The organism is Neorhizobium sp. P12A (assembly GCF_008365395.1).
Classification (GTDB): domain Bacteria; phylum Pseudomonadota; class Alphaproteobacteria; order Rhizobiales; family Rhizobiaceae; genus Rhizobium.
The window spans coordinates 115,344-226,745 of record NZ_QOVX01000002.1; the positions used below are offsets into that span (position 1 = coordinate 115,344).

General features: G+C 60.0%; 114 protein-coding genes, 2 tRNA genes and 2 pseudogenes (1 of these 118 cut by a window edge). 58 read left to right on the forward strand and 60 right to left on the reverse strand.

Annotation, left to right across the window (positions count from 1 at the left end):
• The 6 genes in view from phnL to phnG are tightly spaced (at most 24 nt apart) and all read right to left on the reverse strand, a layout consistent with a single transcriptional unit that may run on beyond the window.
• On the reverse strand, nt 1-246 hold the 5' portion of the coding sequence (phnL, locus tag DTW90_RS06520; RefSeq protein WP_132519976.1) for a phosphonate C-P lyase system protein PhnL. Its footprint begins 462 nt before the window's first position; 246 of the gene's 708 nt are visible here — the first part of the coding sequence; it begins with the start codon at nt 244-246; its stop codon lies beyond the left edge, outside the window.
• 24 nt (nt 247-270) lie between these two features.
• On the reverse strand, nt 271-1,047 hold the full coding sequence (gene phnK, locus DTW90_RS06525; RefSeq protein ID WP_132519979.1) for a phosphonate C-P lyase system protein PhnK: 777 nt from the start codon (nt 1,045-1,047) through the stop codon (nt 271-273).
• Nucleotides 1,044-1,922 carry an alpha-D-ribose 1-methylphosphonate 5-phosphate C-P-lyase PhnJ gene (locus tag DTW90_RS06530; RefSeq protein ID WP_132519982.1) on the reverse strand — a complete coding sequence of 293 codons (879 nt, stop codon included), beginning with the start codon at nt 1,920-1,922 and terminating at the stop codon, nt 1,044-1,046. The genes phnK and DTW90_RS06530 overlap by 4 nt, the downstream gene beginning before the upstream one ends.
• The gene (locus DTW90_RS06535) at nt 1,919-3,028 is read right to left on the reverse strand and encodes a carbon-phosphorus lyase complex subunit PhnI (protein ID WP_132519985.1); all 1,110 of its coding nucleotides are present in this window, start codon (nt 3,026-3,028) and stop codon (nt 1,919-1,921) included. The genes DTW90_RS06530 and DTW90_RS06535 overlap by 4 nt, the downstream gene beginning before the upstream one ends.
• Before the next feature lie 4 nt (nt 3,029-3,032).
• Nucleotides 3,033-3,641 (reverse strand): phosphonate C-P lyase system protein PhnH, encoded by a 609-nt coding sequence (phnH, locus tag DTW90_RS06540; protein ID WP_149337208.1) that lies wholly within the window; start codon nt 3,639-3,641, stop codon nt 3,033-3,035.
• Nucleotides 3,641-4,117 carry a phosphonate C-P lyase system protein PhnG gene (phnG, locus tag DTW90_RS06545; protein ID WP_149337210.1) on the reverse strand — a complete coding sequence of 159 codons (477 nt, stop codon included), beginning with the start codon at nt 4,115-4,117 and terminating at the stop codon, nt 3,641-3,643. The genes phnH and phnG overlap by 1 nt, the downstream gene beginning before the upstream one ends.
• Before the next feature lie 95 nt (nt 4,118-4,212).
• Here phnG and phnF point away from each other — a divergent pair, with 95 nt between their 5' ends.
• A complete protein-coding gene (phnF, locus tag DTW90_RS06550; protein WP_149337212.1) occupies nt 4,213-4,950 on the forward strand; it encodes a phosphonate metabolism transcriptional regulator PhnF in 738 nt (245 codons plus the stop codon).
• Here phnF and DTW90_RS06555 read toward each other — a convergent pair.
• The 9 genes from DTW90_RS06555 to DTW90_RS06595 all read right to left on the reverse strand — a co-directional run bounded on the left by DTW90_RS06555 (nt 4,947) and on the right by DTW90_RS06595 (nt 12,321).
• Nucleotides 4,947-5,240: a type II toxin-antitoxin system RelE/ParE family toxin gene (locus DTW90_RS06555; RefSeq protein WP_246664904.1), complete on the reverse strand. Its 294-nt coding sequence runs from the start codon at nt 5,238-5,240 to the stop codon at nt 4,947-4,949. The genes phnF and DTW90_RS06555 overlap by 4 nt on opposite strands.
• Entirely contained in the window at nt 5,237-5,527 is a 291-nt protein-coding gene (locus DTW90_RS06560; RefSeq protein WP_149337214.1) for a hypothetical protein, read from the reverse strand. The genes DTW90_RS06555 and DTW90_RS06560 overlap by 4 nt, the downstream gene beginning before the upstream one ends.
• A gap of 84 nt (nt 5,528-5,611) precedes the next feature.
• The gene (locus tag DTW90_RS06565; RefSeq protein WP_132519997.1) at nt 5,612-6,247 is read right to left on the reverse strand and encodes a 2,3-bisphosphoglycerate-dependent phosphoglycerate mutase; all 636 of its coding nucleotides are present in this window, start codon (nt 6,245-6,247) and stop codon (nt 5,612-5,614) included.
• A 22-nt stretch (nt 6,248-6,269) separates the two neighbouring features.
• Nucleotides 6,270-7,094 carry a 4-hydroxy-tetrahydrodipicolinate reductase gene (gene dapB / locus DTW90_RS06570; RefSeq protein ID WP_132520000.1) on the reverse strand — a complete coding sequence of 275 codons (825 nt, stop codon included), beginning with the start codon at nt 7,092-7,094 and terminating at the stop codon, nt 6,270-6,272.
• Between the two features lie 23 nt (nt 7,095-7,117).
• Nucleotides 7,118-8,905, reverse strand: a complete 1,788-nt coding sequence (locus DTW90_RS06575; RefSeq protein ID WP_149337216.1) for an ABC transporter ATP-binding protein — start codon at nt 8,903-8,905, stop codon at nt 7,118-7,120.
• Between the two features lie 93 nt (nt 8,906-8,998).
• A complete protein-coding gene (locus tag DTW90_RS06580) occupies nt 8,999-10,024 on the reverse strand; it encodes a glucokinase (protein ID WP_149337218.1) in 1,026 nt (341 codons plus the stop codon).
• A 37-nt stretch (nt 10,025-10,061) separates the two neighbouring features.
• Nucleotides 10,062-10,436, reverse strand: coding sequence for a methylglyoxal synthase (locus tag DTW90_RS06585; protein WP_132520009.1), 375 nt, complete (start codon nt 10,434-10,436; stop codon nt 10,062-10,064).
• 124 nt (nt 10,437-10,560) lie between these two features.
• Nucleotides 10,561-11,616, reverse strand: a complete 1,056-nt coding sequence (gene mepA / locus DTW90_RS06590; RefSeq protein WP_149337220.1) for a penicillin-insensitive murein endopeptidase — start codon at nt 11,614-11,616, stop codon at nt 10,561-10,563.
• A gap of 135 nt (nt 11,617-11,751) precedes the next feature.
• Nucleotides 11,752-12,321: a hydrolase gene (locus DTW90_RS06595; RefSeq protein WP_132520015.1), complete on the reverse strand. Its 570-nt coding sequence runs from the start codon at nt 12,319-12,321 to the stop codon at nt 11,752-11,754.
• A gap of 38 nt (nt 12,322-12,359) precedes the next feature.
• Here DTW90_RS06595 and DTW90_RS06600 point away from each other — a divergent pair, with 38 nt between their 5' ends.
• From DTW90_RS06600 to pncB, 8 genes are all read left to right on the forward strand, one after another.
• Nucleotides 12,360-12,995, forward strand: a complete 636-nt coding sequence (locus tag DTW90_RS06600; RefSeq protein ID WP_149337221.1) for a TetR/AcrR family transcriptional regulator — start codon at nt 12,360-12,362, stop codon at nt 12,993-12,995.
• Between the two features lie 105 nt (nt 12,996-13,100).
• A complete protein-coding gene (locus DTW90_RS06605; RefSeq protein WP_149337223.1) occupies nt 13,101-14,936 on the forward strand; it encodes an extracellular solute-binding protein in 1,836 nt (611 codons plus the stop codon).
• 164 nt (nt 14,937-15,100) lie between these two features.
• The gene (locus tag DTW90_RS06610; RefSeq protein WP_149337225.1) at nt 15,101-16,195 is read left to right on the forward strand and encodes a microcin C ABC transporter permease YejB; all 1,095 of its coding nucleotides are present in this window, start codon (nt 15,101-15,103) and stop codon (nt 16,193-16,195) included.
• A gap of 1 nt (nt 16,196) precedes the next feature.
• Nucleotides 16,197-17,345 carry an ABC transporter permease gene (locus DTW90_RS06615; protein ID WP_149337227.1) on the forward strand — a complete coding sequence of 383 codons (1,149 nt, stop codon included), beginning with the start codon at nt 16,197-16,199 and terminating at the stop codon, nt 17,343-17,345.
• Entirely contained in the window at nt 17,342-18,979 is a 1,638-nt protein-coding gene (locus DTW90_RS06620; protein WP_149337229.1) for an ABC transporter ATP-binding protein, read from the forward strand. The genes DTW90_RS06615 and DTW90_RS06620 overlap by 4 nt, the downstream gene beginning before the upstream one ends.
• A gap of 10 nt (nt 18,980-18,989) precedes the next feature.
• Nucleotides 18,990-19,949 (forward strand): glyoxylate/hydroxypyruvate reductase A, encoded by a 960-nt coding sequence (locus tag DTW90_RS06625; protein WP_149337231.1) that lies wholly within the window; start codon nt 18,990-18,992, stop codon nt 19,947-19,949.
• A 128-nt stretch (nt 19,950-20,077) separates the two neighbouring features.
• On the forward strand, nt 20,078-20,362 hold the full coding sequence (locus DTW90_RS06630; protein WP_149338364.1) for a hypothetical protein: 285 nt from the start codon (nt 20,078-20,080) through the stop codon (nt 20,360-20,362).
• Nucleotides 20,363-20,554: 192 nt separating this feature from the next.
• Entirely contained in the window at nt 20,555-21,859 is a 1,305-nt protein-coding gene (pncB, locus tag DTW90_RS06635) for a nicotinate phosphoribosyltransferase (protein ID WP_149337233.1), read from the forward strand.
• A 9-nt stretch (nt 21,860-21,868) separates the two neighbouring features.
• Here pncB and DTW90_RS06640 read toward each other — a convergent pair whose 3' ends face one another.
• Nucleotides 21,869-22,636: an SDR family oxidoreductase gene (locus tag DTW90_RS06640; protein ID WP_149337235.1), complete on the reverse strand. Its 768-nt coding sequence runs from the start codon at nt 22,634-22,636 to the stop codon at nt 21,869-21,871.
• Nucleotides 22,637-22,853: 217 nt separating this feature from the next.
• Between DTW90_RS06640 and DTW90_RS06645 the strand changes: the two genes are divergently transcribed.
• A complete protein-coding gene (locus DTW90_RS06645) occupies nt 22,854-23,882 on the forward strand; it encodes an aldo/keto reductase (RefSeq protein WP_149337237.1) in 1,029 nt (342 codons plus the stop codon).
• A gap of 36 nt (nt 23,883-23,918) precedes the next feature.
• Here DTW90_RS06645 and DTW90_RS06650 read toward each other — a convergent pair whose 3' ends face one another.
• The 4 genes from DTW90_RS06650 to DTW90_RS06660 form a co-directional block, all read right to left on the reverse strand.
• Nucleotides 23,919-24,653, reverse strand: coding sequence for an SDR family NAD(P)-dependent oxidoreductase (locus DTW90_RS06650; RefSeq protein WP_132520045.1), 735 nt, complete (start codon nt 24,651-24,653; stop codon nt 23,919-23,921).
• Entirely contained in the window at nt 24,650-25,771 is a 1,122-nt protein-coding gene (locus DTW90_RS06655) for an alkene reductase (protein ID WP_132520048.1), read from the reverse strand. The genes DTW90_RS06650 and DTW90_RS06655 overlap by 4 nt, the downstream gene beginning before the upstream one ends.
• Nucleotides 25,772-25,955: 184 nt before the next feature.
• Nucleotides 25,956-26,123, reverse strand: coding sequence for a hypothetical protein (locus DTW90_RS37005; protein WP_165927775.1), 168 nt, complete (start codon nt 26,121-26,123; stop codon nt 25,956-25,958).
• A 160-nt stretch (nt 26,124-26,283) separates the two neighbouring features.
• Nucleotides 26,284-26,739, reverse strand: a complete 456-nt coding sequence (locus DTW90_RS06660) for a transglutaminase-like cysteine peptidase (RefSeq protein ID WP_165927776.1) — start codon at nt 26,737-26,739, stop codon at nt 26,284-26,286.
• A 355-nt stretch (nt 26,740-27,094) separates the two neighbouring features.
• Here DTW90_RS06660 and DTW90_RS06665 point away from each other — a divergent pair, with 355 nt between their 5' ends.
• Both DTW90_RS06665 and DTW90_RS06670 read left to right on the forward strand, forming a co-directional pair.
• Nucleotides 27,095-27,472: a response regulator gene (locus DTW90_RS06665; protein ID WP_132520054.1), complete on the forward strand. Its 378-nt coding sequence runs from the start codon at nt 27,095-27,097 to the stop codon at nt 27,470-27,472.
• A 155-nt stretch (nt 27,473-27,627) separates the two neighbouring features.
• Entirely contained in the window at nt 27,628-30,732 is a 3,105-nt protein-coding gene (locus tag DTW90_RS06670; protein WP_132520057.1) for a response regulator, read from the forward strand.
• Between the two features lie 41 nt (nt 30,733-30,773).
• Here the strand turns inward: DTW90_RS06670 and DTW90_RS06675 are convergent, their stop codons facing one another.
• The 3 genes from DTW90_RS06675 to DTW90_RS06685 all read right to left on the reverse strand — a co-directional run bounded on the left by DTW90_RS06675 (nt 30,774) and on the right by DTW90_RS06685 (nt 31,810).
• Complete coding sequence (locus DTW90_RS06675) at nt 30,774-31,103, reverse strand: XdhC family protein (protein ID WP_132520060.1); 330 nt, start codon at nt 31,101-31,103, stop codon at nt 30,774-30,776.
• 93 nt (nt 31,104-31,196) lie between these two features.
• Nucleotides 31,197-31,559 carry a hypothetical protein gene (locus DTW90_RS06680; protein ID WP_149337239.1) on the reverse strand — a complete coding sequence of 121 codons (363 nt, stop codon included), beginning with the start codon at nt 31,557-31,559 and terminating at the stop codon, nt 31,197-31,199.
• A 161-nt stretch (nt 31,560-31,720) separates the two neighbouring features.
• Nucleotides 31,721-31,810 (reverse strand) — tRNA-Ser (locus tag DTW90_RS06685).
• A 237-nt stretch (nt 31,811-32,047) separates the two neighbouring features.
• Here DTW90_RS06685 and DTW90_RS06690 point away from each other — a divergent pair.
• The 9 genes from DTW90_RS06690 to deoA all read left to right on the forward strand — a co-directional run bounded on the left by DTW90_RS06690 (nt 32,048) and on the right by deoA (nt 40,660).
• Nucleotides 32,048-32,365: a hypothetical protein gene (locus DTW90_RS06690; protein ID WP_132520066.1), complete on the forward strand. Its 318-nt coding sequence runs from the start codon at nt 32,048-32,050 to the stop codon at nt 32,363-32,365.
• Nucleotides 32,366-32,697: 332 nt separating this feature from the next.
• Complete coding sequence (locus DTW90_RS06695; protein WP_132520069.1) at nt 32,698-33,693, forward strand: BMP family ABC transporter substrate-binding protein; 996 nt, start codon at nt 32,698-32,700, stop codon at nt 33,691-33,693.
• Between the two features lie 81 nt (nt 33,694-33,774).
• Complete coding sequence (locus DTW90_RS06700) at nt 33,775-35,286, forward strand: ABC transporter ATP-binding protein (protein WP_149337241.1); 1,512 nt, start codon at nt 33,775-33,777, stop codon at nt 35,284-35,286.
• Between the two features lie 7 nt (nt 35,287-35,293).
• Nucleotides 35,294-36,397, forward strand: a complete 1,104-nt coding sequence (locus DTW90_RS06705; RefSeq protein WP_132520075.1) for an ABC transporter permease — start codon at nt 35,294-35,296, stop codon at nt 36,395-36,397.
• 10 nt (nt 36,398-36,407) lie between these two features.
• The gene (locus tag DTW90_RS06710) at nt 36,408-37,379 is read left to right on the forward strand and encodes an ABC transporter permease (protein ID WP_149337243.1); all 972 of its coding nucleotides are present in this window, start codon (nt 36,408-36,410) and stop codon (nt 37,377-37,379) included.
• Nucleotides 37,380-37,382: 3 nt separating this feature from the next.
• Nucleotides 37,383-37,775: a cytidine deaminase gene (locus DTW90_RS06715; RefSeq protein WP_132520081.1), complete on the forward strand. Its 393-nt coding sequence runs from the start codon at nt 37,383-37,385 to the stop codon at nt 37,773-37,775.
• On the forward strand, nt 37,772-38,593 hold the full coding sequence (locus DTW90_RS06720) for a purine-nucleoside phosphorylase (protein ID WP_149337245.1): 822 nt from the start codon (nt 37,772-37,774) through the stop codon (nt 38,591-38,593). The genes DTW90_RS06715 and DTW90_RS06720 overlap by 4 nt, the downstream gene beginning before the upstream one ends.
• Nucleotides 38,575-39,351, forward strand: a complete 777-nt coding sequence (deoC, locus tag DTW90_RS06725) for a deoxyribose-phosphate aldolase (RefSeq protein ID WP_149337247.1) — start codon at nt 38,575-38,577, stop codon at nt 39,349-39,351. The genes DTW90_RS06720 and deoC overlap by 19 nt, the downstream gene beginning before the upstream one ends.
• A 1-nt stretch (nt 39,352) precedes the next feature.
• Nucleotides 39,353-40,660, forward strand: coding sequence for a thymidine phosphorylase (deoA, locus tag DTW90_RS06730; protein WP_149337249.1), 1,308 nt, complete (start codon nt 39,353-39,355; stop codon nt 40,658-40,660).
• Nucleotides 40,661-40,663: 3 nt separating this feature from the next.
• Here the strand turns inward: deoA and DTW90_RS06735 are convergent, their stop codons facing one another.
• From DTW90_RS06735 to DTW90_RS06765, 7 genes are all read right to left on the reverse strand, one after another.
• Nucleotides 40,664-41,221 (reverse strand): TIGR02281 family clan AA aspartic protease, encoded by a 558-nt coding sequence (locus DTW90_RS06735; RefSeq protein WP_188079893.1) that lies wholly within the window; start codon nt 41,219-41,221, stop codon nt 40,664-40,666.
• Nucleotides 41,222-41,351: 130 nt separating this feature from the next.
• Entirely contained in the window at nt 41,352-41,981 is a 630-nt protein-coding gene (gene upp / locus DTW90_RS06740; protein ID WP_149337253.1) for a uracil phosphoribosyltransferase, read from the reverse strand.
• A gap of 117 nt (nt 41,982-42,098) precedes the next feature.
• Nucleotides 42,099-43,067: an adenosine deaminase gene (locus DTW90_RS06745; RefSeq protein ID WP_149337255.1), complete on the reverse strand. Its 969-nt coding sequence runs from the start codon at nt 43,065-43,067 to the stop codon at nt 42,099-42,101.
• A complete protein-coding gene (locus DTW90_RS06750) occupies nt 43,064-44,284 on the reverse strand; it encodes a phosphopentomutase (RefSeq protein WP_149337257.1) in 1,221 nt (406 codons plus the stop codon). Before DTW90_RS06750 ends, DTW90_RS06745 begins: the two co-directional genes overlap by 4 nt.
• A 134-nt stretch (nt 44,285-44,418) precedes the next feature.
• Entirely contained in the window at nt 44,419-44,979 is a 561-nt protein-coding gene (locus DTW90_RS06755; protein WP_132520105.1) for a TadE/TadG family type IV pilus assembly protein, read from the reverse strand.
• A gap of 67 nt (nt 44,980-45,046) precedes the next feature.
• Nucleotides 45,047-45,658, reverse strand: coding sequence for a TadE/TadG family type IV pilus assembly protein (locus tag DTW90_RS06760; RefSeq protein WP_149337259.1), 612 nt, complete (start codon nt 45,656-45,658; stop codon nt 45,047-45,049).
• Nucleotides 45,659-45,757: 99 nt separating this feature from the next.
• A complete protein-coding gene (locus tag DTW90_RS06765; protein ID WP_149337261.1) occupies nt 45,758-46,183 on the reverse strand; it encodes a pilus assembly protein N-terminal domain-containing protein in 426 nt (141 codons plus the stop codon).
• A 408-nt stretch (nt 46,184-46,591) separates the two neighbouring features.
• Here DTW90_RS06765 and DTW90_RS06770 point away from each other — a divergent pair, with 408 nt between their 5' ends.
• The 10 genes from DTW90_RS06770 to DTW90_RS06815 all read left to right on the forward strand — a co-directional run bounded on the left by DTW90_RS06770 (nt 46,592) and on the right by DTW90_RS06815 (nt 56,286).
• Nucleotides 46,592-46,783, forward strand: a complete 192-nt coding sequence (locus tag DTW90_RS06770; protein WP_149337263.1) for a Flp family type IVb pilin — start codon at nt 46,592-46,594, stop codon at nt 46,781-46,783.
• A 135-nt stretch (nt 46,784-46,918) separates the two neighbouring features.
• Nucleotides 46,919-47,431 carry a prepilin peptidase gene (locus DTW90_RS06775; RefSeq protein WP_149338365.1) on the forward strand — a complete coding sequence of 171 codons (513 nt, stop codon included), beginning with the start codon at nt 46,919-46,921 and terminating at the stop codon, nt 47,429-47,431.
• A 117-nt stretch (nt 47,432-47,548) separates the two neighbouring features.
• Entirely contained in the window at nt 47,549-48,364 is an 816-nt protein-coding gene (gene cpaB, locus DTW90_RS06780) for a Flp pilus assembly protein CpaB (protein ID WP_132520117.1), read from the forward strand.
• Between the two features lie 14 nt (nt 48,365-48,378).
• Nucleotides 48,379-49,875, forward strand: a complete 1,497-nt coding sequence (locus tag DTW90_RS06785) for a type II and III secretion system protein family protein (RefSeq protein ID WP_132520120.1) — start codon at nt 48,379-48,381, stop codon at nt 49,873-49,875.
• A gap of 53 nt (nt 49,876-49,928) precedes the next feature.
• Nucleotides 49,929-50,651 carry a CpaD family pilus assembly protein gene (locus DTW90_RS06790; RefSeq protein WP_132520123.1) on the forward strand — a complete coding sequence of 241 codons (723 nt, stop codon included), beginning with the start codon at nt 49,929-49,931 and terminating at the stop codon, nt 50,649-50,651.
• Between the two features lie 40 nt (nt 50,652-50,691).
• Nucleotides 50,692-51,963, forward strand: coding sequence for a CpaE family protein (locus tag DTW90_RS06795; RefSeq protein ID WP_149337265.1), 1,272 nt, complete (start codon nt 50,692-50,694; stop codon nt 51,961-51,963).
• A 119-nt stretch (nt 51,964-52,082) separates the two neighbouring features.
• Nucleotides 52,083-53,582, forward strand: a complete 1,500-nt coding sequence (locus DTW90_RS06800; RefSeq protein ID WP_132520129.1) for a CpaF family protein — start codon at nt 52,083-52,085, stop codon at nt 53,580-53,582.
• 3 nt (nt 53,583-53,585) lie between these two features.
• Nucleotides 53,586-54,593: a type II secretion system F family protein gene (locus tag DTW90_RS06805; protein ID WP_132520132.1), complete on the forward strand. Its 1,008-nt coding sequence runs from the start codon at nt 53,586-53,588 to the stop codon at nt 54,591-54,593.
• 17 nt (nt 54,594-54,610) lie between these two features.
• Nucleotides 54,611-55,591: a type II secretion system F family protein gene (locus DTW90_RS06810; protein WP_149337267.1), complete on the forward strand. Its 981-nt coding sequence runs from the start codon at nt 54,611-54,613 to the stop codon at nt 55,589-55,591.
• 62 nt (nt 55,592-55,653) lie between these two features.
• Nucleotides 55,654-56,286 carry a LysE family translocator gene (locus DTW90_RS06815; RefSeq protein WP_149337269.1) on the forward strand — a complete coding sequence of 211 codons (633 nt, stop codon included), beginning with the start codon at nt 55,654-55,656 and terminating at the stop codon, nt 56,284-56,286.
• Between the two features lie 10 nt (nt 56,287-56,296).
• Here the strand turns inward: DTW90_RS06815 and DTW90_RS06820 are convergent, their stop codons facing one another.
• Nucleotides 56,297-57,127: a tetratricopeptide repeat protein gene (locus tag DTW90_RS06820; protein ID WP_149337271.1), complete on the reverse strand. Its 831-nt coding sequence runs from the start codon at nt 57,125-57,127 to the stop codon at nt 56,297-56,299.
• Nucleotides 57,128-57,273: 146 nt separating this feature from the next.
• Here DTW90_RS06820 and DTW90_RS06825 point away from each other — a divergent pair, with 146 nt between their 5' ends.
• From DTW90_RS06825 to DTW90_RS06840, 4 genes are all read left to right on the forward strand, one after another.
• Nucleotides 57,274-58,665 carry a M17 family metallopeptidase gene (locus DTW90_RS06825; RefSeq protein ID WP_132520144.1) on the forward strand — a complete coding sequence of 464 codons (1,392 nt, stop codon included), beginning with the start codon at nt 57,274-57,276 and terminating at the stop codon, nt 58,663-58,665.
• Between the two features lie 152 nt (nt 58,666-58,817).
• Complete coding sequence (locus DTW90_RS06830; protein ID WP_132520147.1) at nt 58,818-59,168, forward strand: MarR family winged helix-turn-helix transcriptional regulator; 351 nt, start codon at nt 58,818-58,820, stop codon at nt 59,166-59,168.
• Between the two features lie 11 nt (nt 59,169-59,179).
• Complete coding sequence (locus DTW90_RS06835) at nt 59,180-60,028, forward strand: NlpC/P60 family protein (RefSeq protein ID WP_149337273.1); 849 nt, start codon at nt 59,180-59,182, stop codon at nt 60,026-60,028.
• 77 nt (nt 60,029-60,105) lie between these two features.
• Nucleotides 60,106-60,339, forward strand: coding sequence for a hypothetical protein (locus tag DTW90_RS06840; RefSeq protein ID WP_149337274.1), 234 nt, complete (start codon nt 60,106-60,108; stop codon nt 60,337-60,339).
• Between the two features lie 7 nt (nt 60,340-60,346).
• Here DTW90_RS06840 and DTW90_RS06845 read toward each other — a convergent pair whose 3' ends face one another.
• The 12 genes from DTW90_RS06845 to DTW90_RS06905 all read right to left on the reverse strand — a co-directional run bounded on the left by DTW90_RS06845 (nt 60,347) and on the right by DTW90_RS06905 (nt 76,096).
• Nucleotides 60,347-61,753, reverse strand: a complete 1,407-nt coding sequence (locus tag DTW90_RS06845) for an amidase (protein WP_149337276.1) — start codon at nt 61,751-61,753, stop codon at nt 60,347-60,349.
• Nucleotides 61,754-61,787: 34 nt separating this feature from the next.
• The gene (locus DTW90_RS06850; protein ID WP_149337278.1) at nt 61,788-62,654 is read right to left on the reverse strand and encodes an ABC transporter permease; all 867 of its coding nucleotides are present in this window, start codon (nt 62,652-62,654) and stop codon (nt 61,788-61,790) included.
• Nucleotides 62,651-63,604, reverse strand: coding sequence for an ABC transporter permease (locus tag DTW90_RS06855; RefSeq protein ID WP_149337280.1), 954 nt, complete (start codon nt 63,602-63,604; stop codon nt 62,651-62,653). Before DTW90_RS06855 ends, DTW90_RS06850 begins: the two co-directional genes overlap by 4 nt.
• 85 nt (nt 63,605-63,689) lie before the next feature.
• A complete protein-coding gene (locus DTW90_RS06860; protein WP_188079894.1) occupies nt 63,690-65,219 on the reverse strand; it encodes an ABC transporter substrate-binding protein in 1,530 nt (509 codons plus the stop codon).
• A 152-nt stretch (nt 65,220-65,371) separates the two neighbouring features.
• Complete coding sequence (locus DTW90_RS06865) at nt 65,372-66,292, reverse strand: LysR family transcriptional regulator (protein ID WP_132520168.1); 921 nt, start codon at nt 66,290-66,292, stop codon at nt 65,372-65,374.
• A gap of 144 nt (nt 66,293-66,436) precedes the next feature.
• A complete protein-coding gene (locus DTW90_RS06875) occupies nt 66,437-67,441 on the reverse strand; it encodes a P1 family peptidase (protein ID WP_149337284.1) in 1,005 nt (334 codons plus the stop codon).
• 157 nt (nt 67,442-67,598) lie between these two features.
• Nucleotides 67,599-67,793 (reverse strand): hypothetical protein, encoded by a 195-nt coding sequence (locus tag DTW90_RS06880; RefSeq protein ID WP_132520177.1) that lies wholly within the window; start codon nt 67,791-67,793, stop codon nt 67,599-67,601.
• 517 nt (nt 67,794-68,310) lie between these two features.
• The gene (locus DTW90_RS06885; protein ID WP_132520180.1) at nt 68,311-71,238 is read right to left on the reverse strand and encodes an aminotransferase; all 2,928 of its coding nucleotides are present in this window, start codon (nt 71,236-71,238) and stop codon (nt 68,311-68,313) included.
• A 197-nt stretch (nt 71,239-71,435) separates the two neighbouring features.
• Entirely contained in the window at nt 71,436-72,320 is an 885-nt protein-coding gene (gene purU / locus DTW90_RS06890) for a formyltetrahydrofolate deformylase (protein ID WP_149337286.1), read from the reverse strand.
• Between the two features lie 252 nt (nt 72,321-72,572).
• The gene (locus DTW90_RS06895; protein WP_149337288.1) at nt 72,573-73,628 is read right to left on the reverse strand and encodes an acyltransferase; all 1,056 of its coding nucleotides are present in this window, start codon (nt 73,626-73,628) and stop codon (nt 72,573-72,575) included.
• A 60-nt stretch (nt 73,629-73,688) separates the two neighbouring features.
• Nucleotides 73,689-74,933, reverse strand: a complete 1,245-nt coding sequence (locus DTW90_RS06900; protein WP_132520190.1) for a hypothetical protein — start codon at nt 74,931-74,933, stop codon at nt 73,689-73,691.
• 83 nt (nt 74,934-75,016) lie between these two features.
• Nucleotides 75,017-76,096, reverse strand: coding sequence for a glycoside hydrolase family 5 protein (locus DTW90_RS06905; RefSeq protein WP_149337290.1), 1,080 nt, complete (start codon nt 76,094-76,096; stop codon nt 75,017-75,019).
• A 214-nt stretch (nt 76,097-76,310) separates the two neighbouring features.
• Between DTW90_RS06905 and DTW90_RS06910 the strand changes: the two genes are divergently transcribed.
• Nucleotides 76,311-77,945: a GumC family protein gene (locus DTW90_RS06910; RefSeq protein ID WP_149337292.1), complete on the forward strand. Its 1,635-nt coding sequence runs from the start codon at nt 76,311-76,313 to the stop codon at nt 77,943-77,945.
• 206 nt (nt 77,946-78,151) lie between these two features.
• Nucleotides 78,152-80,098: a nucleoside-diphosphate sugar epimerase/dehydratase gene (locus DTW90_RS06915; RefSeq protein WP_149337294.1), complete on the forward strand. Its 1,947-nt coding sequence runs from the start codon at nt 78,152-78,154 to the stop codon at nt 80,096-80,098.
• On the opposite strand, the gene DTW90_RS06920 is transcribed toward DTW90_RS06915, so the two are convergent.
• A complete protein-coding gene (locus tag DTW90_RS06920; RefSeq protein WP_281407566.1) occupies nt 80,032-80,916 on the reverse strand; it encodes a glycosyltransferase family 25 protein in 885 nt (294 codons plus the stop codon). The genes DTW90_RS06915 and DTW90_RS06920 overlap by 67 nt on opposite strands.
• Before the next feature lie 418 nt (nt 80,917-81,334).
• Here DTW90_RS06920 and DTW90_RS06925 point away from each other — a divergent pair, with 418 nt between their 5' ends.
• A complete protein-coding gene (locus tag DTW90_RS06925; RefSeq protein WP_149337295.1) occupies nt 81,335-81,667 on the forward strand; it encodes a hypothetical protein in 333 nt (110 codons plus the stop codon).
• A gap of 184 nt (nt 81,668-81,851) precedes the next feature.
• Nucleotides 81,852-82,166 (forward strand): hypothetical protein, encoded by a 315-nt coding sequence (locus DTW90_RS06930; protein ID WP_149337297.1) that lies wholly within the window; start codon nt 81,852-81,854, stop codon nt 82,164-82,166.
• A gap of 210 nt (nt 82,167-82,376) precedes the next feature.
• Here DTW90_RS06930 and DTW90_RS06935 read toward each other — a convergent pair.
• Nucleotides 82,377-82,463, reverse strand: a tRNA-Leu gene (locus DTW90_RS06935).
• Between the two features lie 252 nt (nt 82,464-82,715).
• On the opposite strand from DTW90_RS06935, the gene DTW90_RS06940 reads away from it, so the two are divergent.
• Nucleotides 82,716-83,159, forward strand: a complete 444-nt coding sequence (locus tag DTW90_RS06940) for a BA14K family protein (RefSeq protein WP_149337299.1) — start codon at nt 82,716-82,718, stop codon at nt 83,157-83,159.
• 10 nt (nt 83,160-83,169) lie between these two features.
• Here DTW90_RS06940 and DTW90_RS06945 read toward each other — a convergent pair whose 3' ends face one another.
• A complete protein-coding gene (locus DTW90_RS06945) occupies nt 83,170-83,463 on the reverse strand; it encodes a SelT/SelW/SelH family protein (RefSeq protein ID WP_149337301.1) in 294 nt (97 codons plus the stop codon).
• A gap of 303 nt (nt 83,464-83,766) precedes the next feature.
• Between DTW90_RS06945 and DTW90_RS06955 the strand changes: the two genes are divergently transcribed.
• Entirely contained in the window at nt 83,767-84,546 is a 780-nt protein-coding gene (locus tag DTW90_RS06955; protein WP_132520214.1) for a pentapeptide repeat-containing protein, read from the forward strand.
• A 76-nt stretch (nt 84,547-84,622) separates the two neighbouring features.
• Entirely contained in the window at nt 84,623-85,081 is a 459-nt protein-coding gene (locus tag DTW90_RS06960) for a GFA family protein (protein ID WP_132520217.1), read from the forward strand.
• Here DTW90_RS06960 and DTW90_RS06965 read toward each other — a convergent pair.
• From DTW90_RS06965 to tenA, 4 genes and pseudogenes are all read right to left on the reverse strand, one after another.
• Nucleotides 85,078-85,377: pseudogene (locus tag DTW90_RS06965) on the reverse strand (CcdB family protein). The gene DTW90_RS06960 and the pseudogene DTW90_RS06965 sit on opposite strands and share 4 nt — an antisense overlap.
• Nucleotides 85,377-85,607 carry a type II toxin-antitoxin system CcdA family antitoxin gene (locus DTW90_RS06970; protein WP_132520220.1) on the reverse strand — a complete coding sequence of 77 codons (231 nt, stop codon included), beginning with the start codon at nt 85,605-85,607 and terminating at the stop codon, nt 85,377-85,379. Before DTW90_RS06970 ends, DTW90_RS06965 begins: the two are co-directional and overlap by 1 nt.
• A gap of 55 nt (nt 85,608-85,662) precedes the next feature.
• The gene (gene lepA, locus DTW90_RS06975) at nt 85,663-87,495 is read right to left on the reverse strand and encodes a translation elongation factor 4 (protein ID WP_149337305.1); all 1,833 of its coding nucleotides are present in this window, start codon (nt 87,493-87,495) and stop codon (nt 85,663-85,665) included.
• 100 nt (nt 87,496-87,595) lie between these two features.
• A complete protein-coding gene (gene tenA / locus DTW90_RS06980) occupies nt 87,596-88,297 on the reverse strand; it encodes a thiaminase II (protein WP_246664906.1) in 702 nt (233 codons plus the stop codon).
• 195 nt (nt 88,298-88,492) lie between these two features.
• On the opposite strand from tenA, the gene DTW90_RS06985 reads away from it, so the two are divergent.
• On the forward strand, nt 88,493-89,062 hold the full coding sequence (locus DTW90_RS06985; RefSeq protein ID WP_149337306.1) for a helix-turn-helix domain-containing protein: 570 nt from the start codon (nt 88,493-88,495) through the stop codon (nt 89,060-89,062).
• 24 nt (nt 89,063-89,086) lie between these two features.
• Entirely contained in the window at nt 89,087-89,605 is a 519-nt protein-coding gene (locus tag DTW90_RS06990; protein ID WP_149337308.1) for a GNAT family N-acetyltransferase, read from the forward strand.
• Here the strand turns inward: DTW90_RS06990 and DTW90_RS06995 are convergent.
• Nucleotides 89,587-90,204 carry an HAD-IA family hydrolase gene (locus tag DTW90_RS06995; protein WP_149338371.1) on the reverse strand — a complete coding sequence of 206 codons (618 nt, stop codon included), beginning with the start codon at nt 90,202-90,204 and terminating at the stop codon, nt 89,587-89,589. The genes DTW90_RS06990 and DTW90_RS06995 overlap by 19 nt on opposite strands.
• Nucleotides 90,205-90,366: 162 nt before the next feature.
• Here DTW90_RS06995 and DTW90_RS07000 point away from each other — a divergent pair, with 162 nt between their 5' ends.
• The 3 genes and pseudogenes from DTW90_RS07000 to DTW90_RS07010 all read left to right on the forward strand — a co-directional run bounded on the left by DTW90_RS07000 (nt 90,367) and on the right by DTW90_RS07010 (nt 92,979).
• Entirely contained in the window at nt 90,367-91,392 is a 1,026-nt protein-coding gene (locus DTW90_RS07000) for a histone deacetylase family protein (RefSeq protein ID WP_149337310.1), read from the forward strand.
• Nucleotides 91,393-91,405: 13 nt separating this feature from the next.
• The gene (gene recX / locus DTW90_RS07005; protein ID WP_149337312.1) at nt 91,406-91,978 is read left to right on the forward strand and encodes a recombination regulator RecX; all 573 of its coding nucleotides are present in this window, start codon (nt 91,406-91,408) and stop codon (nt 91,976-91,978) included.
• Nucleotides 91,979-92,105: 127 nt separating this feature from the next.
• Nucleotides 92,106-92,979: pseudogene (locus DTW90_RS07010) on the forward strand (EamA family transporter).
• Between the two features lie 2 nt (nt 92,980-92,981).
• On the opposite strand, the gene DTW90_RS07015 reads toward DTW90_RS07010, so the two are convergent.
• A complete protein-coding gene (locus DTW90_RS07015; protein ID WP_149337314.1) occupies nt 92,982-93,452 on the reverse strand; it encodes a truncated hemoglobin in 471 nt (156 codons plus the stop codon).
• Between the two features lie 172 nt (nt 93,453-93,624).
• Between DTW90_RS07015 and mbfA the strand changes: the two genes are divergently transcribed.
• Nucleotides 93,625-94,605, forward strand: a complete 981-nt coding sequence (gene mbfA, locus DTW90_RS07020) for an iron exporter MbfA (protein ID WP_132520245.1) — start codon at nt 93,625-93,627, stop codon at nt 94,603-94,605.
• A gap of 116 nt (nt 94,606-94,721) precedes the next feature.
• Nucleotides 94,722-94,898, forward strand: a complete 177-nt coding sequence (locus DTW90_RS37010; protein ID WP_188079896.1) for a hypothetical protein — start codon at nt 94,722-94,724, stop codon at nt 94,896-94,898.
• A gap of 100 nt (nt 94,899-94,998) precedes the next feature.
• On the opposite strand, the gene DTW90_RS07025 is transcribed toward DTW90_RS37010, so the two are convergent.
• On the reverse strand, nt 94,999-95,598 hold the full coding sequence (locus DTW90_RS07025; RefSeq protein ID WP_149337316.1) for a transglutaminase-like cysteine peptidase: 600 nt from the start codon (nt 95,596-95,598) through the stop codon (nt 94,999-95,001).
• Between the two features lie 193 nt (nt 95,599-95,791).
• Nucleotides 95,792-96,595, reverse strand: coding sequence for an alpha/beta hydrolase (locus tag DTW90_RS07030; protein ID WP_149337317.1), 804 nt, complete (start codon nt 96,593-96,595; stop codon nt 95,792-95,794).
• Between the two features lie 175 nt (nt 96,596-96,770).
• Here DTW90_RS07030 and infC point away from each other — a divergent pair, with 175 nt between their 5' ends.
• The 5 genes from infC to pheT all read left to right on the forward strand — a co-directional run bounded on the left by infC (nt 96,771) and on the right by pheT (nt 102,039).
• Nucleotides 96,771-97,310: a translation initiation factor IF-3 gene (gene infC, locus DTW90_RS07035; protein ID WP_132520253.1), complete on the forward strand. Its 540-nt coding sequence runs from the start codon at nt 96,771-96,773 to the stop codon at nt 97,308-97,310.
• Nucleotides 97,311-97,639: 329 nt separating this feature from the next.
• Entirely contained in the window at nt 97,640-97,843 is a 204-nt protein-coding gene (gene rpmI, locus DTW90_RS07040) for a 50S ribosomal protein L35 (protein ID WP_003570998.1), read from the forward strand.
• 37 nt (nt 97,844-97,880) lie between these two features.
• Nucleotides 97,881-98,285 carry a 50S ribosomal protein L20 gene (gene rplT / locus DTW90_RS07045; protein WP_132520256.1) on the forward strand — a complete coding sequence of 135 codons (405 nt, stop codon included), beginning with the start codon at nt 97,881-97,883 and terminating at the stop codon, nt 98,283-98,285.
• 232 nt (nt 98,286-98,517) lie between these two features.
• Nucleotides 98,518-99,600 (forward strand): phenylalanine--tRNA ligase subunit alpha, encoded by a 1,083-nt coding sequence (gene pheS, locus DTW90_RS07050; protein ID WP_149337319.1) that lies wholly within the window; start codon nt 98,518-98,520, stop codon nt 99,598-99,600.
• 15 nt (nt 99,601-99,615) lie between these two features.
• Nucleotides 99,616-102,039: a phenylalanine--tRNA ligase subunit beta gene (gene pheT / locus DTW90_RS07055; RefSeq protein ID WP_149337321.1), complete on the forward strand. Its 2,424-nt coding sequence runs from the start codon at nt 99,616-99,618 to the stop codon at nt 102,037-102,039.
• Between the two features lie 36 nt (nt 102,040-102,075).
• Here the strand turns inward: pheT and DTW90_RS07060 are convergent, their stop codons facing one another.
• Entirely contained in the window at nt 102,076-102,435 is a 360-nt protein-coding gene (locus tag DTW90_RS07060; protein WP_149337323.1) for a nuclear transport factor 2 family protein, read from the reverse strand.
• Between the two features lie 175 nt (nt 102,436-102,610).
• Entirely contained in the window at nt 102,611-103,606 is a 996-nt protein-coding gene (locus DTW90_RS07065; RefSeq protein WP_149337325.1) for an aldo/keto reductase, read from the reverse strand.
• 128 nt (nt 103,607-103,734) lie between these two features.
• On the opposite strand from DTW90_RS07065, the gene DTW90_RS07070 reads away from it, so the two are divergent.
• Both DTW90_RS07070 and DTW90_RS07075 read left to right on the forward strand, forming a co-directional pair.
• Nucleotides 103,735-104,625 (forward strand): LysR family transcriptional regulator, encoded by an 891-nt coding sequence (locus tag DTW90_RS07070; RefSeq protein WP_149337327.1) that lies wholly within the window; start codon nt 103,735-103,737, stop codon nt 104,623-104,625.
• 67 nt (nt 104,626-104,692) lie between these two features.
• Nucleotides 104,693-105,310, forward strand: coding sequence for a hypothetical protein (locus DTW90_RS07075; protein WP_149337329.1), 618 nt, complete (start codon nt 104,693-104,695; stop codon nt 105,308-105,310).
• Here the strand turns inward: DTW90_RS07075 and DTW90_RS07080 are convergent.
• Nucleotides 105,300-105,743, reverse strand: coding sequence for a GNAT family N-acetyltransferase (locus tag DTW90_RS07080; RefSeq protein ID WP_149337330.1), 444 nt, complete (start codon nt 105,741-105,743; stop codon nt 105,300-105,302). The two genes, DTW90_RS07075 and DTW90_RS07080, sit on opposite strands and share 11 nt — an antisense overlap.
• A 25-nt stretch (nt 105,744-105,768) precedes the next feature.
• A complete protein-coding gene (locus DTW90_RS07085) occupies nt 105,769-106,716 on the reverse strand; it encodes an aldo/keto reductase (protein ID WP_149337332.1) in 948 nt (315 codons plus the stop codon).
• A 189-nt stretch (nt 106,717-106,905) separates the two neighbouring features.
• Between DTW90_RS07085 and DTW90_RS07090 the strand changes: the two genes are divergently transcribed.
• Nucleotides 106,906-107,892, forward strand: a complete 987-nt coding sequence (locus DTW90_RS07090) for a Gfo/Idh/MocA family oxidoreductase (protein ID WP_149337334.1) — start codon at nt 106,906-106,908, stop codon at nt 107,890-107,892.
• Nucleotides 107,893-107,917: 25 nt separating this feature from the next.
• Here DTW90_RS07090 and DTW90_RS07095 read toward each other — a convergent pair whose 3' ends face one another.
• Nucleotides 107,918-108,292, reverse strand: a complete 375-nt coding sequence (locus tag DTW90_RS07095; protein ID WP_132520286.1) for a GtrA family protein — start codon at nt 108,290-108,292, stop codon at nt 107,918-107,920.
• A complete protein-coding gene (locus tag DTW90_RS07100) occupies nt 108,289-109,305 on the reverse strand; it encodes a glycosyltransferase (RefSeq protein ID WP_149337336.1) in 1,017 nt (338 codons plus the stop codon). Before DTW90_RS07100 ends, DTW90_RS07095 begins: the two co-directional genes overlap by 4 nt.
• A 216-nt stretch (nt 109,306-109,521) precedes the next feature.
• On the opposite strand from DTW90_RS07100, the gene DTW90_RS07105 reads away from it, so the two are divergent.
• Nucleotides 109,522-111,342, forward strand: a complete 1,821-nt coding sequence (locus tag DTW90_RS07105) for a hypothetical protein (RefSeq protein ID WP_246664931.1) — start codon at nt 109,522-109,524, stop codon at nt 111,340-111,342.
• Nucleotides 111,343-111,402 lie beyond the last annotated feature (60 nt).

The window sequence follows — 111,402 nt, forward strand, 5'->3', positions numbered from 1 at the left end:
GGCGGTCGCAAGATCGACGATCCTGTCCTTGTGATTGATGAGGATCTGGCCGGCATCCACGGCATAATTGCCGTAGATCATCTTCAGCAGCGAGCTCTTGCCGATGCCGGACGGACCGCCAAGCACGACACACTCGCCAGCGGCGACGGAAAAGGAGACATCGGCGACGACGGGCAGACGTATGCCATCGCGCAGATGCATGGTGAAGCTCTTATGGACTTCGGAAACGACGAGGGGCGTTGCCATGGCTGTTCTTTCCGTTCTTCCGTCTCAGACCTGGAGGATCGAGGAGACGAGCAATTGGGTGTAGGGCTCGCGCGGATCGTCGAGCACGCGGTCGGTGAGGCCCTGTTCGATCACTTCCCCGTCCTTCATCACCATCATGCGATGGGAGAGCAGGCGGGCAACCGCGAGGTCGTGGGTGACGATGATGGCTGCAAGGCCGAGATCCTGGACGAGGCCGCGCACGAGATCGAGCAGGCGCGCCTGCACCGATACGTCGAGACCGCCGGTCGGCTCATCCATGAAGACGAGACGCGGGCCGGTGACGAGGTTGCGGGCGATCTGCAGGCGCTGGCGCATGCCGCCGGAGAAGGCGCGCGGCTGGTCGTCGATACGGTCTGCGTCAATCTCGACGCGTTCCAGCCAGTCGACTGCTGTGGAACGGATGTTGCCGTAGTGCCGGTTGCCGATCGCCATCAGACGCTCGCCGACATTGGCACCGGCAGACACGGTCATACGCAGCCCGTCAGCCGGGTTCTGGTGCACAAATCCCCAGTCCGTCCGCATCAGGAAGCGGCGCTCGGCCTCATTCATGCGGTAGAGGTCGCGGTAGCTGCCGTCGCGCATGTGATATTCGACGATACCCGTCGTCGGCATCAGCCGCGTCGAAATGCAGTTCAGCAATGTCGTCTTGCCCGAGCCGGATTCGCCGACGATCGCAAGCACTTCGCCCGGCCACAGCTCGAAGGACACGTTCTGGCAGCCGATGCGGTTGCCGTAGAACTTCGAGACGTCGCTCACCTTCAGGAGTGGTGTATCACTCATTCCGCAGCCTCCTTCTGGGCCAGCATCGCGCCGACATGGCCGTGCGCCCGGCGGTCTTCGCAGTGATCGGTGTCGGAGCAGACGAACATGCGGCCGCCCTTGTCGTCGAGGATGACCTCGTCGAGATAGACCTGTTCGGCGCCGCAAAGCGCGCAGGGCTTGTCGAAGCGCTGGACTTCGAAGGGATGGTCCTCGAAGTCGAGGCTGACGACCTGGGTATGGGGCGGCACCGCGTATATGCGCTTTTCGCGTCCGGCGCCGAAGAGCTGGAGCGCATCCGACATGTGCATTTTCGGATTGTCGAATTTCGGTGTCGGCGAGGGGTCCATCACATAGCGACCGTTGACCTTGACCGGGTAGTCGTAGGTCGTGGCGATGCGGCCGTTGCGAGCGATGTCCTCGTAGAGCTTCACATGCATGAGGCCGTATTCCTCGAGCGCATGCATCTTGCGGGTCTCGGTCTCGCGCGGTTCGAGAAAGCGCAGCGGTTCCGGCGTCGGCACCTGGTAGACCAGCACCTGGTTTGCCTTCAGTTTCTCTTCCGGAATGCGGTGGCGCGTCTGGATGATCGTGGCGTCGCCGGTATGGGTGGTAACAGCGACATTGGCGACCTTCTGGAAAAAGGCGCGGATCGAGACCGCGTTCGTCGTGTCGTCAGCACCCTGGTCGATGACCTTCAGCACGTCTTCCGGGCCGATGATCGAGGCCGTAACCTGCACGCCGCCGGTGCCCCAGCCATAAGGCATCGGCATTTCGCGCGAGGCGAAGGGAACCTGGTAGCCGGGAATGGCGATCGCCTTCAGGATCGCGCGGCGGATCATCCGCTTCGTCTGCTCGTCGAGATAGGCGAAGTTGTAGGTAGCAAGCTCGGTCATTCCGCAGCCTCCTGAATGGGATCCTTGCCGGCGTCGCGTGCCGCTTCGAAGTCGCGGCGCATGCGGCGCACCAGATCGAGCTCGGCCTGGAAGTCGACATAATGCGGCAGCTTCAGATGCTCGACGAAGCCGGTGGACTGGACGTTGTCGCAGTGAGACATGACGAATTCCTCGTCTTGGGCCGGCGCTGTGACATCCTCGCCGAACTCTTCCGTGCGCAGGGCGCGGTCGACCAGCGACATCGCCATGGCCTTGCGTTCGCTCTGGCCGAAGACGAGGCCGTAGCCACGGGTAAACTGCGGCGGTGCCTTGGCCGAACCCTTGAACTGGTTGACCATCTGGCATTCGGTGACCTGGATCACGCCGAGCGAGACGGCAAAGCCGAGCTCGGGCATATCCATTTCGACCTCGACGTCGCCGATCCGGATTTCGCCGGTGAAGGGATGGTTGCGACCGTAGCCGCGCTGCGTCGAATAGCCGAGCGCTAGAAGGAAGCCCTCGTCGCCACGCGCAAGCGCCTGCAGGCGCAGGTCGCGGCTCATCGGAAATTCCATCGGCTCGCGCGTCAGGTCGCCGGTCTCATGGTCGAGCGGCAATTCGCCATCGCTCTCGATCAGGCCTTCCTGTGCGAGAATTTCCGATACGCGCATCGTCCGGCCGTCTTCGGCGGGCCGGTTCACCGGCTCGTCCACCGGCGCGTCGGTGAGAAGAGTCGGGTCGAGCAGACGATGCGTGTAGTCGAAGGTCGGGCCGAGAAGCTGGCCGCCCGGCAGATCCTTGTAGGTCGCCGAGATGCGGCGCTCGATCTTCATGTCGGCCGTGTCGAGCGGGTTCGAATAGCCGAAACGCGGCAATGTCGTGCGATAGGCGCGCAGCAGGAAGATCGCCTCGATCATGTCTCCGCGCGACTGGCGCACGGCGAGCGCTGCCAGCGTGCGGTCGTAAAGCGAAGCTTCCGCCATGACGCGGTCGACAGCGAGCGACAGCTGGGCGACGATCTGGTCTATGCCGATGGCGGGAAGAGACCGGTCGCCGCGGCGGCGGTCAGCGAGCAGGCGGTGGGCATTGGCGATGGCGGCCTCGCCACCTTTGACGGCAACATACATGGGGTCACATCTCCGTTGCTGTTATCTTCGTGGTGCGCGGCAGGCAGAGGAAATGCCTGCCGGCGGTCAGAACGAGATCGGCGCCGCGCGGAAACTGCGCGCGGTTCTCATTCCATACCCTGAGGAAATTTTCCGGCAGTCCCTTCGGAGCGATCATGCTGATGTCGCGGATGCCTGGGCCGGAAAGGGCAAGCTCAGCGCCACCCTCGAGGCTCTCGATCTCCTGAATGAGTGTCGTCGAACGATCCGGATATTCCTGGGTGCCGACCGAGAACTGGCCGAGGGAGGAAAGCGTCACTACGGTTTCGGCGAGCGCAAAGCGGGCTTCCAGCTTGTCGTCGGTCATCGCCGCGCCGGTGTGAAAGCCGAGCCATGCCGGAACGGCCGATTTGCCAAGAGTGGCGGAGAGCCAGACGGGAGTGTCGTGATCGCAGAGCGTCAGGGCGATCGCGCCGGCTGCAAGCCCGAGCGGCGCCGGTGGCACAACCTCGGGAGCAACGGTCTGGATCGTGCCCGGACGGGCCATTGCGTCCATCAGCATCTTGAAGACGCTCTGGGCATTATAGACCGGCTCGGCAAAGCCGCCGGTCAGTGCTTCGTTGCTGAGGCTCATTAGTCTTCTCCGCGAACCATGGTGAAGAAGTCGACGCGAGTCGCCGCAGTCTCCTCCGCCTTCTTGCGATTGCCGGCTGCGATACGCTCTGCCACCGGTGTCAGGATCATGCTTTCGACGAGGTCCTTCGTTGCCGGCTCCTGCCAGAGCGCATCGAAGACTGCCGCGAGACGCGCCTTCTCCCGATCCGTGCCCAGCGCCTGGGAATGGCCGACCGTCCCGGAGCCGAGACGGACGGTCGCGCGCGTCACGGTGACTTCGCCGAGATTGAAGGGAAAACCGCCGCCGCCGATGCGGCCGCGCACCATGACGAGACCCGTTTCGGGGCCGCGCACGGGATGCACGTCCGGTTTGCTTGCGAGCCCGCTCCAGGCCGCATCGAGCTCTTCGTGCTCCGCGCGGGCCAGCAGGTCGATTGTACGCTTGCGTTCGCGAAGCTCCAGGGCTGCCGCTTGATGCCTTTGTGCTGAATTCATCCTGTCACCTCAAAATGTCTATTGATATAGACAACTATACAAGATAGTCTTACAGATAGTGGCGCGGCATGACAAGCGTATGACATGGGAATCTTATGGCAGGCCAAAAACAGGTACAGAGGCAGACGGGCGTAGCGCTCTGGCGGCAGATTGCCGACCGTATTCGCGCATCGATCAATCACGGCGACTTCGATTCGACCGGCATGGTGCCGCCGGAAACGGTGCTGGCGCTGCAATTCGGGGTCAATCGCCATACCGTCAGGAGTGCGCTTGCCGCCCTGGCGCAGGAAGGCGTGGTCCGGGCTGTCCAGGGGCGAGGTACCCTGATCGAGCGCAAGGAGAGGCTTAACTTCCCGATCTCCAAGCGGACCCGCTTTTCGCAAGGCATCGGCGATCAGGCAAGGGAGACCCGCGCCACACTCCTCGACCTTGCCGAAGAAAAGGCGGATGCCGAGATCGCGCGCTGGCTGCACCTGCGTCCGGGAGATGATGTCATCCGTCTCGAAACGCGCGGCGAAGCTGACCAGCGTCCGGTCTCTCGGGCAACGAGCTGGTTTCCGGCCGATCGCTTTGCCGGCATCGGTGACGTCTATCGCGTGACCGGTTCGATCACCAAGGCTTTTCGGGAATTGGGCCTATCGGATTATATCCGCGCGAAGACCGAAATCACGGCAACCCATGCCGACATCAGCGATCTCACGGATCTCGAACTGTCGCCAGGCGCAATCATCCTGATCACCCGCGCGATGAACACCGATCTCGACGACAAGCCGGTCCAATATTCCATCACCCGCTTTGCGGCGGACAGGGTGCAGTTCACGATAGAGAATTAGTTTTCAGGGTGGGGCGGCCATTGCATCGCGGCATGGAGAATTCGGATAATTCTGACCGCATCGCCGGTTAGATCATAGACAACTATGAAATTTCGGCTGACGACAAATTCACGGGTTCCAGACACGCGCCCGAGACGGCCGATATTGGGATGAACTAAGAGGCGGTCCACCGCTTTTTGAAAGAGTGTGTCCAGCTTCAGCGCAGCGATGGGACTGTCTGCTTCAATGTATTCGAAAATATTTAGGCGATCCGCCCTAGCCTCAAATGTCCACTGGAGCTTCAGCTTCAACCGATCTTACCGCCCATGCGACGCAGCGCCTGAGCTCGGCGGTCGGAGAACTCGGCCTCTACATCTTCTCCGGAAATAAGATTTCCGGCATTTGCCGAATCCAGACCGATTTGAACCTGTTGCCGGAACCAAACGTCATGTTCGGCTTCGCTTTGCTCGCGTTCGACATAGTCGCGCATAAATCCGCGCAACAATTGCGCCACCGATTGATCATGCGCTTTGGCGGCATTGCTGAAAGCGTTTTTCAGTTCCTCATCGATGCGGAACGTGAAAGTCGTATCTGTCATATCGAACCCATGTGTTACATCTGATGTACAGCATAACACATGGGTATCTGCTGGCCAACGGTCCAGATTAAACCGTCGACGCACTCAATGCGCGCCGGACATATCGCCCAGAACTTCCTTGGAAGCAACGGTCGAGTCGGCCTTGAGCTTGTAGACCATGGGCACGCCGGTCGCGAGGTTGAGCGAGAGCACCTGCTCCTTGCTCAGGCGGTCGAGCACCATGACCAGCGAGCGCAGCGAGTTGCCGTGAGCGGCGACCAGCACCTTTTGGCCGGCAAGCACGCGCGGCAGGATTTCCGTCAGGTAGTAGGGCCAGACGCGGGCGCCGGTGTCGCGCAGGCTTTCGCCGCCCGGAGGGGGCACATCATAGGAGCGGCGCCAGATATGGACCTGTTCTTCGCCCCACTTGGCGCGGGCATCGTCCTTGTTGAGGCCGGACAGGTCGCCATAGTCACGCTCGTTGAGGGCCTGATCCCTGATGGTTTCGAGCCCGGTCTGGCCGACCTTGTCGAGGATGAGCTTCAGCGTGTGCTGAGCGCGCGTCAGCGCCGAGGTAAAGGCGATGTCGAACTGGATGCCGTAGTCGGCGAGCGCCTGGCCGCCGGTCACTGCCTCCTGGATGCCGACTTCGGTCAGATCAGGGTCCTTCCAGCCGGTGAAAAGGTTCTTCAGGTTCCAGTCGCTCTGCCCGTGGCGAACGAGGACGAGTGTGCCGCTCATGAAATATGCCTCCGAATTAAGGTCAACGTGAAGAAAGCCCGAGAACGTCGAGCATGGAGTAATGGCCTGGTTTCTTGTCGCGCGCCCACAGCGCTGCCTGCACGGCGCCGCGCGCGAAAAGGGAACGGTCGCCCGCATTGTGTGACAGGGTTACGCGCTCGCCTTCGCCGGCGAAGATCACCGAATGATCGCCGATGACGGAGCCGCCGCGCAGCGTCGCAAAACCGATCGTACCAGCAACGCGCGGTCCCGTATGGCCGTCGCGCACCCGCACCGAATGGTCAGCAAGATCGATGCCGCGGCCCTGTGCTGCGGCTTGCCCCAAAAGTAGCGCCGTGCCCGAGGGCGCATCGACTTTGTGCTTGTGATGCATTTCGAGGATCTCGATATCCCAGTCGGCCGGCGGCAGCGCCCGCGCCGCCTGTTCGACCAGCACGCTCAAGAGATTGATACCGAGACCCATATTGCCCGATTTGACGACACGGGCATGACGCGCGGCAGCCTTGATCTTCGCTTCGTCTTCGGTCGAGCAGCCCGTCGTTCCGATGATATGGACGATGCGCGCCTGTGCAGCAAGCCCGGCAAAGGCGACCGTCGCTGCCGGCTTGGTGAAGTCGATCACGCCCTCGGCATGCAGGAAGGCGGAAAGCGGATCGTCGGTGATCGGGACCCCGATCGGTCTGAGGCCAGCGATCTCGCCGGCATCCTTGCCGAGGAACGGAGAACCTTCGCGCTGGATCGCGGCATGCAGGGTAACGCCCGCGGTCTCATGGATCATCCGGATCAGCGCCTGGCCCATGCGGCCTGCAGCACCCACCACCACCAGCTTCATCGCATTGTCGCTCATAATATCCGTCTGCTGTCAGGGTTCTAGAAATGACCGGATGCGGCTGGTCTCTGTAGATTGTTGAGACGAGCGTAGAGTCCGTCCGGCGCCTGCGCAAGCGTCTCGTGGTTGCCCTCTTCGACGATCCTGCCCTGCTGCATGACGACGATTTTTTCCGCCCGCACGACCGTCGAAAGCCGATGCGCGATGACGACGACAGTGCGCCCGCTCATTGCCTCGTCCAGCGCTTTCTGCACGGCCGCTTCCGATTCCGTATCGAGCGCCGAGGTCGCCTCGTCAAGCAGCAGGATCGGCGCATTGCGCACCAGGGCGCGCGCGATCGAAAGCCGCTGGCGCTGGCCGCCGGAGAGCGTCACGCCGTTTTCGCCGACCGGCGTGTCGTAGCCCTGCGGCTGCGCGAGAATGAAATCATGCGCGTAGGCCAAACGGGCGGCCTCCTCGACCTCGGCATCCGTCGCTTCCGGCCGGCCGTATCGGATGTTGTCGCGGATCGAGCCTTCGAAGAGGTAGGGCTGCTGCGAGACATAGGCTAGGTGCTGGCGCAGGGAACTCTTGGTGATGCGGCTGATGTCCTGCCCGTCGATCAGGATCTGGCCTTCATGCGGATCGTAGAAGCGTGGGATCAGGCTGATGACGGTCGATTTGCCGGCACCCGAGGGACCGACCAGCGCCGTCGTCCGTCCGCCTTCGGCAACGAAGTTGACCTTGTTGAGGACAACTTCGCCATTGGCATAGGCAAAGCTGACATCGCGGAACTCGATCTTCGCGTCGGTCACCACGAGGTTCTTGGCATCGGGAAGGTCGCGTTGCCGCGGCTCCATGTCGAGGATGTCGTAGATCATTCGCGCATTGACGACCGCGCGCTCCATCTGAACCTGCAGGCGGGCTAGGCGGCGGGCCGGGTCATAGGCAAGCAGCAATGCGGTCACGAATGAGAAAAAGGCGCCGGGCAGGACGTTCTGATAGATCGAGCGATAGGCCGCATAGGCAAGCACGCTCGCAACGGCGAATCCGGCAAAACTGTCGGTCAGAGGCGACGTGCGCTCGGAGAGGCGAGCGATGCGATTTGCCCGGCTCTCGGCCTTGGCGATGATCTTGTTGACCTTGTTTTCAAGCTCCGCCTCCATCGTGAAGGCCTTGACGATCGCAATACCCTGAATGGTTTCCTGCATCGCGCCGAGAACATGGCTATTGAGATGGACGGCTTCCTTCGTCACCGCGCGCAGCCGCTTCGATACGTAGCGAAGGGCGTAAAGCAGCGGTGGCGCCATGATGAATACCGCAAGGCTCAGGAGCGGATCCTGGAATAGCATCACCCCGAGCAAGGAGATGAAGGTGAGCAGATCGCGCGCGGTCGACGTGATGGTCAGGTTCATCACGTCTCTGATGCCGCTGACGTTCTGGCTGACCTGGGCTGCGATATGAGCCGAACGCGCCTCGTTGAAATAGCCGACCGACAGGGTCATGAGATGGGAGTAGAGACGGCGCTGATAGCGGGCGACGATATTGTTGCCGACCTTGGAAAGCGCAACAGCCTGCCCGTAGCTCGCAAAGCCACGCATGACGAAGGCGATGAAGATCGACAGACAGATGATCCAGACGACATCGGCCCTGCGGTTGGCGAAGGCCTCGTCGATGATCGAGCGCATGATCCAGGCCGTAAACGCCGTGGAAAGCGCGACGATGATCAGGCAGACGATGGCAAAAGCATAGCCCCAGATGTGCTCACGGCCGTTTTCGGCAATGATGCGCTTCAGGATACCTGTCACGGTTTCGCTGCTGACGCTTTTCTTGGTCTCGGGCGATTTCAACAATCGGCTTCCTGTATAGAAACATGCGAGCCGCGAAGGCTCATGGTCTTCGCGGCTCTATAAAGAGTTAGCGGGGCTTTGGCTAGACTGCGCTCAGCTGCGCCATCGGCGACCGTCGGTTGCAACGCCGAAGCTCGACGGCGCTCGGGCATAGGACGACAGGCCTTCCAGGGCCGCCAGCGGATGCGTGACGACATAGGTCGGGATCGTGCGCAGCATTGCCGAATGCGGCGCCTTGTCCTCGAAAGCCGCACGGAATTCTGGCTTCTTCAGCGCCGGAATGATTTTCTGCGAAATGCCGCCGGAGAGATAGACGCCGCCGCGCGCCATGAAGAGCATCGCGACATCGCCCGCCAGCCGGCCGAGATAGGTGACGAAGAGGGAGACCGTCTCTTCCGCTGCCCTGTCGGTGCCTGCCAGGGCATGAGTGGTGATGTCGGCCGGCTCCTTCAGCGTGGGCTCGATGCCGTCGACCTTGCAGATTGCGTGGTAGAGGTTCTGCAGGCCACGGCCACAGAGCACCTGCTCGGCGGAAATACGGCCTTCGATCTCTTCGAGATGCGGCCAGATCTGCAGATCGCGGGCGCTGCGCGGGCCAAGATCGATGTGGCCGCCTTCACCCGGAACCGGGATCCAGGCATGCTGAGCGTGTACGAGGCCAGCAACACCGAGGCCGGTGCCCGGACCGAGAACTGCGCGGGAGGCCATCATGTCGGCTTGCGTGGGACCGATCGCTTCGCGGGCATCGCCGGTGAGGGAAGCGATCGCCAGTGCCTGCGCCTCGAAGTCGTTGATAACAAGAACGTCCTCGAAACCGAGATCGCCGATCATCGTCTTCGGTCGCACGACCCAATGGGAATTGGTGAGCGGGATTTCATCGCCCCTGATCGGGCCTGCAATGGCAAGCACTGCCGAGCGCGGACGCGCGGCAGACTTGTCCAGCACGCCCTTCTGAATGGCTTCGTCGATCGTCTCGAAGCTGGCGGCATGCAGGTTCGGGAAGTGGATTGGCTCCGCGCCGGCATCAGCGAGGATCGAAAAACGAGCATTCGTTCCGCCGATATCGCCCATCAGAATGGGAAAGGGCAGGGGTGCATCACTATGGTTGAGCTGTGGCATGGCCGGATCCGTGTTGCCGCCGGCAGGCGGATTGGTCTTAAAGGGTCTTGATCAGTCGTTCGGCGGTCGCCGCATTCAGGGCCATTGGAATATCATAGACGATGGCAAGCCGCATGAGGGCCTTCACATCGACATCATGCGGCATTGGCGTGAGCGGGTCGACAAAGAAAATAAGCGCGTTGATCTGGCCCGTGGCGATCATCGCGCCGATCTGCTGGTCACCGCCGAGCGGACCGCTTTTGAGCCGCGTCACGGAGAGATCAGGAACGGCGTCGATGACGCGGCCGCCCGTGGTGCCGGTTGCCACGATCCGCCATTTGGCGAGGATGTCCCGGTTGCGGCGGGCGAAATCCGCCATGTCTTCCTTTTTCTGGTCATGCGCAATCAGCGCAACGCACTTCTCGCCAGCCATGAAAACCTCCAACCGCATCCGGTATTTAATCGATTTGACAGCCTTCTATACCAACAGTTTAGTGTTTGAAAGACATGGGACCCGGAAAGGGGGAACCGGAAAGGGTTTCCCCTGATACGACGTCCTATTGCTGCGTTGCCCGCAAGGGCAGATCACCCGGCGGCGTATCACCCGCGGATGCGCCGGAAACAGGCTCGACCGCCGCAGGCGAATCCGTCGCTGGCTTGGCGCCGAAGGTTGCGGCCTTTACGGAAGCGACGGATGGCGTATCGAGAACCGTCTGGCAGGCTTTCGGAAGATCCGAGACCATCACTTCGCGCGGCTTCGGTGGCGGCTTCGCGCCGGGCGGTTTCGGCTTCGGCTTAGCCCACGGTTCCTTGGTAAACCACCAGGCCAGCGACTTGTCGCAACCGTCGCCGGCGGCAACCGGGGCCTGCGGCTTGCAGCCGATCGAGCCGGCAGGGCAGCGAAGGCGGATATGGAAATGCGAATCGTGACCATATTCCGGACGCAGCTTGCCGAGATTGGAGCGGTCGCCCGTCCAGCTCTGGCACATCTTCTTCTTGATGGCAGGATTGACGAAGATGCGCTCGACCTGCGGATAGCTTGCCGCCTGCATCAATAGACGCGCGTGGGACTCGGTCCAGACGCTGTCGTCGACGGTCAGAAACTTGTTCTTGTCGAGCATGGTCGTGAAAGGCATGGTCTCGCGCTCGGTCGCCGTCAGCGTGCGCGGCGGCATCGGCGTCAGCCAGACATCGGCATCGAGCCCGATCTGGTGTGAGGCATGGCCGTTGAACATCGGGCCGCCGCGCGGCTGCGATATGTCGCCGACGAGAAGGCCGGGCCAGCCGTCATTTTTTGCGGCATCCTGTGAGAAGCGCTCCAGGAACGCGATCATGTCCGGCCGTCCCCAGCGGCGATTGCGCGAAGGCCGCATGGCCTGCCAGGTCGGCCCGTCGGTCGGCAGCGCAACCCCGCCGGCAAGGCAGCCCTTGGCATAAAAGCCGATCGATTGCGCCGGACCCTTGGTCGGCAGGCCGACGGCGCCGAAGATCGCTTTCGCGCTGCCGGGCGTCGGGGTCTTCTGCTGAGCCGCGACATCGCCGGCAGTAAGGCCCGCGCCGATGCTTGCGGCGAGGGCTAATGCGCTGAGGGTCCGAGCCAAACGGAAGATCATGCCGTTCCTTGCAAGCTTGCCGGCTATTGCCGAGGTGATTTGCAACCGAATCTAGCTTGAAAAGCGATTTTGGTGAATCTGTGTTTCCTTATGAATCGACAGTTACGCCGAAACCGGCTCCGGGCGCTCTGTGTTTCAGTTGGAAAGGATCTCCGCGGTCTTGCGGACGCGCGACAGCCGCGGCAGGATTCTGGTGCAGGAAAAATCATGCATCTCGGCCGTGAAGGTCGTGGTCGCGTCTTCGGCAACGATGACGGCGTAATTGTGCGCATAGGCGTCACGCACCGTTCCCTCGACACCGAAATTCGTTGCGACGCCGGTCAAAATGACCGTTTTGATGCCACGGCGGCGCAGCTGAAGATCGAGATCGGTGCCGTAGAATGCGCTCCAATTGCGCTTGAGCACCGAAACGTCGGGCGTCAGTTTAGCGATTTCCGGCGGCGGCAGCAAAGCGGCGGCAGGCAGGCCGCCGACAGGAAAGCTCGTGCTTTCGTCGACTGGCTGGTTGACAGCGTCGGCATAGTCCGAAGAAAATCCGACGGTGACGAATACGGTGGTGCCGCCATCGGCCTTCAGCTTTTTGGCGATTGCTGCCGTATTGTCGACGATCTGCTGTGCGGAATGGGGGGCAAGCGCGCGGCCAAGGACGAAACCCTGGAGATCTATCGAAACAAGGGCGGTCGTTTTGGGATCGTAAAGAGACATGGGAAGGCTCCGGAAAGAAACATGAGGGTATCCTCACAATGCAAGATATGAAGGAGGCCTCGCAAAAGTCAAGCGAGGAGCCGAAAGCGCGTGTTCCGAAGCGTCAGCGCGGCCATGACCGCGTCGCAGTGCTGCTGGAGGCAGCGGCGAAAGTCTTCTGCGAGCGGGGTTACGATGCCGCAACGATGACGGAGATTGCCGCCGAGGCCCGCTCCTCCATCGGCTCGCTCTACCAGTTTTTCCCGACCAAGCCGCTACTTGCCGAAGACCTGCATATCGACCGCCTCGAACGATTGAAGGCGGTGCTGCGCGATATTGGTGAGAAGGCCGACGGCCTGTCTGCGGCCGATATCGGCGAGGAGATTTTTGACCGGCTGGCCGCCTTCATCGAGGAATTTCCGGAATTTCCGGTCCTTGCGGGTCGTCGCGATGTTCCCAGGGATCGAAAGGCACGCTCGCGCGCCGAACTCAAGGAGCACCTCGCCTCCCTGCTGCGGCGCGCGCGGCCGCCTGTCACCGACGATGTCGGGCTGCTCTCGGCGATCATCCTGGAATTGCTGCGGATTGCGGTCACGACGGCCAGTGATCCCGATGCCGTAGAGGATCAGCGTCTTGTCAGGGAACTGCGCCTGATGCTGCGCAAACGGCTGGAGGAGGCGTCTGCGAAGGGGTGATTCCTGCTAATCTTTGCATCTGCGAAGAGATGAGCAAAACCGTCCTGTTTTTTGCCCTCATTTGTCTTATGCTTGATTCAAACGACAAAATGGCAGGGGTTTTGCATGGCATTGGTGCGATCAGCGGGTTTGGCTCTTTCTTTCATCTGCCTGTTGACGTCGACGGCAACATCGCGGGCGGACGATCCGCAGTTCAAGATCGGGACCACCATTATCGGTGACCTGAAGTACCAGCCTGGTTTCAAGCATTTCGACTATGCAAATCCCGATGCTCCGAAAGGTGGCGATCTCAAGCTGTCGGACGACGGCACCTTCGATACCTTCAATCCGTTGCTGCAGAAGGGCGCGACCGCGGCTGGCGTAGGTGCAGTCTTCGATACGTTGCTGAAACACTCCGACGACGAAACCGCTGCATCCTATGGGTTGCTGGCAGAAGGCGTCGCCGTTCCGGACGATATATCGAGTGCCACCTTCCGGCTGCGCCCTGAAGCGAAATGGGCGGACGGCACGCCCGTGACACCTGAAGACGTCATTTTCAGCTTCAACAATAACAAGGAGCTGAACCCGCTCTATACGGCCTATTACGCACATGTGACGAAGGCGGAGAAGACCGGCGACCGCGATGTCACCTTCACTTTCGACCAGAAGGGCAATCGCGAGCTGCCGATGATCCTCGGCGAATTTCCGATCGTTCCCAAGCATTGGTGGGAAGGGACCGGTCCTGATGGCAAGCCGCGCGACATCACCCGCACGACGCTGGAGCCGGTCATGGGCTCAGGCCCCTACAAGATAGCCTCCTTTACGGCCGGCTCGACCATCCGCTACGAGCTGCGTGACGACTATTGGGGCAAGAACCTGCCGGTCAATGTCGGCCAGAACAATTTCGGTTCGATCACCTACACCTATTACGGCGACCGGGACGTCGAGTTCGAATCCTTCCGAGCGGGCAATACCGACTACTGGATGGACAATCAGGCAAGCCGATGGGCGACCGGCTATAATTTCCCGGCTGCCAAGGACGGGCGCATCAAGCGCGAGGAACTGCCCAATCCGCTGCGCGCATCCGGCGTGATGCAGGCCATGGTGCCGAATATGCGGCGCGACCAGTTCAAGGACGAGCGCGTGCGCGAGGCGCTGAACTACGCCTTCGATTTCGAAGATCTCAACCGCAATGTCCTTTTCAACGCCTATACGCGGGTGAACAGCTATTTCTTCGGGACGGAGCTTGCGTCCTCCGGTCTGCCCGAGGGCAAGGAGCTGGAGTTGCTGAATGAGATCAAGGACAAGGTTCCGCCGGAGGTCTTCACGACGCCCTACACCAACCCTGTCGGCGGCGATCCGCAGAAATCGCGCGACAACCTTCGCCGTGCGCTCGAGCTTCTCAAGCAGGCTGGCTACACCCTGAAGGGCAACCAGATGGTCAATGCCAAGACCGGCCAGCCCTTGTCCTTCGAAATCCTGCTGAACAGCTCGATTCTGGAACGCGTGGCGCTGCCATACGCCCAGAATCTGAAGAAGATCGGCATCGATGCGCGGGTGCGCACTGTCGATACCTCGCAATACATCAATCGCGTCCAGAATTTCGACTACGACATGATCTGGTATGTCTGGGGCGAGACGCTGAGCCCAGGCAACGAGCAGGCGGATTTCTGGGGTTCGGCAGCGGCGTCGCGCAAGGGATCGCATAATTTCGCCGGCATTATGGATCCTGCCGTGGATGCACTGATCCCCAAGGTGATCTTCGCTCAGGACTTCGAGGAGAAGAAGGCCTCGGTAAAGGCGCTTGACCGCGTGCTCCTCGCCAACCACTACGTCGTGCCGATGTATTACACGACACACTACAACATCGCCTATTGGGACAAGTTCGAGCATCTGCCCGAGCTGCCGAAATACGCGATCGGCTTCCCCGATGTCTGGTGGTCGAAATCGGCGGCAAAGTAGCAGGTGCTTGCATTGCTGTGCGCGCTGGGGTCCAAATGGCCCATGCCGAATCGCAGCGATTTGCGATGTTTCCCAAGGGCTGCGGATAAAGAGGTTGGCGGATTGATCGATAGGGTGATGCAGGGTCGGCGGGCGCGTCTCGCTCTTCAGGGAGCGGCAGGCTGATGGGTGCCTATATCATCCGGCGCATTCTGCTGATGATACCGACCATCGTCGGCATCATGGCGATCTCCTTCGCGATCGTGCAGTTTGCCCCTGGCGGCCCGGTCGAGCAAGTCATCGCGCAGCTGACAGGGCAGGGCGACAGTGCCTCGGACCGCCTGTCCGGCGCCGGCGGCGATCTCGCCAACCAGCAATCCTTCGATGACAGCGGCTCGCGCTATCGCGGCGCGCAGGGACTCGATCCCGAACTCATCGCCAAGCTCGAGAAGCAGTTTGGCTTCGACAAGCCGCCGCTCACCCGTTTCGGCGAGATGATGTGGAACTATATCCGCTTCGATTTCGGCGAGAGCTTCTTCCGCAACACGCCCGTCCTCGATCTGATCCTCGACAAGCTGCCCGTCTCCATGTCGCTCGGGGTCTGGATTCTGATCTTTTCCTACATGATCTCGATCCCGCTCGGCATCCGCAAGGCTGTCAAGGACGGATCGACCTTCGATGTCTGGACCTCGGGCGTGATCATCGTCGGCTATGCCGTGCCGAGCTTCCTCTTCGGCATTCTGCTCATCGTGATTTTTGCCGGCGGCTCGTTCTTCGACTGGTTTCCGCTCCGTGGCCTGGTCTCGGATAATTTCTGGGACCTGCACTGGTATCAGAAGGTTTTCGACTACGTCTGGCATCTCATACTGCCGCTGATCTCGCTTTCGCTCGCTGCCTTCGCGACCACGACGTTGCTGACCAAGAATTCCTTCATCGAGGAGATCAAGAAGCAGTATGTCATCACGGCGCGCGCCAAGGGGCTGAACGAGCGGCAGGTGCTCTACGGACACGTTTTCCGCAATGCCATGCTGATCATCATCGCCGGCTTTCCCGGCGCTTTCATCTCGGCCTTCTTCACCGGCTCGCTGCTGATCGAAAACATCTTCTCGCTCGATGGACTCGGCCGTCTCGGCTATCTCTCGATCGTCAACCGCGACTACCCGATCGTCTTCGCCACGCTCTACATCTTCTCGCTGATGGGCCTTTTCGTCGGCCTGGTCTCCGACCTTCTCTATACCTGGGTCGATCCGCGCATCGATTTCGAGCGGAGGGATGTCTGAGATGGACACGCCCGTGACCGCGCCGACGTCGGTTCCCGTCAAGCCGCCCCGCAAGGGCCTGCTGTCGCCGACCAACATCCGCCGCTGGCAGAATTTCAAGGCCAATCGCCGCGGTTATTGGTCCTTCTGGCTCTTCCTGATCCTCTTCATCCTGAGCATGGGTGCCGAATTCATCGCCAATGACCGCCCGATCATCGTCTCCTACAAGGGCGAAATCCTCTTCCCCGTCTTCGTAAATTATCCCGAGGAGAAATTTGGCGGCTTCCTCGCCGAAACCGACTATCGCTCCTCCTTCATCAAGGACGAGATCAACGGCAATGGCTGGATGATCTGGCCGCCGGTCCACTATTCCTACCAGACGGTCAATTCGAACATTCCGCATTCGGCGCCAACAGCGCCCTTCTGGATGATGAGCAAGGATGAGCGCTGCTCGGGCTATCCGCAGAAGGCCGCCGATCCCGATTGCAATCTCGGCAATCTCAACTGGCTCGGCACCGACGATCAGGCCCGCGACGTGATGGCCCGCATGATCTACGGTTTTCGCATCTCGGTGCTGTTCGGCCTGGCGCTGACCATCTGCTCGGCGCTGGTCGGCGTGACGGCAGGCGCCATTCAAGGCTATTTCGGTGGCTGGACCGACCTGCTGCTGCAGCGCTTCATTGAAATATGGTCGTCGATGCCGGTGCTTTATATCCTGCTGATCATCGCCGCCATCCTGCCGCCGGGCTTCTTCGTGCTCCTCGGCATCCTCCTGCTCTTCTCCTGGACCGGCTTCGTCGGCGTCGTGCGCGCCGAATTCCTGCGCGCCCGCAATTTCGAATATGTCCGCGCCGCCCGCGCGCTTGGCGTCAACAATCGCACGATCATGTGGCGTCACCTCCTGCCGAACGCCATGGTCGCGACGCTGACCTTCCTGCCCTTCATCCTGTCGGGCTCGATCACGACGCTGACCTCGCTGGATTTCCTCGGTTTCGGCATGCCGCCCGGCTCGCCCTCGCTCGGTGAGATGATCGCGCAGGGCAAGTCCAACCTGCAGGCGCCCTGGCTGGGTCTCACCGCCTTCTTCACCATGTCGATCATGCTCTCGCTCCTGATCTTCATCGGCGAAGCCGTTCGCGATGCCTTCGATCCGAGAAAGACGTTCAAATGACCGAAGCCTCGCAAGCCCTGCTCTCCGTCCGCAATCTCTCGGTCGCCTTTCATCAGGGCGGCGGTACGTCACTCGCCGTCGACGGCATCTCCTTTGATATCATGAAGGGCGAGGTGCTGGCGCTGGTCGGCGAATCCGGTTCGGGCAAGTCGGTCTCGGCCAATTCGATCCTGAAGCTTTTGCCTTATCCTTCGGCGAGCCATCCCTCCGGGGAGATATTCTTCAAGGGCAAGGACCTCTTGAAAGCGTCGGACAACGCGTTGCGCGCCGTGCGCGGCAACGACATCACGATGATCTTCCAGGAGCCGATGACATCGCTCAACCCGCTCCACACGATCGAGAAGCAGATCAGCGAGATTCTCGCTCTCCATCAGGGGCTGACGGGTCAGGCGGCCCGGACCCGCGTGCTGGAACTCCTGAACCAGGTCGGCATCCGCGAGCCGGAAAAGCGCCTGAAAGCCTATCCGCACGAGCTTTCCGGCGGCCAGCGCCAGCGTGTCATGATCGCTATGGCGCTCGCCAACAGGCCGGAGCTTCTGATCGCCGACGAGCCGACGACGGCGCTCGATGTGACGGTGCAGGCGCAGATCCTCGAACTGCTGCGCGACCTCAAGGGCCAGCACGGCATGTCGATGCTGTTCATCACCCACGATCTCGGCATCGTGCGCAAATTCGCCGATCGCGTCTGCGTCATGACCAAGGGCAAGATCGTCGAAACAGGCACGGTCGAACAGGTCTTCACCAATCCGCAGCACGACTATACGCGCCATCTTTTGGCATCAGAGCCGCGTGGCGAGCCGCCGGTCACGGATGCGGGAAAGCCGGTCGTCATGGAGGGCTCGGATATCCGCGTCTGGTTCCCGATCAAGTCGGGGTTGATGCGCAAGGTCGTCGATCATGTGAAGGCGGTCGACGGCATCGATCTCAAGCTGCGCGCCGGGCAGACGCTGGGTGTCGTCGGCGAATCCGGGTCAGGCAAGACGACACTCGGCCTGGCGCTGACCCGCCTTATCTCGTCGCAAGGCCGCATCAGTTTCGTCGGCAATGACATCGCGGCCTATTCCTTCCGCGAGATGCGTCCGCTGCGCAGCCAGCTGCAGGTGGTTTTCCAGGATCCCTATGGCTCGCTCAGCCCGCGCATGTCGGTCGGCGACATCGTGGCGGAAGGCCTGAAGGTCCACGAACGCGAGCTTTCGCCGGAGGATCGCGACCAGCGCGTCTGTTGGGCGCTGGAGGAAGTCGGCCTCGATCCGCAGACCCGCTGGCGTTTCCCGCATGAATTCTCCGGCGGCCAGCGCCAGCGCATCGCGATTGCCCGCGCCATGGTGCTGAAGCCGCGCTTTGTGATGCTGGATGAGCCGACGTCTGCGCTCGATATGAGCGTGCAGGCGCAGGTGGTCGATCTCCTGCGCGACCTGCAGCGCAAGCACGATCTCGCCTATCTCTTCATCAGCCACGACCTGAGGGTCGTGAAGGCGCTCGCCAACGACCTGATCGTCATGCGCTTCGGCAAGGTGGTCGAGCAGGGCGCTTCCGCAGATATCTTCCGCGCGCCGCAGGAAGAGTATACCAAGGCGCTTCTTGCCGCCGCCTTCAACATCGAGGCGGTGCCTTCAGCAACCGTCCAGCAATAAAGACAGCCCCATGCCGACCAAGCCCCCCGTTCTCATCGACCTCAAATTCGATCCTGAGGCGATCACGTACGCTTTGAAGACCGCATTCCCCGATCGCGGCAGCATTGATCTGGCCGATCCCGCAAACGGGGATCGTGATCTGTCCGGCCTGGACTATGCCGTCATCTGGAAGCCGCATGCGGATCTCTTTGCTCGTGCACCGAACCTGAAGGTGGTGTTTTCGGGTGGCGCCGGCGTCGATCACGTCATGACGAGCAAGGGACTGCCTGACATCCCGGTCGTTCGCTTCGTCGATCATAGCCTGACGACGCGGATGAGCGAGTGGATTGTTCTGCAATGCCTGACGCACCTGCGCCAGGTCAAAGCCTATGAAAAGCAGGCGCGTGACCGCGTCTGGAATGAACGCGTCCAGCCGGAAGCGAAGGAGGTCACGATCGGCGTCATGGGGCTCGGCATTCTCGGCCTGGATGCCGTGGCGAAGCTGAAGGTGATGGGCTTCAACGTCATCGGCTGGTCGCGGCGTCACAAGGTGATCGACGGGACAGAGACATATGATGCCGGGCAACTCGATACGTTTCTCGCCAAAACCGACATCTTGGTCGGCCTGCTTCCGTTGACCGCTGAAACGACGGAAATTTTTGATCGCAAGCTATTTTCCAAGCTGCGCCAGGGCGGAGCGCTCGGAAAACCTGTTTTCATCAATGCCGGCCGCGGCAAGAGCCAGAACCAGCGTGAGCTGGTGGCAGCCCTTGAGAACGGTCTGCTCGGAGCGGCATCGCTCGACGTCTTCGAGGTCGAGCCGCTGCCGGCAGATAGCCCGCTATGGATCATGGATAACGTCATCATCACGCCGCATGCGGCTGCGGCCTCGGATGTGAACGCGCTGTTTCGCCATGTCGAAACGCAGATCGCCCGCTACGAGCGGGGCGAAGTGTTGCAGCATGTCGTGGACCGCGCCACGGGCTACTGACCCGCATTTCAGCCGCCGAAAAGCATCGGAACTTTCGCCAGATCGGGTCGTTTCCAAAAGGAACGCTTCTGAATGGCGGGTCTTTGCCTGCCTTTTGCAGATCCAAGGAGGCAACAGTGGCACAGCAGATGGAAACCCATACCGAATGGGAAAAGGTCGACAATCGGCTGCACAGTGAACAGGAACTGCCGGCTACCAAGGCAAAGCAAGGCCGCACAGGCCGCCGCGTGCTGACGGTTCTGATAACGGCTCTGGTCCTTGCTTTCATCGTCTGGGTGCCGGTTGAGATCTGGAGCAGCCACGCGGCGAAAAAGGCCGCTCCGCAGCCGTCGGCTCAGGGCCAGGTTACGCCGAATACGCTGCCGAACAAGACGCCTGAAACACCGGCGGAGGTCGATGCCCAGCACAAGTAATAGACGCCGAAGATCAAAGACAGTAAAGCCCTACGTCCGCCTGGTAGCAGGGCGTTTTATTTTGTATCAATTTTCTTGCGATGACTGGACTTTCGCTCAACATTTTTTGATAAGAGTAGGAATGCACCACGCTGCCGGTCTTCCCTTGGGCAGCGCACGCGGCGTCGGGTTGGAAGACGGGGCAGGAACAGCATGACCAAGACGGATATCGCCACCCGTGTCTACAATCACACCTGGAAGCTCGATCCGATCATCCGCAGCCTGATCGATACGGATTTCTACAAGCTGCTGATGTTACAGATGATCTGGAAGCTCTATCCAGATGTCGATGCGACTTTCTCCGTCATCAACCGTACGAAGAGCGTGAGGCTTGCCGAGGTCATCGACGAAAGGGAATTGCGCGAACAGCTGGATCATGCCCGCACGCTGCGCCTCTCGAAGAAGGAAATGATCTGGCTGGCGGGTAACAGTTTCTATGGCCGCGCCCAGATTTTCGAGCCTGAGTTCCTCGCCTGGCTGTCGACTTTCCAGCTCCCCGAATACGAACTTTCCAAGCGGGATGGCCAGTATATCCTGGAGTTTCGCGGGTCGTGGAAAGAGACGACCATGTGGGAGATCCCGGCGCTCGCCATCATCAACGAACTGCGCTCGCGCGCTGCGCTCAAGGCGCTTGGCCCGTTTACCCTCGATGTTCTCTACGCCCGCGCCAAGGCCAAGATGTGGGAAAAGGTCGAGCGGCTGCGGGAATTGCCGAAGCTTCGCATCTCTGACTTCGGCACCCGCCGTCGCCATAGCTTCCTGTGGCAGCGCTGGTGTGTGGAAGCGCTGAAGGAAGGCGTCGGCCAGGGTTTTACCGGCACCAGCAATGTATTGCTTGCTATGGATTCCGATCTCGAAGCCGTAGGCACCAATGCGCATGAGCTGCCGATGGTCGCCGCAGCACTTGCCCGTACCGACGAAGAGCTGCGCAATGCACCCTACAAGGTCCTGCGCGACTGGAACCGGCTCTATGGTGGCAATCTGCTGATCGTGCTGCCCGATGCTTTCGGTACGGCCTCATTCCTGCGCGATGCGCCGGAATGGGTTGCCGACTGGACGGGCTTCCGTCCCGACAGCGCTCCGCCGATAGAGGGCGGCGAGAAAATCATTGCCTGGTGGAAGAAGATGGGCCGCGATCCCCGGCAGAAGCTCCTGATCTTCTCCGACGGCCTCGATGTCGACGCGATCATCGACACCTACAAGCACTTCGACGGTCGCGCGCGCATGGGTTTCGGCTGGGGCACTAACCTGACCAATGATTTTGCCGGCTGCGCTCCCACTGACATCCAGGGCCTGAACCCGATTTCGATCGTCTGCAAGGTGACGGATGCCGACGGCCGTCCGGCCGTCAAGCTCTCCGACAATCCGCAGAAGGCGACGGGCGAGCCTGATGAGGTCGAGCGTTACCTGAAATTCTTCGGCGCCGAGGATCGCGTCGACCAGGCCGTTTTGGTCTGACCGAAGCCGTCAGATGGCGGTGAAGCCGTTGTCGACGAAAAGATGCGCGCCGTTGACAAAGTTGGATTCATCACTCGCCAGATAGAGGGCTGCCCGCGCGACATCCTCGGGCTCGCCGATCCTGCCTTGCTGCGCCGCGATTGCCGCATCCGAGACATCCACGCCCAGTGCCTGCAATTCGGCGACTTCCTTCAGGCCGTGCGGTGTGCGGATGAAGCCGGGGCAGACGGCATTGCAGCGAATGTTGCGGTCACGGAACTCGACGGCGATAGCGCGGGCAAACATGTGAACGGCGCCCTTGGTCGTATCGTAGAGTACTTCCATCGGCGTCGCCGCAACCGCCGAAATCGACGAGGTGCAGACGATCGAGCCGCCGCCGGAGGCCAACATCTGCGGCAGCACGGCGCGCGTCATCAGAAACATCGAGCGGACGTTGACCGCATGCAGCCATTCCCATTCCTCAAGCGTCGTTTCGAGGAACGGCTTGATGACGATCGTTCCGGCATGATTGAAAAGCACCGTGACAGGCCCGAAATGCTCCTCGACGCCTTTGACGGCTGTGTTGACGGCATCTTCGTCCGAGACATCGGCGACCCAATATTCCGCGATGCCGCCGGCCTTGCGGATCTCAGCGACCGTTTCGGCAGACGCTTGCGCATTGCGGTCGATGATGGCGACGCGCGCCCCTTCTGCCGCAAACAGGCGCGACGCGGCACCGCCCATTCCAGTCGCGCCGCCCGATATGATTGCGATCTTTCCCTTCAGCCGATCAGTCATATATTTCGCCCCTGGACAGAATTCGGTTAAAGCTGACGATAGTCTTTCGGGTGGCTTTGGCAACGCCTTCCGGCAAGGCTGCATCCTGACTGTTGTCGGATGCCTCATCGTTGAACCGAAGTGCAGGCATTCATACATCGAGCCGCGCCCTATGGTCCTTCCGGCCGTCTTCGGCGCATTTATTCACAAGAGCTATTTTATTATTGGAGGACGTATCATGGATTATCGCTACCTCGGAGGCTCGGGCCTTCGCGTGCCAGTACTCAGCTTCGGAACAGGTACATTCGGTGGAAAGGGCGAGTTCTTCGGCGCCTGGGGCGCGACCGATGTCAAGGAAGCCAGCCGCCTGATCGATATCTGCCTTGACGCCGGTCTCAATTTCTTCGACAGCGCTGATGTCTATTCCGGCGGCGTTGCCGAAGAAGTGCTCGGCGAGGCGATCAAGGGACGGCGTGACAAGGTCCTGATCTCCACCAAGGCCACCTTTCGCTCCGGCGATGGCCCGAACGATGTCGGCTCCTCCCGCTTCCACCTCATCGAATCCTGCGAAAAGGCGCTGAAGCGGCTGCAGACCGACCATATCGATCTCTTCCAACTGCATGGCTTCGATGCCATGACACCGATCGAGGAGACGCTGTCGGCGCTCGACGATCTCGTCCGTGCTGGCAAGATCCGCTACGTCGGCTGCTCGAATTTCTCCGGCTGGCACCTGATGAAGTCGCTGGCGGTCGCCGATCGCTACAACCTGCCGCGCTATGTCGCCCACCAGGCCTATTATTCGCTGATCGGCCGCGATTACGAATGGGAACTGATGCCGCTTGCCGTCGACCAGAAGGTCGGCGCCGTGGTCTGGAGCCCGCTCGGCTGGGGTCGCCTGACAGGCAAGATCCGCCGTGGCCAGCCTCTGCCCGAAGTAAGCCGCCTGCACAAGACGGCCGACAACGGTCCGCAGGTGGACGATGAATATCTCTACAACGTCGTCGATGCGCTCGATGAAGTGGCCAAGGAGACGGGCAAGACCATCCCGCAGGTCGCCTTGAACTGGCTTCTGCAAAGGCCGACGGTGTCGAGCATCATCATCGGCGCCCGCGATGAGGGCCAGCTGCGCGACAATCTCGGTGCGATCGGCTGGAACCTGACCGCAGAGCAGGTCGCACGCCTCGATGCGGCCAGCGAGAAAACGCCTGCCTATCCCTATTGGCACCAGCGCGGCTTTGGCGAACGCAACCCGTTCCCGGCCGGCTGATACGAACGCCAGGGGTCGGCGCGCACTGCGCCGGCCCTAGAAAGTTTCCTTGAAGGGTCGCAGATCGAGTTCCTGCGTCCAGGCGGACGGATGCTGGCGGTGAATGTGCCAGTAGCTGTCTGCGATGGCGTCGATGTTGAGCAGGCCTTCCGCGTCACCTTCGCGAAGAACCCGTCTTGACCGCAATTTCTCGCCATCGATGCCGCCGTCGATGATCGTATGGGCCACGTGAATGCCGAGCGGTCCGAACTCGCGGGCCATGCTCTGGCTGATCATCCGAAGACCGGCCTTGGCGGCCGCGAATTGCGCAAAGCCCGCCTTGCCACGCAGGCTGGCGGAGGCCCCCGTGAAGATGACGGTGCCGCGCCCGAGCGGGACGAGATGCTTTGCCGCCTCCCGCCCGACGATGAAACCGCCCAGACAGCAGACGCGCCAGAATTCCTCGAAATCTTCGACCGTCACATCGCGAAAGCCGATCGGGCGGTTGATGCCGGCGTTGAAGACCACGAGATCCGGCGGCGAAATGCCATCCCTTGCCGCAAAGGCATCATCGAACAGGCGAACGGCGGCTGCCTCATCCGCTGCGTCCACCGCAACCGGCTCGGCAGTGCCGCCGTCGGCGGTGATCGTTGCCGCGACCTTCTCGATCTTCTCGGCTGTCCGGCCGGCAATGATGACGTGGTACCCCTCGGAGGCGAAGCGTCGGCAGAGGGCAGCACCCAGCCCCATCTCGGCGCCGACGCCGACCACGATAGCGCTCGGTCGGCTCATTCCGCAGCCTCCCTTGCGTCCAGCGTGGGATAATCGATGTAGCCTTCAGCGCCACCGCCATAGAAGGTCGGGCGATAATAGGGATTGAGCTCGGCACCCTTCTTGAGCCGTTTCGGCAGATCGGGATTGGCGATGAACAGCCGGCCGAAGCCAATGGCATCGGCATTGCCCGACGCGACCGCTCCTTCCGCCGTATCCGGCTTGAAGTTGCCGGCCGCAATCAGCACGTTCGGCCAGAGCGGCCGGAAGAGTTCGGCAGCCGACGGCACATCCTTGTGGTCGACTTCGGCCTGGCCGGCGCCGCTTGCGCGCGGCTCGATGAAATGCAGATAGGCAAGACCGAGTTTTGCCAGCTCCTTGATGGCGTGCGTATAGAGCGGCAAGGGATCCTCCTCGCCGCTATCGTTTGCGACGCCGAATGGCGAGAGGCGGACGCCGACTCGATCGGCTCCCCAGACCTCGGAGACGGCCTGGGCGACCTCGATCAAGAGCCGTGTGCGATTTTCGATCGAGCCGCCATAACGGTCGGTCCGCTGGTTCGAGCGCGACTGTAGGAATTGCTCAAGCAGATAGCCGTTCGCTCCGTGAATCTCGACGCCATCGAAGCCTGCGAGCTTGGCATTCGCTGCCGCATGCCGGTAACTCTCGATCAATGAGGGGATTTCGCCTGTTTCCAACGCCCGAGGCGTTTCGAAGGGAACACGCTCGAAGGAGGCCGTAAAGGCGTCACCGGCAGCGGCAATCGCAGAGGGTGCGATCGGCAGGGCGCTCGCCGGCTGATGCGAGGAATGCGAGATCCGTCCGACATGCCAGAGCTGGAGAAAAATAATGCCACCCTTTGCATGGACGGCATCGGTGATCGCCTTCCAGCCGGCGATCTGTTCGGGAGAATGGATGCCCGGCGTTGCCGGCATGCCTTGGCCGCTCGGCGAAATCTGCGACCCTTCGGATATGATCAGGCCGCCCTTGCTTGCACGTTGCCCATAATATTCGGCGTTGAGCGCGTGGGGCACGTTGCCCGGTTGTGCGGCCCGCATGCGCGTCAGCGGCGCCATGACCACCCGATGCGTCAATTGATAGGGGCCGAACTGCAGGGGCGAGAAGAGCTTGGACGGCATCGGATGTCCTCCTGACGTGGCGTTTTTCTACGACATCTCCTGTGGTGATCGATGCCGTCGTCAATTAAAATGACGGACATCATTTATGGCGCGCTCCTGTCACACGCAAGTGAAGGCTGATGCGTCTTTGGGATAATGAATGCGGTGACGATGCTTGAGCGGGGCCGCGGAACAGAGCGGGAAATCAGTCCTCCTTGCTCTTCGAAAGCCGAAGGGCACGCAGCCGCGCGGTCTTTTCATCGCGAGCCTTCTTTTCTGCGTCGATGGTTGCCTGTGCTACATGCTTGGTCTCTTCCGCCTTTTTTATTTTCTCCGCCGGCGAAAGCATTTTTGCACGCGGTCTGCTTTGCATAATTTTCTCCCTGCTCGAAACGCAGCCGTGTGCTAGCGGCTACGCTTCCGCGAAAAGCCGCGCCTCCGACAAGGCCGCGGATTCTCGCGAATTTTTCAATGACGTTTTTGGTTCCGGTGGTTCATAACGAATAAGGAGACGTTTTCGTTCCGGAAAGGCTCTAGAGCGCGAACCATAGATGCGGGTCGGTTGCGGATTCGATCTTGAGCCACCTGAGGCCGGTCTGGCTCCATGTCTTGATGTCCGCGGTGCGGTTATCCAGAACGAGGTCGCCCTTTGTCGTACGCACCACGAGCACCGTGTGCCCGATGCCCTGAGGCGTCATCGCGACAGCCAATCGAAGGGCGGGGATAGGAAAGCCGCGGTCGATGAGGTCCTTGCGCTTGGTGACCGCGTAATCGTTGCAATCGCCCGCGGATACATCGATGCGCCAATCTTCCTCTGCCGATGTATCTCGCTCAGGCCTTATCTCTTGATTGACGTAGCTGTTGACCGTTTCGATCTGCTGCTCGATTTCAGGCGTCATCAATATGACCGACGCACCATTTCCTTTGACGCATTGGTCCGGATTGGACAGGCAGAAGCGCACATGAGCGAAGGGCGCGAGCGTCGCCACTCTTTCCTGGAGAAAAGGCCGGCTTATATCGCTGGCTATGGAAGGCTCGGAACAGACTCCAACAATTGCGGGCAGGGATGCCAGCACGGGTAAAGCGCGATTGAAAACCATGCTTCACCTCCGATGACCGATTTCGGCCAGCAGCGTTGATGTCAGTTATCCAAGCGGAATGCAGTCCTCCACGATCAATTTCCCCCATGCCAAGATCATTAACCTCCCAAAAGATCGGATCGACAAGAGGTTTCCTTTGGGAATCGCGAATATATATAGCACTCCGCCGACCATAGGGATGTTGGGTAAGACCGCTTGCTTTCAAGGCCGCCTTGGCCGCAGCGAACGCCCAAAAGGAGAGAAAATGAATACCGACAGGTCCGTCGTCCTCATCGTCGAAGACGAGCCCCTCATTCGCTTCAGCACGCTGGATGCTCTGGAAGGTGTCGGACATGTTGCGCTGGAAGCAGGCAACGCCGATGAGGCCATGGTTTTGCTGAAAAGCCGCCGTGACGTCGAAATCCTGTTTACCGATGTCAACATGGCAGGATCCATGGATGGCATTCAGCTTGCGAAAAGGGTCCGGGCCATCCGCCCTGACATCGGTATCATCATTACGTCAGGTGTCGTGCAGCTTGATCCCATGGCCTTGCCGGCAAATGCGGTTTTCCTCCCCAAGCCCTATCAATACGCGGCCTTGTTGACGTCGATCCATCGCCTGAAATCCGAGCGCGAAATGTGAGCGGAACCGTTCGCGGCGACCCTGTGGGACAGACGCAGAGCATTGGGTCATGGTAATATTTTTCAGTCGCAGCGCGGGCGAGTCCCTAGCCGTTGCGGAACACTAATCTAGTTAACCCACGTTCCTTCCGTTCCGCGACCGAATCGATGGGTTTCATGCAAGAAGCATTTGCGTTTTTGGCACATGACGGCGAACTGGCCCGCCTGATCGCCGATTTTGATTGGTCTTCCACTTCGATTGGTTCCCACCAGCGCTGGCCGCAAAGCCTCAAGACGACGATAGCGCTCGTCCTGCAGTCGCCCGTTCCGATCGTCACGCTCTGGGGCGAAGAAGGCATCATGATCTACAATGATGCCTATTCCGTCTTCGCTGGCGAAAGGCATCCGCGGCTGCTGGGGTCGAAGGTACGGGAAGGCTGGCCCGAGGTCGCCGATTTCAATGATAACGTGATGAAGGTGGGCTTGAGCGGCGGCACCCTCGACTACGCCGATCGGGAACTCGTTCTGAACCGCACGGGCAAGCCCGAAGCAGGCTGGATGGATCTCTACTATTCGCCCGTCATAGACGAGGCGGGCAAGCCGGCGGGTGTCATCGCCGTGGTCGTCGAGACGACGGCCAAGGTCAAGGCGGAGCGGCGCCTGCGGGGCGAACGCGAGCGATTGACGCGCATGTTCGAGCAGGCCCCGGGTTTCATGGCCATGACGGTGGGTCCCAACCACGTGTTTGAAATGGCAAATGAAGCCTACCTGCGGCTCATCGGAAATCGCGACATCTTGGATCATCCGCTGCTGGAAGCCCTGCCGGAACTGAACGAGCAGGGCTTTCGCCAATTGCTTGACCGCGTCTATTCCACTGGCGAGCCGTTTGTCGGTGAATCCTCCCGCGTGTTGCTGGAAAGAGAGCCCGGTCGCGTCGCTGAAATATTCGTCGATTTCATCTTCCAGCCGGTCCTGGGAGAGGATCGAAAGCCGGTCGGCATCTTCATCCAGGGAAATGACGTAACCGAGCAGAAGCGGGCGGAGAACGCCCTTCGGCGGGAAACGCGGATCCTCGGCGTCTTGAACAGGCTGGGTGCCGATCTCGCCGCGGAGCTGGACCTTGAGAAGGTCGTCCAAATGATCACCGACGCCGGCGTGGAGATGACAGGCGCCGAGTTTGGTGCATTTTTCTACAATGTAATGGACGAAAACGGCGAGCGTTACATGCTCTATGCGTTGTCCGGCGTCCCACGCGAAAAATTTGCTGATTTCCCAATGCCGCGGGCAACGGCAGTCTTCCAGCCGACCTTCAAGGGCGAGGGCGTCATTCGGTCCGACGATATTCTGCAGGATGCCCGCTACGGAAAAAACGAACCCCGTAAGGGAATGCCGAATGGGCATCTCCCCGTCAGAAGCTATCTGGCTGCCCCGGTAATCTCCAGTTCGGGCGAAGTCATAGGCGGCCTCTTCTTCGGGCATCGGTTGCCTGCCATGTTCAAGGCAGAGCATGAGGAACTGATCGTCGGCGCGGCCGGTCAGGGCGCCATCGCCATGGACAATGCGCGACTGTTTCGGGCGGCCGAACGGGAACTCGCGGAGCGCCGGCGGGCCGAGGAAAAGCTGCAAGCCCTGAATGTCACGCTCGAACAGCGCGTATCGGACGAGTTCAACGAGCGCGTCAAGGCGGAGGAAGCCCTCCGCCAGGCACAGAAAATGGAAGCGCTCGGCCAACTCACCGGCGGCGTGGCGCATGATTTCAACAATCTGCTCCAGGTGGTCTCCGGCAACCTTCAACTCCTGTCGCAGGACGTATCCGACAATGCCAGGGCTCAAAGACGCGTCGAAAACGCATTGGCGGGCGTGAGCCGCGGATCGAAATTGGCAAGCCAGCTCTTAGCCTTCGGACGGCGACAGCCGCTCGACCCAAGGGTCGTCAATATCGGTCGGTTGGTATCCGGCTTTGAGGATATGCTGAGAAGAACCCTCGGCGAGTCGATCGAGATCGAGACGGTTCGCTCCGGCGGCCTCTGGAATGCGCTAGTCGATCCGACCCAGGTGGAAAATGCGCTGCTCAATCTGGCGATCAACGCGCGAGATGCAATGGACGCCGGCGGCAAGCTCACCATCGAGGTCGGCAACGCTTATCTCGACGACAACTACGCCCGGCAGCACGACGAAGTCCTGGCTGGCCAATATGTCATGCTCGCCATCACCGATACAGGGTCTGGGATGCCGCCCGATGTGGTGGATAAGGTCTTCGACCCCTTTTTCTCGACGAAGCCTGTCGGCAAGGGCACGGGCCTTGGTCTGTCCATGGTCTATGGTTTCGTCAAGCAGTCCGGCGGCCACGTCAAGATCTATAGCGAGGTGGGGCAGGGAACTACGGTCAAGCTCTATTTCCCGCGCGTTCATCAGCGGGAGGATACTGCCAGCGAGACCGATTTCGGTCCCGTCACTGGCGGCACGGAGACCATTTTGGTTGCCGAGGATGACGAGCAGGTCCGGGCAACGGTCATCGAACTTCTTCATGAGCTCGGCTACGGCGTTTTGAGAGCGAAGGATGCCGCCAGCGCGCTCAGCGTCATCGAGAGCGGCGTATCGGTCGATCTTCTCTTTACCGATATCGTCATGCCCGGTACGCTGAAAACCACGGAACTCGCGCGTCAGGCCCGCCGGAGGCTGCCGAACCTCGCCATTCTGTTCACCTCGGGTTACACCGAAAACGCGATCGTTCATGGCGGGCGCCTGGACCCCGGTGTCGAACTCTTGTCAAAGCCCTATAGTCGGGAGGCTCTGGCCCGCAAGATCAGGGCCGTGCTGAACAATCGCAAGCAGCGCGAGTTCGTCGAGGAGACGTTGGGGGCTGTCAACTCTCCGCTCAAACCGGCGAAAAGACCCTCTCACTCCGTGCTTGTCGTCGAAGACGACGCGTTGATACGCATGTCGACCCTCGAGATGGTGTCGCAACTCGGGCACAGCGTCGAGGAGGCCGCCAATGTCAGCGACGCAATCCGTCATCTGGAGAGCGGTGATATCGATGTCGTCATAACCGATCTCGGATTTCAAGGACTGACGGGCATGGATCTTGCGCGCGAAATAGCAAAGCGCTGGCCCGATATCGGCGTGATCTTTGCCACGGGCCAGGACGAGCCGCCGTCCATCGACCAGGATATTGCCTCGGCGTTCATTCGCAAACCCTACGGGCCCGACGACATTTCCGCGGCAATCGGCGCGGTCACGAATGATGTTCCGTTAAAGAGACGTGATGGGCAGGGTGAATGACAGGTTGCCGGCAGCTTTCCGAAATCGGGAAGCGCTGTGGGTCAGCTCACCCGCTCCACATACACACGGATACGCCCGCCGCAGGACAGGCCGACATTCCAGGCGGTTTCGTCGGCCACGCCGAACTCCAGCATTTTCGCCTTGCCCGAAGCGATGACGTCCATGGCTTCGGCAATGACCGCGCCTTCGACGCAGCCGCCCGAAACGGAACCTGCAAAATTGCCGTCCGCATCGACCACCAGATGACTGCCGGCAGGCCGGGGAGCCGATCCCCAGGTGTCGATAACGGTGGCAATCGCGACATCGCGGCCGTTACTTTTCCAATCCTCTGCAAGATACAGCGGATCGAGATCGTCGGATGATATTGGCATGTCGGTCTCCGGACGCACGGAATGGCAGCAGGCTTTGTCTGCAGCCGGCGTTGGCATTCATGCCTGGAAGTCATAGCGCATCCGCGGGCGGTTTCAATGCGCGACAGGCTCATTCGAATTGATGCATTCGAATTCCTGCAGCGCCACTGCCGCCTCCTGGAATGCAAGTCGAACGAGGGGATGCGGCGTTCGAAGAATATGTTCGGCCATCAGCCTCAATTCGCTGGCGAGATCGTTCGGCGCCTCGGAAAACCTTCCGTCGTGGAATTCGAACTCTTCTCGCGTCTTCCAGATTTCATCGGCTGCCTGTCTGAGCAGACGCCGCTGTTCAAACACCGTCATCTCGTCGACATGCTTTACCGCATCGAAAAGCCGTGATGCGCTGATCTCGCGGAAGCTTCGCTCGCAGGCATCGGCGGGGACGCCAGGGCCTCCCTTGTTCTCCCAGGAAAGCAAACCATGTCCTCCATCAGCTTTCTCTTGCAAAGATGAAATAGAGACAAGGCCCGCGCAGCCAAGCCACAGCTGGCAATGGCGGTTAATTTTGTTTTAAAGCTTGGGTTCGATGCAATGGCTGATGCGTCGCTAAATCTGGCGGGATGTCTTCGAAAAAATCATGGCGGACAGGGAGGGATTCGAACCCTCGGTACGCTTTCACGTACACACGCGTTCCAGGCGTGCGCCTTAAACCACTCGGCCACCTGTCCATCTGCGCTTCACATCCGGTCTGGAGGCAAATCGTCGGAACGGCGCGATATATACCGATGAATTTCGCCGGATCAACCCGAGTCTAACAGTTTTTTGACTTCTCTGTATAAAACTCTCGATCAGACCTCCGTTGCGCGAATGCTGCTGACGCCCTATCTATTTTTTCAGGCGGAGTTTTATAGCTGGCGGCTTCCCTCCAAACGCCTGCCGATCGGTTTTGAGTATAGGAAGGGTCGATGCGTTTCCTGCTCCGTTTTGCGAGTCTCGTGGCACTGGTTGCAGCCACCATTGCCGGCACGCTCGATTCCATTCAGTCAGTGGCAGCGTCTGCTGTCGTGATGACGCCGATGCAGGATGCCTTGCAGGATTTGAGCCCTTCGGCGCTTACAACGCTTCAGTCCGCCGTCTCCTATTACATTCATCCGAGCCTCTATAATCAGGTCATCGAGTGGGTCATGTCGCAGCCGGCTTTCGCAGTTCTTCTCACCATTTCCCTTCTTCTCTGGATGATCGCCTATAAGAAGCCGCCGGCTTCTGGCCGCTTTGCGGCTTGATGTCGGATTGGTTGCAAAAACTGCGTATCTGGCTCTTGTCGCGCTCGGTCCTGCGTCGGAATCCACTGCATATCTGGGCATTTTAAGCTGTTTATCTGGCTATAAAAAACGCAGATCGACGGCTAAAACGTTCAAAAATAAGGCCATTTGGCCGGGTTTTTGGCAGACTCTACAAATCTTTACCAACTGAAAAATTTCTCGTGAATTTTTCGTGCAGCCATGCAAGGATGCGCGCCAAGCCGTGCCTCGGGGGAGGCTGGCGGTACCGCAGACACGCTCGGATAAGAGCTTGCGGGAGGACCCAACAAATAGCAACAACAGGGCTGCATCACATGAAAAAATCCCTTCTGACTCTCTTTGCCTTGGCTGCCATGTCGGCAACGGCGCTTGCGGCCGACATCAAGCCGGCGATCGTCTATGGTACTGGCGGCAAGTTCGACAAGTCCTTCAACGAAGCAGCCTATAACGGCGCAGAGAAGTTCAAGAAGGAAACCGGCGTTGCATATCGCGACTTCGAGCCGACGGGTGACACCCAGGGCGAACAGGCGCTGCGCAACTTTGCAAGCAAGGGCTTCAATCCCGTTATCGCTGTGTCCTTCGCATGGACGTCCGCTCTTCAGAAGGTCGCTGCCGAATATCCGAAGACCCAGTTCGTGCTGATCGACGACAGCCTCGATCTGCCCAACGTGCGGTCGGTCAAGTTCAAGGAAAACGAAGGCTCCTACCTCGCCGGCGTCATGTCCGCGATGGCCTCCAAGACCGGCAAGATCGGCTTCGTCGGCGGCATGGACATTCCGCTGATCCGCAAGTTCGAATGTGGTTATGAACTCGGCGCCCGCGCCGCCAACCCGAAGATCGAAGTCTTCCAGAACATGACCGGCACGACGGGCGCAGCCTGGAACGATCCGGTTCGCGGCGGCGAACTCACCAAGAACCAGATCGACCAGGGTGCCGACGTGGTCTACGCAGCTGCAGGCGCGACCGGCCTTGGCGTTCTCCAGACGGCAGCCGACAACAAGAAGCTCTCCGTCGGCGTCGACTCGAACCAGAACTACCTGCATCCGGGCTCGGTTCTGACCTCGGTCGTCAAGCGCGTCGACCTCGCAGTCTACAATGCCTTCATGGATGCCAAGGACGGCAAGTTCACTCCCGGCACCCAGGAACTCGGCCTGAAGGAACAGGGCGTAGACGCTGCGATCGACGACAACAACAAGTCGCTGATCACGCCCGACATGCAGGCCGCCGTCGACAAGGCGCGCGCCGACATCATTTCCGGCACTGTGAAGGTTCACGACTACACGACCGACAACGCCTGCCCGAAGAGCTGATATGAAACGAGGGCGTATGACGGTATTGTATCGTCTACGCCCTTTTCATATCCGGAATTCCGCTTTTTGGGAGCCGTGTAAGTGAGCCAAGCCCCTGCTATCGAACTCGTGGGCATCGATAAGAAATTCGGTGCGGTCCACGCCAATAAAGATATTAACCTGACTGTTTCCAAGGGCTCGATCCACGGAATCATCGGCGAAAATGGTGCCGGCAAATCGACGCTGATGTCGATTATCTACGGTTTCTATCAAGCCGACAGCGGCGAGATCCGCGTCAATGGCAGCCCCATCACGATCCGCGATAGCCAGGCCGCGATCAGCGCCGGCATCGGCATGGTGCACCAGCATTTCATGCTCGTCGACAATTTCACAGTGCTTGAAAACGTCATGCTCGGCGCCGAGGGTGGCGCACTCCTTGCCAAGGGCGTGGCCTCGGCAAGGGCCGAGCTGAAAAGGCTGGAAACGGATTACGGCCTCGAGGTCAATCCGGATGCATTGATCGAGGAGCTTCCCGTCGGTCTGCAGCAGCGTGTCGAAATCCTCAAGGCCATGTATCGCGGCGCGGAGATCCTGATCCTGGACGAGCCGACCGGCGTGCTGACGCCTGCCGAAGCCGATCACCTGTTTCGCATCCTTGGCGTTCTGCGCGACCAGGGCAAAACCGTTCTACTGATTACCCATAAGCTGCGTGAGATCATGGCTATCACCGATACGGTGTCCGTCATGCGCCGCGGCGAGATGGTGGCCACCCGCAAGACATCGGAGACGACAGTCGAAGAGCTCGCCGAGCTGATGGTGGGCCGGCGCGTTCTGCTGCGCGTCGAAAAGGGCGAGGCCAATCCCGGCGACGTTGTTCTCTCCGTTCGCAATCTGACGGTCAAGGACGGCCGCGGCGTGACCATGGTCGACAATGTTTCCTTCGATGTTCGCGCCGGCGAAATCGTCGGCATTGCCGGCGTTGCCGGCAATGGTCAGTCGGAGCTACTTGAGGCGATATCAGGCATCCGCAAGCCGACCTCGGGCGAAATCTTCCTCGACGGCAAATCTATCGACAAAGCGGACCCGGCGAGGCTGCGCGAACTTGGCCTTGGCCATATCCCGGAAGACCGGCACCATATGGGCCTCGTCCTGAAGTTCGAGGAATACGAGAATTCGATCCTCGGCTATCACCGCGACCAGAAATACGGCCGTGGCGGCCTGCTTGATCTCGAGGCCATCAAAAAGGATGCGATCGAAAAGATCGAGAAATACGACATCCGTCCGCCGAATGCGCAGCTGAAGACCGCCAATTTCTCCGGCGGCAACCAGCAGAAGATCGTCGTCGCGCGTGAGATCGAGCGCGACCCGAAGATGCTGCTGATCGGCCAGCCGACGCGCGGCGTCGATATCGGCGCCATCGAATTCATCCATCGTCGTGTCATCGACATGCGCGACGCCGGCAAGGCGATCCTGCTTGTATCGGTGGAATTGGATGAGATTCGTGCGCTTTCGGACCGTATCCTCGTAATGTTCGCCGGTCATGTGGTCGGCGAAAAGACGGCTGATGCCGGTGAACAGACCCTCGGCCTGATGATGGCCGGCATTGCCGCATGAGGCCCCGATGAGCACTGCTTCCGTACCGCTTCCCAATTGGATCAGCTATGGCTTGATCCCTGTCATCAATATCATCGTCGCCTTCCTGATTTCCGGTCTTGTGGTCTGGCTGATCGGCGAGAATCCGCTGGACGCGCTGGTGCTTCTGCTGCAGGGCGCGCTCGGCAACGGCGAAGGCATCGGCTTTACGCTTTTCTATGCGACGAGCTTCATCTTCACCGGCCTTTCGGTCGCCGTTGCTATCCATGCCGGCCTGTTCAATATCGGCTCGGAAGGGCAGGCCTATGTCGGCGGCCTCGGCTGCGCGCTTGCGGCGCTGACGCTCGACAAATATGTGCCCTGGTATGTGACGATGCCCTTCGCGGTCATCGGCTCCGCGGTATTCGGCGCACTCTGGGCTCTGATTCCGGCATGGCTGCAGGCCAAGCGCGGCAGCCATATCGTCATTACGACAATCATGTTCAATTTCATCGCCTCGGCGATGATGAACTTCATTCTGGTGCATGTGCTGATCGTGCCCGGCAAGATGGCGCCGGAAACCCGCACCTTCCTCGAAGGCGGGCAGCTGCCGAAACTGGACTGGCTGATCGCCATGTTCGGCTCGACGATCGGTGCCGCCCCGCTCAACGTTTCCTTCCTGATCGCACTCGTCATGTGCGTTCTGGTCTGGTTCCTCGTCTGGAGGACCAAGCTCGGTTACGAGATGCGTACCCTCGGCCTTAGCCAGACCGCTGCCGTTTATGCCGGCATTCCCTATGCGCGCACGGTCATTATTGCCATGCTGATATCAGGCGGCCTTGCGGGCATGATGGCGCTCAACCCCGTCATGGGTGCTTCTGCACGCCTGCAGGTTGAATTCGTGCTCGGTGCGGGCTTTGTTGGCATTGCGGTGTCACTGATGGGCAGAAACCATCCGTTCGGCATCATCCTGGCGGCTATCCTGTTCGGGATCCTGTATCAGGGCGGCGATGCACTCTCTTTTGACATGCCAGACATCACCCGTGACATGATCGTGGTGATCCAGGGGCTTGTCATCCTCTTTGCCGGTGCGCTGGAATATATGTTCCGACCAGCCATGGTGCGTGCCTATCAGAAATTCGCGAGAGCCTGAGGATCGGACAATGGAATATTACGACACCCTCATCAGTATCCTGGGCTCGACGATCCGCCTCTCGATCCCGCTGATCTTCACCGCTCTTGCCGGTTTGTTCTCCGAGCGGGCGGGCATTTTCGACATCGGTCTCGAAGGGAAGATGCTGGCATCCGCCTTCGCTGCGGCCTGTGTTGCCTCGGTGACAGGCTCGCCCTGGCTTGGCCTGCTCGCCGGTATTCTCATTTCGGTGTTGTTCGGCCTGCTGCACGGCTTTGCCTCCATCACCAATCGCGGTAACCAGATCGTATCGGGCGTTGCGATCAACTTCCTGACGGCTGGTCTAACGATCGTGCTTGGAAACTCCTGGTTCGGGCAGGGCGGTCGAACGCCGACGCTTCCCGCAACCGCGCGTTTCGGCTCGATCGTATTGCCGGGTGCCGATGCATTGCGGGGCGTGCCGATCATCGGGCCGCTCTATGCCAACGTCATATCCGGCAACAATATTCTGACCTATCTCGCCTTTATCGCGGTGCCGATCAGCTGGTGGATCCTCTATCGCACGCGCTTTGGCCTGCGACTGCGCGCCGTCGGCGAAAATCCGGGTGCGGTCGATACGGCCGGTATTTCAGTTGAGTGGCTGCGTTACCGCTCGCTGATCTGCGCGGGTATCCTCTGCGGTTTCTCTGGCACCTATCTGGCGATTGCCCAGTCGGCGGCCTTCATCAACAACATGTCGGCCGGCAAGGGCTATATCGCGCTTGCCGCGCTGATCTTTGCCAAGTGGAAGCCGGTGCCTGTCATGTTCACCTGCCTGCTCTTCGGTTTCCTCGATGCCTTCGCGAACTTCATGCAGGGCAAGGAGGTTCCGTTCATCGGCGAAGTGCCGGTGCAGATTTTCCAGGCGCTGCCCTATATTCTTACCTGCATTCTGCTGGCCGGTTTCATTGGCGTTGCCAATCCGCCGAAGGCCGGTGGCGTCCCCTATGTGAAGGAGCGCTGATCCATGTCGCATGATCTTTTCGAAGCCGCCCGTGACGCGATGGCTTTTGCCCATGCGCCCTATTCGAAATTCCCGGTCGGCGCGGCTATCCGCGCCGAGGACGGCAAGATCTATGCCGGCGCCAACATCGAGAACCTGTCCTTCCCGCAGGGCTGGTGCGCCGAGCCGACTGCGATCAGCCATATGATCATGGGCGGAGCGAAGAAGATCGTCGAAATGGCCGTGATTGCCGAAAAGCTGCCGCTCTGCCCGCCCTGTGGCGGCTGCCGGCAGAAGATCGCCGAGTTCGCCAGCAAGGGCACCAAGATCTATCTCTGCGACGAGACTGGTGTGAAGAAGACCATGTCCATGGAAGAGCTTCTGCCCTTCAGCTTCGAAACCGAGATACTGGGATGACCGACGCCGTCGACCTGCTCACCGAGAGGCTCGGCCCGCTGTCACCGCGCCACGGCATCGTGCTCGGTTCGGGTCTTGGCTCACTCGTTGCCGAACTGGCCGATGCCGTCCGTATTCCCTATGCGGAACTGCCGGATTTCCCGGTCAGCGCGGTTTCCGGCCATGCCGGCGAACTCGTTGCCGGACGGCTTGGCGATGTGCCGGTTATCATGCTGTCAGGCCGCGTTCACTACTATGAGCAGGGCGATGCGAACGCCATGCGTATCCCGATCGAGACCCTGAAAGGTCTCGGGGTGGAGAAGCTGATCCTGACGAATTCCGCAGGTTCCCTCCGCGAGGAGATGCCACCCGGGTCGGTCATGCAGATCACCGATCACATCAACTATTCCGGCATGAACCCGCTGATCGGCGAGCACAGCGATAATCGCTTCGTCGGCATGACCAACGCCTATGACGGTGAAATGTCGATGGCGATGCGGCGCGCCGCCGAAACTGCAGGCATCGGCCTTTTCCACGGCGTCTATATGTGGTTTTCCGGGCCAAGCTTCGAGACGCCGGCGGAAATCCGGATGGCCCGCATTCTCGGCGCCGATGCCGTCGGCATGTCGACCGTGCCCGAGGTCGTTCTTGCGCGTCTTTTCGGCTTGAGGGTTGCGGCGGCCTCCGTGATCACCAATTATGGGGCGGGTATGACCGGCAACGAATTGACCCACGAAGAAACAAAAGACATGGCGCCCGTCGGTGGCGCCCGTCTGGCCGCGATTCTGAAAAAAATGATTGCGGATGGAGGAAGCGAACAATGGCAAACCATTCGATAAGGGAGACGGCGGCGGTAGCACTTTCCCTGCTTGACCTGACCAATCTCAAGGACGATTGCACGGACGCGCAGATCGTCACGCTCTGCGCCCGCGCCCAAACTCCTTTCGGCCATAGCGCCGCTATTTGCATCTGGCCGCGTTTCGTGGCCCAGGCCCGCGGCATTCTCGGTGCCGACCATCCGGTGAAGATCGCAACGGTGGTGAATTTCCCCGCCGGCGATATGGAGGTCGCTGACGTTGCCGCAGAAACCCGTGAGGCGATTGCTGACGGCGCCGACGAGATCGATCTCGTCATTCCTTACCGCGCGTTGATGGTTGGCAATGAGCAGGCCGTCACCGACATGGTTGCCGCCGTGCGCGCCGAATGCACCGGATCGACCTTGCTCAAGGTCATTCTGGAGACCGGCGAGCTGAAGGATGTGGCGCTGATCAAGCGTGCTTCGGAACTCGCCATTGCCGCAGGCGCCGATTTCATCAAGACATCGACCGGCAAGGTTGCCGTAAACGCGACTCTGGAGGCAGCGGACGTCATGCTGCGGGCGGTCCGCGAAAGCGGCCGGAAGATCGGCTTCAAGCCGGCGGGCGGCATTGGCTCCGTTGCGGATGCGGCACTTTACCTGAGCCTTGCCGAAACCATCATGGCGCCGGATTGGGCGATGCCGTCGACCTTCCGCTTTGGTGCGTCCGGTCTGCTCGATGACATCCTCGTCGTGCTGAGCGGCGGCGAGCCGGCAAAGGTGGCTGCGGCCAGCTACTGACATGATTCCGCAGGAGATTATCCGGCAGAAGCGGAACGGCGGAACTCTTTCCGCCGCCGACATCTATGTTTTCATCGATGCGCTTGCCCGGGGCGAGCTCTCCGAGGGCCAGATCGGTGCTTTTGCCATGGCCGTCTGGTTCCGCGGAATGACTCCGGAAGAGACGGTGGCGCTGACCCTTGCGATGGCACACTCCGGCGACACGCTCTCGTGGTCGGGCCTCGACCGGCCGATCGCCGACAAGCATTCCACGGGCGGTGTCGGCGACAATGTTTCGCTGATGCTCGCGCCGATCGCGGCCGCCTGCGGCCTTGCCGTGCCGATGATATCGGGCAGGGGACTTGGCCATACCGGCGGCACGCTGGACAAGCTGGAATCCATTCCCGGCTATACGATTACGCCTGATGCGGCGCTTTTCCGCAAGGTCGTCGAGCAGGCGGGTTGCGCCATCATCGGCCAGACCGGCAGTCTGGCACCCGCGGACGGCAGGCTTTACGCGGTGCGAGACGTGACCGCGACCGTCGATTCCGTTCCTTTGATTACCGCTTCCATCCTCTCGAAGAAGCTGGCCGCCGGCCTTGAGACGCTCGTACTCGACGTTAAGATCGGAAACGGCGCCTTCATGACGTCAAAGGACGAGGCCGAGACGCTTGCCCGCTCGCTGGTCGAAGTTGCCAACGGGGCGGGGGTGCGGACATCGGCGCTCATCACCGACATGAACGAGCCCCTGGCGGATGCAGCCGGAAATGTCGTGGAATTGCGAAGCTGTCTGGATTTTCTGGCTGGCCGCAAGGCGGATACGCGCCTCGAAACCGTGGTCCTGGCCTTCGCTGCCGAGATGCTTGTTCAGTCGAAACTCGTGGCGTCGCTCGAGGAAGGAGAGATCGCGGCTCGTCAGGCTTTGACCTCAGGCAGAGCGGCGGAAGCCTTCGGCAGAATGGTTCACGGCCTGGGAGGGCCGGCCGATCTTTTGGAGCAGCCCGACAGATATCTCCAGAAGGCCCCCGTTCAAAAGGCGGTGTACGCACCTGTCGACGGCTGGCTCGCCGCATGCGACGCTCGCGCGACCGGCATTGCCGTCATCGACCTTGGCGGCGGTCGCCGCCGCCCGCAGGACAGCATCGACCACCGTGTCGGTTTCAGCGATCTTCTGCCGCTCGGAACGAAGGTGACAGCAGGCAACCCCATCGCGACCGTGCATGCGGCGGATGAGGATGCTGCAGAAAGGGCTGCGGCTGGTCTTCTGGACAGCTATCGGATTTCCGATGATGCGCCTGATTTGCCGCCTGTCATCGTGGCGAGACTGTAAACGCTACTGCACGAGGTGGAGCGAACCATCCTCGACGCTGTATGAATTGAGCTTCTTGAGGAAGCTGACCCCGATCAGCGTGGAACTCAGCGCCTCGTCCTTCAGCACGAGCGCGTCGATATCGTTGACCTTGATGGAGCCGATCTCCATGCGGTCAAGCTTGACGTAGGCGGCCTTCGTGGCGCCGTTGGCCGTGTTGACGGAATAGCGATAGTCGAGAGCATTGCCGCTGAAACCCAGATGCCTTGCGGTCGTCTCGTTCAGCGCCACATAGGTTGCGCCGGTATCGATAAGCCCCTGGACGGGTTTGCCGTTGATCTTGAAGTCGCCATTGTAGTGGCCCTGCGTGTCGGCCTTCAGCCGGACATTGCCATGGGCATCGACCACGATCGGCTGCTGCGATAGCGCAACGTTCAAGACGGGTTTGGGAGAAATGTCGGCGGAGCCGCTCGTCTCGAAGAGAGACGGCACTTGGGTTGCGATCGCCGCGACCACCCCGGCGAAAACCAGCATACGAATGAGCATCAACAAGAATCCTTCCCGTATAAACCCCGGCTTCATGCGAGGCGTGCTTCATATCGCAACCTTTACCTCTTGTTTGCTGACAAGTTGCTAAGAACGAGGAAAGAAAAAGCCCGGCGTTTGATGTCGCCGGGCTTTAAATTTGTGAAGTAGTTAAGAAAGGCTGAAGTTACTTCGTACCGTACATGCGGTCGCCGGCATCGCCGAGGCCGGGAACGATGTAGCCCTTCTCGTTGAGATGGCTGTCGATGGCAGCGGTATAGACCGGAACATCAGGATGGGCGTCGCGAAAATGCTTGATGCCTTCAGGTGCTGCCAGCAGGCACAGGAAGCGGATATTGTGAGCGCCGCGCTCCTTGAGCTTGTCGATTGCCGCGATGGAGGAGTTGCCCGTCGCCAGCATCGGATCGACGACGATGATCAGGCGCTCCGAAATGTCCTCGGGCGCCTTGAAGTAATATTCGACCGGCTGCAGCGTCTCGTGATCGCGATAGACGCCGATGTGGGAAACACGCGCCGAGGGCACGAGATCGAGCATGCCTTCCAGAAGCCCGTTTCCGGCGCGCAAGATCGAGGCGAAGACCAGCTTCTTGCCTTCAAGGATAGGGGATTCCATTTCCTGCAGGGGTGTCTCGATCGTTTCCATGGTCAGTTCGAGATCGCGCGTCACCTCGTAGCAGAGAAGCGTCGAGATTTCCCTCAGCAGGCGACGAAAGCTACCCGTCGATGTTTCCTTGCGGCGCATGATGGTGAGCTTGTGCTGCACAAGGGGATGATCGATGACAGTGACGCCGTCCATGGTTTCAGCCTTCCGATAATTTCCTGATATCAGATGTTTCTTTCACCGAAATCGATCCCGCTGCAAGAGAGGAGGCGATTTTAGCGCCAAGCCATCCCCAATCCGAGGCGGAATCTCTCATATTTTGGCAAGCAGCGCCTTCCGTGTCGCTTCATCGACGAAGGCGGCCTCGATGCCGGTGCGTGTCATCTCGTTGATTTCTGTATCGCTGAAGCCGAATGCCTCCGAGGCCAGTTCGTATTCGCGCTTCAGCGAGGTGTGGAAGAATGGCGGGTCGTCCGAGCTGATCGTAACCCGCACCCCGGCTTCCTTCAGCCTGCGCAACGGATGCGAGGCGAAATCGGGGAAGACCTTGAGCGCAATATTGGAACCGGGGCAGACTTCCAGCACGGTTCCGAGATCGGCGAGCCGCTTGACCAATTCGCTATCCTCGATCGCGCGAACGCCATGGCCGATGCGCGCCGGTTTGACGAGATCCACCGCGTCAGCGACGCTGAACGCACCGCACACTTCGCCGGCGTGGATGGTAATCCCGAGGCCGGCCTCGCGCGCGACATCGAAGGCGCGTGCATAGTCGGCCACGCGACCCATGCGCTCTTCGCCCGCCATGTTAAACCCGGTGATCAGCGGATTGTCGCTTTTGGCGGCATATTCGGCTGCTTTGATGACGCGTTCCGGCCCGAAATGGCGCTCGCCGGTCACGATCAGCCGCGCTTCGATACCGGTCTTCTCTTTTGCCGACAAAATGCCCGCGGAGACGCCGGCCATATAGGCGTCAGCGCCGAGACCGATGCGCTCCCCATGATCGGGAGAGACGATCAGCTCGCTATAGATCGTGCCAATGGATGCCAGTTCTTCGAGATAGGTCTCGGTCAGAAGGGCGTAGTCCTCTTCCGTGCGATAAACTTCCGATACCTTGTCGTAGCTGACCAGGAATTCCGCGAAATCATTCCAGAGATAGACGCCGTCGCGCATGAAGCTCGTGGTGTCGACGCCGTATTTACGCGCCTGGCTCTCCGTCAAAGCAGGCGGAGCCGCACCTTCCAGATGGCAATGCAGCTCGACCTTCTTCAGATGCGATGTCACAGAAAGCTCCTTCCATGCGGCCCGGCCGCAATCCCCAGATGAAATGCAATGGTTTCGCCTATATCGGCATAGGTGGAACGAACGCCGATGGCCCGCGATCGAATTCCCGGCCCGTAGGCGATGATCGGCACGCGTTCACGCGTATGGTCGGTGCCGCGCCATGTCGGATCGCAACCATGGTCGGCGGTCAGGATGACGAGATCTCCGGCCTTGAGCTTGCGATGGACTTCCGGCAACCGCGCATCGAAGGCTTCGAGTGCTGCCGCATATCCCGCAACGTCGCGGCGGTGGCCGTAGACCATGTCGAAATCGACGAAATTGGTAAAAACGAGATCGCCGTCCGCCGCATTGTCCATTGCCTCGAGCGTCGCGTCCATCAGCGCCATGTTGCCATTGGCCTTGATCACCTTGGAGACACCCTGGTGTGCAAAGATATCGCCGATCTTGCCGACCGCATGGACCGTTCGCTCGGCCGCAACAAGCCGGTCGAGCAAGGTTGGTTCCGGCGGCAGCACCGAAAAATCACGACGATTGCCGGTCCTTGCGAAAGTGGCTCGCGTCTCGCCGACGAAGGGTCGGGCAATGACGCGGCCGATATTGTAGGGATCGAGCAGAGTGCGGACGGTTTCGCAGAGCTTGATCAGCCGCTCGAGGCCGAAATGGGTTTCGTGGGCCGCGATCTGGAAGACGGAGTCCGTCGACGTATAGCAGATCGGCTTGCCGGTACGGATATGTTCCTCGCCGTATCTGGCGATGATATCGGTGCCGGATGCGTGACAGTTGCCGAGGATGCCCGGTATCTCCGCAGCCTTGCAGATCGCCTCGACAAGGTCAGGCGGGAAGGCATCGCCCTCGGACGAAAAATAGCCCCAGTCGAACATGACGGGCGTTCCTGATATCTCCCAGTGCCCGGAAGGCGTGTCTTTGCCTCGCGAGACTTCGTTGGCGCAGCCATAGAGACCATAAAGCCTTTCCGGCATTGGCATTCCCGCCGGATAGGCGCCGGTGGCCGCTTTCGCAATCTGCATCAGGCCGAGGGTCGACAGATTGGGCAGTGCCAGGGGGCCTTCGCGCAAGCCGGCGCGGTCTGCGGCCCCTGCGGCGCAGAATTCGGCGATATGCCCAAGCGTGTCGGCACCCTCGTCACCATAATCCACGGCATCCGGAGCACCGCCGACGCCGAAGGAGTCGAGAACGAAGAGAAACGCGCGTGCCATTATCCACCCGATACGAGATTGAGAGCGCCGACTGCCGGCCGGCAGCCGCCTCCATGCGCTTTAACCCTCACCCATATATCGAGGTAAGAGGCTTTGCAATTTTCATGTTCGGGCAGGTGAAGGAGGTAGCCGCCTCAGCAGTCGCTGCACGGGATCGATTGTCCGGTGCGTTGCCGATAAAAATATTCCCTGGAGATCGTAATCGTATTGGTCCCTGACGGCAGGAAATCGGGGCCGAAACTCAGCATCTGATACGGAATGGATAGTTCCGTGCGAACGAGAAACGAACCCGCCGTGTTCATGTCCGTGGGGACGCCAGACGCGGCACTGCCCGCACTGTAAGGCGTGGTCCCGTTCTGCGCCCACGACCACGCCACCGTTGCCTTGGAACTGCTGTCGATCGTGATGCCGGTGATCTTCATGGTCATGCCCGTCGTGCCGAAGGGTGCAAAGATTGCGCTGGCCGCCGACGGCATGGTCGCAAGAAAGGATTTGGTGACGCTGCTTTGCTGCGTCACGATATCGGCGATCGTACCGGAGGCGCGACTTGTACGCTTGGCAACGCTCAGCGCGACCGTGATTTCCAGCGCGCCGAGATAGAGCAGCAGCAATACGGGAGCGAGAATGGCGAATTCGATTGCTCCGATGCCGCGCTTGTCACGGCTAAGGCGGATCAGGAGTCCCAAAGGTATCATGACTCCGCGCGCGTCGGTCGGCTGCGGGGCGGGCGACTCATTTCGGAAATTACGGTCACGCACCATTTCAGGGATACTTTTCGTTCTGGAAGGCAGCAGTGGCCACGATCAGGAATATGCTCGGTATGGATCCATCCGAAGGTCGGATCGTACTGACGAAAGGGCGAACAAGGTCGGTAATGATCTGCCAGCGATAGTAGGCTCGAAGCATGTTGATCGTGCCGGAACCACCAGGTGAATATTTCAGGCCCGACGTATCAAGGTCGCCGTTCTTCATCGGAACTGTCGTCGGCATGCTGCCAAACGAGGTATAGCTTTCCACGTCGAGCCAGAGTTTGTCCGGTGTGGCGATCTCTGTTGCCGAGCATTGGATCAATATGTTGATCTCGTTACAGAAGAGCTGGCGGAATTGCGCCTGCGTCTTGTCGGTGCTGCGGCCGAGATTGTAGGTGATCTGTCCGGTTCGAAGCTGGCGCCCGACAGTGTCGACCGCGTTCGACACCAGTTGCTCGGCGGTAAAGGCTATGAACGTTTCCAGAATGGCAAAAACGATGACGAAATAGGGAATGGCCAGAAGCGCGAATTCGATCGCGGTTGCACCATCCCGCGAATGGATAAGACCACGCCATCCCCTGAGAACGGTCGTAGCTCCGCCTCTGTCTTTACGCCCTACCGTCATCCAGCCACCGAATATCATTTCGAAACCCAGGCTAAACTAGGAAACGTTTGTTGATATTCCGTTTCTTGGCTCCATGAAATTTGAGGGAGCGATGAGGCTTCAGGGGCCGGCGGCGGCCGGGGCAGCAGTTCCGTTGTTGTTCTGCTGCGCATGCACTTCGCAATTGGGCGTGCAGGACAAGACCGATCGATCCGTCTGGCGGAAGACGCGAACGGTATTGCCCTCATCGATCGACACCAGAATGCGGTCGTCGAGGATCGCATTGCCGTCTGCGTCGAGAAGCACGATGTTCGTTGTGCCGAAGGCTCGACCTGTCAGCACGATGGTCTTTGGGTCCGCCACTGTCGCATCCGCAACCTGCGAATTTCCGACGATGACCTTGCTCACGGGCCGGTCGAGTTTCAAGACGCGGGCATGGTCCATATAAACCCGCAGCATGTCATCCGCAGCCTGCGCAATCTGCGGGATCAGCCAGGAAATGGCGATGACGCAAGCAAGGGATGCCGTTCTACCGCGGGTTGACATTATCAGGCCTCTTGGAGCGTTCATGCAGGGTAAAGATGCCATAGAATGAAAAAAAATGGTAAATGAACGATTAAGATATGGTGCTGGTGTATAAATACGGGTCGCTGAAGGTGCTGGGAATATTCAAAATGGGAACGTGCGTCGCAGCATGTAATATTTCGAAACGTTGCTCCGCTTAATTATCAATTTCTAAAGCTATATACTGCAGAAGACGCCCCATAAATTCAATAAAATGATTTCTAACTTTGCTATCAAACGTTAACTAAGCTATTGCGGTTTCGGGGTTTACTGATTGTTAACTCACTTCTTTAAGTCGATAGAAACGGGCATTCGGTACCGTCTTTGGCATCCGATCAACGGCAAACAGTTGGCGGACGTGCTGACCAACAAGTGGAGTAGGATTGATCCATGACCAAGCTTTTCGCCCGTTTCCTGAAAGATGAATCCGGTGCAACCGCCATCGAATACGGCCTCATCGCCGCTCTGATCTCCGTTGCCCTGATCGCCGGCGCTTCGAGCCTCGGCAACGCTTTGAACACGCAGTTCCAGAACCTTGCTACCGTAATGACCGACCCGTCTTCTGCTGTTAAGGCGCCGTGATACGGGCTCTAGTTGCCGCTGTTAAGTCTCGACAGATGGCCAGGTGATAATGAAACCGCCTTTTTAACGAAAGGCGGTTTTTTGACTTATCGCTTCCGCAACATTGCGGGATTAGTTTCCGCGCAGGAGAGCATGATGATCGAAGCTGCTACATTTCTGATCTTTCCTTTATGCCTCTCCATTGCAGCGCTATCTGATCTTTTTACGATGACGATCCCGAACCGGGTGTCGCTGATCCTCATCGCTTCGTTCTTGGTCATCGCCCTGTTATCAGGCGTGCCTTTGCAATTGATCGGAATGCATTTTGCCGGTGCAGCCATCGTCTTTGCAGTTTGTTTCGCCCTCTTTGCCGTCAATGTCATGGGCGGCGGCGACGCTAAGTTACTGACTGCGGCCGCTCTCTGGTTCGGCTATGACCCCTCGCTGCTGATCTTTCTGATTTACGTTGCCTATATTGGTGGCTTGGTCACGATTGCCATCGTCTTGCTGCGTTCTCAGCGTCAGACGATCAATACGATGGGCCTGCGCATTCCCGATTCCTTGCTTATTGCCAAGAAAATACCTTACGGTATCGCAATCGGAATCGCTGGATTCCTTGCTTATCCCTCATCGCCCCTTATGGAAGCAGCGCTTGCCCGGCTTCACTAGCGTTCCGGCGAAAGACACTTTCCGTTAACTTAAATTGTAAGCAAGCCGTTAACCATACTTACACCAATTCCGGAGCATTCTGCGGGGCGAAGAGTCGAATTCCCCGAGGAATGATCCATGAAACCCGCTCGCATAATGATACTCGCAGTGGCGGTCGTCGCGGCAGGTCTTGCCGGACTGCTGGCGATGCGTCTGGCTGGCGGCCACAACGTCGTGCAGCGGCAAGTCGAGGCCGTGATACAGAAGGAGCCCAGCGTCAATGTGCTGGTGGCAGATGCCAACCTTCCCGTCGGCGCCCGGCTGAACGACAAATCCATCCATTGGATGGCCTGGCCGCAGAGCGGTGTGGTCAAGGGCTTCATCACCCAGGCGGAACGGCCCGATGCGCTCAAGGATCTGAACGGGGCCATCGTTCGCCTGCCGATCTTCGAGGGCGAACCGATCCGTGAAGAGAAGGTGGCGGATGCCAATAGCCGCACCCTCTCGTCGCTGCTGCCCACTGGCAAGCGGGCTGTGGCGACGGAGATCTCGGTCGCAACGGGCGCCGGCGGCTTCATCCTCCCCAATGACCGTGTCGACGTGATCATGGTCCGGAAGGGTACCGACGCCCAGAAATTCCAGACCGAGACCGTACTCAGCAACGTTCGTGTTCTCGCGATCGACCAGCAGATCCAGGAAAAGGATGACGGCACCAAGGCTGTGGTCGGCACGACCGCGACACTGGAGCTCACACCCGATCAGACCAAGGTTTTGGCTGTCGCCCAGCAGATGGCCGACAGGCTTTCCCTCGCGCTGCGCTCCGTTGCCGATGCACAGGAGCCGGATACGGGAGCTGCCGATTATCTTCTGACAGGCGACAGCGGCGCCTCGGTCGTCCAAGTCATCAAATCGGGTGCGATCGTCACCAACGGCACGGCGGTCAAGGCACAATGAGAAGAAGCGACATCATGTGGAATATTCGGAAAAAAGGCGCCCTTCCGTTTGTGGCGCTTCTGTCCTTCTCCATTGCCTTTGCCGGTTTGCCATTTCACGAGTTGCCCGGCATCCTGCGGACGCCCGTGGCCTTGGCCGATGGTTCCGACAGCATCGTGACCATTGCATCGGTGGGCGCCAGCAGGCGTTTGAAGCTCGGTCTCAACAAGGCGCTCGTGGTCGACCTGCCCGCAGACGCTCACGACATTCTGGTTTCCGATCCGACGATGGCCGATGCAGTCACCCGCACCTCGCGACGCATCTATCTTTTCGGCAAGACGGTCGGGCAGACGAATATCTTCGTCTTCGGCGAACACGGCGAACAGATCGCAAATCTGGATATCGAAATCGAACGAGACATTTCCGGGCTGCAGGCCAACCTCCGGCGCTTTATTCCCGATTCCGATATCGATGTCGAAATTGTCTCGGACAATATTGTCATGACGGGAACGGTCCGCACGCCCCAGGATTCGGCACGCGCCGCCCAACTGGCCGAGGCCTTTCTGAAGGGCGGTGAGGCGACGACGAGAAAGGAGACCGCCAGCGGCACTGGCGGCGACAGTTCCGTCGCGCTCTTTGCCGAAACGCGCCAAGTATCGCAGATCGTCAACCTCTTGCAGATAGAGGGTGAGGATCAGGTAACGCTCAAGGTTACCGTGGCGGAAATCAAGCGGAGCGTCCTGAAGCAGCTTGGTTTCGACAATCTGGTGTCCAATTCCTCGGGTCTGACCGTGGCCCAGCTTGGCAGCCCGAATGCCGATTCGGCCATCAGCACGGCAGGCGGCGGCATCGCTGCCTTGTTCAAGAGTGCAATCGGTAAATACGATATCTCCACCTACCTGAATGCGATGGAGCAGGCGAAGGCAATTCGTACGCTGGCCGAGCCGACCCTGACCGCAATCTCCGGCCAGGCAGCCACCTTCAATTCCGGTGGCCAGACGCTTTACTCCACGACGGACAATCAGGGCACGGTGACGATTACGCCGTACACCTATGGCATAAGCCTCGCCTTCACGCCGGTTGTCTTGTCTGCAGGAAGAATAAGCTTGCATATCCAGACGCAGGTTTCGGAACCCGTCGGCACGGCCGGGCAAGCCACCTATAATCAGCGCGCTGCCGACACGTCGGTCGAGCTACCCTCCGGCGGTTCGATCGCATTGGCCGGCCTGCTGAGCGATAACATTCAGAACACCACGAATGGCACGCCCGGCGTTTCCAAGATACCGATCCTCGGCACGCTTTTCCGCCAGAAGAGCTTCGAGCGCGACGAAAGCGAGCTTGTCATCATAGCGACACCCTATCTGGTGCGCCCCGTCGCACGCAATCAGCTGGCGCGGCCCGATGATAACTTTTCGCCCGCCGGCGATGGGGGAACCTTCTTCCTGAACCGTGTCAACAAGATCTACGGCCGGCGCGATACGCCGGTTGCCGATGCCGAATTCCACGGCTCCGTCGGCTTCATCTACAAGTGAGGCCGCGGCTCATGACGCATCATCTTTCCATCAGCCCCATGAAAGACCGATCGATGGCCAGCCCTGAATGCAATGCATCCCGTATCGCACGGCTGTCGTTCGCCGCCGTCACCCTCATCGCTTTGGCCGCTTCGGTCAGCAGCTGCGCCAACCCCAAGGACGGCATGGTGACGGGCGCTCTCTCGGACGATTACCGCCAGCGTCATCCGATCGTGCTCACGCAGGCCGAGCATAATGTCGACATTCCGGTCTCTGCCGGCCAGCGCGGCCTGACGTCAGGCGCCCGCGATACAGTTCGCGGGTTCACGCAGGACTACAAGGCGCATTCCACCGGAACCGTCGAAATTCTCGCGCCGCAGGGATCGCCGAATTCGCGCTCGGTCGTGGCCTTGCGTCAGCAGATACGTCGTGAACTGGTCGCCAACGGTGTCCCGTCGCGGCTCATCGTCGACAGCATCTACCCTGCCGATGGCGCGGGTGACGCCGCACCCATCCGCCTGCGCTTCACGGCAACGACTGCCGTTACCAATGCCTGCGGACAGTGGCCTGCAGACCTCTCGGCCAATGCCTTCGACAACCAGAATTACTACAATTTCGGCTGCGCCCAGCAGAACAATCTGGCGGCTCAGGTTGCCAACCCGACCGACCTCATTGCGCCACGCGCCCAGACCCCGATAGATGCCGAACAGCGCAGCAAGGTCATCGATGGCTATCGAAGCGGTTCGACTCCCACGAGTACTGCGACAATCGGCGGTCTCGGCGGCAACGGCTTCTAACAGGAATTTCCGGTTGAGGCCGGGTTAACAGGACAAGGCCATGAACCCGATCGAATACGATATCAGGACGGAAGCGGGGGACATCGACGATGTACCGCGGACCGACGATCTCGAAAACATGCGACCGCTGCCGCGCATCTCGGTTCACGCATTCTGCGAAAGCGAGGCTTTGCAGCATCTGATGGAGCGCTGCGGCAGCGACCGGCGAATGGCCAAGGTCAGCCTTCGCATCACCAGCGGCGGCACGGCGGCGGCGGCGAACATGTTTGCCAGCACGGCGACACCGAACCTCATCATTCTGGAAACCCGTGCAAATCCGTCCAGCCTTCTTGCAGATCTGGCGCCGCTGGCCGCCGTCTGCGACCCGAGCACCAAGGTCATCATCGTCGGCTACCACAACGACATCGGCCTTTATCGCGAACTGATCCGAAATGGCATTTCGGAATATATCGTCCAGCCCGTCTCCATGACGGATATCATGTCGGCCATGGCCGCGATTTTTGTCGATCCGGAAGCCGAACCGCTCGGCCGCAGCATCGCCTTCATCGGCGCCAAAGGTGGCGTCGGCGCATCGACCATCGCTCACAATTGCGCCTTCGGAATTTCCAGCCTTTTCTCGACCGAGACCATTCTGGCAGATCTCGATCTTCCCTATGGCACGGCGAATATCGATTTCGATCAGGATCCGGCTCAGGGCATCGCCGAGGCCGTCTTCGCGCCCGAGCGTCTGGACGAGGTCTTCCTCGATCGCCTGCTGACGAAGTGCTCGACCCACCTGTCGCTGCTCGCCGCTCCGTCGATGCTCGATCGCGCATATGATTTCGATGGCACCGCCTTCCAGCCAGTGCTCGACGTGCTGCAGCGCAGTGCGCCAGTGGCCGTGCTCGATGTGCCTCACGCATGGTCGGAATGGACACGGTCGGTGCTTGCCGCTGTCGACGAGGTCGTGATCTGCGCAATTCCGGATCTTGCCAACCTGCGCAACGCCAAGAACCAGTTGGATGCGCTGCGCAAGCTGCGTCCCAACGACAAGGCTCCCCATCTCATCCTCAACCAGGTCGGCATGCCCAAGCGACCGGAGATCGCGCCCGCTGAATTTTGCGAGCCGCTTGAAACCGATCCGATCGCCATCATTCCCTTTGATATCCACCTCTTCGGCAATGCCGCCAATAGCGGCCGCATGATCGCGGAGACTGATCCGAAGTCCGCGGTGGCGGAAACATTTTCACAGATATCGCATATCGTCACCGGTCGCGTCGCGGTGAAGAAGGCAAAGAAGGGCGGGCTTATGGGCCTGCTCAGGCGCAAATGATTGTCAGGCACTCTTTGGTCGCCGCAGACGGACTGATCCAAGGGTGCCGAGAGTTGCAGGAATGCTCGCCCTGGCTTCTCGGGTCAAAGTGTTCCGTCGAATAGAAATGGATTGTCGGCATGTTTGGCAAACGCGGAAATGAAGGTTTTGGAAAGAGCGGAGCTGGAGCTCCGCCTCCGACCCCGTCGCATGCGCCGACGCCGACGCCGAATGTCAGTGCGCCGCCGCAAAGTTCGACCACACTGATGGAACCGGCTCGCGAAAGCGCGAGCCCGCGCCAGCAGGTAACGCCGCCCCCGATGCAAACGCCGCAGCGCCGTCGCCCGGCCCGCACTGAAGAGTATTACGATACCAAGGCTCAGGTCTTCGGCGCGCTGATCGATACGATCGATCTCTCGCAGCTCTCCAAGCTCGACGGCGAAAGCGCGCGCGAGGAAATCCGCGACATCGTCAACGACATCATCACGATCAAGAACTTTGCGATGTCGATCTCCGAGCAGGAGGAACTGCTCGAGGACATCTGCAACGACGTTCTGGGCTACGGTCCGCTGGAACCGCTGCTGGCGCGCGACGACATTGCCGATATCATGGTCAATGGCGCCGGCCAGACCTTCATCGAAGTCGGCGGCAAGACGATCGAGTCCGAAATCCGCTTCCGCGACAATTCCCAGCTGCTGTCGATCTGCCAGCGCATCGTCAGCCAGGTCGGCCGCCGCGTCGATGAATCGAGCCCGATCTGCGACGCCCGCCTTCCCGACGGCTCGCGTGTCAACGTCATCGCGCCGCCCTTGGCGATCGATGGCCCCGCGCTCACCATCCGTAAGTTCAAAAAGGACAAGCTGACGCTCGATCAGCTCGTCCGCTTCGGGGCAATCACGCCAGAAGGTGCGACCGTCCTGCAGATCATCGGTCGCGTGCGCTGCAATGTCGTCATCTCGGGCGGTACCGGCTCCGGCAAGACGACGCTCCTGAATTGCCTGACGCGCTACATCGACACCGACGAACGCGTCATCACCTGCGAGGACACTGCGGAACTGCAGCTGCAGCAGCCGCATGTCGTGCGCCTGGAAACCCGCCCGCCCAATATCGAGGGCGAGGGCGAGATTACCATGCGCGATCTCATCAAGAACTGCCTTCGTATGCGTCCCGAACGCATCATCGTCGGCGAAGTGCGCGGACCCGAAGTCTTCGACCTCCTGCAGGCGATGAATACGGGCCATGACGGTTCCATGGGCACCATCCACGCCAACAATCCGCGCGAATGCCTGAGTCGTATGGAATCTATGATCGCCATGGGCGGCTATACGCTGCCGGCGAAAACCGTCCGCGAAATCATTGCGAGCTCCGTCGACGTCGTCATTCAGGCGGCCCGCTTGCGCGACGGCTCCCGCCGCATCACCCAGATCACTGAGGTGGTCGGCATGGAAGGCGACGTGATCATCACCCAGGACCTGATGCGCTACGAAATCGAGGGCGAGGACGCAGCCGGCCGCCTGATCGGTCGCCATGTGGCAACCGGCATCGGCAAGCCGCATTTCTGGGATCGCGCCCGTTACTACAACGAGGAAAAGCGCCTTGCCGCCGCCCTCGACGAGATGGAAGACAAGTCGAAGGTCTAAGGGATGTTCGGAATCGATCCGGTCATATTGCTGATAGTCGTCCTTGCCGCCGTCTCCGCGGCGGCGATCTGCTATACCTTTCTTTATTCCCAGATCGAGAGCCAGAAGAAGGCCGAGATTCGCGTCAACCGCGTCAAATCGGCCGAGGTCGATCGTGTCAAGGTCAAGGCTGCCCGCGACCGTGTCCAGGAAATGTCGAAGCGACGCAAGTCCGTGCAGGATTCCCTGAAGGACCTGGAAAAGCGGCAGCAGGAAAAGAGCAAGAAGGCCCTATCGCTCAAGTCGAGGCTCACACAGGCGGGTCTGCCGATCACGCCATCGCGCTTCTATATCTTCAGCGTGCTGTTTGGCCTGTTCGTTCTGGTCGTTGCCTTTATCGCCGGTGCGCCCAAGCCTGTTGTGTTCGGATTGCCCTTCGCTGCCGCCTTTGGTCTTCCGCGCTGGGTCGTCGGCTTTCTCATCAAGCGCCGCCAAAACAAATTTCTCGAGGAATTCCCGAATGCGCTTGATGTCATTACCCGTTCGTTGCGCTCTGGCCTGCCGCTGAACGACGCGGTGCGCCTGGTCGCCTCGGAAGCCCAGGAGCCGGTGAAGACCGAGTTCCGTCGCGTAATCGAGGCACAGCAGGTAGGATTGAGCATGTCCGAGGCATGTGCGCGTATGACCAGCCACCTGCCGCTTCAGGAAGTCAATTTCTTCGCGATCGTCATCGCAATTCAGTCCCAGGCCGGCGGCAATCTCTCGGAAGCGCTCGGAAACCTTTCGAAGGTGCTGCGTGAACGCAAGAAGATGAAGGCGAAAGTGAGTGCACTCTCGATGGAGGCCAAGGCTTCCGCCGTCATTATCGGCGCCCTGCCTTTCATTGTCGCAACGCTCGTCTACCTGACCTCACCGGCCTACATGATGATCCTTTTCACCGATCCGCGAGGCCATCTGATCATGGCCGGCTCCGCCGTGTGGATGTCGATCGGAATTTACGTGATGAAAAACATGGTCAGTTTCGATATCTGACCTGAAGGAAGGCCCCCATGTCCACTGATCTCGCAGCTACGCTTACCGATCCGGGGATGATCTTGGCGGTCGCCGTCGCAATTGCCGTTTTTGCGACCTTCTACACCATCGCCATTCCCTATTTCGAGCGCGGTGATCTCAGCAAGCGCATGAAGGCCGTATCCACGGAGCGGGATCTGATCCGGGCCCGCGAGCGCGCCAAGTTGAATGCTGACCCGGCCAAGGCGTCGTTGCGCAATCAAAATAGCCGACCGATCCGACAGATCGTCGAGAAGTTCAATCTGCGCGAGGCGCTCGTCGACGCCAACACCGTCAACCGTCTGCGCGCCGCCGGCTTTCGCTCCGAAAATGCCTTGAACACCTTCCTTGTCGCGCGGTTCGTGCTGCCTTTCGTCTTCCTGATTGTTGCAGTCATCTGGGTATTCGCTCTCAATCATCTTGTGACAAGGCCACTGCCGATCCGCCTGCTGGCCGTCATCGGCTTTGCCTATGTAGGGTTCTATGCCCCGAACCTGTATATTTCCAACGCCATGGGCAAGCGGCAGAAATCGATCAAGCGCGCATGGCCGGACGCCCTCGATTTGATGCTGATCTGCGTTGAATCCGGCATCTCGATCGAGGCGGGCATGCGGCGCGTTTCGGAAGAGCTTGCCGAGCAATCACCGGCGCTCGCCGAAGAGATGGTCCTGACCACGGCAGAGCTGTCGTTCCTGCAGGATCGCCGCCAGGCTTTCGACAATCTTGCCAACCGTACGCAGATCGAGATCGTCAAGGCCGTTACCCAGGCTCTGATCCAGGCGGAGCGCTATGGTACTCCTGTGGCGCAGGCGTTGCGTGTACTCGCGCAGGAAGGCCGCGACGAGCGCATGAATGAAGCGGAGAAGAAGGCGGCCGCCTTGCCGCCGAAACTCACGGTGCCGATGATCCTGTTCTTTCTGCCTGTCCTCATTGCGGTCATTCTAGGCCCCGCCGGCATCCAGGTCATGGATCGGTTCTGACGGCGATATTGCTCCGCCTCCTGCTCGAAGCTAATGATTGGCATCTGAACGGGAGCTACCTGATGTCATCGATTACCGTATTCCTGACGATTGCCGCAACGCTTGCGATCGGCGCCATGAGCCCGGGGCCGAGTTTCGTCCTCGTCTCGCGTATCTCGATCTCGCGCTCCAGAAAGGCGGGGCTGGCAGCAGCCTTCGGCATGGGGGCAGGGGGCGTCGTCTTTGCGACGCTGGCCCTGCTTGGCCTGACGGCGCTGCTGATGCAGCTTTCCTGGCTTTATCTGGTGCTGAAAATTACAGGCGGCCTCTATCTGGTCTATCTCGCGGTCAAGATTTGGCAGGGCGCGACGCAGGATATCGCCATGGATGTCTCCGGCTCTCCGGCAAGTTCAGGTATCGTGCGGAATTTTGCCTTCGGTCTCGCCACACAACTCAGCAATCCCAAGACCGCGGTCGTCTACGCCAGCATTTTCGCGGCGCTGCTTCCCGCGCATCCGCCTCTCTGGCTTGCCCTCACGATCCCGCCCACGGTGTTCTGCATCGAAGCCGGCTGGTATTCGATCGTTGCCGTCGCCTTCTCGTCGAACCGGCCGCGCGCCATCTATATCGGTCTCAAGCGCTGGATCGATCGGCTGGCCGGCGTCGTCATCGGCGGCCTCGGCATCCGCCTGATCGCCGAAAGCCTGCCCCGTTAGGCCCAGTTACTCAGTTGACCGCTTTGGTCTCGGTCTTGTCGCCTGAGGCGAGCTTTTGCCAGGATCCCTGCTGCGACAGCATGGAGCGCAGGTAGGCGACATTCGCGTCCGCCTGTTGCTGCGTCAATTCGCGCCGGGCGATCTGTTCTGCTTCCGGAAAACGTCCCTGCAGGCCGACGACAAGCGCAAGGTTCTGCCGCACACGGCTATCGGCTGCCGGCTGGGCCACAGCCGACCGCAGATAGGTCTCCGCGGTCCTGAGATCATTGGTCAGCACGTAGGACATGCCGAGATTGGACAGGATCGACGGTTCGTTCGGCTGCAGGTCAAGTGCGTCGTGATATTTGCGGCGCGCTTCATCGGAGCGGCCAAGCTGGTCGAGGATCGCGCCTTCCGCCGACACCAGCTTCCAATCCGGGCGATCCGGCGTTTGCGCGCGATCGATGGTCGAGAGCGCTTCGTTGAGCTGGCCCGCGGCCGCCTGCGCCTTGCCGTAGGCGGCAAGCACCGTGCGGTCGCTGGGGTTTGCGATCGCCACCTGCTGCATGACGGCGAGCGCCTGGTCGTTTCGCCCGGTCATGCGCAGCACATTGGCGTAGCTGACGCCGACGGCTGGATCCTTGGGATGAGCGTTATAGGCCTTGCTGAACGATGCGCTTGCGCTTGCAAGCTCCGTCTCGTTCATCTGATCGACCGGCTTGGACATCGTCGGGATAGAACCCGTCGTCATGTTGTCTTTCGATGTCGTCGAACATCCGGCCAAACCCAGCGCCAGAATGGCCGCAAAGGCTCCGAACAATGGACGAATTTTGAGAGAGGACGAAAGTGCCGAGGCGGTCATGCGCGGTCCCTGAAATCCATGATCCTGCGCCTGGCCTCTAAACGGAAGCAGGGAAGGTTTGACGCAATCTTCACTCCAGCAATAATCTGTTAACCCTAACAGAGAGTTAATCCGTTGATTCCCGCTGCGATCGTCGAAGGAAAATTATGGCCCCCTATCAGTTTATCGAACGTCCGACCCCCTTCAATACCAAGGGGAGCAAGACGCTGCCGATCTTCGCCGTGACACCGGCGCATATCGACACAGGCACCATCGATCCCATCGCTCTCGATTGGGCACGCAAGGCGGGTTACAGAGCCGAAAGCGGATCGCTTCTGCTGATCCCGACTGAGGAGGGGCATCTTGGCGGCGCGCTCTATGGGCTGGGTTCCAATCCTTCCGAACAGCCCTTTCTGACAGGAAAGCTGGCGCGCACGCTGCCGGCTGGCGACTGGCATATCGAAACGGCGCCGCTGACCGCCAATCGTCTTTCGCTCGGCTTCGGTCTCGGCAGCTATCGCTATGAGCGCTACAAGTCCGAAAAGGCGCAGGCGCCGACGCTGCTCATTCCGCGGGATGCCGACGCCGCCGATATCAAGCGTCAGCTGGCCGGCGTCTTCCTCGCCCGCGATCTCATCAACACGCCAACCAACGACATGGGCCCGGAGCAGATGGAGGCGGCCTTCCGCGCTCTCGCCGCGCACTATAAGGCCGAAATGTCCGTCATCATCGGCGACGATCTCCTGAAGGAGAATTTCCCGCTGGTGCACACGGTCGGTCGTGCCAGCGCCGACGCGCCGCGCCTGCTCGAGCTGCGCTGGGGCAAGAAGGGACACCGGAAGGTCACGCTGGTCGGCAAGGGCGTCTGCTTCGACACCGGCGGTCTCGACATCAAGCCGGCAGCCTCCATGCTCCTGATGAAGAAGGACATGGGCGGTGCAGCCAATGTCATGGGCCTTGCGCTGATGATCATGGACGCCAAGCTCAAGGTCGATCTCCGCGTCATCATCCCCGTCGTCGAGAACTCGATTTCATCAAATGCCTTCCGTCCCGGCGATATCTACACGAGCCGCAAGGGATTGACGGTTCAGATTGACAATACCGATGCCGAAGGCCGGCTGATCCTGGCCGACGCGCTTGCCTATGCCGACGAGGATGCGCCTGATCTGATGATCGATATGGCAACGCTGACGGGCGCAGCCCGCGTGGCACTCGGCCCTGATCTACCGCCCTTCTTCACCGACGACGAAACGCTGGCGCATGACCTGATCGAGTCCTCGATCGAGACCGACGATCCGCTGTGGCGTATGCCGCTCTACATGGGCTACGACAAGGATATCCGCGCCAAGTTCGCCGATATTACCAATGCGCCCTCGGGCGGCATGGCCGGTTCGATCACGGCGGCACTCTTCCTCAAGCGCTTCGTGACGAAAACGCCAAGCTGGGTGCATTTCGACATCTACGGCTGGGCGCAGAACGAACGCCCGCATTCGCCGGGTGGCGGCGAGGCACAGGCGATCCGGGCGCTATACCATCACATTCGCGAGAGCGTTCGCTAAACCTTTGTCCCCTCTCCGATCGGGGAGGGTTGTCTCATAGCAGGCGAGGGGCCTCAGCCCCTCCCTCCTTTGCCGACAAGCAGAAAGCCCTTGAATCCGCCATGATCTGCCCGCTAAATAAAACGGCAGCGTAATGATATCCGGAGCTCGGCTTGCCGCTTGAATTGTCCGCCTCGCAGGCTCTTGGTCTCTGGCACGGCGTGTCGCTGGAGCAGGTGCGGCTGGACAAGCGCGATCTGACGCTGAGGCAGATGGCGATTCTGCTGCAGATCTATCTCGTGCCGCCGCCGCACACGGTGCGTGGCCTTGCGGCGACGCTTGGCGTCACCAAGCCGGTCATCACCCGAGCCCTGGACACGATGGGCGAGATGGGATTGGTCGACCGCGTTCGCGACGACCGTGACCGCCGCAATGTCATTATCAAGCGAACGGTGACCGGCGCGCTCTATCTGGAAAAACTTGGCGATCTCGTCATGGATCAGGGCCGCAAGCTGCCGCTTTAAGGAAGAATGGAATGTTCGATCGACGACTGCATGCCTTCCGGCCCGACATTGCCGAAGCCTCGCTCAAGGGCAAGGTCGAGGCGGGGCGTTTTGTCGAGGGAGAAAAGGCGCGCATCGCCGTCCCCGTCGCGCCCTTGCGTCCGGCACCTGATGCTATCAGGGGCATCGATACAGAACTCCTTTTCGGTGAAGACATCACCGTCTTCGAGCGCAGGGATGGCTGGTGCTGGGTCAAGGCCGAAAGCGATGGATATGTCGGCTATCTCCCCGAGACGTCGATCTCGAGCAGCATGTCCGAGCCGACGCATATCGTCCTGCCGCAGCGGACCTTCCTCTATCCCGAGCCGGAACTCAGGAAGCCCTACGTCAGCGTGCTATCCATGGGCAGCCGTGTCCGGGTGACTGATGCCGTGGAAGGGCCAAGGCACAACCGCTATGTCGTGCTTGAGGATGGCACCGCGATCTTCGAAAAGCACGTCAAGCCGATCAGCGAGATCGGCGGGGATGATTATGTCGATATCGCGTTCCGTTTCCTGGAGACGCCCTATCTCTGGGGTGGCCGTTCGGGACTCGGCATCGATTGTTCCGGCCTCGTGCAACTGTCCCTCATGATGACCGGACGCAGCGCCCCGCGCGATACCGATATGCAGGCAGCTGGTTTGGGCGAGCCGATCGAGCGCGAAGAGCTGCGCCGGGGCGATCTCGTCTTCTGGCCGGGCCATGTGGCGATCATGAAGGATCCGGAGACGATCCTCCATGCGAACGGCAACACCATGTCGGTCGTCCGGGAAAATTTCGAAGCGGCGATCGAACGGATCGGCTGGCTCTACGATCGCCCGACCGGGTACCGCCGCCCCTGAAGCAATAGTGGAACTCTAGGCGGCCGGAATCGTTACCCATTTGGATTAATCACTGTGCCGATGCCGGGAGAATAGCTATGCCGGTTACTGCAATGGAATTGAAGGTCAAAGACATCGTCAGCAATGGCCAGCTTCCGAGAAGCAGCAAGGTGAACGAACTTCGGAAATTGCAGAGAGAAACGCGGGGCGTCCAGCGAGCGGTGATCGGAAGACCGATGACCATAGACGATGGCATTCAGGATGATTTGCGCGTCGTCGAGAAAGCGCTCCAGCAGCTCGGTGCCGATACGCAGGACAGCGGCTTGATGTGACTGGCTTTCAGGCCGTTGCTTGTTGAGAGGGCCTCTTCGGCCACACGCTCATGCCGCCAGTCCAGCCTTCGAATGCCTTCGATAACTGTAGCACCCGCATGTCGCCAAACCGTGGCCCAATGATCTGCAGGCCGATCGGCATGCCGGACCGGGAAAACCCGCAATTGATCGAGGAGGCCGGCTGCTCGGACATGTTCCAAGGAACCGTGAAGCAGATATGCTCGAAGGGCCTTTGCGGATCGTTGGTCGGCGATGCCCATTCCGCGGAGTAGGAAACGATCGGATTGGTCGGGGAAAGCACGGTGTCCACCTCAGTAAACAGCTTTCCGCAGGTCTTGCGCATCTCGATCGTCTGGTTGAAGCCGCGCACCGCCTCGACGCCGCTGATATCGGCGCCGCCTTTCGCCCAGTCATGGATGTAAGGCAGGATCGACTGCCGTCGTTCCTCGCTCAGGCCGACGATATCCCCCCAGAAGCGGGCTCGCCAGAACACGTCGAGCCCGTCGAGCATTTCTCGCGTCAGGACCGGCGCGACATCGACAACGACAGCGCCGGCTTCCTCGAAACGCCGCGCTGCAGCGGCAACGGCATCGCGAACCTCGTCATCCACGGCAAGCCCGCAGCCGGCATCCAGCATCAGCCCGATCTTCATGCCGCGCACGTCGATATCGAGATCCATCCAATTGATATCGTTGGGGGGCAGGCTGGTTCCGTCACGCCAGTCCGGCCTCGATAGAGTTGCCATGGAATAGGCGGCATCCTCCACTGTGCGGGCCATTGGTCCCGCACAGCGCCCGACATAATAGGGATCGACCGGAATGCGCCCATGGCTCGGCTTGAAGCCGAAGACACCGGTCCAGCCGGCCGGCAGGCGCACCGATCCGCCGATATCCGTTCCGATATGCAGAGGCCCATAGCCCGCAGCGGCAGCCGCCGAAGCACCGGCGCTCGAGCCGCCGGGGTTCTGTGTCGGGTCCCAGGGATTGCGGGTGAGTTTGTGGAAGCTCGAAAGGCCTGACGACAGCATGCCGTAGTCGGGGCAGGTGGTCTTGGCAAAGAGGATTGCGCCGTCTTCGCGCAGGCGGGCCGCGATCGGTGCATCCTCTAAAGCCGGCGTCAGTTCCGTCGCGCGCGTGCCGAGCGGCACTGGCTGGCCCTTCGTGGCGATCAGCTCTTTGAGTGTCACGGGAATGCCGTCGAGCGGCCCCGTCGGCGCACCCTTTGCCCAGCGCGCGGTCGAGGCGGCAGCCATGCGGCGCGCTTCATCGGGGTCGTAGGCGTAGAGCGCCGATATGACAGGCTCCCAGGCTTCGATGTGCTTTTCAAGCGCCAGCCAGTATTCGCTGGGCGAAAGGCTTCTTTCTGAAAAACGCTTTAGCAGGTCGCGAACGGAAATGTCGGTTTCTTCAGCCATGGTCGATCTCTTGGCGTCTCTCGCTTTGAAAAATCTATCGGCTCGCCTCGCGCGGGTCGAGCAGGTCACGCAATCCGTCACCCAGCAGGTTGAAGCCGAGAACGGAGAGGGCAATCGCAAGGCCGGGCAGGATCGCAAGCCAGGGCGCAAGCGCCATATAGGTCTGCGCATCGGCCAGCATCCGCCCCCAGGTCGGCGCCGGCGGCGGCACGCCGAGGCCGAGGAAGCTCAGGCCCGCTTCGGTCAGGATCGCGAGGCCGAGTTGGATCGTTGCCTGAACGATGATCCCGCTCATGATGTTCGGAAGCACATGGCGGGTGGTGATAGTGAGCCGCGTATTGCCGAGCGCTCGCGCCGCCGTTACGTAGTCGCGGCTCCACGCTTGCAGCGCAGAACCGAGCGCGACGCGGGCAAAGACGGGAATCATGAAGACGGCAATCGCGATGATCGCGGTCATGCGGCCGGTGCCGAGAAAGGCGCCGAGTACCATGGCCGACAGGATCGGCGGCAGCGCGAAGATGACGTCACAGGCCCTGAGCAGAAGAGCCGCGAACATACCGCGCTCAGCCGCCGCAAGCATGCCGATGATCGTTCCGATGAAGCCACCGATCGCAACGGCCAAAACTGAAATCGACAGCGAATTCCAGCATCCGACCATTAGCATCGACAGAACATCACGACCGAACTGATCCGTCCCGAGGATGCCGAAGGTAAGCGGCGGCTGCAGCTTGTGGATGATCTGTATCTTCGCCGGCGGCAGCGGCGTCCAGAACAGTGACAGGACAGCGACGCCGGCCAGCGCGAGGATAATGAGGAGGCCGACAGCGAGGTTGGTGCGCTTGCGGATGCGTCGATAGCGCGAGCGTGGCGCGATGATGCGGTCGACGGAGACGGCGCTCATGCATGGCCCCCGGCACGAAGACGCGGATCGATCACCAGATAGGAGACATCGACCAGGAAATTCATCACGATGACAAGGCCGGCAAAGAACAGCACCACGTCCTGCATGACGATGATGTCGCGCTGCGTCAGTGCCTGGTAGGCCAGCCGCCCGAGGCCCGGCAGGTTGAAGACGTTCTCGATCAGCACGGCGCCGGCAATCAGGAAGGTGAATTGCAGGCCGAGGATGGTGAGGATCGGCACCAGCGCATTCGGCACGACATGGCGCCAGAGAATGAAGCCGTTCGACAGGCCCTTGGCGCGCGCCGTGCGGATGAAATCCTCATGCAGCGTATCGAGAACAGCCGAACGCGTCACTCGTGTCAGCACGCCCGCCTGCGGCAGGGCGAGCGCGACTGCCGGCAGGACAAGCGCCCGCAACGCCGGCAGCGCGCCGCCGCCCCATCCGGGAAAGCCGCCGGCCGGCATCCAGCCGAGCGTCGTGGCAAAGAGGATGATCAGCAGCAGCGCCACCCAGAAACCGGGCACCGCGATGCTCATCTGCGAGAAAAGCGAGGCGACGACATCGAACACGCCGCCGCGCCGGGCCGCAGCTGCAACGCCGAACGGAAGCGCGATCAGCACCGACAGGATGATGGCGAGGATTGCGAGTGGCAGGGTCACGGCGAGCCGTTCCAGGATCAGCCCGGCAACGGGGACGCCATAGGTATAGGACTGGCCGAGATCGCCGCTGATCGCGCCTGCGAGCCAGCCGAGATATCGCAGGATCAACGGCTGATCGAGACCCATCGCGTGGCGAAGTGCCGCCAATGTCTCCGGCGTCGCCGACGTGCCGAGCGTGATCGCCGCCGGATCGCCCGGCAGGACTGCCATGACCGTAAAGACCAGCAGCGAAACTGCGATCAGCGTCAGGATAAGCCCGATGATCCGGCGGGTGAGGAGGACGATCATTGCATTCCCATGCCGGACCTCTTCCGGTTCAGTATCGATATGTCATTCGGCTGGCGGCTCATGCCACCGGCGGCGTTCTGATGGGTCATTCCTCCCAGGAAACATTCGTCAGAACGTTCGACGGGATCGGTTCGTTTTCCCAGAGCCCCTTCAGCTTCTTGTCCCAGACGCCGAGCTTGGGCATAACGAAGAGATAAAGCGCCGGCACGTCCTCGGCGAGGATCTTTTGCGCTTCGCCATAGAGCTTGTTCTGCTCGGCCGGATCTGATGTCTCCTGGATCTTCTTCATCAGGTCGTTGAAGGCGGGGACCTTGTAGTTGAAGTAGTAGTTGTCGCGCGAATAGATATCGATATCTAGCGGCTCCGCATGCGCGACGATGGTCATGTCATAGTCGCGGCCGGTGAAGACGTCCTGCACCCACTTTGCCGGAAACTCGGTCGGCTCGATGTTCATCGTCACGCCGATATCGGCAAACATCGCCTGCATCACCTGGGCGCTACGCGGCGCATAGGGCATCTGCGGTGTCTTGATGGTGAAGGTGAAGCCGTTGGGGTAGCCGGCCTCTGCCAACAGCGCCTTGGCCTTGGCGGGATCGAAGGGCAATGTGCCGGTCATGTCGACATAGCCCGGATCGTTCGGCGTATAGTGGCTGCCGATCGGCGTGCCCAGGCTCGACCATGCGCCGTCGATGATCGTCTTGCGGTCGAGCGCCATCATCAGCGCCTGGCGCACGCGCTTGTCGTTGAAGGGTTTGCGCGTGTTGTTCATGCCCGCAACGACCTTAAGCTCGGTATTGCCGACCTTGGTCGTAAGCCGCGCGTCGCCATCGAAGGAACTCATCAGCTCGGGTGCTCCGAATTCCGGAAAGGCGTCGACGTCACCGGCCCTGAGCGCCGCTGCTTCCGCCTGCGGATCGGCAATGAAGCGGAACGTCACCTTGTCGAGCTTTACCTGGACGTCCTTGTTCCAGTAGTCGGGGTTCTTGACGAGATCGACATGGTCGCCCTTGGCCCAGGTGGAGAATTTGAACGGCCCGGTGCCGACAGGCGTCATCTTGTCATTGGCGGCCGACTTCGGACCGACCATGACGGAGGAGGGCCAGCCGAGCCAGTAGAGCAGGCTGCCGGCCGGCGAGGACAGATGCAGCACCAGCGTCTCGGCATCGGGCGTGTCGATCGAGGCGATCGTCGAGAAGAAGCGCTTCTGCGGATTGACGGAGTCGGCGCCACGCGCCCGGTCGAGCGCGAACTTGGCGGCGGCTGAATCGAATGCCTCGCCATCGTGGAATTTCACGCCGGTCTGCAGCTTGAACGTATAGGTCAGGCCATCGGGTGAAATCTCCCAGCTCTTGGCGAGCTGCGGGATGACCTTGCCGCTTTCGTCGATTGCGACAAGCCCTTCAAAAACGTTCTGCCATGTCACCTGGCCGATCGCGACGGGTGCCGCAATCGTCGGATCAAGGCCCGTCGGCTCGACGGCCATGCCGAGGTTGAGCGTGGTCTTGGCGGCCTCGGCCGGCGTCAGGCCCATCAGCATCAGGCCGGCCGACATGGCCACACCCAGGGAAAGGAGCCGGACGAGACGCGTTGAAGACGCGAATGAAACCTTGATCATCATGTTCCCTTGTCTGGCTGCCGTGGCGTGACGACAAACCCCTTTTGAAGAAAATAGTGGCACCGCGCCGGTGCACACACAATGTCAATTTTGTGTGCTCGGTGTAGCCGAAAAAGCTACACAGGAAATTGTCGCCGGATGCAAGCCCGCAGCTATTCTTTCAAGTCACTCCTGCGGTCGGTTCGCTCGCGCATGAAGCGCTCGATGAAATCGAGAAGCTTCGTCGCAGCAAAGGATAATTGCCGATCGGGCGCGACGCAGAGATCGACATGGGTGCGGACACGGCTCTTGCCGCTGAGCGGTATGGCGACCAGCTGTCCCGCCTGGATTTCGCGATTGACGGTCAGCGCGGGCAGAAGCGTGACCGCGGCGCCGCTGAGAACAAGCTCCTTGAGCATTTCCAGCGAGCTCGTGATGAAGACCGGATCGAGCTCCAGTCCTTCCTTCTCGAACAACGCATCGAATGCCTGCCGGAAACCGAAGGACTGTTCCGGCAATGCCAGCGAATATTCGGCGAGTTCTCTCAGCGAAATATCCTGCCGCCCCGCCGCCGGGTGGTTCGGCGCCGCTATCAGGTCGTAGGCGATCTCCGAGCGCAGTCGCACCTTGGCGCCGGACATTGCCGGTGCAAACAGCGTAACGGCAATATCGGCCTCGGCACTGTTGACGGCTTCCACCGCCTGCCGCGCGCTGGTGATCGCTACCTGGAACCGCAGCTTCGGATATTTGAGGCTGAATTCGGCAAGCGCCGGCGCCAGCAGATTGGCGACGGTTGCCCCGTTGGCGTAGATGCTGACGCGTCCGCGCTGCAGTCCCTTCAGGTCGCCGATCAATTGCTGCACATGGTCGAGTTCGCGCAGCGTCCGGCCGGCCCGGGCGGCCAGCAGTTCGCCCGCCGCCGTCAGTTTCACGCCGCGGGCGCTGCGCTCCACCAGTGGCGCTCCGAAATGATACTCCAGGTTTTCGATCTGCCGGCTGATCGCGGTCGGGGCGACGTTCAGGTTCTCCGCAGCCTGGCGCATGGAATTGGTCCTGACCAATTCGTCGAAATACATCAGGGCCCGGATCTGCATTCACTTAAACTCCGCCGTTTGGCATCCTTTTCCTTTAGAGCAATTCCAGCAAAAGTGTTATACGGTTTTGCGTCCGGAATTGCGTCTATTCAAAGAGATAGAGCGGGTCGGCGATTCGAAGAAAAGCGGACGCGCTCTAGGCGATCATCGTCCCGCAGGAAAGCGGTCGCGCCATGCCTTCTGAGCCCCCTCGACCGGGAGCGCTGATGCCTCATAGATACCGCGGGCAATGGCGCGGGCCATGACCGATGTCGCGAGGTGACATAGTTCCATGAAGTCCAGCATATCAGCCATCGGTCGGTGCCCCGTTGAAGCGGCAAAGACCGTGTCGCCGTCGAAGGGCAGATGGGCGGGCAGCAGCGCTCTCGCCAGCCCGTCCTGGCCAAGAATGGAGAGGCGGTGCGCCTCGGCCTTGGTGAGCGTCGCGTCGGTGACGATCGCGCCGATCGTGGTCGCTGTAACATTCACGCCTTTCAGGCGCATGGCAATGTCCCTGTCCGAGATCTGCTGCGGTAAGCCCAGCCCGCCGAACTCGCCGCCTCTCTCGAATGGTGCACCCCAGAAATGCGGGCCGTCGCCGATCGTCGCCGAGCCCAGCGCATTGACTGCGACGATCGCCGCAATCCGATGTCCTGTGCTGCTGACGGCACTCGCCGAACCGAGGCCACCCTTGAACGTCGCAGTCGTCGCGCCCGTTCCGGCGCCCACGGTGCCGAGCTGGAAAACGCCCTTCTTCGCAGCCTTGAAAGCGTCGTAACCGAGTTCGCGGTAGGGCGATTGCAGGCCCCAGTCCTTGTTGCCGCCGTTCAGCAGATCCATGAGGATCGCCTGCGGCACGATCGGCACGCGCGTCGTTCCCACCTGTAGCCCACGTCCGGCTTCTCGCAGGCCCGCCTGCACGCCACCGGCAGCATCGAGGCCGAAGGCCGATCCGCCCGAGAGCACCAGCGCATCGACCGTACCGACCGTCATCGAAGGATCGAGCAGCGCCGTGTCGCGTCCTCCGGGAGCGCCGCCCAGCACGACGCCTGAGGCAATCGCCGGCTCGTCGAAGACAACAGCGGTAACACCGGATCCGAGAGACAGATCCGTGACGTTGCCGACGGAAACGCCTTCGATATCGGTGAGGAGATTAAGGAGGTCGGCCACGGGTTATCCTTCGCTCGTCTGACATGCGCAGCATGCTGGCGATAGGATCGCAAAGAGGCCGGAAAGACAAGACCGCCCCGGCCTGAGGCTCGGAGCGGTCTTAATTGTCGGGACTGACATAAATGGCAGTGGCTAGAGTCCCGGCCGTCGGCCTATGTCAGACATGCATCGGCCTTGCGTTCTGGCGCGCCAACAGGTCACGGATGGCGAGTTTCACCTCATCCGTGTTCCGGAAACGCTGCTCATCAAGATCATGCACATGGAATTTCACGGCGATGAACTTCAACCGATCTTCATCCGGGACAACGATGCCGACGGGAACGCCGGCGTATTCGATCACTTGCTTCTTCATAAAAAATACTCCCACTGCACTCACGTGGCGCAGATACGGCGAATTGACAGTTTTGGTCCGAGTGGGGGACGAACGTCACATTCGACAGCGCGGGCGGGAGAGTGCGCCCGAGCGGTCATGGCCAAGCACGAACCGCCCAAGGCCAAAAGCGATGACTTCGTATACCTGCATATCACTTTCCTTAGTTGGCGTTGTACTTGTATGGCTTTCCGGGCAGACCCGGACAGTCACCGATGAGCCGTTATTAATCTACCAATGATGTAGACTATAACGAAGATATCTACGGAACTATATTCCGAAAGATGTCAAAATGTCGACGATCGGAGAAATAAAATTCTTTTGCCGGCGAAGTTTAGGAAAGAACGATATCACGCTTTCGTACGACTTCGCGCGGCGAGCGGCTCGCCGATCACCGACCTACATTTAGGAAGTCGCAGCCTTATCGACAATGCCCAGTAAGGGTAAAAATAGGATGGTCGCGAAATCACCCTAATGGTTAATGCCGCCTTGAAGGCGGCTACCACCCCTCATCCAGCACCTTTTCCAGGGCCTTCAGGAAGAAATCGGCACTTTCGGGCTGCAGGCAGAGGGGCGGCTTGATCTTCAACACATTGAGGTGATCGCCAGTCGGCTGCATGACGATGCCGAGCTCGAGCAGCCGATCGCAGATCGCGGCCGTTTCTTCGGTGGCCGGCGTCAGCGAATCATGGTCGCGGACGAATTCGAGACCGAGATAGAGACCCATGCCGTGAACGGCCCCGACCAAGGGAAAGCGTCCCATCAGCCCGACAAGCCCGGCCTTCAGGCGATCGCCGACCTCACGTGCGTTCTGCTGCAGTGCCTCGTCCTTCAAAATGTCGAGAACCGTCAGGCCGACGACAGAGCTCACCGGGCTGCCGCCGGTCGAAGAGAAGAAATAGCCTTCCTTTTCCAGTGATTCGGCGATCTCGCGGCGGGTAATGACGGCGCCAAGCGGGTGGCCGTTGCCCATGCCCTTGGCCACGGTGATGATATCGGGCACGACGCCCTGCTGTTCGAAGCCCCAGAAAAAATGTCCAAGGCGGCCGTAGCCGACCTGCACCTCGTCGGCGATGCAAAGACCGCCGCGCTCCCGCACCAGGGCATACATCCTTTCGAGATAGCCGTTCGGCAGCGGAATGCCGCCGGCATTGCCGTAGACTGATTCGGCGATGAAACCGGCAAGTCCCTCGTTCCTTTCCCTGATCCCGTCGAGAACTGGCATTGCCGCCTCGACATAATCTGCGGTTGATTCCGGTCCGCGGAAGCGACCGCGATAGGTATTCGGCGCCATCACGGGATGCACCCAGTCCGGCCGCGTCGTCAGAGCCTGCGGATTGTCGGCAATCGAGGTGGAAACGGCATCGCTTGCGACCGACCAGCCGTGATAACCCTCCAGCAGGCAGAGCATATTCACGGAGCCGGTATGCGCCGCGGCCAGACGAAGCGCCAGGTCGTTGGCTTCCGATCCGCTATTGACAAGAAAGACGCTGTCGAGCCCTTCCGGCGCCAAAGCCGTCAGCCGCTCGCAGAATTCCGCGACAGCCGCATAGTGAAATCGGGAATTGGTGTTGAGCCTTGACCATTGCTGCTCGACCGCCGCCGTCAGCCGCGGATGCGCATGACCAAGAATAGTGACGTTGTTGACCATGTCGAGATAGGCGCGGCCTTGCACATCGAAGAGATGTTCCCGCCAGCCGCGCTCGATTTGCGGCGGATACTGATAGTAATGTTTCTGCGGCTTGGCGAAATGTGCGTCGCGCAGCGCGAGCCAGGCTGTGGCCTGCGGTCTCGGTGCGTCCATCGCCGGGTTGAGAATGCCGGCCGGGGACGGACATATGTCCGCCCAGACCTCGGCATGACCGGCGCTGCAGAAAAGCGGCGGCACCAGCGAGGGCATGCGGCAGAGCTGGACGCGCAACCCGCCCACCGAAGCTTCTTCTCCCGAGACGGTGCCGAGGGGCTCGCCCGCTGCAACTTCGGCGTCCTCTTCCAGCGAGGAGTCCGCGCCGTCGAGATGAAGGCTAAGATCGTCTGACGACAGAACCAGATGCTGCCCCTGCCAATGGATGCGCCCGGCAAAGGGCGCTGCGACTGCGGTGCCTGCCGGCAGGCAGATATCGCTATGCAGGGCGAAATTCTGCGGTGGCTCAAGGCTCAGGGTCTTCGTATGGGTAAGCCGGAATTCGCCGTAGCGTGTTGCCGCAATGCTGGATTCGATCGCGGCCCTTGCGAGCAGCTGCCAGTCCATATCCGGTTTCGACCAGTTGCCGTCCCCGAAATTCGCGCTTGTGACCGAGAGGTCGATGACTGTCATGGTCTCGGATGCAATGTCGGGCAGCAGCGGCAACCAGCCCGTCTTATCGAGCGCAGGCATGTCCACGCCCACCGCCTTGAGGATTGCGGCCTCCATGACATCGGGATCTGCCGAGGTGGCGATCTCGAAGATTTTGCGTTCGTATTCCAGATTGCGGCGGACGTAATCATTGTCCGGATCGATGGAGAGCTGCTGCTCGCCGCTGGCGGCAAGGATGACGGCGCGCGCCACGGTCAGCGGCCAGAGCGCACGCAGCTCCGCATCGTTGAGCGGATAGGCGGCGTGGTAGGCCTGAATTGCCGGAAGGATGGCGAATGCGTCGCCCTCCACGTGATGCAGAAGCGAAGCGCAGGTCACGGCGAGATCGCCGACCAGCCAGCCCTGGATGATGTCGCCGAAATCGATGACGCCATCAGGGATGAGACGGCCGTTGGCATCCGGCCGGCTGACGACGTTGTCGCCTGTCACATCGTGATGAACAGGCTGTATGCGCAGGCCGCTTGCCAGCGGCTGGATCCGCTTGACGGCTGCCACCATCGCCTTGGCGATACGGTCGCGGGTTTCGTTGTTGGTGATTGCCGAGAGCAGCTGCACGGCAACCGGGCCCGCGCGGCGCAGATCCCATTGCAGGTTGCGGTCCAGTCCGAGATGGTCGAAATCGGAGAGATCGCTGGCAAGGCGTGCGCAGAGCGCGCCGAGGGCCGAGATCGAGGCGACCGGGAGGTGCTTGCGGCCCGTCAAAGACTGGCCGTCGAGATATTCCAGCAGGCGGACCCGGTATTCCTGATCGTGCAGGGTGAGGTCGACGATCTCCTCACCACTCAAGGATGGAATGACGGCCGGAACGCGCAGCGCATTTTCCTTGGCCTTGAGATGCCGAATTGCCGCATTCTGCGCTTCGAGTTCGACAACGGCGTATTCCGCCCGGCAGATCTTCAGCACGTAGTGCGCCTGATCGGTTTCGACCCGATAATTCCGGTCCTGCTGGCTGCCGAGTTCGCTGAGCGTGCCGGAAAGTCCGTAATGTATGTGAAGGATGTCCGATGCGTCTTCCGCCGAGACCTCCGGTCTTGGCAATTGAATACGGTTGGCGAGAGCGACGTCGGCCATGGCATCCCCGGAAAGCGGTTATCTACAACAGCAAATAAGCGCAAACCTGCCAGCGGCAAGACAAAGATGCAATCGCCCGTGATACTTAGGAAGGAGTGCGTTTCAGATGGTTGCTTCGGGCTATCCGATCGAGGGCTGGGCGACCAACAAAAAGAGCGCCGGTTTCCGGCGCTCTGTCATGCGGCTGCTGTCGACCCTCACCCCATCCTCTCCGACGCATAGCTACCCGGGCTTGCCGGGAAGACGACGGTGCGGTTGCCGTTGATGAAGGTGCGGTGGTGGATATGAGCGTGGATGGCGCGGGCCAGTACCTGGCTTTCGACGTCGCGGCCCATCGAGACATAATCCTCGGCCGACTGCGCATGCGTGACGCGCACCGTGTCCTGCTCGATGATCGGGCCTTCGTCGAGATCGGCGGTGACATAATGCGCCGTCGCCCCGATCAGCTTCACGCCGCGCTCATAGGCCTGCTTGTAGGGATTGGCGCCCTTGAAGCTCGGCAGGAAGGAATGGTGGATGTTGATGATGCGTCCGGACATCTTGCGGCACATGGCGTCCGACAGGACCTGCATGTAGCGGGCAAGCACGATCAGCTCGGTGCCGCTCTGCTCGGCAAGGTCCAGAAGCTGGGCTTCCGCCTGCGGCTTGTTTTCCTTGGTGACGCGGATGTGGTGGAAGGGGATGTCGTGGTTGACGACGACCTTCTGGTAGTCGAAATGGTTGGAGACTACGCCGACGATGTCGATCGGCAGCGCGCCGATCTTCCAGCGATAGAGCAGGTCGTTGAGGCAATGACCGAAGCGCGACACCATCAGCAGCACCTTCATGCGCTTGGTGGCATCATGCAGCTCGGCATCCATGGCGAATTTCTCGGCGACCGGCTTGAAGCCCTCGACCAGCGCCTCGGCGCCGACGCCTTCCTCAGAGATGAAGCTGACGCGCATGAAGAACTTGCCGGTGTCGAGATCGTCGAACTGCGAGCTGTCGACGATGTTGCAGCCCTGCTCGGCCAGATAGTTCGATATCGCCGCAACAATCCCGCGCGTCGACTTGCAGGATACCGTCAGAACGTAGCTCTTCATGTCGTTTTCCTCTGTGGCAGGTGGTGCCGCCTGCTTAAATCAAATGAAAAGCGCCGGATAGGTCGAGGAAATTTCATTTCTGCGACAATGAGTGCGGCAAGTCCTCAAATTCCTGCAGGATTGGTCTCGTCCCTCGGTGCTCCCTGCCGTCCAAATTACGGAAGGCATCGGAAAATCCCGTTCCCATTGCGCCTTCGAAACGCGTATCCCCGCCGTGGGGCTCGACGGGCAGGCGTTTTAAGGCTTCAGGCCTCATCCTTTGGACGGGCTGGCCTTGGACGGGCTGGCGAGTACCGGCGCGCTCCGGCGCCATTTCTTCCACCGCGTCGGCGTCGTCAGTTCATGGACGATAGCGCCACCGATGGCGGAGAAGATCATGCATGATGTCACGAAGACCGGACCGTGGGTGACGATGTCGATCTTCAATATGCCGCAGGCGACGCGCAGGAAGGCCAGGGTGAAGGCATGGGTGATGTAGACGCTGTAGGACGCATCGCCGAGATAGTTCAGCCAGCCGATTTCGGGCAGGCGGGAGAAATCGATCGAGACTGCGGAATAGACGATGATGACCGCCGGAATGCCCCACATATAGGAGCGCATACTCGCATCGCACAGCGTTTCGTTGATGAGCAGAAACGCAAAGCCGAGCGCGATGGCAGGCCATGCCAGTCTTTGCGGCAAGAATATCTTTTCGAGATAGAGCTTGGCGAGAACCACGCCTGCCAGGAACTCGTAGATGATCGGATCGCCGTAGAAGGTTGTCGCCGTGCTCTGAAAGGGCAAGAGATGGCAGCCGACGATGATGGCAGTCATCGCGCCGAAGAGTGAATAGAGCCGCCATCTTTCAGGCACCAGCAGAAGCAGGCCGAACACGCAATAGAAGAACATTTCATAGTTCAGCGTCCAGCCGGGCACGACGATCGGCGTGATGAGATCGGGATCGGCCGGATTGCGCCAAGGCAGGAACAGCAACGAAGCGACGAGATGCGGGAGGTTGAAGACGGTCGATTTGAGGATCGTCGGAGCGATGAGGGCGACCACGGCCGAAAAGATCGTCGCCAGCCAGTAGAGCGGCACGATGCGCTTGATGCGCCGGCGATAGAACTCGATCGGCGAAATCCGCCGTCCCACCGTCGTCAGCCACATGACGAAGCCGCTGAGAACGAAGAAGATGTCGACGCCGGTCTCTCCAAACAGGTGAAACTGCCAGTCGAAGCCGGCATTGACCTTGGGAACCTGCAGGACCGAATGGAAATAGACGACCATCAGCGCGGCGATCGCACGCAGATACTGGAGCTGAACAAGCATGGAACGCCCTAACCCTTACGCAGCCATGACATGCTCGGAAAGATCTGGCGTCTCCCTCGATTAGCCCGGCACCTTGCTACTCGCTACATCTTCAAGGTGTTCCTGGGTCGAGCGGGGATTTTCGGAAAACCGCATATATCCGACCAGGAGCCACAACAGCCCGGCGATCTTCATCGAAAAGATCGCAGTTCCGCCAATCATCATATTCAGAAAAATGAAAAGAGAAAGTGAATGGGCGCAGCGACGCTGCGCCGGGCTCTCGCCTGCGGGAAAGAGGCAGATGAACAGCCAAAACATGATAAGGCCGAAGATCGTCGACCCGTAGATGAGATAGACATAGCCGCTATCGGCGAATTCGGTGATGCGCGAGACTTCAAGGCCAAGCACGGCGTTGACGTCAAGATCGAGCATCTTAGTGATCGTCAGACCGATGCGGCCGGTGAAATTGTCTCCCGTCTCGTTGGGCTTCATGTAATGCACGAAGAACCCGACCAGGATCAGCATCGGCATCAGCACGAGGTCGAAGGCCTTCGGGATTTTCGGAAATAGAAAATAGCCGAATATGCTGATGAAGGAGAAGATCAGCATCGTGCGGGTGTCGTTGGTCAAAAGGATGAGCACGATCGTCGCGATGCACAGAGCCTTTTCGATGAAACCCAGCTTCGGCCAGAAGGACAGCAGGTAGATGACGATCACGCCGCAGAAATTGGCAAGCGACACCTGCTCCAGGAAGATCGACGAGGAGCGGTGATTGATAAGGCCGAAGGAGAAGCGACCTTCGAAACCCAGTGCGTTGGCGAAAAGGCCGGTATTGTTGAAGCTCGCCTGCTTGATGCCGCGCGTGTTCTCGAAATATTCGCCGGGTCCAAACAGCGAAACGTAGAAGGGAGTGCTGACCACCTCGCAGACCAGGCCCGCAAAAACGCACAGGCAGCCGATGAAGAACGCAAGCCGCATCGTGCGCTCGTTGGCCCAGCCGCCGATTCCCGCAAAGCAGAAGACAATCAGCACATTGCGGAACTGATCGATGAAGGTGATATGGTTGAGCACCGTCACGTAGATCGTCATGATCAGCGTGAAGAGGAGATAGAGGAAGAGTGGCAGATCCTCCTCATAGATGCCCTTCTTCAGGATATAGGCGACGCTGAGCAGCATCGCCGTGCTTTCGCAGAGCACGACGGGCGTGACAGTCAGATGCATGATGTTGTGGTTGATATAGGCAAGGATGCAGTTGTAGAGCACCGACAGCAGCGTGATCGCAAGAATGGGATAGTCGATGCGCTGCTTTTCGCCTGAACTATGCATGAAATATCCAAAAATGACGGCGTTCGGTCGCCCGGCCGCAGGATATCAGTCACGTGATTCGCGGCAAAGGCCGGATCGAGCGGTCAGTTCCCGGGTTTGACCGCCGTGCATGCCGGCGCCGGCAATGCCTTCTTGCTAAGACCTGCGGTCAGAACCTTCATCTGCGGCTTGTCCCTGCCGTTGCGGGGCTGAACGTTCAGCGGCTCTTCCGGCGGCCACCAGTCGCCCGCCGCCCAATAGGTCCAGCCCAGCCAGACATCGCTGTTCTGGTTCATCACGTCGAGCATCTGTGTCAGGCCGTTCAGGCACGGGTCGTTTGCCCCGGCGCCGAATTCGCCGAGGAAGCCGCGCTTCTTGTTCTGACGCAGCCAGTTGGTCACCTCCACCAGCCCTTGGCGGGCTTGGTCCGCACCTTCGCAGGTCGCGTGAGTGCCTGAGGAGTCGGCGTCCAGATACTGATGGAACTCGTAGGCATAGTAATCGAGAGGGTCCTTGACGCCGATCATGACACTGGCGTTCGAGCCACCACCGAGCCTGTCCTGGCTCCAGGTCCAGGCGCCGCTCCAGATCGTTCCCGGAACCAGGATGAGATTGCGGGCGCCGACGGTCCGGATGCTGCGAATGGCTGTGTTGGCCGCGTTCAGCCAGTCGGGTGCCTTGATATCATGCGGCTCGTTCATCAGCCCGAAGAGGACGCCGTTTTCGTTGGCGAACTCGACGGCTAGCCGCGCCCAGAAATCGCCGAAGGCGATGTCTGTTGCCGGTCGCTGCGTGACCTGCGTCTTGTCGTAGTAGCCGAAATTGTGCGGATCGAGAACGACGGCCATGCCGTTCTTGCGGATGAGCTCGACGGCGTCCTTGAGATGCTGCAATTCACCCGTGTCGAGTGGTTGCCCCAGCGTCGGCTGCAACCGTTCCCATTTGAAGGGCAGACGGACGACGTTCATGCCTTTACGGGCGAAATAGCGCACCGTCGCTTCGGAAGGGTAGGTATAATTCGTGCCGAGAACCCCGCCGCGATCCCCATATTCCGCGCCGGAAAGGTTTATTCCGCGGTAGCATATCTCGGGAGTGGCTGCACCGGATGTACTTGCGGCCAAGGCTGGTAGGAAAACGGCTGTGGCGGCAAGTGAAAGACGCATCAGCCTCTTTACTATACTCATGCAGGCTCCCTTTCCTCGCACACCAAGGGGAAGGCGGCTCTCCGGACGCTACTTCTTACAGGCGCCCGGATGACAGGTCTATGTGGGTCAGCCAGCAATTGTCGGTGAGATCTGGACGAGATTGGAACGTCCTTAAGAATCCCTTAGCCAAACATTTCTAAACTCCAGGTGATCTGCCGTGTACGGGTAATGCGGACGGCAGCGAAAGTCTGACATGAGTTCGTACGAGAAGAGTAAGGGAACAAGCCGCCTTCCGAGCTGGCGCAGCAACGAGCCGCCTCCTGGGCAGCCCGAGGATCTTCGTATGCGCGGCCCCGTGATCCGGCCGTCAGATTTCATCCAGCAACCCCGGCCTGCGCCTGTCAGCGAGTTGCGCGAACGCGCCGAAGAGGAAATTGCACGACAGACATCCGCGCAGGCGGAAACTCGACCGGCATCGGCACCCGTACCTGCTCCCAGCGCTCCGCCGCAGGAAGAGGTTCACGAAAAGCCCGTCGAAACAGTCGCGCCCGGCCCCATTCTCGATCTCCGTTCCGCCGTTCGCGCGATCTGGGCGAGACGCCTGCTCATTATTATTCTCGCGGCAATCATGGGTGGTCTTGGCGCCGCTGTCATTCCAATGCTGCCGCAGAAATTCACGGCGGAGACCAGCCTCTACTTCGATCCGCATCAGGTCAGTGCTTCGGATCCGCAACAGGGCACCGCCGCACCCGAATTGATTTCCGCGCTTATCGACAGCCAGACGCAGATACTCGGCTCCGGAAAGGTCATGGGTCGCGTGGTCGATGCCCTGAAGCTCGATCAGGATCCTCAATTCAACGGTGGAGCGACCGGCGAGACCGCGAAATACGTCGCGATCGCGGTGCTGCAGAAGGCTGCGGTCATCGCCCGTGAAGCCACCACCTATGTGGTCTCGCTCAAGGTTACGACGCGCGACCCCTTGAAGTCGGCCCAGATCGCAAACCAGATCGTGACGTCTTTCAGGGATGAGGAAAGCAAGGCGGCTGCGACGGCCTATCACAGCACCAACACTGCTCTCGACAGCCGACTGGACGATCTACGCCAGCAGGTGCTTGATGCCGAGAAAGCCGCAGAGACCTATCGGGCGGACAACGACATGGTTGCCGTGCAAGGTGGCGGCTTCATTTCTGACAAGCGCCTGACGGCGTTGAACGACCTCCTGGTCACCGCCCAGCAGAAAACAATCGAGGCCAAGGCCCGTGCGGACGCCGTCGGCAAGCTGAGCTTCGAGGATGTCGTTGCCAGTACCAGTCCACCGGCCCTGAACTCCACCTCCAATTCGCTGACCAACCTGCGTCAGCAATATGCCGTTCAGGCCGCCAATGTCGGAAGCCTCGAAAGCCAGCTTGGCGCTCGCCATCCGAGGCTGCTGGCGGCGCGGTCTTCCCTCGAAAGTATCGCGGCTGAAATTCGAAGCGAGCTTCAGCGCCTGTCGACCTCAGCGCAGTCTGATTATGAACAGGCGCAGAAGGCAGAGCAGGGCATTGCCAAGGAGCTGGCCGTCCAGAAGGCAACCCAGGTCAACACCTCGGGCAAGCTTGTCGAATTGAACGAGCTTGAACGCAAGGCGACCGCTGCAAAGGACATTTACGAGGCCCTGATGAAGCGCTCGGACCAGGCGAGCGAAGACCAAAGCCTGTCGCAGACCAATATCCGCGTTATCTCCGAGGCGGTGCCGCCATTGAAGGCTGACGGGCCGGGAGGGAAGGTCATGATGGTAGCCGGCCTGATCGCCGGCGCCCTTTTTGGCATTTGCCTGGGCATGGCTATTGCGGTCATTGCCAGCCTGTTTCGGCATCCCGTCTTACGCGGCTATTTGTCGAAATGATCCGCTGCGTCGGCGACTTGAGAATGTTTGTATTGAGATTCGCCGCCCCGGCGATCTACCGCACCAAACACGGAGAAGTGGTGGGAGCTGTTGCCTTTTGGCTCTAGAGGCATCAATAGAGGTTCCTGCCTGGACAAATACACCGGGAACCATGCAAGAGATATGATACGCTGTTCTGATGATCGGCGCCGGAGGAAGACATAGCTATGATACCGGCCGATAAGCTCGTTCTACCCTTCCTCGCGCTACCCCGTACGACCAAGCGCGCCCTGGCGCTGATCGTGGACTCCAGCCTGTGTGTTCTCACTGTCTGGTTCGCATACTGTCTTCGTCTGGATGGTTGGGTGATTCTGGAAGGCGTCGAATGGCTGCCGGCAATCGTGTCCCTGCTTGTCGCAATCCCGATCTTCATCGTGCTTGGTCTGTACCGCGCCATCTTCCGCTATGCCGGACTGTCCGCCTTCATGACCGTTGTAAAGGCCGTTTCGATCTACGGTTTGGCCTTCATGACGATCTTCACCGCGATCAGCGTACCGGGCGTGCCGCGAACCGTTGGCATCCTGCAGCCACTTCTGCTGCTGATCGCGATTGGCCTTTCGCGCATGTGGACGCGTTACTGGCTTGGTAACGCCTATCAACGCCTCCTCAATCGGAATGCCCTCTCCAGGGTATTGATTTATGGTGCCGGGACTTCCGGTCGGCAACTCGCCGGTGCACTTGCAAACAGCGCCGAACTCAACGTCGTCGGCTATCTCGATGATGACAAGAATTTGCACGGCAGCATCATGGGCGGCTTGCCGATCTACGACCCGTCGGATTTGGCTGCGTTGGTCGCAACCGGGGAGATCGGCGACGTCCTCCTGGCATTGCCCAATGCCACCCGACAACGTCGCAACGAAATCCTGGAGGAGATGCGAAAGGTCAGAGTGACCGTGCGAACGATGCCGGACTTGACCGCGCTCGCGCAAGGCCGCATCGCCGTAACGGACCTGAAAGAACTCGACATCGAAGATCTCCTCGGCCGCAACGTTGTCGTGCCGGACCAGGCTCTGCTTGATCGACATATTAAGGACAAGGTTGTCATGGTGACGGGGGCAGGAGGGTCCATCGGCAGTGAGCTCTGCCGTCAGATCCTTCGAAATGGTCCTGCCTGCCTTCTCTTGCTGGAGCAGAATGAATTCGGGCTCTACGCCATTCACGCCGAGTTGGAAAAGGCTGCACTGCTACTTGAGCGCGCAGATATACGCATCATTCCCTTTCTAGCTTCCGTCCGGGACGGTCGCCGGTTGCAGCAGATCATGGAAACATGGAAGCCGAGTACGGTCTATCACGCCGCGGCTTACAAGCATGTCCCACTCGTGGAGTATAATCCCGCTGAAGGAATCAAGAACAACGTGCTCGGCACGCTGACGACGGCCCGGGCCGCGCAGAATGCCGGGGTCGCAAGCTTCGTGCTCATCAGCACGGACAAGGCGGTGCGTCCGACAAACATCATGGGCGCCAGCAAGCGGCTCGCCGAGCTCGTTCTTCAAGCACTGAATGCGGATCAGAAGCCGGGCGCGTCGACCACATTCTCGATGGTCCGCTTCGGCAACGTGCTCGGTTCGTCCGGATCGGTCGTGCCGCTGTTTCGCCAGCAGATACGCGATGGCGGGCCGATTACGCTGACGCATCCCGATATAACCCGCTACTTCATGACGATCCCGGAAGCCTCGCAATTGGTCATTCAGGCCGGCGCTATGGCACAGGGCGGCGATGTCTTCCTTCTCGATATGGGCGAACCCGTTCGCATTGCTGACCTTGCCATGCGGATGGTGGAGCTTTCCGGCCTGACTTTGCGCGACGACGAAAATCCCGACGGCGACATCGAGATGGAGATCACGGGGTTGCGGCCTGGTGAGAAGCTCTACGAGGAGCTTTTGATCGGCGATGATCCGCAGGCCACTCCGCATCCCCGAATCATGCGGGCACATGAGGATTTTCTGCCATGGCTGGAATTATCGAAGCGTTTGAACGCTCTGGAAGCGGCTCTCGATGAAAATGACGTGCCGCTGACGCGCAGCATGCTGGAAAAGCTTGTTGCCGGCTATTCGCCGACCGTGGAGGTCGTCGACCTCGTTTTCCGGGAGAGGGAAGCAGACACAGCCGCCTGATGGATCTGCTTGCTAGCCAGCATCTTTCGCATTTTCACCGCGTAGTACCAGCGTCGAACCTGGTCGTGGGTGCGGAACCAGTGAGCCGAGACACGAAGCATGAAGTGCTTTTTGACTGCCCGGTAATGCACTCGCCTGCCGATTGCAGTATCCCCCCTGAACGGGCTGAACTCGACGATGTTCTTTTCCATTGAAAAGGTTTGAACGCCGGTCGACCAACCGCGCTCAAGGGCGACGTCGAAAGGCAACAACATCGGTCGCAGCGTAACCAGCAGCTTTTGAGCTGCCTTACGCGTGAGAATATAACAGGCGGCCGAGCCTTGCGGCCCGTGCAGACAGCGACCGACGATATCCCTTTCGGACGTTTCCAAATGCGGCTTGAATCCGACGGCGCGGTGGTTGACGAGTTTTACCAGGCCCATATCGGGCGCGGCAGTGATTGCCGCAATGGCACGCTGTATCAGCCTGGGATTAAGGTCGACGTCATCCTCGATGATGATCGCCAGTTCGTGGCCACTGTCGACAAATTGCTCCATAGCCATCAAGTGGCTGCGGTAGCAGCCATATTCGCCGGCCAGAAGTCTTCTGCCGTTATGATATACAAATTGATGGGGATGGAAATCGACCCGATCCTGCTCGGGAACCGCACTGCCGTCGACGGCTGTAATACGCACAACGTTTAGACCGTACCGCACGGCTTGTCCGCGCAATCTTTCCCACCGATCGACGGAGCGATCCAGGTTGATCGCATATATGAGAATGGGTGCTGCCGGAACGTCGGCTGCATCGCTATCTGCGGACGATTTCCCCCTACTCACTCGCTCGAGAATAGCCTTAACTCCGACTAAATAATCCCACCCGCAAGACACGGTATGCCTGATATCTCATGCTAATGTAGCAGAAACCCATAGGGACACAAACAAGGATTGCGTCTCTGCCACTCTCCCCCCGGCTATATGAACCCGGCTGTCGGAGACTGCAAGACGTTTTTAATCTCCTGTGTATAAGGTCGGATCTGCGCAACAGCGCTATCCCATGAAATTCCGGGGCCAAAGCCGATCTCGCCATGGGAGCGGCACGTCTTTCCGCGATCTCCGGACCACTCAGGACGACCGATAGCGTTGACCACGGTGCCTGAAGAGATGCTTGCCTTTACCTTGGCGTAAGTCATGGCGATCACTATATCGAATGGAGGCCAATGACCGAATGTTGAGACACCGCTAAGGACCAAGGCAGATGAAGATCGCCATCAAAACCACAATCGTCGCCTTGGTGTTTGCTGCTATCGCTCCTGGTCTGTCCATGGCGGGAAATCCGGTCAATTGGGCCGCTGCGGGAAAGACCATATATCCCTACAAGGATTTGCCTGGCGTCACTGCACCGACGCAGCAGACAGCCGACGACAAGTTCAGCTGCCGCACCACGACCATTCATTCCTATTGGTGGCGTGGCGGTATTTATCGCGGCCTGCCGCGGCTTGGCTATGTCTGTGACCAGAACGGTGTCATATCGTCGAGCACCAGACCGCCGAATTGGTCCTACTGGCAGTATAACGACCGGAACAGATAACCACAGAACGCTGTTTGTCGTAGTTCATGGCGCGCCCACATAGCTCTATGCCGCCGTGCGCGAGGATCGTGTCACAGCGTGCGGTTGCTAAGCCTGTATGCTCTGTCACAAAAACGATAGGATAGCTGCACAACAATCGGGATGCCTCCGAAAGCGATGTCTATGACCGAGAAGAGGAATCCCGATGAAGAAGATCATTTTGATTGCGGCTCTTGGCCTCTTTGCCTCAAACGCCATGGCGATGTCGCGGCATAGCTCCCAGTCGATGACATGCGCCCAGGTGCATGACGAAATTGCAAAAGACGGCATGATGGTCTTGCGCTATCCGTCCAAGCAGAAATCAGACATGATGATGTACAGCCGTGCCGTAACAAACTCGATGAGCTGTGTCGGGATGGGCGGCATGGCAAACACGACCGTGCCGACGAGCGATGATCCGAAATGCAGGGTCAAAACCTGCAATCCCACAACCGGAAAAGGTCCGAACAAGAATCAGTAGCGCATTCAGGACGGTGGCCGCCTGCTATATCTGCATTGATGGAGGCAGAACAACGCCAATCCACGGTTTGCATCGCGACGACTGAAACGCAACGCAGGTAGCCACCGTTGGCGCTTGTTCAGCACAGCCACCAGCGGCAGCGCTGAATGCGGTCAACATAATGAAAAAATTAAAGATTTAAGGATGATCGTGGCAACGATCAAAATGGAATGGTGCCCAGAAGAGGACTCGAACCTCCACACCCTTTCGGGTACCAGCACCTGAAGCTGGCGCGTCTACCAATTCCGCCATCTGGGCGACGGAGAGCCATGTACGGGGGTGGCTCTTTGCTGTCAACAGGGTTTTTGAAGTTTTCATGGCAATCCGCAAAAAACCGTTTCCAACCACCCCTCGAACGGCGACGAAACCACTTCTCCTACGCTCTTGAAGGCCGTCCTCGAGATAGCCTCTCATCGCAATAGCGTGACCGCGTCTTGGATGGCGATGATTTCGCTCTACATTTTAGAGAATGCTGTTGTGGGGAAGTCGCGCAGGGGATGGAAAGTTGCCATGATCGTTTTCGCTAGGATCACGCTGGTTTGCGTGTCTCTTCTTGTTTTGCTTCTGTCCCCCCTAGCCGCGAATGCCGTGCCGCTGGGGTCAATCGGTCCACAGGTGCATTCGGATATCGTGAAGGTGCAGACGCTGTGCGATTACAGGGGCTGCTTTGGCTTCGGGCCTCGGCAAACATATCGCCCGCCTACCTATCGCCCCCCAGGATACCAGCCGCCGGTCTATTACAGGCCGCGCGCAACGGGTACGCCAAACCTCATATACCAGCCGCCGACCACGACCTCGGTCCCGCCGCCGGTTCGCCCTGCCACACGGGCGCCAACCCTCAGCCGCCAGCATGTGCAGTGGTGTCAGGCGAAATATCGCTCCTATGATCCGACCACCAATCGCTACCGGACCTTTCGCGGCGGGTCGCTGGCCTGTTACTCACCCTACCAATGAACTGACCTGATCAGGCGTCCGTTGCCGTGCGGTCGGTGTGGCCAAGGTCGCGGCTGGGATCGATGACATCGCGCACCCGCTGCTTGAGTTCCTTGGGGCCAGGAAAGCCGCCATCGCGCTTCCGCTCCCAAAGGAGTTCACCGTCGATGCGAATCTCGAAATTTCCGCCGGTACCGGGAATCAATGCGACTTCGCCGAGACTGTCGGTAAAGGTCTGCAGCAACTCCTGTGCCATCCACGCGGCCCGCAGCAGCCAGTTGCATTGTGTGCAGTAGAGTATGGTTATCCGGGGCTTGTCGCTCATCAGCGTTCCTTTCGATCAATCTCGATTATCTAGAGCAATTCCAGCAAAAGTGTCACACGGTTTTGCGTCCGGAATTGCGTCAAATCAAGGAGATAGAGCGCTTCCGCGATTCGAAGAAAAGCGGAAGCGCTCTAGACAGGCCGGATAGTGGTCGCAAGCATTGAAGACCCGCTTGATATTGCCGCAGAAGCGAGATTTGCCGCACTCTTTTTATTGCCGCACGCACTATATAGAAAAGGAAAGGCGGTCACCCGAATCATACGGGCGATCGGTCTTGATCAAGCGGGCGGACGGAGCGCGTGGATGGGCAGCGTAAAAAGCGTGAGATCACTGGGGGGCAGAATTCGGGCGCGGTTTTCCAATCCGTTGTTGGCGCTGGGGAGCGTGCCTGCCGCTCTTGGTGCTGCTATTGCCCTGGTTCTATTGCTTGCGGGCTCCAATCCGGCAGCCGCCGCGGATTGTGACGATATGGCTACGCCCGGCATAAACTGGAGCGGATGCCACCGGAACAACATCATTCTCCAGGGCAGCGATCTGCATGGTGCCAATCTTGCCGGCACCCATTTCGACAGCACCGATCTCAGCAACACCAATCTTCAGTCAGCCAATCTGGAAAAGGCGACCATGGTGCGCACCTGGCTGACGGATGCCCATGCGGAGGGTGCCAATTTCTCGCATATCGAGGCCTATCGTTCGAGTTTCACCAATGTCGTAGCCGACGGCGCCAGTTTTGCCGGTGCCGAACTCCAGCGGGCGGACTTCAGCGGCGCCAGGCTGGCAAAAACGGATTTCGAGAAGGCGGAACTCGGCCGAGCCAATTTCGACAAGGCGGATCTGAGCGATACCCGTTTCACGCTCGCCAATCTTTCTCGCGCCAACCTTAGCAGCGCCAAGCTGCAGGGGCCAATCAATTTCGATAGGGCCTTCATGTACCTGACGCGGATCGAGGGACTGGACCTCTCTGCCGCGGCGAACCTGCAGCAGAGCCAGATCGATCTTGCTTGCGGCGACAAGGCGACGAAGCTGCCTTCCGGGTTGAACATACCGGCGAACTGGCCTTGCCCGCCTGACGACAAGGATTGATGCCGGGAGCGGACGATAGCCACAGGGTTAGTGGACGTGTCGCCCTCTAAGTAATTTCGGGAATGGAGGACCAATCGTGAGCGAATTGAACCTACCTGCGGAAGGCGGATGCCGCTGCGGGCGCGTGCGGTTGAAGATCACCGCACCCCCGCTGCTGACTATGGCCTGTCACTGCAGGGGCTGCCAGCAGATGTCGTCCAGCGCCTATTCGCTGAGCGCCGCGATCCCGGCGGACGGCTTCGAGGTAACAAAGGGCGAACCCGTCATCGGTGGGCTTCACGGCGCTGACGCCCACCATTACTTCTGCCCCTATTGCATGAGCTGGATGTTTACGAAGTCGGAAGGCATGGACTGGTTCGTCAACCTGCGCCCGACCATGCTGGATGACCCAAGCTGGTTTTCTCCCTTCATCGAGACCTGGACGAGCGAGAAGCTGCCCGGCGCGACGACGCCGGCGGTTCATAGTTACGCGGCGCTGCCGGCCATGGAGGAGTATGAGGTGCTGGTGAAGGAATATATGGGGCAGGCGTCCTAGAAGCCCTGGAAGAGGAAGTCGGTCGCGGCAATGATCGTATCGGCCTTTGCTGAAAGATCGGCAATCGCCTCGCCGATTTCGGAGACCGGCACGGACGCCATGCGTTGGGTGGCCATGACATAAAGTTCGTCGTTGATCCGGAAGCGCGGATTGAGGCTCGATGCCGCCTAGCTCATTTCGTCGACAGAATGAAGCGGAACCACCACTCTGGACGGGAGGCTATCGAAGAAATTGGCCTGCAGATCGAGCACCAGGATATCGCTGCCTTTCAATCGATAGACCTGAAAGCGAGCCATTAAAATTGCCGGTATTTAGCGAGCGGCAGCCCATGTTTTTCGACATATTCGTTTTCGAGGCGGATGGCTTCAGCGTTTTCGATAAGCCAAAGCCGTTCGCGCTCCGCCTTCACGGCGCGCGCGATGCCGTCCTCGGTGGCGCGGGAGATATTGATCTTCAGATCCCGCGCCTGAGTGACGAGTTTTTCGTCCAGAGAAAGATTGGCTGCTTTTCTTTGCTGTTGAGACATTTCAGCGGCTCCATCATGCGCACATCATATGCACATGAGTCGCCTGTGCAAAGACTTACTCGTCGCCCATCTTGAGCGCGGCAATAAACGCTTCCTGCGGGATTTCGACCTTGCCGAACTGCCGCATGCGCTTCTTGCCTTCCTTCTGCTTGTCCAGCAGCTTGCGCTTGCGGGTGGCGTCGCCGCCGTAGCATTTCGCGGTCACGTCCTTGCGCAGCGCCGAGATGGTCTCGCGGGCAATGACGTTGCCGCCGATCGCTGCCTGGATCGGGATCTTGAACATGTGCTTCGGGATCAGCTCCTTCAGCCGCTCGCACATGTCGCGGCCACGCTTTTCGGCAGACGAACGATGGACGAGCATGGAGAGCGCGTCGACCGGCTCGCCGTTGACGAGGATCGACAGCTTGACGAGGTTGCCCTCGCGGTAGTCTTCAAGATGATAGTCGAAGGAGGCATAGCCCTTCGAGATCGACTTCAGCCGGTCGTAGAAATCGAAGACGACTTCGTTGAGCGGCAGGTCGTAGGTGACCATCGCGCGGCTGCCGACATAGGTGAGTTCCGTCTGGATGCCGCGGCGATCCTGGCAAAGTTTCAGGATGCCGCCGAGATAGTCGTCCGGCGTCATGATCGTCGCCTTGATCCAGGGCTCGCGGATTTCGCCGATCTTTACGACATCGGGCATGTCGGCCGGATTATGCAGCTCGCGCTCGCTGCCGTCGGTCATGCTCAGCTGATAAACGACCGAAGGCGCCGTTGCGATCAGGTCGAGATCGAATTCGCGCTCCAGACGTTCCTGGATGATCTCAAGATGCAGCAGGCCGAGGAAGCCGCAGCGGAAGCCGAAGCCGAGCGCAGCAGAGCTTTCCATTTCAAACGAGAAGCTTGCATCGTTAAGGCGCAGCTTGCCCATGGCAGCGCGCAGATCCTCGAAATCGGCAGCGTCGACCGGGAAGAGGCCGCAGAAGACGACAGGCTGGGCGGGCTTGAAGCCCGGCAGCGCCTCAGCCGTCGGACGCTTGTCCTCGGTGATCGTATCGCCGACGCGCGTGTCGGCCACTTCCTTGATGGACGCAGTGATGAAGCCGATCTCGCCGGGGCCGAGACTGTCGACATTGACCATCTTCGGCGTCAGCACGCCGACGCGCTCCACCTGGTATTTGGCGTCCGTGCCCATCATGCGGATCGTCTGGCCCTTGGTCAGCACGCCGTCGAGAACGCGCACGAGAACCATGACGCCGAGATAGGTGTCATACCAGCTGTCGACCAGCAGCGCCTTCAGCGGCGCTTTCTCGCCGCCCGCGCTCTTCGGCGCCGGCAGCTTGTGGACGATCGCTTCCAGAACATCGGGAATGCCGAGCCCGGTCTTTGCCGAAATCAGTACGGCGTCGGAGGCATCGATGCCGATCACTTCCTCGATCTGTTCCTTGATGCGCTCCGGCTCGGCAGCGGGCAGGTCGATCTTGTTGAGAACGGTGACGAGCTCGTGATTGTTGTCGATTGCCTGGTAGACGTTGGCAAGCGTCTGCGCTTCGACACCCTGCGAGGCGTCGACGACCAGCAATGAACCTTCGCAGGCCGAGAGCGACCGCGAGACTTCATAGGCGAAGTCGACGTGTCCGGGCGTGTCGATGAGGTTCAGAATATAGGTCTCGCCGTTCTGCGCCTTGTAGTGCAGGCGAACGGTCTGCGCCTTGATGGTGATGCCGCGCTCGCGCTCGATCTCCATGTTGTCGAGCACCTGCTCCGACATCTCGCGCTCGGCAAGGCCGCCCGTCGTCTGGATCAGGCGGTCGGCCAGCGTCGATTTGCCGTGGTCGATATGGGCCACGATCGAAAAATTGCGGATATGCGAAAGCGGAGTCGTCGAATTGGTGCTCATGCGCGCCATATAGCAGCGGCGGCAACGTCCGCAAAGCGGTAATTAACCCTATGTTCGCCCTATTTTACAGGCTGCGCGATGCAGTCCTGCCATCGGGACGCGGCATGGGTCAGACGGGCCATGTCTCCAGGTTCCACGCGGAGTCCCAGAACATCCATTCATATTGCGAAGCGCGCACGAAGACATCGAGCATTTGCGTCCGCTCCGCCTCGGATGCTCCACGGGCGGCAAGGTCGGTCAAGGCGATCACTTCGCGGGCGCCGGCGGCAAATTGCGGATCGCCATAGGTGTTGATCCAGGCCTGGAATGCATTGCCTTCGATCAAGGGCCTGTTCTTGATGGCCTCGCCGACTTTCCAGTAGATCCAGAAGCAAGGCAGGATGGCGGAAAGCGCCACCGGGTAGGAGCAGTGATAGGCTGTAGCGAGCAGGAAGTTTGTATAGGCAAGGCCGGTCGGCGACGGTTCGGCAGCCTCGACATCCGCAGAGGTGATGCCGAACTGGGTCAGAAATCCCGCATGCAGACCCTGCTCGACGTTGAGAGCTTTCTGGGCTGAGCCCAAGAAGCGCAGGACCTGCGCGTTGTCAGGCGCCTTTGCCGCAACGACGGCCAGGCAGCGGGCGTAATGCTTGAGATAAAGCGCGTCCTGCAGGATGTAGTGCCGAAAGATTTCGGGCGGCAGGGTGCCGTCGGACAGCCGTTCCAGCAGCGGCAGGGCTTCGATGCTGGCGCGGATCGATGCGATCCTCTCCCATGCGGCGGTCGTGAAGCTGTCCGTTGCCGGCTGGCTGGCCATTTGGTTGTCTTGCATGCCTTTATCCATTCCAATCCTGATTGCCGGGCGGCCCGGCTTATTACAGCGCCACAATAGGCAAAAGCTATGGCAAAGACAGCGCAAAACGCACTTGCTCAGCCATTCGAAGACGATCGTCGGCTACGGTAGTTTTTGACCTTGATTCCATCATCGGATCATGTATTTCTCTTATAGTAGAAATTGGGTGCCGAGATGGAAGAAGAACTCGAAATCGCGATCGGTCTGCGTATCCGCCAGCTGCGGATCGCCAGGGGTCTGACACTCGACGAACTGGCGACAGCGTCAGGTGTCAGCCGCGCAATGATCTCCCGCATCGAGCGAGCGGAAGCCAGCCCGACGGCCTCGCTGCTTGCAAGACTTTGCGCGGCGCTCGGCCTGTCGCTGTCGGCCTTCTTTGCCGAAGAGGACAAGCTTTCCTCGCCGCTTTCCCGCCGCAACGATCAGCAGGTCTGGCGCGATCCGGAAACTGGCTATCTCAGACGTTCCGTCTCGCCTTCGGCCACGGATTCGATGGTCGATCTCATCGAGGTCGTCTTTCCCGCCGGAGCCCGCGTCAGCTTTCCGCCCCATGCGGCAAGCCACGGCATGAGGCAGCATGTCTGGCTCTTCGAGGGAGAGATGGAGATCACCTCCCGCGACACCGCCTATCACCTCAAGCCCGGCGATTGCCTCTACATGCCCGTGGGCGAGGGCCACGTCTTTCACAACCCGTCCGACAGGCCGGCGCGCTACTGCGTCGTGCTCGATCGCGGCGGCCGATAATTCCCCTCCCTTCAGGAGCAGACCATGCCAGATATCCGCCTTCTCACCGCCACCGAGGCGCGCGCCGCCATTCACGATCTCTGCGAGATATTGGCCGATTGCGTCAATGACGGCGCCTCGGTCGGCTTCATGCAGCCCTATACCTCGGCGGACGCTCTGTCCTATTGGCAAGGTGTCGTCGAAACGGTCGAAACAGGCGGAACCCTGCTTATTGTCGCCGAACTGGAGGGAACAATTGTCGGCACGGTGCAAATCGGCTTTGCTTCCATGCCGAACCAGCCACATCGCGGCGATCTGAAGAAGCTGCTGATTCACCGCTCTGCCCGCGGCAAGGGTCTTGTGCGACTGCTGATGGAAGCGGTCGAGCGGGAGGCGGCAAGACAGGGCAAGACATTGCTGGTGCTGGATACGGCAACCGGCAGCGATGCCGAAGCGATCTATCCGCGCCTTGGCTGGGAGCGGGTGGGCGTTATTCCGGACTACGCGCTGTGGCCGGAGGGTGGCTTCTGCTCCACCACCTTCTTCTACAAGCGGATCGGCTGATTGAAGTGGCTGTTTGCCGTTTCGAGCGTCATTCCGGACGTCCAATGAAGAGCATTCCACCCGAAACGTTGCGCGGCATCGATGTTTTCTACTGAATCGTCGATGAAGGCGATCTCGTGGCGTTCATAACCGGAACGCTCGGTCGCAATCCGGAAGAAATCTTCGGAAGGCTTTTTGTGACCAAGGGCAGCAGAATAAAAGATGCCGTCGAAATACTCGGAAAGCCCGAGCCGCTCCATCAGGTAAGCGGCGCGCCGATGCTCCTGGTTGGTGGCAAGAAATAGCGTGACGCCTTTGTTCCGGTACTCAACGAGCCCTTCGAGCAATTGCCTGTCCAGGCGGGAATCGTTTTCGAACCAGTAATCCATCAGCGTTTCAGGCGTGATGTTCGGCGCGATGCGGTCGAGCACACTCTTAAGGCGCGGCTCGATCTGCTCGCGGCCGGTGACGATATCCGCCCAATAGGGTTTGAAAAACGCCTGTTGCAGCATTTCGCGGGTAAGGCCGAGATCCCGCTCCAGATAGGTGAAGTACGGTAGACCATCTGCCGGACGTCCATGAACCAGCACGCCATCGACATCGACCATAAGGGCTTTCATAAAAATATCTCTCGTTCTGAAAATCGGCCGCTCTGAAAATCGGCGTGAAGATGCTGTCGTTTTGCCGCAAGGGCAAGACCATTTGGGATTACTTTTCTCTTCATCGCGAATCCGTGTAACTCTCGATCCGTCAAATGCAACCGTCATCCATAGGGGCCTGATATGCGCGTCATCTACTCCGAAGATCACAAACTGCGCGACGCCAAGACAGAGTTGCATGGCGGGCTTCTGGTGACGCCATTCGAGGGGCCGTTCCGGGCGGAATGGATACTGGAGGCCGTCAGGGATGCCGGGTTTTCGGATGTCGTCGCGCCGAATGTGCATGGGCTGGAGACGGCGCTGAAGGTCCATGATTGGGGCTATCTCGAGTTCTTGTCGAACGCCTGGGCGCTATGGAAGGCGAGCGGGGCGGAGGGCGAGGCGATCCCGACCTCCTTTCCGGTGCGCCGCTCGACACAGCGCGTGCCAAACGATATCGACGCCCTGCTCGGCTATTATGCCAACGCTGCAGAGACGGCGATCACCGAGGGCACCTATGAGGCCGCCATCGCCTCCATGAAATGCGCGCTGACGGGGGCCGACTGGCTGAATGCCGGCAATCGATTTGCCTTTTCGCTCTGCCGCCCGCCCGGCCATCATGCCGGCATCGATCTCTTTGGCGGCTATTGCTTCATCAACAACGCAGCCGTCGCCGCACAGCACCTGATCGATCTCGGCGCCAAGAAGGTCGCGATCCTCGATGTCGATTTTCACCATGGCAATGGCACGCAGGACATCACCTATGACAGGGGCGATATTTTCTTCGTCTCGCTCCACTGCGAGCCCGCTGATGCCTTTCCTTACTTCTGGGGCTATGCCGATGAAAACGGGCAGGGGCAGGGCGAAGGCTGCAATGCCAACTATCCGTTGCCGCGCGGCACGACATGGCAGCCATGGTCGGCAGCCCTTGCCGACGCGCTCTCACGGATCAAGGGGTTCGGCGCAGAAGCGATCGTGGTCTCCCTCGGCGTCGACACGTTCGAGCGCGATCCGATCAGTTTCTTCAAGCTGACATCGGAGGATTTCTTGCGCATGGGTTCCGAAATCGCCGGCGCCGGCTTGCCGGTCCTGACCCTTATGGAGGGCGGCTACGGCGTGCCGGAAATCGGCCTGAACGTCGCCAATATGCTCAAAGGGCTGGAAGCCTAGAGACGCCTCGCTGATGAATTTGCCTGTCACCGACGACGATACACCAGCTTCGGACGTTCCGACGTCGCGCATGCTTTCCTGGGCCAAGAACTCGACCATCTACAGGCTCGAACGCCGGATGATGACCGAAAAGCAGCTCTTCGATGCCATCGCCAAGAAGGCGAAATCGAAATTCGAGGATATCAGCAGCGCCCAGGTAAAGGCGCTCGCCGAATACGCGGTGAAATTCGCCTATGACCAGAAAGCGCTGGATGACGTCGCCTTCGCCGCGATCAGCACGCGCACGGCGATGCGCAATGGCAAGTCGAAGCGCGTCATCGCTCAGAAATTGTCCTTGAAGGGCGTGGCGACAGAAACGGTCCAATCGGCGGTGCAGGATGCCGACGACCTCGTCGCGGCGGTCATCTTCGCGCGGAAGCGCGGTTTCGGCCCATTCCGGCGAGGAGATCTGGATGAGAAGCGCAAGGCAAAGGAACTATCGGCCTTTGCGCGAAACGGATTCGGCTTCGAGATCGGGAGGCGGGTTTTCGAAATGGACGCGGAGGAGGCGGACGAGGTCCTTTATCCCGATCGGCCGCTGTCCTGAGCCGCGCTCAAGATCAATGCCGGTTATCCCAGCATCAGAAGATTGAATTTGCCGTGCTGCTGCAAGCCTTCTATCAACAACCCGAAATTGGGAGAAAGCAGTGGCTCAACAGCCGGGTGATATAGGGATGGATGGCGTGGAGGCGAAGCTTCAATCGGCCTCCTCATCAGGCATGGCTGCGGGCGCCCTGATGTGCCTGATGTCAATGTCGTCGATCCAGTTCGGGGCGGCGCTGTCGGCGCCGGCCATCGCCACGTTCGGGCCGGCCGGCGCATCGTGGCTGCCTTGCTTTTGCGGCCGTCATGCTTGTGGTCGCCATCCGGCCGCCGGTTTTGCGTTATAGCGGCGCGCAGTGGGGCGCTGCCCTTGTGCTCGGGACCACCACGGCCCTGATGACCATGTGCTTCTTCGCGGCGATCGAGCGCATCCCGCTTGGTCTTACTGTCGCCATCGATTTCCTCGGGCCGCTGTCTGTGGCGACGCTGGGATTTGGAATGAGCTGGCGATTGGCATGGCCGGCTCTGGCAGGAGTTGGTGTTCTTTTCCTTGCCTATGACGGAGAGGGGTGGGTCGGGAGCCTTTCCGGCGTCCTTTTCGCCGCAGGTTCAGCGGTCGGATGGGCGATCTACATTCTGCTGACCAAGAAGGTCGGCGCCGCCTTCAAGGGGCTGGAAGGTCTCTCGATGTCGCTGCTTGTCGCGGCTGTTGTCGCAACACCCTTCGGCTTTGCGGCAGCCGCTCCCCATCTCGACGCCTATGGCCTCCTGGAAATGGCAGGTCTGGCGCTATTGGTGCCGCTCTTGCCCTACGCGCTTGAGATGACCGCGCTTCGGCGCATGCCGACAGCGTCCTTCGGCATCCTCATGAGCCTGGAACCGGCCATCGGCGCACTGGCTGGCTTCGTCATCCTGACGCAGCCGATGACGATCCTCCAGATGATGGGGACGGCCCTCGTGGTGACCGCCAGCGCCGGCGCCACCTTCTCGGCTGAAAAGTCGTGAGGTCAGGCGGGTTTCCGTGCCGGATCGTCCAGAGCCGGATTGTAGAAGAGCGAGAGCGTCAGGCTCTTGGCGATGCGCTCGGCCGTCGCCATGAACCATGCCTTGGCTTCCGCATTCGGCGCGATATCGTCGAGCGTCTGCGAAAACAGGCTCAGCCATTTCGGAAAGAGCGCCGGGGTCAAGTCCTGGACGCCGAGATGTGCTTGCACCGGCTTGCCGCCATAGGCGCCGTTGCGGAAGGCGACGGCCGACCAGAAGCTTTTCATCTTGGCCATATGGTCGGGCCAGCGCCCGTTCAGCTTGGCGTCGAAAACCGGCCCGAGTTCCGGGTGATCAAGCACGCGACCGTAAAAGGTCTCCACCAATTTGTCGATGAAAGCTGCATCCACCCCGATCGCCTTCATATCGGCTTCGGCGCGCTCACGGATCGCGGCGACATGCGCTGCGCGTCCCTGAAGATCATTATCCGTCACGAATTCCACCTCGGCCGCACTATGCGGCACACCTGATATAAGCTTTCTCTGCCCGGTCCCAAAGCCCGGCGGCCTGCATTGCCGCATTGCACCGAAATCAAGCCTCGGGGCTCTTGACCCGAAACGGCCGCTTCTTTAGTTTTAGAATAATTCTAAAATGGAGATTCTCACGATGGCTGGATTTTTCAGGTCGTCCAAACGTTCTTTTTCATCTTTGACAGAACAGGAAATCCTCGCCATCGGCATTGCGGCCGAAGAAGATGACGCCCGCATCTACCTCGCCTATGCCGATGATCTCAGAGAACGCTATCCGGCATCCGCCAAGGTCTTCGAAGATATGGCGGAGGTGGAGGATACCCACCGCAAGACGCTGATCGACATGCATCGAAAGCGTTTCGGGGAGCGTATTCCGCTGATCCGCCGCGAGCATGTCAGCGGCTTTTACGAGCGAAAGCCGGATTGGCTGCGCAAGAACCTCTCGCTCGAGGCAATCAGGCAGGAGGCGGAAGCCATGGAAGCGCAGGCCTATCGCTTCTATGTCGAGGCCGCCAAACAGATTTCCGATGCTGGAACGCGCCAGCTTCTCGGCGATCTGGCCCTTGCCGAGCAGGGGCACGAGGACATTGCGCGGATGCTGGAGGGCAAGCACACGCCGGAATCCGTCAAGGAGGAGGAGGATGCGACCGCCCGTCGGCAATTCGTCCTGACCTATGTCCAGCCCGGCCTTGCGGGCCTGATGGATGGGTCGGTCTCGACGCTAGCGCCAATCTTTGCGGCCGCCTTCGCCACGCAGGATACCTGGCAGACCTTCCTTGTCGGCCTGTCCGCGTCCGTTGGCGCTGGTATTTCGATGGGATTCACCGAGGCAGCGCATGATGACGGCAAGATTTCCGGTCGTGGTTCACCGATCAAGCGCGGGCTTGCCTGCGGCATCATGACCGCGATCGGCGGCCTTGGTCACGCGCTGCCATACCTCATCCCGGATTTCTGGACCGCCACGATCACCGCCGGCATCGTCGTCTTCTTCGAGCTCTGGGCGATTGCCTTCATCCAGAACCGCTACATGGAAACGCCGTTCCTCCGGGCAGCCTTTCAGGTTGTCATCGGTGGCTCGCTGGTTCTGGCTGCCGGCATCCTGATCGGCAACGGTTGAGGTACTCCCTCGAATTTTAAGATAACGAAATATTAAAAGCGGGAACGCTCCTGTCCCTGACTGGTTTGTGTGTCGAGGCCGCAATGGTCTCGACATGAAACCCAAGGAGAAATCAAATGGCAAACCAGGGTGGAACCCATGACCAGCACGTAAAGGCCGGTCAGCAGAGCCACAAGAATATGGGCAGCCAGCAGGCTTCGTCCGGTTCCAAAAACGATCAGTCGAGCGGCAACCGTGGCGGCTCGCACGAGCAGCATGGGAAGTCTGGCCAGCAGGGCCACAAGAACAATTAGCAACTATTGCTCGATCCCAAGAGTTCGCGATCGCGAATCCGTGGATCTGAAAATAGAAAGGCCGGCAAAAGCCGGCCTTTTCTTTGATGTCTGCGTTCGATTATTTCAGCGCGCCGACCAGGACGTCGCGGCCGTTTTCGATCGTGACCCAGCGACCGGCATTATAGCTCGCCTGGCGCTTGATGTAGGAATAGGGCGTCTGGTACCAGAGCTTTATATCGTCGCTCAGATTGTCGAGAATGTAGTCGCCCTGCGCGGTGCGAAGCGTCAGTACGGCATGGCCTTCGCCATCCGGCTTGCGCACGACAGTCATCAGCAGATCGGATGTCGGAATACCGCGCTGGATGAGCATGCGGCGCTTCAGCAGCGCAAAATCTTCGCAATCGCCGGCGGTGACGGGATAGGCCCAGTATTCCTCGACGCCGTAAATGTCCTGATCGGTCGCCGGCGTGATGGTCTTGTTGACGTACAGATTGACCTGGCTGATCAGCGTCCAGGTCTCGGGCGTCATGCTGACCGGCATCAATTCGCGGGTCGGGCCGCATTCGTTGCTGTAACGCTGGCAGAAATCGTAGTGCCCGATCGGCTGGGAGGTCACGTCACCGACAACCATCGATGGCGTGTTCTGTGTCGCCGGCATCGCCGGCGTGGACATGACAATAATAGCCGCCAAGGCTACGAACAGGCCCTTGATACGCACACCCAACTTCCTTGTATCGCCCCGTCATTTATTAACGAATTGTTAATGGAGGGGGGTGCGGGAAGTCAATCGTTACTTATTCGTTAACGCCGGTTACTCCTAAACATGGTTAAAATGGCACATAAACAGGAGCTTACGTTGCGTAAGTTCGGCGCAAATTTGGCCGATAAAAAGGCAGATGCCGTCAAATTGATTAACGTGCCGCCATTGCCTCGGCTGCAGCAAGCATACGGTCCAAATCCTGCGGCCGCGACAGCCGGTGGTCGCCGTCCCGGATGAGCGTCAGCACGACATCATCGGCCGGCAGGTGCTCGACCAATTTCAGCGCGTGGGCAAAAGGAACATCCGCGTCCTGCATGCCCTGCAGAATATGCACGGGGCATCCCGTCTCGATCATGCCGGTCAAGACCTGGTTGGCGCGGCCGTCCTCGATCAGCGCCCTGGTGAAGATGTTCGGCTCGGGGCTGTATTCCGACCGTTCCTCGACATAGCCCTTCTCCGCAAGGGCCTTCCTTTCCGCCTCTGAAAGGTTTGGCTCGATCAGGTCTATGGTGAAATCGGGCGCAGGCGCGATCAGCACCATGCCCTGGACGACAGGCGCTTTCTTCCGCTTGCGCAATTCCTGGGCGATGCGCAGCGCAATCCAGCCGCCCATGGAGGAACCGACGAGCACGAGGCGCTTCGGTTTGACGTGGTCGAGCACGGCAAGCGCCTCGTCGAGCCAGCGGGAAATCGTGCCGTTGGTGAATTTGCCGCATGACAGGCCATGGCCGGAATAGTCGAAACGGATGCAGCCAAGCCCGCGCCGTTCGGCAAGGGCGTCCAGTTCCAGCGCCTTGGTGCCGCTCATGTCCGAACGATAGCCGGAGAGCCAGACAAATGTTGTGCCGGCAACCTTCTTTGTCGCTGGACGGATGAGCATGGCGATCTGCCGTTCCTGATCGCCGGTCCCGATGGAAAGAAATTGCGTCTCTTGGGTCTTTGGCGCCTCGGACATCGGTAACTCCTAGATTTACACTCTATAAAACAGATTCGCGGATGGCTGACAGGAGGTGATTTTTCCGTTAAGGCGTGCTATTGACTTCATAGCAGCAGTCACGACATTGCCGTCAGTTGCGCCGACGGAGGCTTGAGGCTGCAATCATCCGAAATAAATCTAGGAGAGTACGACCATTCGCAGACCTTTTAAAACCGACGCGCCCGTAAAGGAAGGGCCGCGTTCAAATAGGGAAATACGCATTCCCAAAATTCAGCTGATCACGGCTGATGGACAGAACATGGGCGTTGTCCCGACCGACCAGGCATTGAAGATGGCAGAGGAAGCCGGCCTCGATCTGGTTGAGATTTCTCCCAATGCTGAGCCGCCCGTATGCAAGATACTCGATCTCGGTAAGCTGAAATACGCCAACCAGAAGAAGGCCGCCGAGGCTCGCAAGAAGCAGAAGATCGTCGAAATCAAAGAAATCAAGATGCGCCCGAACATCGACACCCACGACTATGAGGTGAAGATGAAGGCGATGGGTCGCTTCTTCGACGAGGGCGATAAGGTCAAGGTAACCCTGAAGTTCCGTGGCCGCGAAATGGCTCACCAGGAACTCGGCATGAAGCTTCTGCAGCAGGTCAAGGAAGACACGCTGGAAATTGCCAAGGTTGAGGCTGAGCCGAAGCTTGAAGGCCGCCAGATGATGATGGTGCTCGCGCCCAAGGCGTGAGCGCGCCATCCGGTGGAAGACCGAGCCGTCCGAAGGGGCGGCTTTTTCTTTTCTGCATCTTCTTCTTTGCCCCCTCGTTCTGGGTTGTCACACGCAAGTCAAAATTCCGCCTGACGCCCCGTTGCACTTTGGCGGCGCTGCGGTTATAAGCGCGCGTCCGAACTGACCGGCAGGGCATGCCGTGGCGGTTCAGAATGCTTGCAAGACGGTTCGTCACCGCTCTAGCAGTTCAACAACACAAGCACCCGCGCTTTTGCGGACCCGGCAAGCCGGATCTGCGAGGGGCGCTTTTTCATAAAGCGCAGACGGGGCACAAAAGGAGTAGCAAAATGCCCAAGATGAAGACGAAATCCTCTGCCAAGAAGCGGTTCAAGATCACCGCGACCGGCAAGGTAAAGGCCGCCGCTGCTGGCAAGCGCCACGGCATGATCAAGCGCACCAACAAGTTCATTCGCGATGCACGCGGCACCATGGTTCTCGCAGAACCCGATGGCCGCAAGGTTATCAAGAATTACTTGCCGAACGGTCTCTAAGACTTTTCGTAACGCTTAAGACTAAGGAGATCATGACATGGCACGCGTAAAAAGAGGCGTAGCAGCCCACGCCAAGCACAAGAAGGTTCTGAAGCAGGCCAAGGGCTTCTACGGCCGCCGCAAGAACACCATCCGTACCGCAAAGGCAGCTGTCGATCGCGCCAAGCAGTACGCAACCCGTGACCGCAAGGTCAACAAGCGCAATTTCCGCGCTCTCTGGATCCAGCGTATCAACGCTGCCGTCCGCGAATTCGGCCTGACCTATGGCCGCTTCATCGACGGCCTCAACAAGGCTGGCATCGAAGTCGACCGCAAGGTTCTCTCCGACATGGCGATCCACGAGCCGGAAGCATTCGGCGCGCTGGTTGCAGCCGCCAAGAAGGCGCTCGAGTACCTCAAGGACTCTGGCACCCCGAACGAGTTTGAAGGCGCGGTTCGTTGAGCCGCGCACGTTCGTAAGAACGTGCAAAGCTGGCTCAACGCTTAAAGTGGCGCATGTACCTTTCGAGCGGGCTTCGCCCGCACGGGACATGCGCTGCCAGCACTTCCCAGGCTTTACGCTTTTTTGAATTTTGGGAAACCCGCGCTGGTTTGGGCTAGCGCGGGTTTTTCTTTCTCTGTACTGCTTGCGCCGACTTTTCATGACCTGCCCGATCCCGGACGGAAAGAAGACAATGTCAGATATCGATCAGCTGAAATCCTCACTGCTTGCCGAGATTGCGGCCGCCGCTGACGAGCCGGCGCTTGAAGCCGTGCGCCTATCTGCCCTCGGCAAGAAGGGCTCGATCTCCGAACTCCTGAAGACGCTTGGCGCCATGACGCCGGAAGAGCGCCAGACCCGCGGCGCTGCGATCAACGGCCTGAAGAACGAGGTCACGGAAGCGCTTTCTGACCGCCGCGCGACGCTGAAGGACGCGGCAATCAATGCCCGCCTGAAGGCCGAGACCGTTGACGTCAGCCTGCCGGTCCGCTCCTCGCCGGTCGAACGCGGCCGCATTCACCCGATCAGCCAGATCGTCGATGAAATCACCGCCATCTTCGGCGACATGGGTTTCTCGATCGCGGAAGGTCCCGATATCGAGACGGACTACTATAATTTCACGGCGCTGAATTTCCCGGAAGGCCATCCGGCCCGCGAGATGCACGACACCTTCTTCTTCAATCCGGATGAAAAGGGTGAGCGTAAAGTGTTGCGCACGCACACGTCGCCTGTGCAGATCCGCACCATGGAGGCGCAGAAGCCGCCGATCCGCATCATCATCCCCGGCAAGACCTATCGTCAGGACAGCGACGCGACGCACTCGCCGATGTTCCATCAGGTCGAGGGCCTCGTGGTCGACAAGAAGGCCAACGTCGCCAATATCCGCTGGGTGCTCGAGGAATTCTGCAAGGCCTTTTTCGAGGTCGACAGCGTGACGATGCGTTTCCGCCCGTCCTTCTTCCCCTTCACCGAGCCCTCCTTCGAGGTCGATATCCAGTGCGACCGCTCCGGTCCGATCGTCAAGTTCGGCGAAGGCACGGACTGGATGGAAATCCTCGGCTGCGGCATGGTTCACCCGAACGTGCTGCGCGCGGGCGGGCTCGATCCGGACGAATATCAGGGCTTTGCCTGGGGCATGGGCCTCGATCGCATTGCCATGCTGAAATACGGCATGCCTGATCTGCGCGACTTCTTCAACGCCGATGTCCGCTGGATGACCCACTATGGCTTCCGCCCCCTCGACATGCCGACGCTGTTCGGCGGTCTGAGCGTGTAAGGAAGGATTGGACCAATGAAATTCACACTCTCCTGGCTCAAGGATCATCTGGAAACGGATGCCACCCTCGATGAAATCTGCACACGCCTCACCCAGATCGGTCTGGAGGTCGAGGATGTCGATGACAAGGCGGCATTCAAGCCCTTCGTCATCGCCAAGGTTCTCTCGGCGGAAAAGCATCCGCAGGCTGATCGGCTGAAGGTGCTAATGGTCGATATCGGGCAGGGCGCTCCGGTTCAGGTCGTCTGCGGCGCTCCGAATGCGCGCGAGGGGCTGGTCGGCGCCTTCGCCGCTCCCGGCACCTATGTTCCCGGCATCGACGTGACGCTTGCCGTCGGCAATATCCGCGGCGTCGAAAGCCGCGGCATGATGTGCTCGGAAAAGGAACTGCAGATATCAGACAGTCACGACGGGATCATCGATCTTCCGGGTGATGCGCCTGTTGGCACCAGCTATGCCGCTTTCGCCCATCTTGACGATCCGGTCATCGAGATCAACCTGACGCCGAACCGTCCGGATTGCACTTCGATCTACGGCATCGCACGCGATCTCTCGGCCTCGGGTCTCGGCACTCTGAAGGCACGTCATGTTCCGTCCTTCCCGGTCAGCGGCGGGACGCCGGTCAGCGTGACGCTCGATCTCGATGATCCCAAGCTTTGCCCCGGTTTCGGCCTGCGCCTCGTACGCGGCGTCAAGAACGGCCCGAGCCCGAAATGGATGCAGCAGCGCCTGCTCGCCATCGGCCTGCGCCCGATCAGCGCCCTCGTCGACATCACCAACTACATGACCTTCGACCAGGGCCGCCCGATGCACGTCTTCGACGCGGCAAAGGTTCAGGGCAACCTGACAGTCCGCCGGGCAAAAGAGGGTGAGACGGTACTGGCGCTCGACCAGCGCGAATATAAGCTCGGCCCGAACAACGTCGTCATTGCCGACGAGAACGGCGTCGAGTCGATTGGCGGCATCATGGGCGGCGAACATTCCGGCTGCGATGAGAACACGACCGACGTCCTGATCGAATCCGCGCTTTGGGATCCGATGAACATCGCCAAGTCCGGCCGCGGTCTCGGCATCATCACGGATGCACGCTATCGTTTCGAGCGCGGCGTCGATCCGGAATACATGATCCCCGGCCTCGAGCGCACGACCGAACTGGTGCTGGAATGCTGCGGCGGTACTGCCGCCGAGGCGAAGATCGTCGGCTATGAAGGTTACAAGGCCAAGATCGTCGATTTCCCTTATTCCGAGGTCAAGCGCCTGACCGGCCTCGAAGTCTCGACGGATGAGGGCAAGTCGATCCTCGAAAAGCTCGGCTTCTCCGTTTCCGGCACCAGTGAACGTGTCTCTGTCTCCGTGCCCTCCTGGCGGCCGGATGTCGATGGCAAGGCGGATCTGGTCGAGGAGATCATGCGCATCCACGGCGTCGACAACATCAAGCCGGCGCCGCTGGAAAGCCATGCGGCCGTCAACGGCAAGATCCTGACGACGCTGCAGATCCGCACCCGCATCGCCAAACGGGCGCTTGCATCCCGCGGCATGCTGGAAGCCGTGAACTGGTCCTTCATCCCGGCGGACCAGGCGACATTGTTTGGCGGCGGCTCGGATGCGCTGAAGCTCGCAAACCCGATTGCAGCTGATATGTCCGACATGCGCCCGTCGTTGCTGCCCGGCCTGCTCACAGCAGCGCAACGCAACGCCGACAAAGGCTACGGCGATGTGGCGATCTTCGAGGTCTCCGGCACCTATGAGAATGATCGGCCGGAAGGCCAGCGCCGCGCCGCCGGCGGCATCCGCCGCGGCACGGCCTCGCTCGCCGGTTCCGGCCGCATGTGGTCCAACGCTGCCAAGGGCGGCGGCAAGCCGGTCGATGTTTTCGATGCCAAGGCTGATGCGCTGGCTGTGATCGAAGCCTGCGGCCTGCCGATGGCCAATATCCAGATCGAGCAGGGTGGCCCCGCCTGGTATCATCCGGGTCGTTCCGGCACGATCAAGATGGGTCCGAAGGTAGTTCTCGGCTATTTCGGCGAGTTCCATCCGAAGACGCTTGATGCCCTTGATGTCGGCGGCGCCCTCTGCGGCTTCGAAGTCTATGTCGACGCCATGCCTGAACCGAAGAAGAAGGCGACGCGTACCAAGCCGGCGCTGGAGCTTTCGCCCTTCCAGGCCGTCAAGCGCGACTTCGCCTTCGTGGTCGACAAGTCTGTTGAAGCAGGCGCGATCATCCGCGCTGCGACCAGCGCCGACCGCAAGCTGATATCGGGCGTCAACGTCTTCGACATATTCGAAGGCGCGTCGCTCGGCGAGGACAAGAAGTCCGTCGCGATCGAGGTCCAGATCCAGCCCGCAGAGCGGACGCTGACGGATGAGGATTTCGAAGCCCTGACGCAGAAGATCGTCACCAACGTCACCAAGACGACCGGCGGCGTGCTCAGAGGGTAAATATCAAAAGGCCGGCGATGGTTCGCCGGCCTTCCCTCATGAATGCAGATGGTAGAGCTTGTTGACGATCGTCCAGCGGCCATTGATCTTCAGCAGGGACAGATAGTCCGAAAAGCGCATGCCGGCGAATTCGTCGACCACCTTGACGGTTGCCGCATCACCCTCGATATCGATCGAAGCGATATCCATCATCGGTTGCGTGCCGGGAGATGCCGGCGTTTCTGATAGAACGGCGGCGATGAATTCATCGCGCGACATCCATTCGACCGACCCCTGATAATTTCCGATAATTGCCGCCTGGGGGTGAAACGCCTTTTTCAGCGCGGCCCCGTTGGAGAAAGCCATTCCCTCGACATAGAGGTGAACGGTCGCCTCGATTGCCTGCCTGTCCAACATTCCTGCACCTCCTGTGCTCCCGGGCACGATGGTACTGTACATGACGAAGTTAGACCATCTTTGATCATCAACGTTTTTCGGGGAAGAACGTTGCCGCGGCCGTTCGGATCACATGGGCGCAAAGCCTGCAGCAGCCCGCCCGGCAGATTTCCCGGGCGGGCTGTTTTTTAGATTCTCAGCGGTTTGTCATGGCCAACGAAGCGTCTGAATAGCGCTTCCCCGCGACCTCGCTGAGCGGAATGATATTGCTCAGTTCGTCCATTTCCTCCGCCGAAAGCACGATCTCCGCGGCAGCGACATTCTGCTCCAGATGATTAAGCTTGCGGGCGCCGGGGATCGGCACGATTTCCTCGCCCTGATGCAGAACCCAGGCGAGCGCAAGCTGCGCTGCGGTCACGCCCTTTTCCCTGGCATGGCGTTCGAGAGCGGCGACCAATGCGGCATTCGCATCGAAGTTCTCGCCCTGGAAACGCGGCAAATTGCGGCGGAAATCGTCCTGATCCAGATCGTCCACCTTGCGGATGGCGCCCGTCAGGAAGCCACGTCCGAGCGGACTATAGGGCACGAAACCGATGCCGAGTTCGCGGCAGGTTGCGAGAACCTCGGCTTCCGGATCCCGGCTCCAGAGCGAATATTCGCTCTGCAAGGCCGCAATCGGGTGAACGGCATGGGCGCGGCGGATCGTTGCGGCACTTGCCTCGGAGAGACCCAGCGTGCGCACCTTGCCTTCCCGAACCAGTTCGGCCATGGCGCCGACCGTATCCTCGATCGGAACGTCGGGATCGACGCGGTGTTGGTAGAAGAGATCGATGACGTCGGTGCCGAGGCGCTTCAGCGAGGCTTCGGCGACCTCCTTCACATGTTCCGGACGACTGTCGACGCCAACCATTGCGGCCGGTCCGGATTTGGTCAGGTCGAGCTTGAAGCCGAACTTGGTCGCGATGACGACGCGGTCGCGAACGGGCTTCAGTGCCTTTCCAAGCAATTCTTCATTGTGGAAGGGGCCGTAGGTTTCGGCAGTGTCGAAGAAGGTCACGCCGAGATCGACGGCGCGGCGCAGCGTCTTCGTGGATTCCTCGTCGTCCTTTGCGCCATAAGCGAAGCTCATGCCCATGCAGCCGAGACCGATGGCGGAGACGGTAAGGTCGTTTCCGAGTTTGCGGGTTTTCATTCTGGAGCTCCCTGAGCTGATTGCTCTGGCCGGCGGTCAAATCGCTCGGCACGCCATGAAAGCTAAGGCGACTCTCCATGTTTGAAAATCCGTGCAAAGCATAACAGCTTGTTCTATTATTTAGATCAATGAACAGAACGCAACTCTCCCAACTCGCGGTTCTGGCCGCCGTTGCCGCCAACCGCAGCTTTCGTGCCGCCGCCAGGGAGCTGACCATCGCTCCCTCGGCGGTCAGCCATGCCATATCGAGCCTGGAAGAAAGCCTCGGCGTGCGCCTGCTGGCGCGCACGACCCGCAGCGTCGCACCGACGGAAGAGGGGAGGTTGCTGCTGGAGCGTCTCGGCCCCGCACTGGAGGAAATCGGCACCGCTCTGGATGCCGTCCTTGATGCGCGCGGCCGGCCGGCCGGAAATCTACGCGTGACCGCCCCGCGCTTTGCTTCTGATGTCATTCTTGGCCCGCGGCTTGGCGATTTTCTCAATGCCTATCCCGATATCACCCTCGAAATCGCCAATGAGGACGCCTTTACCGATATCGTCGAAGGCGGCTTCGACGCCGGCATCCGGTTCGAGGAAAGCCTTGAGGCGGATATGATCGCGGTCAGGATTTCTTCGGACCTGCGCACCGTCATTGCCGGCTCGCCCGCCTATTTCGAGCGCTATCCAAAACCACTCCATCCGCGCGACCTTGTCGACCATCGCTGCATCAAGCGCCGCTTCGCCAACGGCTCGATCTATCGCTGGGAATTCGAGAAGGATGGCCGGGAACTGATCGTGTCGATCGATGGCCCCCTGACGGTCAGCGAAGACCGCCTCTCTTTGCTGGGCGCGCTCAGCGGCGCCGGCCTTTCCTATCTCTTCGACATGCGCGTCCATAACGAACTCGCCGAGGGAAAGTTGATCCGCGTGCTTGAAGATTGGTGCCCGCCCTATCCCGGTCCGTTTCTCTATTATCCCAGCCGCAGGCAGATGCGTCCGGCGCTACGGGCCTTCATCGACTTCTTCAAGATCGGCGGTTGAGGGTTTTGCAGGTTTCGGGTGGCACCGGGAGAAACTGGGGCTAGGTTCCGCGAAAAAGGAGAGTGCGATGAGGAAGCCGGCATCGATGCGAGGCCTCGAGGATCTGGGTCGCGTGCGACTGTCGAAGAATTTCTTCCTGCGCGATTTCCTGCATTCCGAGATCGGCAGCCTCTACGGCATCTCCAATATCCCCGAAAATCCCGATCTGGCGATTGCAGCAGGCAAACGCCTCTGCGAGGAACTGCTTGAGCCGCTGGAGGCCACATTCGGACGCCTTCACTTGCGTTCGGGCTATCGGGCGCCTGCTCTCAACAAATTCGGCAACGAAAACAATCTCAATTGCGCGCGCAACGAGGCGACCGCTGCCAATCACATCTGGGATCTGCGCGACGTAGAGGGTTACATGGGTGCTACGGCTTGTGTCGTCGTGCCCTGGGTCTGGGATCGATACCAGGAGCCCGGCGATTGGCGTCGGCTGGCGTGGTGGATAAGGGATCACCTGCCCTATGCGTCGCTTCAATTCTTTCCGAAGCTATGGGCGGTCAACATCACCTGGCATGAGCATCCGACGAAAGAGATCACCAGCTATGCCGAGCCGCGCGGTATTCTCACACGGCCCGGAATGGCGAACTGGAAAGAGGACCATTCGGCCCTCTATGACGGCTTTCCGCCGCTCAAAAGTTGATGCGGTAGCGAATGTGCCCGTCGCTCTCGACATAGCTGTCATAGAGCTTGCGGGCCGTGGTGTTGGTTTCTTCCGTGTGCCAGTAAAGCCGCGCCCAGCCTTTCTCTTTGCAGAGGCCGACGAGATCGTCGAGCAGTGCCCTGCCGACGCCCTTGCCGCGGGCCGCAGCATCGACGAACAGGTCTTCGAGATAGCAGTCCGGCTCGCGAATCCACGTGCCCTCATGGGTGAGGCAAAGGGCAAAACCCATCACCTTCCCGTCGACTTCGGCCACCCGCATGAAGATGGCGGAAGCCGAATCGAAGATCCGGCGCCACGTCATGTCGGTGATATCAGGCGCGATGGTCACATTGTAGAAGGTGATGTAGTCGGCCCAGAGTTCGCGCCAGCGCGTCTCGTCTTCAGGCCTTGCATCGCGGGTGATCACGGTCATTCTGTTTCCGTCCTGTTCGCCGGCCTTATTCGCCAGCCTTGTCGAGCAGGCTCATTGCTTCAGCGGAAAGGTCGAGCTTTGCCGAATTGATGAGAGCGTCGAGCTGGCCAAGGCTCGTGGCGCTCGCGATCGGTGCGGTCACGCCCTTCTTGCGCAGCAGCCAGGCAAGCGCCACTTCCGCCGGCTTGCTGCCGGTATCCTTGGAGACCGTATCGAGAGCGGCAAGAATGCGCATGCCCTTGTCGTCGAGATACTGCGCCACGCGTCCTTCGCGCGCCCGGCCTTCTGTATCGGCCTTGGTGCGGTATTTGCCGGAAAGGAAGCCGGCCGCAAGGCTGAAATAGGTGATGACGCCGATGTCTTCCTTGACGCAGAGATCAGCCAGCGGGCCTTCGAAGCTGGCGCGCTCATAGAGATTGTATTCCGGCTGCAGAACGTCGTAGCGTGGAAGTCCGGCCTTGTCGGCCGCATCGAGCGATGCTTGTAGGAGCTTGGCATCATAGTTGGAGCACCCGACGGAGCGGATCTTGCCCTGTTCCTTCAGCTTCGCATAGGCGCCGAGCGATTCCTCATGCGGCGTTTCTTCGTCCGGCCAGTGCGAAAGATAGACGTCGATATAGTCGGTCTGCAGGCGACGCAGCGAATCCTCGACGGCCTTGAGGATATAGGCCGCCTTCAGCGTCTTTCCCTCGCCCATATCGGACCCGACCTTGGTGACGATGACAGCCTTGTCGCGGGACACGGTTCCCTTCTTCAGCCACTTGCCGATGATTTCCTCGGAATCGCCGCCCTTGTTGCCGGGTACCCAGCGCGAGTAGACATCTGCCGTATCGATCGTATTGAAGCCGGCGCCGAAAAATGCGTCGAGAATGTCATAGGAGGTCTTCTCATCGGCCGTCCAGCCGAAGACGTTGCCGCCGAAGACGATTGGCGCGATCGAAATCTCTGTTTTACCTAGCCGGCGCATTTCCATGCCGCTCTCCCGAAAATGACTAAAGTGGTGAAAAGAAAGATGCGGCGAAAACCGCTTTACCTATCTAGGCCTTTATGGCGCCGAGGGAAACCAAACTTCGGTGAAATATCCGTGCGGCATTCTAGCGGCATTGCGCTTCGCGCGACGGCTGCATAAGGTGCGCCGAAATCATTTTTGGGAGGGAAGACCATGCTTCGTTTCGGAATTCTGTCGACCGCAAAGATCGGTCGCGAGCTTGTCGTACCGGCCATCCAGGATGCCGAGAATTGCGTGGTGACCGCGGTCGCCAGCCGCGATCTGGCCCGCGCCCGCGAGATGGCGGACCGCTTCTCCGTGCCGCATGCCTTCGGCTCCTACGAGGAGATGCTGGCCTCCGACACGATCGACGCCGTCTATATCCCGCTGCCGACCTCGCAGCATGTCGAATGGACCATCAAGGCCGCCGATGCCGGCAAGCATGTGCTCTGCGAAAAGCCGATCGCGCTCAAGGCCGAAGAGATCGATAGCCTGATCGCTGCCCGCGACCGCAACAAGGTACTTGTGACCGAGGCCTATATGGTCACCTACACGCCGGTCTGGCAGAAGGTCCGTGCCCTGCTGGCCGACGGCGCGATCGGAAAGCTGCGCCATGTCCAGGGCGCCTTCACCTATTTCAACCGCGACGCTGGCAACATGCGCAACATTCCCGAGCTCGGGGGCGGCGGCCTGCCTGACATCGGCGTCTATCCGACGATCAGCACGCGCTTCGTGACCGGCAAGGAGCCGCTGCGCATCCAGGCCGTGACCGAGCGCGATCCGGAGTTCGGCACCGACATCTATTCGAGCGTTAAGGCCGATTTCGGCGATTTTGAGCAGAGCTTCTATATCTCAACGCAGATGGCTGCCCGTCAGGTCATGGTCTTCCATGGCACAGACGGCTTCATCGAGGTCAAGTCGCCTTTCAATGCGGACCGCTACGGTGCCGAGGAAATCGAGCTCACCAACCGCAACCATTCGGAATCGCAGATTTTCCGCTTCCCCGACAGCCGCCAGTACAAGCGCGAGGCGGAAGCCTTCGCCGATGCTGCGGTCGGCGGCAAGTCCGAGATCGTGACGCTGGAAAGCTCCAAGCTGAACCAGAAGGTCATCGACGCTATCTATCGCGCCAGCGAAAAGGATGGCTGGGAGCCGGTCTGACCGGCTTCCTGATAAGCGGCGGAGATCAGCGGCGGAAGACGAAGCGGGAATAGCCGAAGAAGCTGAACGCCGTCGCCGCCGCCGAGGCAAGTATCAGCGCGGCCGTCGGGCGCAACACCGGTATCGATACCAGCAGTGACGTGTAGATCGCATAATTCACCAGTGCCGAGGTAATCCCGACCGAACCGTAGCGGAAACCCTCAACTGCGAGGGACCGGCCGGTATTCTCGAACGTGAAGGTGTGGTTGAGGATCCAGGTCGCGACCATGGCCGACGGTATGCTGATTGCGCGCGCCCAGAACGGGCCCAGCGTAGTGAAGTGCAAAAGCAGCATCAGCAAGCCCGCATCGACGACAAAGCCGATACCACCGGCAATGCCGAACCAGAACAGTCTCTTCATGCAGCCTTGGCTTTCTTCTTGCGGCGGGTGGAATTCTCCGCCTGATGGATCGTGATCGCCGCCGGCTTGTCATTCAGACCGATTGCTTCGATCCCCATATAGTGGATCCGAAGCTGCTCTGCACGGGCACGTGCGACGGAATCCAGAATAAGAGCCGCCGTAAAGAGCATGAACGACACCATCATCAGCGCCATCGAGAACACCCAGGTCGGCATGCGGCTGACGAGACCCGTCTCGAAATACTCGGCGAGAACCGGGGCCATGAAGCCGAGGCTCGCCGCCATGAACAGCGCGCTCAGCTGGCCGAAGAAGGCAAAGGGCCGCGTTTCCTTCATCAGCATGGCGAACATCCAGAGGATCCTCGCGCCGTCCCTGAAGGTGGAGAGCTTGGAGTGCGATCCCTCGGGGCGCCGGCCGTAGTCTAGTTCCAGCTCGGTCACGGGTAGCTTCAGCCGGGAGGCATGCACCGACATTTCGGTCTCGATTTCGAATCCGCCCGAGACAGCGGGAAAGCTTTTGACGAAGCGTCGGCTGAAGGCGCGATAGCCGGAGAATATGTCGGTAAAATCGGGGCCGAAGATGGTCCGGTAAAGCATGTTGAAGATGCGGTTGCCCAGCGCATGGCCGTGCCTGCCGGCATCGTCATGCACGCCGCGCCGCGTTCCAACCACCATATCCGAGCGCTCCGTCACCAGCGTGCGAACCAGCTCCTCGGCGTCATCAGGCTGGTAGGTACCGTCTCCATCGGCCATGATATAGATGTCAGCATCGATATCGGAGAACATGCGACGCACCACATGCCCCTTGCCCTGGCGCCGCTCGCGCAGCACGATCGCGCCGGCAAGCATGGCATGCAGCGCCGTGCCGTCGGTCGAATTGTTGTCGTAGACATAGATGCGGGCGCTTGGCAGCGCCGCGCGGAACCCGCGAACCACCGGCCCGATCGTTGCTGCTTCATTATAGCATGGCAGCAGAACGGCGATGTCCAGGCTTTCGGCCCAAGTCTCTGGCATGGTTTTCACTCGATACATGGAAAATCCGCAGGCGAGCTTATCTCCGTGCTCGTTAACAAACCCTATGATTGCTTGGGAAATAAGGAGAACCGGGGCCTGTTGGCGGAACATTGTCGTGATCGTCGTTGCCGGCGGTTTTACCCTTTCTTGAGGCTGAAACGCTAAACTACCGCCAAAGCTTGAGGCAACGGAACATTACGGATCATGACGGATGCGATGGAAGTGCGCGGCATGACGGCCGCGAAGCCGGGCGATGGCAAGTCTTCGATCTGGTCGCGCCTCTGGATAATGTCCATTCTCTACAGCCTTTTCCTGATGGCAGTGCTGGTCTTCCTGCGCTGGAGCGCGACGGATTATGTCGGCGCCGACAATGACGACGTCATGCGTCTGGTCGAGGTGCGCGATTTCCTTGCCGGTCAGGGCTGGTTCGACTTGATGCAATACCGCCTGGGCCTCGATGCCGGGACGCTGATGCATTGGTCGCGTTTGATCGACCTGCCGATCGCCAGTCTCATTGCCTTTTTCCGCCTCTTTGTCGCGCCCGAACGCGCGGAAGTATTGGCGCTGACGGTCTGGCCGCTGTCGCTGGTTCTGCAGCTCATGTACGGAATGGGTCTGACCGGATATCGCACGGGCGGTATCGTCGGGATGCACATATCGCTCGGCCTGACCGGGCTCTATGTCATGACGTCGAACCGCTTCCTGCCCGGCTCGATCGACCACGACAATGTGCAACTCGGCCTCGTCGCCATCATGACGGCCATGCTGGTGGATGACAGGTTTCGTCCTGCAAGCTTCGCCATCGCCGGACTTGCAGCCGCGCTCGCGATCGCCATCGGCGCCGAAACGACGCCCTTCGTCGCCGTCGCCTGCCTTGCGGTCGCGCTTCTCTGGGCCTGGGAAGGAAAGGCATTTGCGGCTGCGGCCCAGGCCTTCTCGCTGACCCTTGCCGTCTCGATCAGCGTGGCCTTTTTCGCAACGGTTCCACCGCATCTCTATTCGACGGTTACCTGCGACAATCTCTCGATCGGCTTTTACGGCATCACCAGCGTCGGCGGTGTCGTTCTCCTGCTGTCTTCGCTCTTTGCGTCAGGCCTTTCACGTGTCGGCCGGTTCGTCGTCCTCGCGGCCGGCGGTGTCGTCATAGCCGGGACCGCACTGCTGCTCGCGCCGCAATGCCTCGGCAACCCGCTGGGTGATCTGGATCCGATGCTCGTCAAGCTGTGGCTGAACGGTATCAGCGAGGCTCAGTCATTCGTAGACCTCGCTCGCAAGGCACCGGAGACACTCGGCGCCTTCTATGCGGTTGGCGTCTTTGCCTGCGCCGCCTGCCTGTTCAGGATCGTTCGCGGCGAGCGTGTCAGGCTATATCTTATCCTGCTCGCGCTTCTTCTGGTAAATCTCGTCATAGCTTTCGTGCAGGTGCGTGGCTCGACATTTTCGAACCTGCTAGCCATTCCGCCGCTGACCTTGCTGCTGATCGAGCTGCGTCGTGTCTCCAATGCCGATTCCGAAAATATTGCCGCCGCCTTTTTCTATATCGTCGGCGCGCTCATTTCGGTTCCCGCCGTCTGGGCCGTCGGAGGCGGGCTGGTCAATGGGCAGATGAAGACCAGCTTTGTCGTGGAGCCAGGCTCAAACAAGGAAAATGCAGCCGGATGCTTTTCCAAGGAGGCGCTGGCGCCGATAGCCGGTCTCGATCCCGGAGTCGTTTCCGCTCCGTCGGATATGGGCGCGCCCATTCTCCGTTTCACGAAGCATCGCGCACTCTCCGGACCATACCACCGTGACCAAGCAGGCATGCTGACCCAGCTGCATATTGAACTGGCGGAACCCGCAGACGCGGAAGCCTTCCTGCGTGGAGCCAAGGTGACATTGTTCGCCTATTGCCCCGGCAACCCTGAGACCAGCGATATCGCCGATATCAAGCCGGATGGCCTCTATGCAGCGCTCAAAAAGGGGCAGGTGCCCTCTTATCTCGAACCCCTGCCGAATGGGCAAGGCGCAGACGTGAAATTCTTCCGTTTCAAGCCCTGAGGTCCATATCGGTCGAAGTTCAGACCATGGCTACGCGAATGCCATCTGACTCCCGGGCAT

What these genes read in the sequence shown, in the direction of transcription:
- phnK (WP_132519979.1), bottom strand. Translation starts at nt 1,047, where the DNA reads ATGAGTGATACACCACTCCTGAAGGTGAGCGACGTCTCGAAGTTCTAC.
- DTW90_RS06530 (WP_132519982.1), bottom strand. Translation starts at nt 1,922, where the DNA reads ATGACCGAGCTTGCTACCTACAACTTCGCCTATCTCGACGAGCAGACG.
- DTW90_RS06535 (WP_132519985.1), bottom strand. Translation starts at nt 3,028, where the DNA reads ATGTATGTTGCCGTCAAAGGTGGCGAGGCCGCCATCGCCAATGCCCAC.
- phnH (WP_149337208.1), bottom strand. Translation starts at nt 3,641, where the DNA reads ATGAGCCTCAGCAACGAAGCACTGACCGGCGGCTTTGCCGAGCCGGTC.
- phnG (WP_149337210.1), bottom strand. Translation starts at nt 4,117, where the DNA reads ATGAATTCAGCACAAAGGCATCAAGCGGCAGCCCTGGAGCTTCGCGAA.
- phnF (WP_149337212.1), top strand. Translation starts at nt 4,213, where the DNA reads ATGGCAGGCCAAAAACAGGTACAGAGGCAGACGGGCGTAGCGCTCTGG.
- DTW90_RS06560 (WP_149337214.1), bottom strand. Translation starts at nt 5,527, where the DNA reads ATGACAGATACGACTTTCACGTTCCGCATCGATGAGGAACTGAAAAAC.
- DTW90_RS06565 (WP_132519997.1), bottom strand. Translation starts at nt 6,247, where the DNA reads ATGAGCGGCACACTCGTCCTCGTTCGCCACGGGCAGAGCGACTGGAAC.
- dapB (WP_132520000.1), bottom strand. Translation starts at nt 7,094, where the DNA reads ATGAGCGACAATGCGATGAAGCTGGTGGTGGTGGGTGCTGCAGGCCGC.
- DTW90_RS06580 (WP_149337218.1), bottom strand. Translation starts at nt 10,024, where the DNA reads ATGCCACAGCTCAACCATAGTGATGCACCCCTGCCCTTTCCCATTCTG.
- DTW90_RS06585 (WP_132520009.1), bottom strand. Translation starts at nt 10,436, where the DNA reads ATGGCTGGCGAGAAGTGCGTTGCGCTGATTGCGCATGACCAGAAAAAG.
- mepA (WP_149337220.1), bottom strand. Translation starts at nt 11,616, where the DNA reads ATGATCTTCCGTTTGGCTCGGACCCTCAGCGCATTAGCCCTCGCCGCA.
- DTW90_RS06595 (WP_132520015.1), bottom strand. Translation starts at nt 12,321, where the DNA reads ATGTCTCTTTACGATCCCAAAACGACCGCCCTTGTTTCGATAGATCTC.
- DTW90_RS06600 (WP_149337221.1), top strand. Translation starts at nt 12,360, where the DNA reads ATGCAAGATATGAAGGAGGCCTCGCAAAAGTCAAGCGAGGAGCCGAAA.
- DTW90_RS06605 (WP_149337223.1), top strand. Translation starts at nt 13,101, where the DNA reads ATGGCATTGGTGCGATCAGCGGGTTTGGCTCTTTCTTTCATCTGCCTG.
- DTW90_RS06610 (WP_149337225.1), top strand. Translation starts at nt 15,101, where the DNA reads ATGGGTGCCTATATCATCCGGCGCATTCTGCTGATGATACCGACCATC.
- DTW90_RS06615 (WP_149337227.1), top strand. Translation starts at nt 16,197, where the DNA reads ATGGACACGCCCGTGACCGCGCCGACGTCGGTTCCCGTCAAGCCGCCC.
- DTW90_RS06620 (WP_149337229.1), top strand. Translation starts at nt 17,342, where the DNA reads ATGACCGAAGCCTCGCAAGCCCTGCTCTCCGTCCGCAATCTCTCGGTC.
- DTW90_RS06625 (WP_149337231.1), top strand. Translation starts at nt 18,990, where the DNA reads ATGCCGACCAAGCCCCCCGTTCTCATCGACCTCAAATTCGATCCTGAG.
- DTW90_RS06630 (WP_149338364.1), top strand. Translation starts at nt 20,078, where the DNA reads ATGGAAACCCATACCGAATGGGAAAAGGTCGACAATCGGCTGCACAGT.
- pncB (WP_149337233.1), top strand. Translation starts at nt 20,555, where the DNA reads ATGACCAAGACGGATATCGCCACCCGTGTCTACAATCACACCTGGAAG.
- DTW90_RS06640 (WP_149337235.1), bottom strand. Translation starts at nt 22,636, where the DNA reads ATGACTGATCGGCTGAAGGGAAAGATCGCAATCATATCGGGCGGCGCG.
- DTW90_RS06645 (WP_149337237.1), top strand. Translation starts at nt 22,854, where the DNA reads ATGGATTATCGCTACCTCGGAGGCTCGGGCCTTCGCGTGCCAGTACTC.
- DTW90_RS06650 (WP_132520045.1), bottom strand. Translation starts at nt 24,653, where the DNA reads ATGAGCCGACCGAGCGCTATCGTGGTCGGCGTCGGCGCCGAGATGGGG.
- DTW90_RS06655 (WP_132520048.1), bottom strand. Translation starts at nt 25,771, where the DNA reads ATGCCGTCCAAGCTCTTCTCGCCCCTGCAGTTCGGCCCCTATCAATTG.
- DTW90_RS37005 (WP_165927775.1), bottom strand. Translation starts at nt 26,123, where the DNA reads ATGCAAAGCAGACCGCGTGCAAAAATGCTTTCGCCGGCGGAGAAAATA.
- DTW90_RS06665 (WP_132520054.1), top strand. Translation starts at nt 27,095, where the DNA reads ATGAATACCGACAGGTCCGTCGTCCTCATCGTCGAAGACGAGCCCCTC.
- DTW90_RS06670 (WP_132520057.1), top strand. Translation starts at nt 27,628, where the DNA reads ATGCAAGAAGCATTTGCGTTTTTGGCACATGACGGCGAACTGGCCCGC.
- DTW90_RS06675 (WP_132520060.1), bottom strand. Translation starts at nt 31,103, where the DNA reads ATGCCAATATCATCCGACGATCTCGATCCGCTGTATCTTGCAGAGGAT.
- DTW90_RS06690 (WP_132520066.1), top strand. Translation starts at nt 32,048, where the DNA reads ATGCGTTTCCTGCTCCGTTTTGCGAGTCTCGTGGCACTGGTTGCAGCC.
- DTW90_RS06695 (WP_132520069.1), top strand. Translation starts at nt 32,698, where the DNA reads ATGAAAAAATCCCTTCTGACTCTCTTTGCCTTGGCTGCCATGTCGGCA.
- DTW90_RS06705 (WP_132520075.1), top strand. Translation starts at nt 35,294, where the DNA reads ATGAGCACTGCTTCCGTACCGCTTCCCAATTGGATCAGCTATGGCTTG.
- DTW90_RS06710 (WP_149337243.1), top strand. Translation starts at nt 36,408, where the DNA reads ATGGAATATTACGACACCCTCATCAGTATCCTGGGCTCGACGATCCGC.
- DTW90_RS06715 (WP_132520081.1), top strand. Translation starts at nt 37,383, where the DNA reads ATGTCGCATGATCTTTTCGAAGCCGCCCGTGACGCGATGGCTTTTGCC.
- DTW90_RS06720 (WP_149337245.1), top strand. Translation starts at nt 37,772, where the DNA reads ATGACCGACGCCGTCGACCTGCTCACCGAGAGGCTCGGCCCGCTGTCA.
- deoC (WP_149337247.1), top strand. Translation starts at nt 38,575, where the DNA reads ATGGCAAACCATTCGATAAGGGAGACGGCGGCGGTAGCACTTTCCCTG.
- deoA (WP_149337249.1), top strand. Translation starts at nt 39,353, where the DNA reads ATGATTCCGCAGGAGATTATCCGGCAGAAGCGGAACGGCGGAACTCTT.
- DTW90_RS06735 (WP_188079893.1), bottom strand. Translation starts at nt 41,221, where the DNA reads ATGAAGCCGGGGTTTATACGGGAAGGATTCTTGTTGATGCTCATTCGT.
- upp (WP_149337253.1), bottom strand. Translation starts at nt 41,981, where the DNA reads ATGGACGGCGTCACTGTCATCGATCATCCCCTTGTGCAGCACAAGCTC.
- DTW90_RS06750 (WP_149337257.1), bottom strand. Translation starts at nt 44,284, where the DNA reads ATGGCACGCGCGTTTCTCTTCGTTCTCGACTCCTTCGGCGTCGGCGGT.
- DTW90_RS06755 (WP_132520105.1), bottom strand. Translation starts at nt 44,979, where the DNA reads ATGATACCTTTGGGACTCCTGATCCGCCTTAGCCGTGACAAGCGCGGC.
- DTW90_RS06760 (WP_149337259.1), bottom strand. Translation starts at nt 45,658, where the DNA reads ATGACGGTAGGGCGTAAAGACAGAGGCGGAGCTACGACCGTTCTCAGG.
- DTW90_RS06765 (WP_149337261.1), bottom strand. Translation starts at nt 46,183, where the DNA reads ATGTCAACCCGCGGTAGAACGGCATCCCTTGCTTGCGTCATCGCCATT.
- DTW90_RS06770 (WP_149337263.1), top strand. Translation starts at nt 46,592, where the DNA reads ATGACCAAGCTTTTCGCCCGTTTCCTGAAAGATGAATCCGGTGCAACC.
- DTW90_RS06775 (WP_149338365.1), top strand. Translation starts at nt 46,919, where the DNA reads ATGATCGAAGCTGCTACATTTCTGATCTTTCCTTTATGCCTCTCCATT.
- cpaB (WP_132520117.1), top strand. Translation starts at nt 47,549, where the DNA reads ATGAAACCCGCTCGCATAATGATACTCGCAGTGGCGGTCGTCGCGGCA.
- DTW90_RS06785 (WP_132520120.1), top strand. Translation starts at nt 48,379, where the DNA reads ATGTGGAATATTCGGAAAAAAGGCGCCCTTCCGTTTGTGGCGCTTCTG.
- DTW90_RS06790 (WP_132520123.1), top strand. Translation starts at nt 49,929, where the DNA reads ATGGCCAGCCCTGAATGCAATGCATCCCGTATCGCACGGCTGTCGTTC.
- DTW90_RS06795 (WP_149337265.1), top strand. Translation starts at nt 50,692, where the DNA reads ATGAACCCGATCGAATACGATATCAGGACGGAAGCGGGGGACATCGAC.
- DTW90_RS06800 (WP_132520129.1), top strand. Translation starts at nt 52,083, where the DNA reads ATGTTTGGCAAACGCGGAAATGAAGGTTTTGGAAAGAGCGGAGCTGGA.
- DTW90_RS06805 (WP_132520132.1), top strand. Translation starts at nt 53,586, where the DNA reads ATGTTCGGAATCGATCCGGTCATATTGCTGATAGTCGTCCTTGCCGCC.
- DTW90_RS06810 (WP_149337267.1), top strand. Translation starts at nt 54,611, where the DNA reads ATGTCCACTGATCTCGCAGCTACGCTTACCGATCCGGGGATGATCTTG.
- DTW90_RS06815 (WP_149337269.1), top strand. Translation starts at nt 55,654, where the DNA reads ATGTCATCGATTACCGTATTCCTGACGATTGCCGCAACGCTTGCGATC.
- DTW90_RS06820 (WP_149337271.1), bottom strand. Translation starts at nt 57,127, where the DNA reads ATGACCGCCTCGGCACTTTCGTCCTCTCTCAAAATTCGTCCATTGTTC.
- DTW90_RS06825 (WP_132520144.1), top strand. Translation starts at nt 57,274, where the DNA reads ATGGCCCCCTATCAGTTTATCGAACGTCCGACCCCCTTCAATACCAAG.
- DTW90_RS06835 (WP_149337273.1), top strand. Translation starts at nt 59,180, where the DNA reads ATGTTCGATCGACGACTGCATGCCTTCCGGCCCGACATTGCCGAAGCC.
- DTW90_RS06840 (WP_149337274.1), top strand. Translation starts at nt 60,106, where the DNA reads ATGCCGGTTACTGCAATGGAATTGAAGGTCAAAGACATCGTCAGCAAT.
- DTW90_RS06845 (WP_149337276.1), bottom strand. Translation starts at nt 61,753, where the DNA reads ATGGCTGAAGAAACCGACATTTCCGTTCGCGACCTGCTAAAGCGTTTT.
- DTW90_RS06850 (WP_149337278.1), bottom strand. Translation starts at nt 62,654, where the DNA reads ATGAGCGCCGTCTCCGTCGACCGCATCATCGCGCCACGCTCGCGCTAT.
- DTW90_RS06855 (WP_149337280.1), bottom strand. Translation starts at nt 63,604, where the DNA reads ATGATCGTCCTCCTCACCCGCCGGATCATCGGGCTTATCCTGACGCTG.
- DTW90_RS06860 (WP_188079894.1), bottom strand. Translation starts at nt 65,219, where the DNA reads ATGATCAAGGTTTCATTCGCGTCTTCAACGCGTCTCGTCCGGCTCCTT.
- DTW90_RS06865 (WP_132520168.1), bottom strand. Translation starts at nt 66,292, where the DNA reads ATGCAGATCCGGGCCCTGATGTATTTCGACGAATTGGTCAGGACCAAT.
- DTW90_RS06880 (WP_132520177.1), bottom strand. Translation starts at nt 67,793, where the DNA reads ATGAAGAAGCAAGTGATCGAATACGCCGGCGTTCCCGTCGGCATCGTT.
- DTW90_RS06885 (WP_132520180.1), bottom strand. Translation starts at nt 71,238, where the DNA reads ATGGCCGACGTCGCTCTCGCCAACCGTATTCAATTGCCAAGACCGGAG.
- purU (WP_149337286.1), bottom strand. Translation starts at nt 72,320, where the DNA reads ATGAAGAGCTACGTTCTGACGGTATCCTGCAAGTCGACGCGCGGGATT.
- DTW90_RS06895 (WP_149337288.1), bottom strand. Translation starts at nt 73,628, where the DNA reads ATGCTTGTTCAGCTCCAGTATCTGCGTGCGATCGCCGCGCTGATGGTC.
- DTW90_RS06900 (WP_132520190.1), bottom strand. Translation starts at nt 74,933, where the DNA reads ATGCATAGTTCAGGCGAAAAGCAGCGCATCGACTATCCCATTCTTGCG.
- DTW90_RS06905 (WP_149337290.1), bottom strand. Translation starts at nt 76,096, where the DNA reads ATGAGTATAGTAAAGAGGCTGATGCGTCTTTCACTTGCCGCCACAGCC.
- DTW90_RS06910 (WP_149337292.1), top strand. Translation starts at nt 76,311, where the DNA reads ATGAGTTCGTACGAGAAGAGTAAGGGAACAAGCCGCCTTCCGAGCTGG.
- DTW90_RS06915 (WP_149337294.1), top strand. Translation starts at nt 78,152, where the DNA reads ATGATACCGGCCGATAAGCTCGTTCTACCCTTCCTCGCGCTACCCCGT.
- DTW90_RS06925 (WP_149337295.1), top strand. Translation starts at nt 81,335, where the DNA reads ATGAAGATCGCCATCAAAACCACAATCGTCGCCTTGGTGTTTGCTGCT.
- DTW90_RS06930 (WP_149337297.1), top strand. Translation starts at nt 81,852, where the DNA reads ATGAAGAAGATCATTTTGATTGCGGCTCTTGGCCTCTTTGCCTCAAAC.
- DTW90_RS06940 (WP_149337299.1), top strand. Translation starts at nt 82,716, where the DNA reads ATGATCGTTTTCGCTAGGATCACGCTGGTTTGCGTGTCTCTTCTTGTT.
- DTW90_RS06945 (WP_149337301.1), bottom strand. Translation starts at nt 83,463, where the DNA reads ATGAGCGACAAGCCCCGGATAACCATACTCTACTGCACACAATGCAAC.
- DTW90_RS06955 (WP_132520214.1), top strand. Translation starts at nt 83,767, where the DNA reads ATGGGCAGCGTAAAAAGCGTGAGATCACTGGGGGGCAGAATTCGGGCG.
- DTW90_RS06970 (WP_132520220.1), bottom strand. Translation starts at nt 85,607, where the DNA reads ATGTCTCAACAGCAAAGAAAAGCAGCCAATCTTTCTCTGGACGAAAAA.
- lepA (WP_149337305.1), bottom strand. Translation starts at nt 87,495, where the DNA reads ATGGCGCGCATGAGCACCAATTCGACGACTCCGCTTTCGCATATCCGC.
- tenA (WP_246664906.1), bottom strand. Translation starts at nt 88,297, where the DNA reads ATGCAAGACAACCAAATGGCCAGCCAGCCGGCAACGGACAGCTTCACG.
- DTW90_RS06985 (WP_149337306.1), top strand. Translation starts at nt 88,493, where the DNA reads ATGGAAGAAGAACTCGAAATCGCGATCGGTCTGCGTATCCGCCAGCTG.
- DTW90_RS06990 (WP_149337308.1), top strand. Translation starts at nt 89,087, where the DNA reads ATGCCAGATATCCGCCTTCTCACCGCCACCGAGGCGCGCGCCGCCATT.
- DTW90_RS06995 (WP_149338371.1), bottom strand. Translation starts at nt 90,204, where the DNA reads ATGAAAGCCCTTATGGTCGATGTCGATGGCGTGCTGGTTCATGGACGT.
- DTW90_RS07000 (WP_149337310.1), top strand. Translation starts at nt 90,367, where the DNA reads ATGCGCGTCATCTACTCCGAAGATCACAAACTGCGCGACGCCAAGACA.
- recX (WP_149337312.1), top strand. Translation starts at nt 91,406, where the DNA reads ATGAATTTGCCTGTCACCGACGACGATACACCAGCTTCGGACGTTCCG.
- mbfA (WP_132520245.1), top strand. Translation starts at nt 93,625, where the DNA reads ATGGCTGGATTTTTCAGGTCGTCCAAACGTTCTTTTTCATCTTTGACA.
- DTW90_RS37010 (WP_188079896.1), top strand. Translation starts at nt 94,722, where the DNA reads ATGGCAAACCAGGGTGGAACCCATGACCAGCACGTAAAGGCCGGTCAG.
- DTW90_RS07030 (WP_149337317.1), bottom strand. Translation starts at nt 96,595, where the DNA reads ATGTCCGAGGCGCCAAAGACCCAAGAGACGCAATTTCTTTCCATCGGG.
- rpmI (WP_003570998.1), top strand. Translation starts at nt 97,640, where the DNA reads ATGCCCAAGATGAAGACGAAATCCTCTGCCAAGAAGCGGTTCAAGATC.
- rplT (WP_132520256.1), top strand. Translation starts at nt 97,881, where the DNA reads ATGGCACGCGTAAAAAGAGGCGTAGCAGCCCACGCCAAGCACAAGAAG.
- pheS (WP_149337319.1), top strand. Translation starts at nt 98,518, where the DNA reads ATGTCAGATATCGATCAGCTGAAATCCTCACTGCTTGCCGAGATTGCG.
- pheT (WP_149337321.1), top strand. Translation starts at nt 99,616, where the DNA reads ATGAAATTCACACTCTCCTGGCTCAAGGATCATCTGGAAACGGATGCC.
- DTW90_RS07060 (WP_149337323.1), bottom strand. Translation starts at nt 102,435, where the DNA reads ATGTTGGACAGGCAGGCAATCGAGGCGACCGTTCACCTCTATGTCGAG.
- DTW90_RS07065 (WP_149337325.1), bottom strand. Translation starts at nt 103,606, where the DNA reads ATGAAAACCCGCAAACTCGGAAACGACCTTACCGTCTCCGCCATCGGT.
- DTW90_RS07070 (WP_149337327.1), top strand. Translation starts at nt 103,735, where the DNA reads ATGAACAGAACGCAACTCTCCCAACTCGCGGTTCTGGCCGCCGTTGCC.
- DTW90_RS07075 (WP_149337329.1), top strand. Translation starts at nt 104,693, where the DNA reads ATGAGGAAGCCGGCATCGATGCGAGGCCTCGAGGATCTGGGTCGCGTG.
- DTW90_RS07080 (WP_149337330.1), bottom strand. Translation starts at nt 105,743, where the DNA reads ATGACCGTGATCACCCGCGATGCAAGGCCTGAAGACGAGACGCGCTGG.
- DTW90_RS07085 (WP_149337332.1), bottom strand. Translation starts at nt 106,716, where the DNA reads ATGGAAATGCGCCGGCTAGGTAAAACAGAGATTTCGATCGCGCCAATC.
- DTW90_RS07090 (WP_149337334.1), top strand. Translation starts at nt 106,906, where the DNA reads ATGCTTCGTTTCGGAATTCTGTCGACCGCAAAGATCGGTCGCGAGCTT.
- DTW90_RS07095 (WP_132520286.1), bottom strand. Translation starts at nt 108,292, where the DNA reads ATGAAGAGACTGTTCTGGTTCGGCATTGCCGGTGGTATCGGCTTTGTC.
- DTW90_RS07100 (WP_149337336.1), bottom strand. Translation starts at nt 109,305, where the DNA reads ATGCCAGAGACTTGGGCCGAAAGCCTGGACATCGCCGTTCTGCTGCCA.
- DTW90_RS07105 (WP_246664931.1), top strand. Translation starts at nt 109,522, where the DNA reads ATGGAAGTGCGCGGCATGACGGCCGCGAAGCCGGGCGATGGCAAGTCT.